The sequence below is a fragment of the Streptomyces clavifer genome, from assembly GCF_036345975.1.
Lineage (GTDB): Bacteria > Actinomycetota > Actinomycetes > Streptomycetales > Streptomycetaceae > Streptomyces > Streptomyces clavifer.
This window is the reverse complement of sequence record NZ_CP107794.1, coordinates 1-115,343: the sequence shown is the minus strand read 5'-3', so window position 1 is coordinate 115,343 and position 115,343 is coordinate 1. Positions and strand designations below refer to the sequence as shown.

Genomic DNA, 115,343 nt, shown 5'->3' with positions numbered 1-115,343 from the left:
GTCCAGGGAGAGCGTGCGGTAGCCGGCCGTCTCGAACAGCACGGTCAGCCGACGGCCGTCCTGGCTCATCACCGAGCCGTCCCCCCACTGACCGTGCCGGACCCGGGCGCCGAGCCGGAAGGGGTGCGGGGCGTCGTCGGCGCGGCTCACCTCCTGCGGGGCCACCGATCCGCCGGTGCCGGCCAGCACCCCCGCGGCCGCCTTCGGGCCGTCCGGGGAGAGTGCGGTGGCCTCGCAGCGGTCACAGGAGCCGCAGGGCCCCCCGGCTTCCGGTTCCTGCCCGAAGTAGCCGAGCAGGAACCGCCGCAGGCAGCCCGTGTTCTCCGCGTAGCCCCGCATCATGTCGACCCGCGATCGCTCCAGCTGCTGGTGTGCGTCACCGAGTTCGACGGCCTTGCGGGCGGCCTCCGCCGGATCGGCGGCGCCGGTGGTCTCCAGGTCTCCCGATTCGGTGGTGCGTACCGCTTCGACCTGTTCCAGTAGATTGACGACGGCCGTCAGCCGACTGGCCGTCAGGCCCGTCTCGCTGCGCAGGTCGATCGGCCGGACCGGGCCAGCGTGTTCCTCCAGTGTGCCGGCTACCTGGGAGATGGTGTCCGGGTCGGGGCGTCCGGCGGCGAAGAACCGCTGCATGCCGAGGTCCTGCGACCGGTAGGCGAGGATCGCCCGGGCCGGCTTCCCGTCCCGTCCGGCGCGGCCTATCTCCTGGTAGTAGGCGTCCAGGGAGCCGGGCACCGAGGCGTGCAGCACGAACCGGACGTCCGGCTTGTCGATGCCCATCCCGAAGGCGGAGGTGGCCACCACCACGTCCAGCTCCCCCGCGAGAAAACGGTCGTGCACCGCGCCGCGTTCCTTGGCGGGCAGGCCGGCGTGGTACGCCGCCACGCCCAGCCCCAGGTCGCCCAGCTCGCGGGCGTACTCCTCGGACTCCTTGCGGGTGGCCGCGTAGACGAGCCCGGGCTTGGGTTCGGCGGCGGCGCGTTCGACCACCGCCCTGCGCTTGTCGGCGGCGCTCCGGAAGGCGATGACCTCCAGGTGGATGTTGGGCCGGTCGAAGCCGGTGACCACCTCCCGCACGTCGCGCATGCCGAGCCGCTGGACGATGTCCGCCCGCACCGGGGCGGCGGCGCTCGCCGTGAGGGCGAGCACCGGCGGGCGGCCGATCCGGTCGATCACCTGGCCCAGCCGCAGGTACTCGGGCCGGAAGTCGTGCCCCCAGGTCGACACGCACTGTGCCTCGTCCACGACGAACAGCGCGGGCCGTGCCGCCGCGAGCTGCTCGACCACCTCGTCCTTGGCCAACTGCTCCGGGGCGAGGAAGACGAAGTCGACGTCTCCTTCGCTGATCCGGTCCCACACCGCGTCGTTCTCGCCACGGCTCTGGGTGGAGTTCACGGCCGCGGCGTCCGCACCGGCCCGTCTCAACAGGCCGCTCACCTGGTCCCGTTGCAGGGCGATCAGAGGGGAGACGACGACGGTGGGGCCGGACAGGAGTACCCCGGGCACCTGGTAGACGGCGGACTTCCCTGCGCCGGTCGGCATCACCACGAGAGTGTCGCGCTGTTCCATGACCGACTTCATCGCCCGCAACTGCTCCGGGCGCAGCCGCTCCCATCCGAACACCTTGCGCGCACTGCGCTGCAGTCGCCGGGACAACGCGCTGAAGGTGAACATGGTGCTCCTCGAGGGCTGTGGGATCGGGCCGGGCGGCAAAAGCGCCGTCCGGGTGACCTCCGACTACCCCGCGTCCGCCACCTCACGGCACCGAATGCGGCCGATCCCGTCGGCCGCCCGCAAAAGCATTCCAAGCCGGGCGCGACTACGCGGCCTGTACCTACAACGCCGTCAGGAAGATCAAGCGCAAGGCGATCGCGGCGAGCAAGCAGTGGAACGGCTACCTCGAGAGGATCCGCCGGCGTCCATCCGCGCTCGGGGTGAACCTGCCTGACGGATGCGCGCTCGAAGGCCTGGTCGTAATGCCCTTCGTCCCGTACGTGCCGATCGACTCCGCGGCCGCACAGCCGGTGGGCGACCTCTGCCACGTCTCAAGCATTCATGAGCTCATCGCAGTGGCCTTGCGGACGTAGAGCCGTCCGGATCCCGGTACCCACCGCCCCCACGTCAAGCTGCGCGGCCGCGACGATGAAGGGTCGGACGGTTCAGGGCCAGGTAGAGGGTGTGCCACAGCAAGCCGCAGCGGACTTCAAGGTGCCGCGGGCAAGGTGGATACCGGCGACCACTCCTCGCCGGAACGACCTCACGACTGGGTGATGCCCTGCACAAGCTGAGTGATGACGTTCAGGATGCCTTGACCGAGCTCGGTCGGCGCTATCAGAACGCCAAGGGCCAAGACGATGACTACAGTGAACTTCTCGTCCATGCGACTGCGCGCTTCGGTACGCCGACGCAGCCGCATGATCACGATGAAGGCGAGCAGCACCGCCACATTGATCGCCAGCACTGGGGCTGCTCCTCCGGTCGCAGGTCACTACCGCTTCTGGTGTAGCCACAACCCAACGCCGAAGCGCGGGAATTGCCGGGACTGCTGCACGAATAGGTGACACCTGACCTGGCTTGCTGAGAGGCGGCCTGGAAGGACGTTGCAGTGCCCAAGCCGTATCCCACGGAGTTCCGCGATGACGTCGTGCGGGTCGCGCGCAATCGCGAGCCCGGCGTCACGCTGGAACAGATCGCCGCCGACTTCGGCGTCCACCCGATCACGCTGTCGAAGTGGCTGCGCCGAGCCGACACCGACGAGGGCGCCAGGCCCGCGACGGCGTCGGAGGAGTCGGCCGAGTTGCGCGAGGCCAGCAAGCGCATCCGGCTGCTGGAGCAGGAGAACGAGGTGCTGCGCAGGGCTGCGGCGTATCTGTCGCAGGCGAACCTGCCGTCAAAGTGATGTACCCGCTCGTCCGCGAGCTGGCCGCCTCCGCTGCCCCACACCGGGTGCCGGTCGCGGTGACGTGCCGGGTGCTCAAGCTGGCCCGCCAGCCCTACTACCGGTGGCTGGCCTCGCCGGTCACCGACACCGAACTGGCCGAGGCATACCGGGCGAACGCCCTGTTCGACGCTCACCACGACGATCCTGAGTTCGGCCACCGCTTCCTCCTCGACGAGGCTCGCGCCGCCGGCGAGGCGATGGCCGAGCGGACCGCCTGGAAGATCTGTCGCGACAACCGCTGGTGGAGCGTCTTCGGGAAGCGGCGGGGCCGGGGCAAGAACGCCAAGGTCGGCCCGCCGGTCCACGACGACCGGGTGCGGCGCGATTTCACCGCGGCCAGGCCGAACCGGCTGTGGCTCACGGACATCACCGAGCACGCGACCGGCGAGGGCAAGCTGTATCTGTGTGCCGTCAAGGACGTCTACTCGGGCCGCATCGTGGGCTACTCCATCGACGCCCGGATGAAGTCCAGCCTCGCCGTCAGAGCCCTGGAATCCGCCGTCGCCCGCCGCGGCCAGGTCTCAAGATGCATCGTGCATTCCGACCGCGGGTCGCAATTTCGCTCACGGAAATTTCGTCGTCGTTCTCGCACGTCACAACATGATCGGATCGATGGGGAGAGTCGGTGCCGCCGGCGACAACGCGGCCATGGAGAGCTTCTTCGCGCTGCTGCAGAAGAACGTCCTCGACCGCTGTGCCTGGGCCACCCGTCAGGAGCTGCGGATCGCGATCGTCACCTGGATCGAGCACACCTACCACCGCCGCCGGCGTCAGAGACGCCTGGCCCGATTGCCCCCCGTCGCGTACGAAGCCATCATGACTCCACCCGCAGCCCTGGCTGCATAAACCCCACTGTCACCCGATCATGCAGCAGTCCCGGCTTTCTTAATACTCCTCAGAGGCAAAGGGCAGCTTCAACGTCAGCATCTGACCCACCGGCCACAGCGGCGAACGGCAGGAGAACAGTCCTTCACTCCCCCGCGAGCTCAGAGGAAAGGCCCAGCCGAAGCCGCCGCCGACCGTAACCGGTAATACAGCAGCCCCGTTCCGCGACATCGCCGAACGGGGGCACTTCCACCGCCCTGACAGACGGCCGATCGGCGAACAGGGGCCCGCGGCCACTTCCCGAATGAGCAGGCCGCCTTGAAGTGCGTCTACATGGCGATCATGTCGCTGGACCCGACCGGCAAGGGCCAGGCCCGCTGGACCATGCGCTGGAAGACAGCCTTGAACGCCTTCGACATCACCTTCGACGGCCGACTCTCCGCAGCACGTCAGTAGCCCTCAACAACCCGAGTTACACCGCTCGTTTGACAGACCCGTCCCTCGACCACTACCGGGCCCTCGTCTCGGACTCCTTCTCTGTCAAGTTGAGCGTGTTGAACTTCGGACACGCGCTACGCGTACAGCGGCCTGCTCCCGCCGCGGCCGTATCAGTCCTGCAGGGCTCGGAGCGTGGTGTTGAGGTCGGTGGTGCGGGGCTGGTTGTGGGGGAGTTTGGCGAGGGCGGCGGCCATGCCGCAGGTGTTGGTGGCGGCAGAGAAGATCAGGCCGCTGCCGATGACGGCGGACAACCAGCGGGCGGGCCGGTAGCGGGTGCCCAGGGCGAGGCCGGCGACGACGAGGGTGCCGGCGACGAGGCGGACCTGGCGTTCCATGGGCCAGACGGCTGTGGCGTTGTCGGGGCGGTGGAGGGTGTGGCCTTCGCCGGCCCAGGCGGTGGTGCCCCCGGTGAGGGTGGTGGCGGGGATGTCGGCTGCGGCAAGTTCGGTGCAGGCGGTGGTGGAGCGGTTTCCGGAGGCGCAGACCATGAGGAGGGTGCCGCGGGCGGCTGCCGCCTTGAGGGCGGGCAGGGCGGTGTGGAGGTGGTCGAGGGGGATGTTGTGGGCGCCGGGGAGGTGGCCGGAGGCGTATTCGCCGGGGGTGCGCACGTCGATGACGGTGTAGTCGTCGAGGCGGGCGGCGGCCTGGGCGGGGATGAGGGCGGTGGGGGTGCTCATGTGCGGGGTGGTTCCTTCCGTGCTGATCCGGGGAACGGGTGTCCGGACCCGGTATGATACCCCTAGGGGTATTTGATTTCGTGGAGGTGGACGGTGGAGCTGGAGATGGCGGCCGACGAGTTGAAGTCGGTTCTGAACCGGCTGCGGCGGGCTCAGGGCCAGATCGCGGGGATCATCAAGATGATCGAGGAGGGCCGGGACTGCGAGGACGTCATCACGCAGCTCGCGGCGGTCTCCCGTGCGCTGGACCGGGCCGGGTTCGCGATCATCGCGACCGGGCTGCAGCACTGCATGGCCGAGGGCGGCCAGGAGGCCGGGGACCGCGATCAGATGCGGGCGAGGCTGGAGAAGCTGTTCCTCTCCCTGGCCTGACGGGGCCGGTAGCCGGGCGATTCATGCGATCACGTCGATCAGCATGAACACGGCCACCGCCAGGAGTACCCCGGCGAAGACCTTCTGCAGGCGGTTGCCGGAGACCTTGGTGCTGAGGCGTTTGCCGTCCCAGGCGCCGAGGATCGCCGCCCCGGTGAACGGCCCGATCAGCGCCCAGTCCAGACCGCCGCCGCCGGTTCCGGTGCGGGCGGTCAGGGCGGCGAGCGAGTTGACGGTGATGACGAGCAGGCTGGTGCCGACCGCCCGCCGCATGTTCAGGCCCAGGACGCTCACCAGGGCGGGGACGGCGAGGAACCCTCCGCCGACGCCAAGGAAGCCGGTCACCGCGCCGAGTCCGGCGCCTGCCCCGGCCGCCTTGCCGGAACGTATCCGCTCCGGCGGCCGGGAGGCGGACGGACGGAACATCCGCACCGCCGCCAGTGCCGCGATCACCGAGAACGCGACGGTCAGCACGGCTTCCGGTACACGCCCGGCGGCTGCCCCGGCGAGGTAGGCGGGGATGATGCCGGCGGCGGCGAACAACGATCCGACTTTCCAGGCGACGTGGCCGTCGCGGGCGTGGGCGTAGAGGGCGGTGGCGGAGGTGGCGGCCACGATGATCAGGCTGGAGGTGGTGGCCGCGGACGGGGAGAAGCCGAGCAGGTAGATCAGGGCGGGCACGGCCAGGACGCTGCCGCCGCCGCCGAGTGCTCCGAGGGCGAGGCCGACGACGGCCCCGGCGATGAGGGCGAGAACGAGTGCGGTCACGCTATCTGGCCGTGGTTCCCGCGTTCGTCGAGGACGGGGTGTCCGGCGGCGGCCCACGCGTTCATGCCGCCCTTGACGTCAACGGCCTGCGCTCCGCGCTCGGTGAGGAGTTTCGCGGCCTGCTGGGAGCGGTGCCCGCTGCGGCAGATCACCACCAGCGGCCGACCGGACGCTTCGGACGGCAGGCCGGCGCCGGTCACGAGTTTCGACAGGGGGACGTGGACGGCGCCGGGGGCGTGGCCCGCGTTCCACTCGGGCTTCTCGCGGACGTCGAGCAGGATCGCGGCCGGCATGTCGCCGCTGGTGCGGCTGCGGGCCTGGTCCACGCTGACGCGGGGCTGGCTGCGGCGGAAGAGGAACATCAGGGTTCTCCCCTCTCCTTACTGGTGCGGTGGGCTGGGTGTCAGCCGGTGGTCAGGGGCAGGCCGGCGTCGGTGGCGGCGTCGAAGCCGTCGTCGACGGCGACGACGTCGCGGCCGGAGGCGTCCAGCAGGGACGCGGCGATCGCGGCCCGCATGCCGCCGGCGCAGTGCACCCACACCGTCCCCGGCGGGACCTCACCGAGGCGGCCGTGGAGCTCGTGGATGGGGATGTGCACCGATCCGGTGATCCACCCCTTGGACCGCTCGGAGTTCCGGCGCACGTCCAGCACCACCAGGTCAGCGGTGCTCTGGGCGGCGAGTCCGGCGAAGGTGGAGCGGGGGAAGGAGACCGGGGCCTGTCCTGCGGGCAGCCAGTCGGCGGGGGTGCCGGTGGCGGCGGCGGCCGGGCGGTCGATGCCCACCCGCACCAGTTCACGCTGGGCGTCGGCGAGCTGCTCGGCCGTCTCCGCGAGCAGGGTGACCGGCTTGCCCCACGGGATCATCCAGGCGAGGTAAGTGGCGAGCTTCCCGTCGGCCTCGAAGTTGAACGACCCGGCCACGTGCCCCTCGGCGAACGCGACACGGTTGCGCAGGTCGACGACCCACTCGCCGGCCGCGAGGCGGGCTGTGATCTCCTCGGCGTCCGCGAGGGCGGGCGGGGTCAGGTCGAGCGGTGCGGGGCCCTCGGCGTTGGCCGGGCCCATGTGCGTGTAGTAGGCGGGCACGACCTCCAGGCCGGCCAGCAGGTCCGCGACGAAGGTGTCCACGTCCACGGTGAGCGCGGTGTTCGAGCTCTTCTCCTTGCCGATGGTGGTCTCCTCGCCCTCGGACTGGGCCGAGGAGCAGAAGCTGCCGAAGCCGTGCGTGGGCAGGACCGCCGTCTCGTCGGGAAGGTCGGAGGCCAGGCGGTGGGCGGAGGCGTGCTGGGCGCGGGCCAGCTGCTCGGTCAGCCGCGGCTCGACCAGGTCCGGGCGTCCCACGGTGCCGATCAGCAGGGACCCGCCGGTGAAGACGACCACCGCCCGCCCCGCCTCGTGCAACGCGTAGGAGGTGTGGTGCGGGGTGTGGCCCGGCGTCGCGATCGCGGTCAGCATCACCCCGCTGCCGGGGTCGATGTTGGCCGTGTCGCCGTCGGCGACGGGGACACGGTCGTAGGTGACGTGCGCGTCGGCCGGTATGAGGTAGCGGGCGCCGGTGATCCGGGCAAGTTCGAGTCCGCCGGTGACGTAGTCGTTGTGGATGTGGGTCTCCACCACGTGAGAGATCCGCACCCCGCGCCGGGCGGCTGCCGCCAGGACCTGGTCGATGTCGCGCGGCGGGTCCACCGCCACCGCGGCGCTCTTACCGCCGGCCAGGTAGCTGCGGTTGCCGAGACCTTCCAGCTCGATGGTGTCAACGAAGAACACGCCGGTACTCCTAACGAATGGAAATTACCCGGGGGGGTATCTGTTTCCACCGTAACACCAGTACCCCCGGGGGTATATTTCAGGTCGGAGGCTGTCCCGATCGGGTACCCGCCGCACATCGGACGCATCAGCGCACCGGACGACAAGAAGGAGAACGGCCATGACCTACAGCCGCACCGTGCACGTGAACGGCAACTTCGCACAGACCGTGACCGCCGTACGCGAAGCACTGGCCGAACAGGGCTTCGGGATCCTCACCGAGATCGACGTGCAGGCCACGCTGAAGGAGAAGCTGGGCCACGAGATGGAGGACTACCTGATCCTCGGCGCCTGCAACCCGCCCCTGGCCCACCAGGCGATCGAGGCGGACCGCTCCATCGGCCTGCTGCTGCCCTGCAACGTCGTCGTCCGCACCGACGGCGACCACATCGCCGTCCAGGCCCTCGACCCCGCCACCATGGTCACCCTGACGGGACAGGACGCCCTCAAGCCCGTCGCGGAGGAAGCAACCCGCCGCCTGGACAACGCCCTGTCCGCGCTCACCGGCGGCAAGGAATAGCACACAGCGCATAAAGCCGCCGCTCAGGGTGAGCGGCCTACGGCACCGCGGGCCGCGCCTCCGGTCGCCGCGTCGTACGCGGGGCGCGGCGAGAGGCGGGCAGCGGGCGCCACGTCGCGACCAGGGCGACGGCCAGGAGCAGTTCGGCGATGTCGCCGCCGTAGTACATGATCTGGGCGCCGCCCTGGACCTGGTCGACGGGGGCGTGGATGCTGATGCCGAAGCCGCCGTACATGAGCTGGGAGATCACCGCGTGCGCGGCGATCGCCACGCCCAGCACCACCAGCCGCACCGGAACGCTGGGCCGGGCGGGGGCCGGGTCGGGGCCGGCGATGACGTAGGCGAACAGGCACCCGGCGAGCAGGAAGTGGGCGTGCAGCAGCCAGTGCAGCCCCGTGTTCGCCGACATCGCGTTGTACAGCGGCGTGAAGTACAGCAGCCCCAGCGTGCCCACGCTAAGCAGCAGTGCGGTGACCGGGTTGGCCAGAACGTGCAGCGGCCTGCTCTGCACCAGGCCGGTCAGACGCCGTGCCTCTTCAGCGGGAAGGTTCCGCAGCAGCAGCGTGACGGGCGCACCCAGCACCAGCCCCAGCGGTGCGTACATGCCGATCAGCAGGTGCTGGAGCATGTGGCCGCGGAAGTCGCCGTGCACCCACGGTGCGACCGGGGGCAGCAGGCCGGCCGCCAGCAGCACGCACCCGGCCAGGAACCATCCGGTGCGCCACCGGCTCCACCCGGCCTGCGCATTGCGCCGCCGCGCGCGGCCCGCCAGCAGCACATAGCCCGCGGCCAGCAGCACGACGAACACCGCCGGCAGCAGAACCTCCAGCGGCAGGCCGCCGGCCTCCTGGTGGTGATGTGCCGGATGCCCGGTCATGCGCGCCGCGCCTCCCGTACCGGCCCGTCGCCTTCCGGGTCGAAGGGGGTGGCGCGGCGCTGGATCAGCCAGCCCACCGCGACCAGGATGGCACCGAGCAGCAGGAAGCCGAGGTCCCACCAGATCTGCTGGTCGCCGGCGTAGACGTGGTGGATCCCCAGGATGTGGTGGTCGAGGACGCCCTCGACGATGTTGAACAGGCCCCAGCCGACCAGGATCCAGCCCCAAAGAGCCGCCGACGTCCACACGCGGCGCCGGTGGTGCGTCACCCGCGCGTACAGGATTGCCAGGCCGGCGAGGACCGCTACCCAGCAGATCGCGTGGAAGATGCCGTCCCACACCGTGTTCATCTCCAAACCGGAGACGGTGTTCGCCGGGTAGTACTTCACCCCGATCCGGTCGTGATTGGTGCTGGTCAGCATGTGATGCCACTGCAGTAGCTGATGCAGCAGGATCCCGTCCACGAAGCCACCCAGCCCCACACCGAGGATGATCCCCGGCAACTGCAGACTCCGAGGCCGCTCACCCGCCATCGCGCCCTGGCGCTCCGCACTCACACTGCTCGACATCCCGCTACCTTCCGATGGGCCGGCGACTGGGTATCCGGGCGGGTACCCGGTTGACAGCTCTTCACCACATCACTTGTCCTCCACCCGCGCACGCTGGGTAGGTCGAACGACGGCACGGGACACCACCTGCTGGGGACGCGTTGGCCATGGACAGCGACAGGTTCCGATCGCCCGCATCATCGCGCCGCGGCGATGCCCTGGACACTGTCCGCCCCCTGCGATGGTCGCGATCATGGATGTGCCGTGCACAGACTCAGGGCCCTACGCGCTTCACCCCGGCGCTACCGCACGGCCCTGGAGCTGCGCCTCCGCCTGGCCCCGTGAGTGCCTGGCGCGAGGCTGGTGTCCCGCGCGCCCCCGCGGGTGTGCGCGATTCCCGCGAATGGGCACCGAGGCCACTTTCTCTGTCATTCGCGTCGCTGAGTCGGTGGTGCTGGTGTCGGGAGCACGCGGAGCGTTGTGCCGGGTCGGTCCGGTTCACGGAGCTGCTGGTTCTCCAGTTGTGCGAGGTGCAGGGCCCCCACGAGTGCTTCGATGTCGGCCTTCAGTTGCTCGATCTCGGCGGCGTCCACGGCCCGCAGTCCTTTCAGTTTCGCGATCTGCTTGCGCAGTCGCTTCTCGCTGTCGGGGACGTCGCCGCGCGCGCGGATCTGTTCGTAGAACTGGTTCTTGAGGTCGGTGTGGCGTTGGGTGAGGGCGTTTCGGGGGACGTCGGCCTCGATGGCGAGGGCGACGATGGTCAGGGCTCCGCCTGAGCGCTCCGGGCAGCCGTTGAGGATGCGGTGGCTGGCCGCGCGGATGCGGTCGCGTTCATCAGGGGCGGGTGTCACGAGCCGGTCTCCTGGTGTCCTGGTGGGCGGTGATGCGGATGCGCTCGTGTTCGGCTACCCCAGATCCTCAGGGCTGCTGCGTGATGGCGCAGTCGGTCAGTGAGAGGGCCGGGGACCGCTTCCGTGTCCGCTTGGGCTTCGAGGGCGGCTGCTCGGCGTGTGAGCTGGGCGGCATGGTCGTCGGTGCGGGCGATGTTCGTGCACGACGGGCGGCACCGGTCGAGGCTCGGGCTGTCGGTGGTGTCCAGTCGGTGGCACAGGGCTCGGTCTCGGTCGTAGACGCACATCACGAAGGCGTGCGGGTTGTCGTAGACGGCCAGTTGGGGGTTGTCGAGGATGTCCCGGGCCTGCCGACTGGTGCGGATGGCCCCGGTGAATGCCGGGGCCTGGCCGGCTGCCCGGATGGCGCGGCGGGCTGCCGGCCCGGAGATGCTTGCGCCTGCTTGGAGGTCGGTGTGGAGGGCGGTGAGGGTGTCCGCGGTGGCGCGGGCGGTCTCGATGTCCAGGAGGTCGTGGATGCCGTCGCGGCTGCGGGATGCGTAGCCAGCGCTGACGGCGGTGCGCAGGTGGCCGTACTGGATCGCGAGGGCGACCAGTCCTGCGGGGCGCCGTGCGATGTGCCAGGCCAGCGTGCGTCGGAACGGGCGAGGCCGAGGTCGCCGTGCGGATCGTCGGGGACGCTCTCGTGCGGGCGGCTGAGCTGACGAGCGAGGCCGGAGGCCCAGCGGGCGAAGTCCTCGATGCGGGTACGCAGTCCTTCGTAGCCGAGCGACGTGGCCGTGGCCGCGCGGGTCTGCTGGAAGGCGTGGACGGTGGAGTCGAAGAGCAGGCCGCGGTCGGGGACGAGCGTCTCCGCTGGCGTGCTTGAAGACACGCCTGTGGATCAGGTGGCGCCCGGAAGCCAGGGCGGGGCAGCATCCAGCTGTCAGGCCCAGGACTTCACCGGGACGCATGCTGGTGAGGTAGGCGATGACGATGAAGCAGGCAGTGCCCAAGTGCCGCATCAGTTCGCGGGTCTGGGTGTAATCGATTGCCGTGGTCCACGGCCGGCCCTCGACGCGCCCCGCGATGGGTCGTCCCCAGGGGACAGTGCCCCGGATGGTCCGAACATAGGCCGCCAGGCCCTGCCACCGCTGGGTGTCGGGCTCGCGGGGCGGGACAGCGCGTCGCAGGACGCGGTCCGAGCGCATGCGTCCCAGCACCTGCACTGGGAGACCTTTCAGGCCAGGCCGGGAACGGAGCCAGCATCCACCACGACCAGGATGTCCCGATCGCTGTCCGTCCACTGCCCGGCCGCGACCAGCCGCTCGACGAGCTCGCGCATCTGCCGAGCTGTGACAGTGGCGCCCGGCGCCAGACGTAGTGCGTCCAGCGGCGTGGTCCAGGAACTGCGACCTGTCTCAAGTGCGCAGATCACAGAGTACGGCCAGCCGGGAACGGGAATGTGCCGATCTTTGCCCCGGCCGTAGGTGTGGCACAGGATCCGCTGCGGTGAGGTGTGCGCTACCGGTGAAACGCTCCCCGTTGCGGTTTGTGGCGAGAGGGAGCGGGGGTGGCTACGGTAACCGTCGTCATGCCCTGATCGGAGCCTTGCCAGACGCAAGTCCTCCCGGCGTCACCGGCGGCGCCGCTGCCGGGGAGGCCACACGCGCCCCTGAGGAAAGAGGTCCATGATGCCCACGCCCGGCTTCCCGCCGCACACGCTCGACCCGGAAGGAACGCCGATATGGATCACTGATCTCGCCTCCGACGACCCGAACCACATCCTGCACGTCGTGCACGGCATCGAACCGGCGGAGGCGCTGGAAAGGCTCGGCGCCAGGACGAGGTTGATGCGGCCCTGCGAACTTCTCGACAGCAGGCCGGACGAGTGGACGTCACTGCCGTGCGCGGCTCTCGGTGTGGACCCGGGATCCTCCGCGGCACTGTTGGCTGGACGCGTCGGCGAGTGGACCTTCGTCTACGACGACTCAGGGTTCACCTTCGAAGACGCGGCGGAGGCACTGTCCGCCGATGGACGGACGGCGGCCACGAGCGTGTTCAGCATCAACGGAGACGCCAGCCTCACCTATGCCGTCGACGGCAAGCAGGTCGCATGGGTCGACGTCGACGGTCTCGCCCTGGAGGAAGATCTTCCCCGTATGCCCGCCGAACTGCGCGCGGCATTCGAAGCCGCCGGCACCGTGGAGGAGGAAGGCATCGAGCCGGGCGAGGCCGACAGCTCCATCGCCATGCGTGCCGTCTGCGCTCTGGCCGACCTCCCACTCACCCTGAGCGCCTTGCGTCAGGTTCCGCTGGTAGTCCTGCCATTCGGCTGACGGTGCTGCCCGTGACGTCGGACGGGCGAACGGCACCGTCCGACCGCCGGGGGTGTCTTCGGGGGTCTGCTCGTGGCGCCCTGTCATCGACCGCCAACCGGTGTTCCCTTCCGAGGAACCGGAACACGCAGCCGCGAGGTGAGAGCGCGACGCTGATGCCCGATGCCATGCGGGCCGATACCGCCGCCCCGAGACCGCAGGTCTCGTAGTGGACCACCGGCGCCCGGCTCGGCACCAACTGGGTGACGGGCCTCGCCTCCCACGAGCAGGCCCGGCGGAAGCGCGCGGCGGCGCTGCGGACCGGCCCCCTCACCGTGCAGCAGAGCCGCATCGTCCACCTGGATCGGGAGTTCAACGGACCCATGCCGAAGCGCATCCCCGCACTCGCACCCGAGCAGCAAGCAGCGAATCATCAGCGGCTCCTGGCCGCTCTCACCGACAAGGCGGCCTGACCATGAGCGACACCGACAACGCGATCGTCACCCTCGACGGCTTCCTCGACGACGAGACGGTCCCCGGCGACAACAGGACTACCACCGCCCGGTTCCGTCTCACCATCAGCCCGACCGACGACACCATCGAGGAGACGATGCTGCCCTGCGCGGTCACCGACGCGAACCTGGCCATCTCCGTACTCACCGAACTGGTCCCCGGCGACGAGCTCCGCGTCACGGGTTACCTCCGGCTCCCCCGCGCCCCCGACGAACGGCTGTGCCTGTACGTCCTCACCCTCGAAATCCTCACCCCGGTCCCCGAAGCCGCGGCAAGCGAGATGAGCATCGAGCGCAACGGCCCCTATCTCTACGTATTCGACGCCGACCACACCACCGTCCCCGTCTGGACCGAGACCGGCACCTGGGTCGGCACCGCGGAAGACCCCGCGGCCATTGCGCAGCTCCTATCTGACTACGAGCGACGGCACTCCACCGGGAGCTCCTGACAGCACAGCTCCCGCGGGCGCACCCAGGCACACAGAAGGCCCCTACCGGAAACCTTGGAGTTCTAGCGATTGTTGCAACATCCCCGCGTCGGCGGGGAGGACGGCGCGGCCCACCGCGGCCGTATTCTCGTCCCAGTTCTCCCCGCCGACGCGGGGGTGTTCCGTCGGGACGGCGGCATGGGGCGGGCGCCGGGTTCGTGCGGGCGGTCCGGTGGGGTGGCCGGGTGGTTCACCGGGGTGCGCGGTGTCGGCGGGGCCGGCCGCCTCGACCTCGCGCGGGTTCGCGTCGATGCTCACGGTTGCCACGCGGCGGGCAGTTGCGTGTCGCAGTCCGGGCAGAGGTAGGCGACGAGCTCGCTGGTCGGCTCGGCATGGACGGGTTCGGGGGCGAGGTGGTTGCACTCCCCCTTGATCCACTGGTCGGGGTCGCCCATCTCGGGGGCGGGGGTCCAGTTCGGTGCTCATGCCTCCACGGTGGCACGAGCAGGGCGGAGCATTGCCCCTGTCCGCCAACCCCGCTGCAATGAACCGGAGTTAACGGCTGACAAACGAACCGGAGTTCCGTAACGTCTCTGACGTAAGAACAATATCTATCCAGGTCTGTCGCCCCGGAGGCTACGTGAAGATCACCGTCACAGTGGAAGGACCCACCCCCGACTTCCAGACCAAGCTCCTCGCCCTCCTCGCCGAACACGCCGGCCAAGTCAGCGCCGACACCACCTGGACCAAGGACCGAGCCTCCCGTTACTACCTCGCCCTCCCCCAGCGCGCCCAACGCATCGTCAAGGAAGCAGCCGACCGCAGCGGCTACGTCAGCGCCGACGACCTCCGCGACAAAGAAGACACCAGCCTCCGCGGACACAGCGCCGCCCTCAAGCGCATCCTCGACAGAGGAGTACGGGAAGGCTGGTGGCCAGACGGCATGGAGGCCCCCATCCAGGCCCAGGGCCCCGGCTTCGGCAAGGTCGTCGGGTACCGGATGCCGGATGCCCTGACTGGGGTGTTCCGCATGGCGATCTACAACTGGTCCCGCGACTGGGCGGCCGCAGAGAAAGTCAAGACGTGCACACCCGCAGAACAGGCGACCGCCTGCCTGCACGGCCACGTCCCGCAGTGCCAGTTCGCAGAGCCCACCCAGCAGTGAGGAGCACGACCATGATGGTTCGACCGGCAGTTGCAGAGGGCCAGCTCTACCGTGACCTGGCTCCGGACATGAAGAAGCGGCAGCGGCAACTTCGCGTCGTCGCGACAACTGCCACCCACGCCAAGCTGATTGCCGAGCACGACCTCGGCAGGAAAGCCGGATACACCACCACGGCCAGCCTGGCCCGCCTAGGCAGCAGCGCCTTTGAGCTGATGGAGGACCCGGCCGACACGGACCCGCTGTACCTGGCTCTCCTGTCGGCCATGAGTCGAGCGCACCGACCCGGTGCCACACCGGCCGACTATGCCCGCGCCGCTCTCACCGTCATCCGCACCACCGAGCAGTGAGGACCACGACCATGCCGAATCCGCAGCTGACCACCGCAAGGTTCCTGTAGCGCTCCATCGAGGACGAGCAGCGACGGTTCACCCAGGAGGCTGACCGCCTGGCCGAGCAGGCCGCAGGCATCGCCGCAAACCCGCCCGCCGCCGGACGTACCACGGTCTCCGGTGACCTGACCCGCCTCATCCAGAGCGCTACGTTCCTTCTGCAGCGCGCCGCCAAGATCGAAGCCACGATTGAAGCGGCAGGGCTGATGACGTCCGACAACCCCACCGAGCAGTGAGGCCCAGAACCATGAACACTCCCGCCGAACTCCGGTGCCGCGCCCAGGACCTGGAGAACAGGGTCCCGCCGGTCACAGCTGGCCCCCGCACGGACGACGAGCGGATGTGGCTGGAGAAGGCCGCAGCCCTCCGCGCCGAAGCCGACAAGCTCGACAAGACAGGACAGTGAGGACCACGATCATGGTTGAGATCAGCGGCCAAGCTTTCGAGGAGGGCGACATCGTGCACTTTGAGAACGCCACCCTGCCGAAGAACCGGACTAGGGATTACACGATCACCGCAGTCACGCCCCACGGAATTGAAGTCCGGTCGAGCGACTTCCGCTACAGGTTCACGTTCGCGACCGCCACGCGCATCGGCATCACCCGCGCCACCGAGCAGTGAGGCCTATGACCATGAACGACCTGGACGTCTACGAGCACGAGACTGACGCATTCACGCCGAGACGCGCGCCATCTTCGACTACGAAGCCGCCGTCCACGGCAGCGGCCTGAACGACTGCTTCGATGTCTTCGACATCGAGCACGTCCGCTGGCACGAGACCGAGTTCGGCCAGGACCAGACCCGCGACATGCTCCGCGAGCACGCCGGGATGCTGAACACCTGGTACCTGTCGATCGACGCCCTCCTCGGCAACATCCTCACCTGCACCGTCGAGTACACCCGATACAGCACTGCGGCCAGCCGATACATCAAGACCGCAGCCGAGAAGTACCATCGCACCCGACAGAACTTTGAGCACGTGACGACTATCTGGTCACTCGCCCTCCTCGCAGGAGGCGCCGACGCAGACTACCCGCCCCCCATCAGGGACGTGAACTACCCGATGCAGACCCTGACCGTCGAGTAGTAGCCCGCACAGCACGCCGCCCCGACCAGTCGAAGTGGTCGGGGCGGCGTCGTGTCAGCCTACGCGGGCCCATCCTCGACGAGCGCAGCAGCCCGGGTATCCGCGTACGTCCGTACCCGGACCCCCGGCTCGCCCGGCACCCGCCACGGCAACGACGGCCCCGACGTCGCCCACCACGTGCCCAGCTGGTTCACCGCGGCCACCGCCGTCGCCTCGTCGCCGGCCACCACCTCCACCACGACCAAGCCCGGCTCCGACAGATGCGTTTCGTTGATCGGTTTCACACGCATTACCCTGCCACCAAAAGGGCGGCGGCGAGGGCGCCAAGCACTGAATGCACATCCTCACCGAGATCAAGAACCGCGGCGTGAACGACGTCCTCATGCTCGTCTGCAACGGGCTGAAGGGCCTGCCCGACGCGGTGGAGACCGTCTGGCCCCAGACGATCGTGCAGACCTGCGTGGTCCACCTGCTGCGAAATTCCTTCCGCTATGCAGCCCGCCAGGACTGGGACAAGATCGCCAAGCTCCTCAAGCCCGTATACACCGCGGCAACCGAGGACGCCGCACTCGAGCGGTTCGCCGAGTTCGCCGACACGTGGGGCAAGAAGTATCCGGCAATCGTCCGGCTCTGGGAGAACGCCTGGGAAGAGTTCACTCCCTTCCTCCGCTTCGACACCGAGATCCGCCGCATCGTCTGCACCACCAACGCGATCGAGTCCGTCAACGCGCGGATCCGACGGGCGGTCAAGGCCCGCGGCCACTTCCCGAACGAGCAAGCCGCCCCTGAAGTGCGTCTACATGGCGATCAAGTCGCTCGACCCGACCGGCAAGAGCCAAGCCCGCTGGACCATGCGCTGGAAGACAGCCTTGAACGCCTTCGACATCACCTTCAACGGCCGACTCTCCGCAGCACGTCAGTAACCCTCAACAACCCGAGTTGCACCGTTCGTTTGGCTCTGTTCCGTAGCCGGTGGTGATGTTCCGTTGTCACAACAGGAGGATGCGGTGGCGGAGGAGGTCTAATCCTGCTCGGCCATGCAACTGCCTCATGATCCGTTTGGTGCGGGCGTTGACGCCTTCGGTGCGGCCGTTGTGGTGGGGCAGGGTGAGGCCGGCGTTGACTGCGGCGCGGTCGAGTTCCAGGCCGTTGCAGAAGCTGTGTAGATGGGGCAGGTCGGCTGCACGGACGCCGGCGATCCATTCGGTGAGGCGGGCGTCGTTGCCCTTCTCCAGGGTCAGTAGCTGGGCGAATGTGCCGACGACTCTGGCAAGTTCGGCTGTCTCGGGGCATGCCGAGGTGAGGGTCGCCAGGAGGGCAGTGTCCCTGGTCCACAAGTGTTCGGGGAGTGTGAGCAAGAGCCGGGTCGCGTGGCGCGGGGTGATCACCGGCCGGTCTCCCTCGGCTCGTCCCTGGGTGAGGTAGCGAACCAGGAGGTAGTAGCTGCCGGTGTAGCCCTGGGCTTTGATCTCGTGGAACAGCTGGGTGACGGTGACTGCGGGCTCGGTCGCACGTCGAATCCGTAGGTGCTCGCGGTAGGGGTCGACCAAGGTGGTCCGGTAGCGGGGCGCGATGCGGTCGGCCAGGGGTTCGGGGATGCGGGAGTAGCGCTTGACGGTGTTCAGGGTCAGGTAGAGGCGGCGGGAGCATTCCAGCAGTCCGACCCGCCCCATCCGAGGAGATCGTGGATCTGGTGCCAGCGCTCGCGGACCGTCTGCTCGTGGACCCCGCCGGGGCGGGCCGGTTTGACCGTGGCCCAGCACGAGGCATGGGCCCGTACTACGGCCAGGACCTTGTCGCACAGATTCCGCCACAGGTGCCATCGGTCGATGACCTGCACCGCGTCGGGCAGGGCCCGGCGGATCGCCTCGGCATAGTCTCGATGCCGGGGTGCTCGAACAGCCAGGCTTCCAGACCAGCAACCTCGCGGCCGGGCAGCACGTCGATGCGCTCGCCTGTTTCGGCGTCGATGATGATCGTGGCGTACCGGTGCCGGCGGCGTAGGGCGAAGTCGCCGACCCCGACCACTCGCGGGGTTCGCACCACGGGTACGGGGATGCGCCGCAGCAGGCGCAGGGCGGTGGCAAACGACATGGGCACGGCCAGGAAGCGGCTGAGCCGGGCAGCCGCTCGGCCGCATAACTCTTTCACTACCGCACTAACCTGACTGGTCAGGCGGGTGGTGCGGCGTTGGACACGCTCCATCAGCCCGGGGACCTGCTCGCGGAAGGTCTGGCGCCGGCATTCCAGAACCGGGCAGACCAGGCGTCGCACCTGGACGTGGACCACGACCTTGCGGCCGTCGACCGGCACATCCGCCATGGTCCGGCCGTGGTATCCGTGGACTTTCCCGGTCAGCACCCCGCACACCGGGCAGGGCGAGGGAACATCCCGGGTCCGGGCCGCGACCGGATCACCTCACCGTCATCGGTCACCTCCTCGATGACCAACGCCGAGAGCCCCGCAAACACTGTTTCTATAAGGGCGTTGAAATCTCGCATGTGGTGTCAACGAAACCCGTCACGCGCCGTCACCACCGACTACGGAACAGAGCCTTTCCCTGGATACTCCCCTGACCCGCTGGTTGGACAGTCCGTCCGCGCGGTTCGGGAGATCGGCCACAACAACGGCCGTGTCGGCTTCCCAGCTGGTCTCACCCTCCACTCCCCCAGCGCTAGCCTGCTCGTTCTCGATGATGACCTGGTCATCGACCAGGGGGCTGTTCATCACAGTCGGTTGCTTTGAGCTCGTAACACGATCATGATCAGGCCTTCTTGAGTCGTCTCCAGCAGATGAGGCTGCAGGCGAGGGAGACGAAGGCGTCGTGGAGTTCGGTGCGGCGTTCCCAGCGGACGGCGAGACGTTTGAAGTGGTGGAGCAGGGCAAAGGTCTGCTCGACGACGTAGCGGAGCTTGCCGATGCCCTTGATGTTGGGTGAGCCCTTGCGGGAGATGACAGGCAGGATCCGTCGGTGACGCAGCTCGTCGCGGTGGGCGTTGGAGTCGTATCCCTTGTCGCCGAGCAAGGCTTCTGGTCGTCGGCGGGGCCTGCCGAAGCGGCCCGCGACGGGTGGGATGCCGTCGACCAGGGGGAGGGTCTGGGTGACGTCGTTGACGTTGGCCGCGGTCGTGATGACCTTGAGCGGGGTGCCGCGTCCGTCGCAGATCAGGTGGTGTTTGCTGCCCGTCTTCCGCCGGTCGACCGGCGACGGACCGGTGTCGGGTCCCCCTTTTTCGCGCGGATGTGGGAACCATCCACGCACGCCCGCGACCAGTCGAGCTCGCCGGCCGCGTTCAGTTCGGCGAGCAGGACCCGGTGCAGCCGGTCGAAGACTCCTGCCTTCTGCCATCGGTCCAGACGCCGCCAGCATGTCTGTCCCGAGCCGAACCCCAGCTCCAGCGGCAGCAGTTGCCAGGCTATGTCGTTGTAGAGGACGAACAGGATGCCCTGCAGGCAGAGCCGGTCCGGCACCGGTCGAGGCCCGGGCGACCGCTCCGGCCACGGCGGCAGCAACGGCTCGATCAACGCCCACAACTCATCGTCCACGATCCACGGTCGAGTACCCACACCTTCACGAACGGCGGAATCGTCACACCGGTTACGCCCCGCCAGCACGCTTCAGCAAGATCGTGTTACGAGCTCTTTGGCAGTTCGGAGGGGCATGGTGTGCTATCACGGCGTGATGGAAGGGCACCTTTGACCACCTATCACGCCGTGATAGGTCTGCCACGGTCCCTCTGGGCTATCACGGCGTGATAGCCCAGAGGGACCGTGGCAGCCTCAGTGGTCCGCCCTCGGGCAGCGCAATGCTGCTCTTCCTTGCAGAGCGACGATGCCGATGAGAGATCGGCCTGGGCGACTCCATGCTCTGATCATGCTGCATGGCGGTGCTCCCTTGCTGAAGGTTCCGACGCTGCAGCACCGTTGATGGGGCTGCAGCTCGCCGTCAAGGACGACGGTGACTCGACAAACGGCAGAGACCTGACACTGGTGGGGACGATGGCTGCCATGTGGCTTATCGCTCCCCCGGTTGCCGAGGCCGACAACCAACCAGGCCCCCTGTAAGCGAGGGTTCAGGAACACAGCTTCTGACAGCTTCACCCGCTCCCCCGCGACGCCCTCTACAGATACCCCGAGGCGGCGAACACGCGCGCACTTGACCTATCACGCCGTGATAGGTCCCCGTATGTTCCTGACCTATCACGGCGTGATAGGTCACATTCCCGTGGCCTCCAAGCATGCCGTTGTTGCGTTGTGATCACACCCCACGGCCCAGTAGGCGGCCAGCGGGCCAGTTCACCTCGGTCCACAACGCCTGGTGGAGGAGCACGGGAACGGACGGGACTCGGGTGGTCATCGAGGATCTGCGGGTGAACCGGCGCCAAGCCATTGGGTAGGTCGACACGGACCTGGCCATCGCACTGCGGACCGGCGCTCTGGCCTCCGACGCCCGTTGCCCTCGCGGTGCGCTAGAGCCGTCCAGGCAGAGGGTGTACCAGGCCTCGGCTCCTACCGCCTTGCTCGCACCCACACCCCGAGCCGAAGCGCCCGGCAAGGCCGCCAGACCGCGGCAGCTCCCACTTGACTGTCCTCAGGACAGAGGGCAGTCGAACGACGTTCCTCGGAATTTCAGCGTCAGCATTTCGTGGATGCAGCTGCGCAGCTCGAGCTGGAGTCAACCGGTGGGAGCCACGCCACCCGTTGCGGGGCTCGGCAGGGACGGGTTCGTCTACCAGGCACGACTGGGGAGGCTGGCGCCGATCCGATCGCGGGCGATCGCCCGGGATCTGACCATAGGTGGCGAGCCCAGGCGCAAGCGTGGTCATCCTGATGTTCGAGGGCGAGCTATGCGATCACCGGAATGAATCTCACCGGGGCCACCGAATCGTTCTCCACGGCCAAGCTGTGGTGCAGGTCTGAGGAGGCGTGTCGAATCTCGCTGTTCGAGGGTGGAACGACAAGGGCCGAGCAGACCGAACCTCGGGGTGGGCGTCGGAGAGAATTGCAGCAGGAGGTGCGGGTGCCCCGCGATGGCGTCACGAGCGGCCTGGATCGTCCAATCAACCAGATATCCGTGCCACCCATCGCCACTGAGTCCTCAGCGATCTGGAGATAGCCTCCACGCGATCCGACCCCGGTGTGCTGACCCGTGCGGTCTCGGCGACCAGGTGAAGGGTTCCACATGGAGCACAGGGGACCGGTCGTGAAGCTGCGCGAAACGCTGGGGGAGTAGAGGACCACCAGACCTGCTTGATTATCACGCCGTGATAGGCCTACACGCGTTCCCTGCCGATCACGGCGTGATGGTCACAGTTCCGGAGTTGCTCCGCGGCCGCATTGCGGTGATACCTCGGAACCCTCGAGTGATTGCAGAAGTAGTTGGGGACGAGCGGCCGCCTCAGGCTGGGGCGGTATACGGTTCTGGCGCTTCCTCGGCACAGGATCAAAGCTCGTCCGGCAGGCCGCCCGAACATCCTGCTTCGAGCGTGGCCAGCAGCATCTTGTAAGTAGTTGTCGAGCGGGCGGCCTATGGCCAGGCACCGAGCGGTGCCTCGTCCGCCTCGTTCATCCCCTTGTGCCACCACCTCGGCCAGCCGCGTACAGCCCTGCGAGCGTGGGGGTACTGATGTCGTGCTGCCATGTTGCGGCGTAGCACCAGGACGGACCTGGCGATTGAGGGTGTACCGAGGTCTCTGTACTCCGGAACCGACTCGGTGCCGAGCAGGCTGGCAGTCTCCTTGCTCATGATGTGGCACCCTCTCTGCGGCTCGTTGCTGGACCAACACGATGGGTAGTTCTGTCTTGAGCCGGAGCGCGAACCTGGGGTCGGTGTGGTGAAGAGGCCTAGCTCGATCGATAGCCGGCAGTCGGGCGTAGGTCTTCTGGAGCAGTCGCGGGGCTCCCGACGTTGCACCCACCCGCCCCAACCGCACTGTCAAGACCCGGGCTCTGTCCGTATACCTGCGATGGCGCAACCAGGACCCCCAACGTCCTCACGGCCCAACAGCGCAAGAGCCTTTATCCGAGGGAAGAGGGTCATCCCCTGTGGAGATTGCGTCACCACGAAGGTGGCCTGAGTTGCGGCACCTGCCCTTGGTGCACCTTGATCTCGGCCGGCTTGAGTCCGTGAATCGCTGACCAGGGCGGGCGTGAGACCTGTACGTAGTGGTCGTGAAGACCGTCGCCGCCGGAGGCTTCGCATTGTCGGGTGAGGTCCAGCGTGAATACCAGAGGACCGTCGAACGCATAGGTCTCGCACTGGCACAAGGCCGTCGGCATCGGGGGCGTCCAAGATGTGGAGCCGCCGTCGGCCGAAACATGGAGGGCAAGTCAGACATCTTCTGTGATCACGTCAGGACTCGTCAGGGGTCCCAGTTCACCCTCAAGAAGTCCCAAATATTCGTCCACTGACAGTCTCCGTATCTGCCCGTGCTACTCCTCCAAGGCGACCGGGCCGAGCTACCCAAACATCGAAGCCTCAGAGTGGTAGCAGCCTGGAAGGCTGCATTCCGTGGAGTGAGCCCTTCAGGCTCGGTCCACCCGGCTGCAATCCGCCGTCCTGCCACTACGGGCGACTTCATGATCCTCTTCGGGTGGCTACCGCCGAGCACTACATGTGGCAGGCGTTCCTGGGACTTGAGCCGGGTCGACGCCGCTGGTGATGGCAGTTGTGGCCAAGCGCTCCTCGGCACCGCTGGTACAGGGCCCGCTGACCTATCACGCCGTGATAGGTCAGCTTCCTGTCTCAACGGGTACTGACTGGCTCGCCGAAGTGTGCCGACTGCCCTGTCGGCCTCATCGAGATGAGGTAGTAGTTCGGAGGGAGTACCTGCGCGTTTTGGTGAGAACGAGCCCTTATGATCCGTTTGCTGCACCGCACCTCCAATGCTCTACGGCCTTGGTGGCCGCGTTCGACTTCGGTGATGCTGCCGACTTCGCTGGGATGGAACACCCTCCCGCTCCGATGTGACCTATCACGGCGTGATAGGTCACGAGGCAGTCGTTGCTGATCTCAGTCAGTCGTTGCCTGCTGTCTTTGCGTGCACTGCGTGACCGGGCGTCAATGACGCGGCGTCGAAGAGTGGAGTGGGGGGCACGCAGCTCACGGGCTCGCTGTTTTGCCGCGTCCACGACGTGCTGTGGTGGGGTATCACGGCGTGATAGCCCACCACAGCGAAAAAAGACTTCATAGCTAACGCGTGGCGTACCCAATTGATCTTTCGCGTTAGTAGAGTGACGAACTATGACGTCACCTGACTCCAGGGGCGACCGCGAGAAGGTCGTCTCGAAGCTGCCCTCCTGGCTCCGCCAGGAACTGAAGATCCGCGCCGTCCAGCACGGCATCGACATGCAAGACGCCGTCGAAGCAGGCATCACGGCGTGGCGCGGACTCGGATCCAACCTCACGTCCATCGACACGAGCGGTGCGGAGTCCTTCGCGACCTTCCTGCCCGCCGATCTATGGTCGGACTTCCGCGCCGACTGCAAGTCCCGCGGTGTCTCCCTCATCCAAGGCCTGGCACAGTCCGTGCGGGTGTGGCTCGATACCCATCCCGCCCCTGCCGTGAAGCGGCCCGAGATCGTCCGACGCGTCATCGTCTGCAACCAGAAGGGCGGCGTGGGAAAGACCGCGATCACTGCGGGCGCAGGGGAGGCCCTTGCGGAGGCCCCCACGATGCTCGTGCCTGTGCGCGTTTCCAAGCACTTCGCGGCACTCCTCGTGGAGGACGAGGACAGCACCCGCGACCCGCTCGCACTCGAGGACCTGCCCGGCCTCGGCCAGCGAGTCCTTCTCGTCGACTTCGACCCACAAGGTCACCTCACGCGACAGTTGGGCCAAGAGCCTCTTCCCATGGACGGGGACTCACTCACCAACCACATGGCAGGGGAAGGCAAGGGCGATCTGCGTGACCTCATCGTTCCGATCGACGGCGCCCGCTTCGACGACAGGCTCCACCTCCTGCCCGCGTGCACTGACGCCTTCCTCCTCGACGTACGCCTGGCGTCCGTGCGGGCCCGCGAAGCATCCCTGGAACGCGCTCTATCTTCGATCGAGCCCGACTACGACGTCATCCTCATCGACTGCCCGCCCAGCCTCGGCCTGAGCATGGACGCCGCCACCTACTACGGACGCCGCCGCCCCCAGGAATCCCCCGGCAACTCGGGCGCCCTCATCGTCGTCCAAGCCGAAGACAGCAGCGCCGACGCCTACGGCCTTCTCACATCACAGATCGAAGACATGCGCACCGACCTCGCACTCGACGTCGACTACCTCGGCCTCGTCGTCAACCACTACGATGCCCGCCGCGGATACATCGCCACGTCATCTCTCCAGTCCTGGATGGACATAAAGGATCCCCGTGTCGTCGGTGTCATCGGAGATTTGAAAGAACAGAAGGAAGCCGTCCGAGCCAAGCGGCCCCTCCTTGACTACGCGCCCCGGTGCGACCAGTCCGTCGCACTCCGCGCCCTCGCCCGGGAGATCAGCAAGTGAGCAAGGCCAAGAACCTCGGCGCCGGGGCATCCTTCGCACAGGCCCGCCCCATCAGCGCCCGCCGCGCCGCCATCGGCGCGGCCACCGAAGCACACACCGACGGAGTCCCGGATCCCACTGAACTCCCCCTCGGTGTCATCAGCCAGAACCCCGACAACCCGCGTGAGGAGCTGCGCGACCTCGACGGGCTGGCTGAGAGCATTCGCGAGATCGGGCTCGTCAACGCCATCACGATCGCCAGCGTGGAGGCATACCTCTCCGAACGACCGGACCGGGCAGAGGACCTCGACGAAGGCGCCCGCTACATCGTCATCGACGGCCACCGCCGTCTCGAGGCCGCCAGGCTCGCCGGCGCTCCCAGGATTCGGGTCAGCGTCGACAACACCCTCGTCTCCACCGACGAGTCACTGCTTGAAGCCGCGTTCGTCGCCAACGTCCATCGTGATGACATGAACCCGCTCGAGCAGGCTCAAGCGCTGCGCAAGCTTGTCAAGTTCTACGGCTCGCAGAGCAGAGCGGCCAAGAGGCTGGGTATCGGGCAGTCAACCATTTCTTCGAAGCTGTCGATCCTCGACATCGACCCCGAACTTCAGGCAGATCTCGTCGCGGGGCGCCGCACGATCGAACATGTTCGCAACCTGTCCAAGCTGCCCCCAGAGGAACAGCGACAAAAGGCAGACAGGCGAGCCGCTGCTGGCAGCGAGCAAAAGTCTTCGACGGTGCACAGCGGGGGAGAAGAGCAGGGTTTCGTCCTCGCGCGACCTGAACCGCCGACTCCACTACAGATCACACCGCCAGCGCAGGCGGAGCTATCACGCCGTGATAGCCCTGCTTCGCAAACGAGGGAAGATGCCGTCCCCGAGGAGTTGCCCACCCAGCGAACAGAACCCGCCAGCCAGCAGGCCGAGACCACGCAGCCTGCACACCGGGAGTCGGTCTCCGTTCCGGTCGGGACCGCGGCCAATATCAAGATGCCCTGGCACGACGCCAACGCTGTGGCTGAACTGGTACTGCGGAAGATGGACTCCGAGCAGCAGCAGGTACTTCTGGCGCGGCTTCTCGCCGTTCACGGCCAGGCCGCCGGCCACTGACTGTATCGCTGGTGAGGCCGGGGGAGGGGGAGTGGCATGACTGCAAGGAGCCTTAGCCGCACCGGCTTCGTAGGGGGTAACCCACGTCACAGGCCAGCTATTCGGAACGAGCCCCTCGATGGCATTCCGGCCGTTCAGCTCTTGGCGCCGCTCCGCTGCCCTCGATCCAGGCGGCGGAGCGGCGCCCCTATGCGCTTCTCAACAGAGCCGCTCCGCTTGGCTCGCCTGCCACAGAGCATCCGGTGATTCAGCGTCGTCCTTTCGTGTTCCCTGTTGGGGAAGGCAAAACGTAGAAAAACGACAAAAGGTGAGAAACGCGACTCGCTCAAGGGTGGCCCTGGCGGCCTAACTCTCAGGGTTTGGTATGAGCCGACCTGGACGCCCCTGATAGCCCGCCAGGGAGCCGCACACGGGATTTTGGTCTCCGAGAACCTCCCAGGCAGCCTCAAGGCTCAATGACAGAGCTCGTGATGAGACTGACGCGTGCGAAAACGTGATGCGGTGAGCCCACGCAGACAAGAGTTCGCTTCTCCGCGCTCGATGATCTCGTAGCCCTCCTCGTCCACGACGAGGACGCCCGGCCGCAGGTGCGTGCCGAGCTTGTTGGTCAGACGGCCGGCGGCTTCGGCGGCTTTGAGGTTGCCGTCCATGTCGTCGAGGCTGGTGAAGTAGACCGAGTAGCCGGCCTGGCAGGCCGCGACCGCCAGAGCGAGAGCGATGTGCGTCTTGCCCACTCCGGGCGGGCCCAAAGGGGCGGCTTTCCCCTTGGCCTCGACGAAGGAGAGGGTGGCCAGGCCTTTTACCTTGCGCGGGTCGAGGGCGGGCTGGAACGGGAAGTCGTACTCATCGAGCCTCTTGTGGTGCGGCAGCCGGGAGAGCCGCAGACCCTGCCGGAACCAACGGTCGTCGCGGACGGCCATTCCCTCGGAGAGGACCATGTCGAGGAAGTCGAGATAGCCCATCTTCGCCTCGTCTGCCCGGCGGGTGAACTCATTGATGGCTTCCGCGAGGTGGGGCAGGCCGAGCTTTCCGGCCGTGGTGCGGATGCGGTTGCCGGTCAGCTCGTCATAGACCGACGACGGCTGGCGCCCGACCCCGATCCGTGTTGCCGCGGCCCGGTTCAGCAGGGCCTGCAACGGGCCGGTCTCCTCGCCCTGCGGCCGTTCCTGGCGGGGGATGTCGCCGGTTCGGACCGTCGCCACGGGCGGTACCTCATGCCTCTTACCAGCAAGTCCAGGCAGTCGAGCGAGGAGAAGCTCGGGCGTGCGTCAGGGTTACCGCCTTTCGCGGCGTGCCCTCTTCGCCTTCGTCTTCGAGGATGAAGTCGGTTTCTCTATGGCGCCGACGCAGGCGAAGACGGCACGCCGCGGCGCGGCCCGGACCCCGGTGGTGAGGGAGGGTTTGTGGATGCTCCCTCAGATGGAGATCCATCACTGCGCTGACCTGCTACAAGCCTGGCCACCGCTCTCGGCTGATCTATTGGCCCCGTCGCGACGAGTGCTGGCGTGAGGGACCCAAGTGCTTCTCCTGTCGCGACTACCGCGACCTGCTGATTGCCGCCCACCAGCAACTCGGCGGCCCGATCGTGCTGGTTGCGGCTCTCCACGCCCACTGGTCGGTACATCCTCGGCCGTTGGGGGCCTCCGGTGGCCCGACGGGGCCTTCACGCCGTCGGGCGGCCGCGGCTCGTAGGGGGGTGTAAGAGCAGCGTGGCTAGGGCCGACGTTGGCTAAGGGGGCATACATGGCGACTAATTGGTTGGCTGCGGCTGCGTCCTGGCGTGCTTTCGTCGGCTTAGGAGGGTCGAGCGAGCGAAGTTTGCTGCCGACCAGTAGCAGGGGGTACGGATGTGTACGCACTGGGCGGGCAATGCGGGATACCTCGCGCGACTGCCATCCGACGAACGCTGAGTGATGCGCTTCGCTTGGAGTGGCCGGTCCTACTACATAAGAGAGCGCAGACCCAAAAGGCCCTCTGACCTGCACAGATGACCTTGTTGACCAAGACCTGACGATCTGGCACACAGATCCTGGCATCGCGCACCCGGATCCGCTGAGCAGGGCAGGCAGTTCTTACAGCCGTGGCACCCATGCCGATAGAACCGTGACCACGACCGTAGGAACCGACCAGATCGACGTGAGGTTCATGAGCGGCGCCGTACGTGCAGGCGGATTGGAGCTACGGATCCACGCGAGGTCAGACGACACGCCCTGAAGGCGTGGTTCATGAACCACGCGCTCATGTACGTTAAGTTCATCTAGTCGGCCTGAGGGTCGCCAAGATGCACGTACAAACAATGTCCCGTTATGGAGGGCCTGTTGGGAGCAGTACGCAGGCTGGTTGATGCGGACACCGGCGAGGCCATCCCCTATGCGCCCTACGCCTTCTCCGGCGAGCACATCCAGGTGGACAAGGCGAGAGTCGCAGCGATCACCGAAAGTAAAGAGTTCACCCCGAGCCAGAAGTACCTGGTTCTGTGGTGGATCGGGGTCTCGCCTCAAGGCATGGCGCCGTTGAGGGCAACCGGCGCGGACATCGGCAGAAAGGTCGGGATGACCGCTGATGCTGTTGGCAAGATCAACCGAAAACTACTCAAGCGACGCATCTTGATCGAGCGCGGGCGGATCGGCAACTACAGGCTCTACCGAATCAGCCCGTACATTGCCTTTCATGGGACTGGGATTGAGCAGCGGGAAGCTATCAAGTCGTGCAACCCGCCGGACATCCCGGGCTTCGACAACATGACCCCTTTGCGGTGGGAGGCCCAGTGAACAACGAAGACAAGCGGAAGCTCTTGGACATTCTTCACCGCACTGCTGGCATGACCGCCAACCAGCGCCTGGTCGTCATGCTCTATGCGATGCACCCCACCGACCGCGCCGGCGCGGTCATCGATACCGGCGCCAACCTCGCCAAGCTCGTCGGCATGTCCCCGACCGTGTTCTCCCGCACCCGGCGCCAGGTCGTAGAAGCGGGATGGCTTGAAGAATCAGAGCGGCTTGCCCACATCAGCTACTACAGGCTTAGCGCCAAGAGCACCGGTGAGACCGTTGTCGTCCCCCTGCGCCGAGCAACCTGAGCGACACAGCACGCCATAGCTCATGTACGTGAGGTCAATGAGCACCGACTCTTAGACCCATACTCATTGACCTCACGTACATGAGGCAGTGCCTGCTGGCGGCAATGAGCTCGTTCGGTTGGCGAGGCGCCCCCGGGGAACGGAGCTTTGCCATCCGTTCTCATCTCGCCAAGCCAGTGCATGAGGGCTTGCAATTCGGCGCGGGTTCCGGTGTTATACACGAGGTCTCCGGAGCCTTCGTCGCGACGGTGTATCTGCGAGACGTACTCTCCTGCGATCTCGCCCCGATCGATCGCTGTCACCACCGGGTGAACAAGCACTGGTCTGTGGGGGACTGTAGAGCCCGAGGTCCCTGCCTCAGTTGCTCGCCACAACCCCCTGTTCCCTCGTCGGCCCGATCGGGCTGAGACGACGCTCCTTCGTCAGCATCGAACTGCACGAGGGCATCGAACTGCACGAGGGCATCGACCTGAGATCTCGGGCCGCGCAAAGCTGTCACCGGGGTGACGGCTGGCCCCGCGTACGTGCGAAGTGACCGCGGGGCCAGTGCGAGCGCTGTCCTGTCAGAACGCTCTCCTCGACCGTAGGGTAGACAAGCTGATGGCGCATCTGCTGGCACCTGTCCTTGCAAGCCCTCACCAGATCGCCCTTCGTGTGTGACTAGTCCGGGCCCTTACACGGTCGCAAGCCCCTTTCGACCGCCCTGCGATGACGGTGCCACCCAGGAAGAACTATGCACCTGTCGCGGCGTGCACCACGGGGCCGATGGGTTCGGCTGTCCGGAGTCCCCTCAAGCATTGCACCCTGTGCTCAACCCAGGCGAAAGCAGGCCGTTCGGGGGTGAACACCTGTAAGCGGATGCATAGCAAGCCTGCATTGAGCAGTCCTGGGCCGTAAAGACTCCCTTCTTTTCGACTGCGACCCTCTGCGCCGCTCCGTTGTCACCAGTCCGCGTCGACCTCTTTAAACCCTGTCCCTTCGTGGCAGGTTTGGGCATCGTGAGACCCGCGGCGCCCAGTGCGTGTCGCTCTTCGCCCCGGAGACCTCGTGGGCAATCATCAGCCGCACGCATCGTCTTGAGGTGTGGTGCTGAACACTGATGTCGCCGTCTGCGGAGACCGGCCTAATGGGGGGAGCAGAGCAATAGTCAATACCTGTGGATCACGACTGTCCGTTGAGGCCGAGCTTCCTCTTGCCGTAGGGGGAGAAGATCGATCCCCAGCCGGTCCAGCCAGTGTGGACCTGGGCGATCTGGGAGGGCAGCGGCATGACCGGGAGCAGGTCTCTGCCCTTGGCCCAGTTGGTGAGCAAGCCCTCGGTGGTGTCCACGGCGGAGACGACCATGGTGACCTTCGCGTTGCCGTCGACCCAGGTCTCCCACAACGCCCACCCTTCGGGACGTGCTTCCACTCCCAGCCGGACACAGGCATCCGGGTAGGTCTCGCCGGCGCCGACGGGCATGGCCTCGGGACGGATGACGGCCACGGCGGCGAGAGGAACCTGTAGGCGCTCTGCCTCCTCCTCCAGGCACCCGTCCAGGGGGAAGTGGTAGTGCAGCAGCGCCCGCCCCAGAGCGTTGACACTACGTTGGAGCGGCCCCTCACCTTCGGTGTCGCCGCCGTACCAGTGCTCACCGGCGGCTGCGGAGGCAACTGCCTTGGCGAGCCGTTCGATCTCCCGCAGATAGTCGAGTTCGGAGAGCTCTGTCCTGGTCATGGGGGCAGTGTCGCACCGCTGAGCCGGATCTGTGCACCTGTTTTTCGCGTGGTCACGCGGCCTGCTCCTGGCGCTCGACCGACGCCGTTCTCGAACCGGGCCCCCGCGCGGACGAGTGCCACCAGGTGGGCACCGGTGATCGCCCGCCATCGGTCCTGGGCGGACTCGACCAGCTTAAACACCATCGCCAGGGCGGCGGCTGGGCTGCCGGCGCCGCGGATGACCTTGGTGCGGAGCTTGACGGTGGAAAAGGTGGACTCGATTGGGTTGATGGTCCGCAGGTGGATCCAGTGCTCGGCGGGGAAGTCGTAGAACGCCAGCAGTTCGTCCCGGTCGTCGGTGATCTTCGCGGCGGCCTTGGGCCACTTGGTGCCGTAGGTCTTCACGAATGCTTCGATGGCCTTCTCGGCGTGGGCACGGTCCTCGGCGTTGCAGATCTCCTGCATTGCCCTGGTCGCGCCGGGCTTGGCCGACTTCGGCAGGGCATTGCTGACATTCCGGGATTTGTGAACCCAGCACCTCTGATGCCGGGCTGCGGGGAACACCTCAGCCAGGGCCCACCACAGTCCCATCGCACCATCGCCGACCACCAGCTCAGGGTCTCCCATGCCGCGTCGGCGGCAGTCCCGCAGGTCCGCCCACGACTCCGTCGACTCCCGCAACCCCTCCGCGAGCGCGATCAACTCCTCGGTGCCGTCCGCGCGGACGCCGAGCAGGACCAGCACGCACGAATGCGCCTGCCCGAGCCGGACCCTCGGGTGCACCCCGTCGGCCCACACGTAGACAAAATCCCGGTCCGATAGGTCCCGGCTCTGAAACGCGGCATGATCCTTGCCCCACTGCTTCGTCAGCCGGGTCACAGTTGCGGCCGACAGGCCGGCGGCAGAGCCGAGGAACTGCTCCAGCGCCGGTACGAAGTCACCCGATGACAGCCCGTGCAGGTAGAGCAGCGGCAGCACCTCGCTCACCTTGGGCGACTTGCGGCACCACGGCGCCAAGGATCTTCGAGGAGAACCGCCTCCGCTCGCCGGTGGCCTCGTCGACGCGGCGGTCGTTCACCCGAGCCGCCGTGACCTCCACCGGGCCGGCCGCGGTGGCCACAGTCCGCGGCTGATGGCGGCCGTTGCGCACCACCAGGCGCCGACCTCGCTCGTCGGTCTCGGCCACCAACTCGGCCATGTACTGGTTGACTTCCGCCTCCAGCGCGGCAGCCAGCATCCGCCGGGCGCCATCGCGGACAACCTCGTCGATCAGGGAGCCAGACTCCTTCAAACCGTCGGCATTCCCTGCGCTGAGCACGGGCGTGCCTTCCCGACCCGCGCTGCGAACGCGGGCCTACTCGGTGACCATCACAGGATCATTCGGGAAAGTACGCCCTCTGTGCACCTCCCGGCACCGATCCACAAGTCCTGAGCATTGCTCGAGCGAAAATGAGAGCCATAGCTCATGTGCGTGAGGTCAATGAGGACCGATCCGCGGATCGGTCCTCATTGACCTCACGCACATGAGGCAGCCCGGTCTGTGAACCGTCTACTCGTGCGGCAGGCGAGCAACTCCCATCTGCACTCGCGAGGACGGGACTGCTGCACGGTTGGGTGACTGTGGGGTGTCAACTCGTTGACGGTCCTGGCCGTCCAAAGCCGCGTCAAGCGCGAAGTCAGCAGTCAGCCAAGGCGGTAACAGGCTTTAGCGTCCGATCCCTTGAACTGTGTGCACAGCACGGTTCCCTGAGGAAGCTTGGGCCCACCGAACCGGCCCTTCCTTCCCCACAGCGTTTCCACAGCGACGCCGGGGGCCCTTCCGTTGTCACCAGTCCAGGTCGACCTCTTCCAGCCGCTGGTCCAGGTGCTGTGACCAGGCTTCTTGTGGGACCACTGAGCCCAGTAGGTGTGGTTCTTCACCCCGGAAACCTTGTGGGCGATGATCAACGGAACCCGCCTTGTCGAGGTGTTGTGCTGCACGACAATGCAGTAGTCGCCGCGGTCTGTGCAGCGGTGCGTGTCTACGATGAGCGCGGGGGCGCGGCTGGTGCCGGCGTGTGCCGGAAGGGGTGTGCCTCCGAGGAGTACAGCCGTTCCGACAGCCCAGTAGATGACCCTTTGCATGTATGGCCAACCACAGCTGGGGCTCCGGGATACGGGCCGGCCTGGCCGATCACCCGGACGTGAAGCCGGGGAGCCAAGGTGTCAGCGTCCGGTAAGTGCCTGGAGCACGGGGGAGTGGTCGTCGAGGTCTGTGGTGACAAGGTCGGCTCCGGCGTGGCTCGGTGATGCTCTGACCGATTGAGCTCGTCACCGTTTACCGACAGGCCCGGTAGGAGGATTGGGCCTGTTGATGCTGGCACTCTCGCGCTTGGCAGTCAGGGTGGCTGGACTTGGTCGAAGAGGGCGAGGGCTTCGGCAGGGTCCGGGCTCACGAGGCGTTCCAGACCGGCCGTCGTGATCTTCGCCCACCTGCCGGCCCGTGCCCACATCTGTTCCTCGAAGGCGCGGACGGCCTCGTCCGGATCTCCAGGGCCGGTGGCGATGGACTCGGCGAGTTCGGCGCCTTCCAGCATCGCGAGGTTCGCGCCCGCCCCCATCCGCCCTTGACGGCCTCGCCGACATCGACACCGTCATGCGCGCCGTGTAGACGGTCAGCGCCTACTTCACGGGCGCGATCAGGCGCGAGATCACGAATCTGCGGGCCGAGCGCGCCATGGGCCTGTCCAAGCACGACTGGCAGCGCGCCCGCGGCCCGCACCTGACGAGAATGCTGGCCACGGGCCGCTTTCCGGCGCTGACCAAGACCGTGTACGCGGGCACGGACGTGGACGCCGAGGCATCCTTCGCGACCGGCCTGGACTGGGTACTCGACGCCGTGGCCGCCAAACTCGCCCGGCCGCCGGCGTGACGCTCAGCTCCTGCCGAATGCGAGCGAGGCCGAGGGCCGTACTACTCAAGGGGCATGACAGGGTCCTTCACAGAGGTGACGGTCAGGCGGCTGTGCTGAAGCCGGAGGCGGCCGGGTCCTGGTCGCGAAGCTGGGTGAAGTCGACGTCGAGTTTCGGGTCGTACGTCTCGGGCTGGATGCCGAGTTCGTGGGTGGAGTACTCGCCGAATCGTTTGATGTGCTCGGTCAGGTACGGCGAGATGTGGGCCAGGTCCTCCGGGGCGAGCTCCCAGCCCTCCTCTAGGAGCTGGCGGATGATCTCCGCGATATCCAGGGCGTTGTGGAAGATGACCTGTTGACTGAACTACTGACGGAGTTTCTGCAGGTCAGTGACCTTGTGTTGGAGGCATCGTTGAGTCGGCCATGGAGGCATCGCCGAGACCTGGCAGCCCTGTCCGTCCCCCTGGTCGGGGAACTGGTGGCCACGGACGATCCGTGGGAGCCCTACCGACTCATCGACCCGGCCAGAGAACCGGTCGAGGGAGCCCGCGCCTTCCTACGGGACCTCCAGGGAGCCGGTCATTCGGCGGCGACGGCCCGTTCCTACGGGATGGACATGCTGCGCTGGTTCCGCTTCCTATGGGCTGTCGAGGTGTCGTGGGACCGAGCGAGCCGGATCGAGGCGAGGGACTTCTCCCGCTGGCTACAGGTCGCCGGACAGCCGACGCGTCCGCACTGGCGACGCCCGAGCGAGGCGGGCCGGTGGGCCACAGGCGGCAAGCCGTACGCACCGTCGGTACGAGCGCACAGCGAGACAGTGCTGCGGAGTTTCTACGACTTCCACCGCGACATCGGCACCGGGCCGATCCTCAACCCGTTCCCGCTGGACCGGTCACGTCGCGGCCGGCGGGCTCACGCCCACCGCAACCCGATGGACCCGGCTCGTAACGAGCGCACCGGGCTCTACCGGCCGACGGTGCCCAAGCGGGTGCCCCTTAGTGTCCCGGACGAGGAGTTCAACGAGATCTTCGCCCGGCTCCCGTCGCACCGGGACCGGGCCCTTGTCGCCTTCTATATCTCCACCGGCGCCCGCGCCAGCGAACTGCTCAGCACATGGCAGGCCGGCGTCGATCCGGGGCGCCAGCTGATCTCGGTGATCCGCAAGGGTACCGGCGAGATCCAGGAACTCCCCGCTTCGACCGACGCGTTCGTCTGGCTGCGGCTCTACCAACTGGAGATGGGCGATGAGCTCCCACGCGGGCGGCGTCTCCCGCTGTGGTGGACATTGCGCTCACCGTCGAGGCCACTGACCTACCACGCGGTTCACCGCATGTTCGAGCGGGCGAACGTCAAGGCAGGGACGTCCGCGACGCTGCACGCGCTTCGGCACACCGCCGCCTACCGGATGTCCGAGGACCCCACCCTCCCTCTCACCGATGTCCAATTCGTCCTCGGTCACGCTCAGTTGACCACAACACAGCTCTACCTCACGCCTCGCAAGGAGATGGTGATCCGGCGGCTGCTGGCCCACCATGCCGAACAGACGCGGCAGGCGGCCACCCGCGTCGCCCCGCCTCCGGCAGTCGGCTACCGGCCGGAAAGTCTCGATGTGCTGTTCGGAGCCGGTGCCCGGTGACCATCACCTTGTCGGCGAGTGCCGGCTCCCGCACACCGGCTGCTGGAACATCGCGTCAGCTCACCCGTGGAGTGGCCGCCCAGCAGCGCTTCCCCGCCCGGACCATTCCCAACAGCTGGCCGGGCACCGAGCGCTCCCGCACCGAGGCGGCCAAGTTGCTGTCCCGTCGGCCCTGCACGCTGGAGAACGCGGGCAGCGAGCTCAACCACAGCCACGGCATCGTCATGGTGCTGGACTGGCTGGAAGACCAGCCGGGACAGATTTGGCAGGAGCGGTGGCAGGCCAGCGGCATCGAGCAGACCGGCGCCGCCTGGCGGCCGGTGATCAAGCAGTGGCTGCACGAGCACGGCCTGAAGGCAGCCTGGCGCATGCCGGCGGTTGGCCTGGCCTTGACGACGGTGATCAGTGCTGATCTGCTGCAGCCGTCGGTGGATTGGCTGGCCGCCGGGGCCAGCCGCCGAGGGGTTCTGGTCCGCTCCATGGCCCGCATCCGCGACCCGCAGGGATTCGAGCACCTGCAGGAGCTGGGTGCGTCAGCCCAAGGTGTGCGGCCGACCCACGTCAGCGCGGCTTGCTGCCGCGGTGCCCTCATCCTCGCGGCGAAGGGCGGCACCCTGGCCGACATCACCGTCGGCGACGTCCTGGAACTTTTCGAAACCCAAGCCGCGGTTCTCAAGCGGATGACGTCGGGGACTGAGGTGTTCTACCGGCTGCTGCATCAGCTCGGAGCCCTCGGAGAGGCTGCCCCGCGGAACCTGCGGGAGGTTCGCAACCTGGGACAACGGACTCCTGAGGAACTGATCGACCGCTACGGACTGCACTGCCGTCCCGTCCGTGACCTGCTGGTGGACTATCTCCGTGAACGCCAGCCCGCGCTGGACTACAACAGCCTGAAGTCACTCTCCTACCATCTCGGCAAACGCTTCTGGCAGGACATCGAGCACCACCACCCCGACGCCGACAGCCTCCGCCTCGCCCCGGACGTCATCGGGCAGTGGAAGCAGAGGATTCGCACCAAGGACAAAATCGTCACCGGCCCCGACGGCCGACGCACCAGCACACAGGTCGAGAGGCTCAACTACCGGGACACGCTCAACCAGGTGCGGGCCTTCTACCTCGACATCGCCCAGTGGGCACTGGAAGATCCCGGCCGCTGGGGCCCGTGGGTGGCACCCAGCCCGGTGAGGGCTGACGAGCTGGAGAACCGCAAAGTACAACGACGGCGCAAGGCGAGGATGGACGCACGCACCCGCGAGCGCCTGCCGGTCCTGCCGATCCTCGTCCGCACGGTCGACCAGCGTCGCAAGGACGCTGCCGCAGTACTGGAAGCCGCCCGGCATGCCAGCCCCGGCGAGGCGTTCGCCGGGGCCGGTCAGCAACTCGTACGCGCCGTGGTTCCGCACGGAACGGCCGGCAGGATCTGGGCCGAGGACCCGCACACCGGCAAACGCCGCGATCTGGGACTCGAGGACGAGCGCGCCTTCTGGACCTGGGCCGTGATCGAGGTCTTGCGGGCCACCGGCATCCGCATCGAGGAACTGCTGGAACTCAGCCACCACAGCCTGGTCCAATACCGGCTGCCCACCACCGGTGAACTCGTCCCCCTCCTACAGATCGTCCCATCCAAGACGGACACGGAGCGGCTGCTGCTGGTCAGCCCCGAGCTCGCCGACGTCCTGAGCGCGATCATCTGCCGAGCCCGGGACACCACCGGCGCCGTTCCCCTGGTCCGCTCCTACGACCGCCGCGAATGCGCATGGCAGGAGCCGGCCCCCTTGCTGTTTCAACGGCGCATCTACGGCGAGGACCGCGCGTTCACCGATGAGACCGTCCGCACCATGCTCGACCAGGCCCTCATCGACACCGGCCTGATCGACGCCACCGGCGCCCCACTCCGCTACACACCGCACGACTTCCGCCGGCTGTTCATCACCGACGCGATCCTCAACGGGCTGCCGCCGCACATCGCCCAGGTAATCGCCGGCCACCAGGACATCAACGTGACTCTCGGTTACAAAGCCGTCTACCCCGAAGAGGCGATCCAGGCGCACATGGCCTTCCTGGCCCGTCGCCGGTCCCTCCGCCCGAGCGAGGAATATCGCGTCCCCACCGACGAGGAATGGCAGGAATTCCTCGGTCACTTCGAGCGGCGCAAGGTCTCCGTCGGCGCCTGCGGTCGCGCGTTCGGCACCCCCTGCATCCACGAACACGCTTGCGTTCGCTGCCCGATGCTCTGGCCCGAGCCCGCCCAGCGTGACCGGCTCGTCGAGATCCGTGACAACCTTCTCGCCCGCATTGCCGAGGCTGAACGCGAAGGATGGCTCGGCGAAGTGGAAGGGCTCCAGATGAGCCTGGCCGGAGCGCAGGAGAAGCCTGCCCAACTCGACCGGCGCCCCGCCGGCCGCAGCGTCGTCGATCTCGGCATTCCCACGATCACCGCTCCCGCCGTTCCACATCAGCATCGGCCAGAGGAGCGAACGTGATCCCGATCTTCCACCAACATGCTGGCTCTGACGGCAATTCAGAGAAGTGAAGAGCCCTCATCCGGCCCCAGGCTCGGACACGTCCGCTTGGAAATCGTTGAGCCATCGAGGTGTCTCAGCCCGCTGCCGGGGCAGCTCACGTGTGAAGGGAAATCTCTCGCCCTCCTGATCAAGGAACTTGATCAGTTTGATGAGTGTGTGCTGAATCTCGATCAACCGTGGCTCGACGTAGAACTCGTTACCAAGCTCTTGGATGGCCTCGTCCAGAGAGGCGAACCAAGCGCCGAACTCCTGGTCCGTGTCAAGGAGCCGGCAGAACTCCGCATAGCCTATGCAACCCTGATCATCGCCAGTCTGGCTGGCCATCAACCCGCCGATGGCACGCTGTTCGCCCCGAAAGAGGCGAAAGCCCGCTCCCTGGTTCCGGTCCGCGCTGAATCGGTTGGAGACCTCGTGAAGGAGATCTACCACCTTCCGGTTGTCCTCTCGGTTGCCCAAGTCCAAGAACTGGACCCGTTGTCGGAGGATCTCCACCCAGTAGAAATACTCCGCGATCACGTACAGCGTGTTGCGACGGGCGTACTCCCGTTCTTGCGGGGTGCCGTCCCTGTAATAGAGCGTGAGAAACCCGAACTGGCTTCGAGCGATGTTGTAGATCCGGGACTGGAGATCGTAGGCGGCCCACAGGAGCGGGTCGCGGACACGGCTCATGATGTCTTGGCGGGCCACATCCCGGGCATGAGCCGCAGTCTGGCGTTCCAGCTCCGCAGCCAGAAGCGCTTGCCGCCGACTGGCACGCGCGCTGATGGCCACGCTTACCAAGGCCACGGCCGCCGAGATCGAGGCAACGATGAGCTCTGTACTCATGGCTGTGACGGTACGCGATCACAAGGGGAAGGGTTCTTAGTTCAGAGAACACCGCGTTCGTGAGCAGGGCGTTGAACTTCATCGCCTTCTCCTGCTCGATGGGGTCGTTGTCGGCGAGGACGCCCTGGTTGCCGAAGCCGACCCATTGGGAGAACCGGTTGAACGACTCGACCTTGTTGGTCGCCGCGGTCACCCGCCGGCGCAGCGGCGCGTCCGGCGTCGAAGGTGGAGAACGCCGGCAGTCCCAGCCCGGCCGCCACCACCTTCTCCAGCGCGATATTGATCAAGTCGGCGGACCGGTTCTTCGCCGCGGCCTCCTTGCGAATCGCCACCTCAGCGATCTGCCGTGCCTGGGACTTCTTCTACTTCGTCTCCACCCGCTGGCGCACCTCCGTACGCTGCCGCTCAGCGGTCCGGCCTGTCTCGTGCAACGGGAGCGTGCCCTCCGGCAGCTCGACCGTACGGCGGACGAAGTCGACCACCATCTCCGGATACTCATCCGGCTTCGGGAACCGGCCCACCCGCTGATACGACTTCAGCGCCATCAGCAGCGCGAGCTGATGCCCGTCGGAGTCCATCCGCTCAGCCGCCCACGCAGCTTCCTACCGCGTCGGCACGAAGACAGATGCAGCTCATGCGCGGTGATCAGCCACTCGAACCGCGATTACGCGGTCCGCTCGATCGAGGTCACAAGTCCCGCCCCAGACCAAGAGATCATTCAGTATCAGCACCAACGATCTTCGGCCGAATGGGTGACGGCCACTACTGCACAGGGCGCCAAGATCAAGTACTGGCGGCTTTTGGGCTTACCTCGGCGCTACCCCTTCTTCAGCCGGGGCATCATGGTGAAGCGGCTGGTGTGGTGGCCCGAGGCGACCGCGCCGCCGCGCGAGCGGCACGGTGAGCCGGGCTGAGCGCCACACTTCGGACATGCGTGCTGTTCCACATCGTCCGCGTCCGGTCGGCTATGAGAGTTCGGGCCACGTCGCTTCGGCCGGCGGGCTACGGGCATCTGAGGTGCTTGGTGTTCAGCGAGGTGGCGCTACCAGGCCGATCTCGTAGGCGGTGATGACAAGGTGGACTCGGTCGCGGGCTTCGAGTTTGGTGAGTAGCCGCGCTATATGTGCCTTTGCTGTGGCCACGCTGATGTAGAGGTGGGCGGCGATCTCGCTGTTGGACATGCCGCGCCCGACGAGGGTCAGTACCTCGCGTTCCCGCTCGGTGATGCTCCCGACCGGTCGTGGGTGTGGGGCTGGTTCGGGGCGGGCGGCGAACTCTGCGATCAGGCGCCGCGTGACGCTCGGGGCGATCAGGGCGTCTCCGGCGGCGACCACGCGGATCGCCCCGAGGATGTCGTCCAGTGCCATGTCCTTGACGAGAAATCCGCTCGCACCCGCTCGGAGCGCGCCGTAGATGTACTCGTCATCGTCGAACGTGGCGAGGATAAGGACGCGCGCCGCTCCAGCGGCTGCCGTGATCAGCCTTGTGGCCTCGATGCCGTCCATGCCTGGCATGCGGATGTCCATCACCGCCACGTCGGGCTTGGTGTCCCGGACCAACTGGACCACTTCGGCGCCGGTTCCGGCCTCTCCGACGACGTCGATGCCAGGGGCGTCGGCCATCAGGACGCGCAGACCACTGCGGACCAAAGGCTGGTCGTCGGCGAGCACGACGCGGACCGTCATGAGATGTGCACTCCTTCGGAGAGGGGGAGCCGGGCTGCCACGCTAAAGCCGCCCTCGGGTCGCGGCCCGGCGGTGAACTGGCCGCGTAGCAGACTGACGCGTTCCCGCATTCCGGTGATGCCGTATCCGACGCCGGAGGTGAGGCCGCCGCGGCCGTCGTCGGCGACCTCGATGATCAGTTCGCCAGCTTGGTAGCCGATGGTGACGCAGCAGTCGGGGGTGTCCGCGTGGCGTACGACGTTGGTGAGGGCTTCCTGGACGATCCGGAAGACGGCGGCCGGCTAGCGAGATTTTTCAGTGTGGGTTACAACCAGCACAAATGACTGGCTGTCATGTGTGGTTGAGTACTGCAACCATGAGGGGGCATCACTGCCTGAGTAAGGGGAGCCCGTCCGTGAATCGTCGCCGAACCCTGTCGATCGCCACCGCCTTGCTCGCTGTATCGCTGGCTGGGTGCAATCCCCAGCTCGCCGACGAGGGTGACGCGAAGCCCTCCGCCACCGCGTCGCCCGCATCCGCGGCACCGTCCGGTGCGGCCGGTGGTGGTCCCGCCGAAGGTGGCCTGCCGCTCTCGGACGCCATCGCCAAGCTTCCAGAAGGCGTGGAGAAGAGAGACGGCTACGAGCGTGACAGCTTCAGGCATTGGGTTGATGAGGACGGCGACGGATGCCAGACCCGCGCCGAGGTTCTCATCGAGGAGGCGACGACGAAGCCTGTGCAGGGGGAGCGGTGCGCGCTAACCGGTGGTGTGTGGATGTCGTACTACGACGAGGTCGAGGTCACCGAGGCGAGGAAGTTGGATATCGATCACATGGTCCCGCTCGCTGAAGCCTGGGACAGCGGGGCATACGGCTGGACGGCCGAGCGCCGCGAGGCCTACGCCAACGACGTCGGCGCCGAGCGATCACTGGTAGCGGTCACCGCGAAAACTAACCGCAGCAAAGCCGACCGGGACCCTGCCAACTGGCTGCCGCCTACCGAAGCCGCCCACTGCCTGTACGCCGCGGACTGGACCGCAACCAAACTGCGATGGGAACTCAGCGCCGACGCCAAGGAACGTGCCGCACTCGTGAAGCTCGCAGACGCGTGCCCGGACACGACGGTGCAGTACAAGCTAGCTCGATGACCCCCCTGGTGAGGCGATCACGAGAGGTCTGACGACGGAAGTCTGCCGCAGCCCGGACTGGATACCTCGGTCTGGGCTGCCGCGCTTCCGGCCGCTACCACCTGGCGTATCACGCACAAAGCTGGATTGCCCTGAGCCGCGGATCCGGACGGCGACATTGCAGGTGACAGCGATGCCGGTGGGCAAGTAGCCGCCAACGGCCTCAGAGCGTCGTGACCACCACGCGCTGAGCGTACGGCGCGCCTTCGAAGTTGCTCACGCTCGCCGTGACCTTTACAGGGTCGCCCTCTCCGAACGGGAGATGGTTGCCCGACAACGTGCGGGCGGCGATCGCCACACTGTGCTTCTGCCCGTCACAGGTCAGCTGGGAGGGCTGCACGGTCGCGACTCCGCGAGGGCTGCTGATCTGCGAGTCCCGCTCATCGGCCAGCCGCCAGGCGATACCCAGGTAGAGGGTCGGGGTCGGGTCGCAGGAGTACGTCACGTAGGCCGTGATGCCGTCCCTGTTCTGCGCCGTCGCAGGAAAGTACGTAGCCCCGCCCACAGTGACGGTGTTGTCCTTGCCAAAGATCGTCGAGTCATCCCCGGCCAAGGCCGGGGGAGCGGCGGCCAGGGTGCCCGCCCCAGCCAGGAGCGCAGTGACGGCGACGACGGAGACGCGGTGTCGCAGAGCTAACGGGCGCATGCTGAACTCTCCTTGTTCACAGGCGGTTTGCCGGTCCAGTCGTGGATCTCCGCAGCTGCCCGTACACGTGTCCAGAGTGCGCCGCGCACCCAGCGGGCCGTTCCTCGCTGGGCGGCACTGCCACGACGGTCAGGGCGGTCCCGAAGGAGACCGGTGTCGACAGCGGAGCTGGCTTACGTCCACCGCATCCCGACGGCGGACAGCTGCTCAACCCGTTCCGGTGTGAGGGCTGCCGCTCGCGTCCGCTGGTTCGCGACCCATGCGCCGAGCTTCAGCGGACGCTTCTCACCAGGCCCGGGGACGCTGATCGTCTCGATGTGCTTGCGGGGTACCTTCAGGTGGCCTTCTCGGTCGAAGAACTGGCGGGCTGCGGTCAGGTGCATGGCCCACTTGTCGGCCTGGCTGGTGCGTGGCTTCGGCGTCTCGGTTTCGTCGGCCGGTTCGATGCCGAGGACGTGTTCGCACAGCCATTGCTGGGCGCCGGTGAGTTTGTCCCAGCCTGTGCGCACGGTCTGCACCCAGCGGCCGAGGTCCTCGCCCTGGGCCATCACTTGTCCGGGCCGGGTGGGCAGGGTTGCGCCGGCTTCGAGGTGGAGTCGGACGAGGTGGAAGGCGCGCTGCCAGGTGACGGGCCAGGTCGGACACCAGGAGGCGTCGATCTCTTCCAGCTGCTCGCGGCGCTCCTCGGACAGGGCCCAGGTGCTGGTGGTGACGGGGAGGCCTTCGGCGCGGCGTCGTTCGATGTCGTCTGCCCGGCGGGCGGCGGCCCGGGCGTTCTTCAGGAAGATCCCGACGTTGGCCCCCTCATAGGTCGCGTCCGTCGGGGCGAGGAGGTGCCCGTTCTGTTCGGCCCAGGCCCGGGCCGCGGCGAGGCCCTCGTCCCAGGCAACATCGACGTGGGACCAGATCATGCCGAACTTCTCCAGCTGAACGACCCGGTCCTCGGTCATCGAGTCGCGGGCGTACTGCCTGCGAGCATCCGCGATCCACTGCCCCAACGGGAACCCTGCCAAGCTCGCGGGCCACCTACGCGCAGAACCTGTGGCGCCCTCGCGCCCGGCGGCGGCGCCGACGCCAGCGGCGTCCTGTTGGGCGGTGGGGGAGGGGGCGCGGTAGGTGAAGGGGACGCGTAGGTCGCCGTGTTCGCGGAGGTAGAGGGTGCAGGCTTCGATGCCGCGCCGCCAGTGTTCGTGCTCGGGGTCCAGGATCCGCAGGTTGATGAAGGCGGCCAGGGCGGCCGGGTCTCTGGGGGTGCTGAACTTCAGGAGCTCCCGTGCCGGAGCGCTCGGCCCGTCGCTTCGTCCTTCCTCCGTGTCGGCGGTGGCCTCGTCGCTGTCGGTGGTGGGGGGATGGTAGCGGCTGGGGGCTTGGGGTTCGGCGAGGTTTTCCACGATCCGGGCGTCGTGCGCGCGTAGGGCTTCGAGGAGTTTGGCCAGTGCACTGTAGGCCTTGCTGGTGAGCATGTTCTGCGCGGTCTCGCCGGGTCCGAGCAGGACCGGGACGACGAGGGAGGCGAGCTTGCCCTGGCCGGGCTGCATGCGCAGGGCGCGGCCCACGGCCTGGACGAGGTCGGGCATGGAACCGCGCACGTCGGCGAAGTACACCGAGTCGCAGTGGCGGGTGTCCACGCCCTCGCCGAGGACCTTCACCGAGCTGAGGTAGCTCTTCTCCACGACCGTGCCGTCGCTCGCGATACCGGTGGCGAACTCGTCCAGGACGCGGCGGCGGTGCAGCGGCTTGTGCTCACCGCACAGCCAGTCCGCCCAAATGTCCCTGGGGTAGAGCTCGGGTTCGCTCCGGTGCAGGCGGGTCGCGACGTCGGGCAGGCCGGCCGCGAACGCCTCAGCCTCCTTCACCTGATGGTGAAAGATCAGGGTGCGCTTGAAGCTCTCCTCCGCGGAGGCCTTCACCAAGGCGGTCTGCAGGGCGGCGAGCCGGGCCCCACGCACCTGGGCAGTGGTCCCTTTGACGCCCAGCAGGAGGGCAGCCTGATACTCGGTATCGGTGACGTCCACACACACCACCTGATACGGGGCACAGATACCCCGGTCCACCGCCTGCGACAAGGTCAGCGTGTACGCCCGCCCCCCGAACAGGCCCTCCGGATCGTCATCCATGCTGGCCACCAGCTCACCCGGCCGCCCCGGAGCATCCTCATCAAGCTGCCACAAACGGGGGGTCGCCGTCATGTACAGACGCCGAGCAGCAGGAATGCGCTGGTTGTCATGAACAACAGCCCAGGGCTTCCCGATCCGGCCCGACACCCGGTGCGCCTCATCCACCACAATCAGGTCCCACCCACCCAACCCGCCCTGATGGGCCCGCTCCAGCGTGCCCAAACCCAGGGAGGCGTAGGTCGCGAACACGGTCACCTTCTCCAGGCCCCGGCACCACTCCACCAGTTCCCCGACGTCAGTGGTGTTCGGGAAGGACGCCTCCTCACCACGCAGCGAAGACACACCGATCGCGGGGCCGGTACGGCCGCCGGTGCGCCACGCCTGCTCGGTCTGAGTCAGCAGGTCCAGAGACGGGACCAGGACCAGGACCCGGCCGGCCCGCAGCTCCTGCGCGCTGCGGGCCGCGACCAGCGACTTGCCCGAACCGGTCGCCATGATGACCTGGGTCCGCAACCCGCGTGCAGGGAGACGGACACCGGACGGCAGCTCCAGGGCGCGCAGGACAGCATCGACCGCCTCACGCTGATGAGGCCACAAGTCAAAATTCGCCATGAGGATCTTCCCCTCCTTCACGAGGGTCGTCACGGGCGGGCGGTCCGGCGCTTGATCTCCGAGTTCACGAACAGGGCCCACCGCGACACCCACTTCGTGTGGGCTTCGCCGGCGTCCGGAACCTCGACAAGGTCGGCGGGAAGGTCGGTCGTGACGGCGTCGTATTGAACGAAGTCAAAGAGGCAGCCCCACACCACCCGACGCTCGGAATTACAGACCACCGCGGCCACAACCCCACCGGAAGCCGCATCGCCCTTACGGACCGCTTCCCAGCCGGTACTGACCGCCTTGTCCCGGCTGCGCAGCAGCGCCACGCCCACACCGTGGGGGTCCTTGCGTCCGGTCAGAGTGTGCAGATACCAGCGAGTACCCACGGCCATCGGCCAGCGGTTCCTCGCGGCCTGCCTCGTGATCCTCGCGGCGGACCCCATCTCCGGATAACTAGCCCCCGCCCGGCCTGCCCGAACTGCGAGGTCCGCCATCACCTGCTCGGCAATCAGATCGCACTCCGCAGCGACCTCCAGATGCCGCAGGTGCAGGCGTCGAGCAGCGGGAGAGTCTGGCTGAAGGGCATTCAGGCCGTGCGGGTGATCATGCGGTGCGAGGCCCTCGCGCCGTTTTGCCTCAGCCCACAACAGGTTTTGCAAGGCTGTCGAGAAACTGGCGTGCCCGTTGTCCTCAGCGTCACCGAGCCCTACGTCATGGATCATGGTGACAATTTACACACCCAATCTCAAACCTGACAACAAAACTTTCGCAAGCTCTGAGAGGTCGGCAGAGAAGGAGGTCATCTGTTCCCAGAGGGCTGGTGCACCGTGGCTGGCCTACGCCGTCAACGCATCGTCGAATCGCGCGCACGCCCCTCATCGGAGAGTGCAAACCCGGCCTCGGTAATCGGAGGGTGCGCGGCCTCTCACACCGTGCGCGGCGTGCTCCGCGCCCCGTCGTCGAGCAGCCAGTCCTAGACGCCCGTCGAGGTCGCCGGGAAGGCAACGGTCCGGTCTCCCAAGAACTGCCCCCACCCGCAGGGCCTCCCGATAGCAGGAGGCCAGCAACACTGAGCGGTCCTCCGCGGGCGACCAGACAGGACCCACCGTATAAAGGACATGCTCCGCGTGCAGTCGCCGCCACAGCCTGCCCGGTTCACGGGCCCTTCTCATAGTGCGAGGCTCCCGGATCCCGGCAAGCAGCAAGGATCTCGGGTCAACCACGCCGGTGGATCACTCCGCCCACCCCACCGCCGCCCAGAAATGGGGAGCTGGCTGCATCGACCAGAACGTCTGCGTGCTGCTCAGCGGTGTCTCCGCGTATGAGCGTGATCGTCGGGGCGTTCACGGAGGAGCTGGAGCACATCGAAGAGAGCAGCAAGGCGGTGGACGCGGCCGCGATGTGGAAGGCCCTGGAGAAGATCGCGCCGAGGGTCCAGCTGTGGAGCGCAGCCGCCACGGTCGCGAGCCTGGTCCCGGAGGACGACGACTTGGCGGAGATCGCGATCCGCGAGGCGCTGGCCAACCGCTACAACACGGTGCGCCCGTTCCTGTCGCTGCTCGGCGACACCAAGATGCTCGGCGCGCCCCGGCTGGGGAGCGGGTCCTGGCCGCGGTCAAGGGCCTGCCCGCGCTCAGTCGGCGCCAGGTGACGAAGAAGCCGCTGCTGAAGCGGGAGGTCGACAACAAGGTCTTGCCGCCGTACTGGCGCAAGGCGGTGTACGTGAACAAGGACCTGCCGCAGGGCGCGGTAGACCGCGACGCCTACGTGGTGTGCGTGCTGGAGCAGCTTTACCGCGCGCTGGTCAGCTGCGCCATCTTTGCTTCCCGCATGGGCGCTGGCCAGGCGGCCTGTGGGCGACGTCGTTGTGACCGACGTCGTCCACAGGCCGGGGCCGTGCCCCTCCATCCTCGGATCCTCGGGGTTGCGAGTCACGCTGGGGTCAGCAGGTCTGCATGGCCCGTTCGCCGGAGGTAGTCGATCACCGCGTCTCGGCTCTTCTCCAGGCACACGATCCTGTTCTCGACGACGCGCAGCTCGTGAGCGAGTTCCCCTGCCAGGGTCTGGGTGCATGCGCCTGCTGCGTCCTGGGTCGAGGGAGCCTCGATGTCCAGCACGATCTTGATCATCCTCGTCGACAGACCAGCCTCGACGAGCGCCCGGACGTGACGTGCATGCTCGACCTGGTCCTCGGAGTAGTCGCGGTAACCGTTGGCCGACCGCGACGACTCGATGAGCCCCTGCTGCTCGTAGTAGCGGAGCATCCGAGCCGGGGCTCCTACCTCTTGGGCGGCCTCGCTGATCTTCATCACTCGCTCCTCCTCGTCAGCCGACGACTTGACCTTGACACTGATGTCAAAGTCTACGGTGATTCTCGAGACCCCAGCGACCAGAACACACTGGGGAAAGACGAACACGAGAGGGCCCTGCAGATGACAAACGACAGCTCGATCCCCGCCTCCCGGGACATCCTCATCATCGGAGCCGGGGAGCTCGGCATGCCCGTCATCCGCAACGTCGTCCGCCGAGCGAAGGACGTGGAGGGCTCTTCCGTCAGCGTGCTCCTGCGGGCCAGCGCCATCGCGTCCACGGCACCCGACAAGGAACGCGACGTCGCTGAGATCAAGAACCTGGGTGTGAAGATCGTCGAAGGGGACCTCGTGAAGAACACCGTCGACGAGCTCGCCTCCATCTTCGCCGACTACGACACGGTCATCGGGTGCACGGGCATCACCGCCGGCCTCGAGACCCCCATGAAGGTCGCCCAAGCCGCCCTCCAGGCGAGGGTCCCGCGGTACTTCCCGTGGCAGTTCGGCGTCGACTTCGACGTCACCGGCCGAGGAAGCCCGCAGGACATCTTCGACTCCCAGCTGGACGTCCGTGACCTGCTCCGGTCCCAGGACCAGACCGAGTGGGTCATCATCTCCACCGGCATGTTCATGAACTACCTCTTCGAGCCCGGCTCGGGCATGGTGGACTTGCCCGACGACACCGTCAACGCGCTGGGAAGTCTCGAGACGGCGGTCACCGTGACGACGCCCGAAGACATCGGCGTCCTCACCGCGGACATCCTCTTCGCCGAACCTCGCATCCGCGACGAAATCGTCTACCTCGCCGGTGACACCATCACCTACGACGAGCTGGCCGAGACGCTCGAGACCGTGCTGAAGCGTCCGTTCCGCCGTGAGGTGTGGACGGTTCCGTCGCTGCTCGACGAGCTGGCCGCCGACCCGGACAACATGACGCGGAAGTACCGGGCAGTCTTCGCACAGGGCCGCGGCATCGCGTGGGCCAAGGACGACACCTACAACGCACGCCACACGATCCCCGTGACCGACCTCCGCCAATGGATCGAGGAAAACCTCGCCGCCGGACGCATCCCCCAGCCCCCTGCGCGCGGGCGGCATCGGCCTGCCGTTCCTCACCGGCGACCTCCAAGGCAGCCATGACCTGGACGGCGTCGTCTTCGCCGTGCTCGCCGTGATGTCGGGCATGGAGTGCGAGTACATCCGCGACCGCTGGAGGGGCACAAGCCGGCTCGTCTGCGGGGGAGAGGGATCGGCGGCGCGAGCGTCACCGACGACGACATGCTCGGCATGGCACTGCACCTGCGGGACCAGAAACTGAGCCTGCGCGGCCGCGCTGAACCCCGGCTCGCCGTGCCGCTCGCGCTCCTGCGCTTGCCCACCCCCGCCGACCGCGGGCCCGGCCAGCCATGGCACCCTGCCCGCTCGCCCTCGCGCCGACACCTCGGCCGCCGACATCCGCATCGGGGACGCCCGCTGCTCGACGCTCACCCAGGTACTCCAGTCACAGCTCAACGCGCTGGCCAAGCACGGCAACCCGCGCGACAAGGTGTTCTCTGAGAAGATCAGCACCCGCGTCCGGGTGCGCCCCCAGTTCGAGGCCGCGCTCGCCCTCGGCCGCTACGCCGCCGAACTCACCGCGCTCGCCGATCACCTCAGCGCTCACGGCCTCATCCTGGAGATGCTCGCCGGACCCCTTCCCGGGATCTACGACCCCACCTAGCCCGGCAAGCTGCTGTTCGCGTTCTTCGCCGCGATGGCAGAGACCGAGCGGGAGAACATCCGGGTGTCGACCCCAGAAGGGCTCGACACCGCGGCCCGCAAGGGCAAGCACGGCGGCCGACCCCGTCACAATCATGGTGGTCTGCTGTTGTTCAGTCCCTGTCTTGGGTCCCTCTGCATAAAGCCAGGTCACAGGCATGTCGGTGAGCAGGGCAAGGGACTGGAGGGACTGAAGGGACTCAACTTTCCAGTTCCACAGATCACGTGCGTGCGTGTATGCGTACGCGTGAGACAAGCAGCCCTAGTCATGTGTAGCTCATAACTAGAACTTTCAGTCCCTTCAGTCCCTCGGAAGGAACCTATCGGGTGCTTGACCTGCAGGTTTAAATGAGGGACTGAAGAAGGGCCGAACAAGCCGACAAGCTTCAGTCCCCACTCCGAACCCACATGCCGGCACCGACACGCCCGGCGGGGAACGCTCGGCCCACATGACGCCGAGGAGGGGCCTACCTCCAACTCCCCAAGGGCTTAAGGGACCGAAGGGACTCAGAGTTGGAAACGGCTACACGTAACCTCGATGCCCTGCTGTAGGCTCTGGGCTCATTGGAAAACTGAGTCCCTTCGGTCCCTCATTTGGCAGCACTAACCGTTTGACCAGGTCTTTTAGTGTCAGGGACTGAAGGACTGTTGGCCCCCTGCAAGGACGATCAGCGTGCCGCGTCAGAGCCAGACCAGCGTTCCCCGCACCGCGGGACACGCCAGTCCCTACGATGTCGCGCGCTGGTGCGCGACAAACGGCTGGCCCGTCCACCCTCTCGCCGCAGGACGAAAAACCCCAGCAGCCAACTGCGCTTCCTGCCGGGAATCCACACACCGGCCCTACGAGTGCCCCTGCCACTCTGCAGGCAAGTGGTGCCACGGCTTCCACGCAGCCACGACCGACCCCCGACTCCTGGAGGCCTGGTGGGGAAAAAACCCAAGCCTCGGAGTCGGAGTCTCCTGCGGGCCGGCGCACCTCGTCGTCCTCGACATCGACGCTCACAGCGCTGAAGTCCCTGACCGCAACCGGCTCCTGCCTGGCATCCCCATTCACGACAGTGTCAACCTCGCTGGCCTGGCTTCAGGTTTTGACACCCTCGCTCTTCTTGCCGCGTTCCGGGGCAAGAAGAGCCCAGCAGACGACGACTCCACCCTTCGAGTCCGAACCCCCTCAGGGGGGCTCCACGTCTGGTACCAGGTCCCCAGCCATAGCCCCCAGTACAAGTCCTCCACGGGCTCCAGCCCCAAAGTCGCTCTCGCGTGGCAAGTAGACATCCGAGCCAGCGGCGGATACATCGTCACTCCAGCAACACGGACGGCCGCAGGCCTCTACCGCGCGCTCGGTACGACACGCATCCCAGCCCCGCTCCCCAGCTGGCTGGCTACCGAACTCCACCGCACAGGGCACCTCGTCAACAACGTCCCTAAACCCAACCCTCGCCCGTTCACCAGCAGAGCGACTCAGGCCAGACAACAAGGCCACGATCTCCTCGAGCCCCTCTTGGCCCAGGTCGAGGCCTGCTCCACCGCTTCCGAAGGAACAGCGTTCACGGAAAAGCTCAACCGTGCTGCCTACACAGCCGGCGGCCTGGTAGCCGCCGGCCACCTGGACCCCGGCCAAGCACACGATCTGCTCACTGCCGTCGCCGATGCTGCCCGCCCGCACCGCCATCGCCACAGCAGCGCCGTCATCTCCTCTGCCCTGTCCGCCGGCGCCAGCCGGCCGCTCCATCTCAAAGGACGCCCATGAGCAGCGCCGACAGCCCACGCTTCGACGCCACGGCAGCGGCTCAGCAAATGCTCGAGCTCGAAGTCCAGCCGCCCCCGCCCAGCCTGCCTGCCCAGCAGAACACCACGAGCATCACCGTCCACGAACCGGCCCTGCCCCAAGGCCTGCTTCCGGCGATGCTCACCGACCGCGGTAACGCCAAACTGTTCGCCATCATGTTCGGTGACCAGTTCCGGCACGTGGAGGGCCTGGGCTGGTACCACTGGGACCAGTACCGGTGGAAGCGCAGCGGCGGAGAGAAGGCCGCCGTCTGGGCGGCCGGAGACCTCGCTGAGCAGATGCCGGCCACCGACCCGACCGGTACTTTCAACGACCGGGAAATCAACGCCCACCGTCGCAGGTCCATGTCCACCCCCGGAATCAAGGCGCTGCTCACCCAGGCCAAAGCTTCCCCTGCACTGGCGCTGGACCCCGACGTCCTGGACGGTGACCCATACGCCCTGTGCACCCCGGCCGGTGTGGTCAACCTCTACAGCGGTGATCTTCACAAGCCAGATCCCGAAGCCGACATGCACTCCCGGGCGACCAGAGTGGCACCCGAGACAATGCCGACTCCCCGCTGGCACCGCTTTCTCCACGACACCTTCGGCGAGGACACCAAGGGCAAGGAAACCATCCACTTCTTGCACTTGCTGCTCGGCTACTCGATCACCGGCGACGTCGGTGCCCAGGTCCTGCCCTTCCTCTATGGCACCGGTGCCAACGGCAAATCCGTCCTTCTGGACGTGATGACACAGATCCTCGGCGACTATGCCCAGGCCGCCCCGCCCGGGTTCCTCATGGAGAAGGGCAAGTTCTCCGAGCACTCCACTGAACTCACCGAACTCCACGGACGCCGCATTGTCGTCTGCTCCGAACTCAAACCCAACGATAAGTTCGACGAAAGCAGGGTCAAGCTCCTGACCGGTGGTGACCGCATCATGGCCCGCCGCATGCGCCAGGACTACTTCAGCTTCAACCCCACCCACAAGCTCTGGCTGCTCGGCAACCACCGTCCCGAGGTCGGCACCGGCGGCCACGCCTTCTGGCGCCGCATCCGCCTCATCCCCTTCGAACGTGTCGTCCCCGCCGCCCGAAAGATCGACAACCTGGCCAAGGAACTCGTTCAGAGCGAAGGCCCCGGCATCCTCCAATGGCTCATCGAAGGAGCCAAGCTCTACCTCGCCACCCGCGACCCTCTCGCAGGCCCTGCCACCGTCCGCACCGCCACAGAGGCCTACGCCACCACAGAAGACCACATCGGCCGTTTTCTCGCTGAATGCTGCACCACCGACAGCCCAGACAAGAGCCCCGACCGCGCCACAGCAGACCTCCGCGTCGAGCAAGGCCTTCTCTACACCACCTACAGCAGTTGGTGCCAAGCCGGTGAAGGCATCCGCCCCGCGACCGCACGCGCTTTCGCTACCCGAGTCCGCCAGGAACTCTCCCTTGCCTCACCCGCTGACATGATGAAATCCAGCGGAAAGAAGTACTACCCAGGCCTCGGTCTCCTCGCAGACGAAGACCCACAGGCTGACCATGCATGACTCTCGCGCCCTACGCGTCCGCACCCCCGCCGCCTATCCTGAACACGGTGCCCCCACTTGGGAACGTGCGCTCCGCACAACGACCACCCCGCAAACGGGCAAAAACAATGAAAAGGGGATGCAGCCATGAGCTCGCTGCTGAACGAGAGCGACCTCCGCCACGAGAACGCAGTGGTCTGGCTGGAGAACCCTGACGAACTCGACTATGTCCGCCAAGCCCTCGACAAGACCCCCCGCCGCCGCGGCAAGCCCCGCTACGAACGCGACGGGCGCATGGTCGGCTACACCGAACTCGACGCCCACGCCGAAGCCGACCCCGACAGCGGCCTCCAGCTCCGACGCGTCTTCTTCCTCCTCCCGCACGACCGCGACTCCAACCCCGACGGCCCCTACCACGAAGGCGCACCTGGCGAAGCCGTCGACCCCCGCACCATCGAACCCCGCCGCGTCGGCGACAAAACACCACGTTCCCAAAGAGGCCCCGCCGCGATAGCAACCACCAGCAAGTAATAGCTATGCGGGCATAGCCACGCCAACCGACAAGGCCACAGAACCGCCATCATCCAGCAGGTGGTCCGGACGTGCGGAATCTTCTCAGGCCCTCCGCCGGGCAGGCCCCTGCTTCTATCCGGTTCGCCCCGGACAGGATCTGCGAGTTGAGAGTGAGCTTGTCGCTCAGCGGGTGCCCGTCACGTCCTGCGGACGAGGCTGCGACTACTGCGGGGATGACCCAAGCCGCCGGTCTCGGCGGGGAAGAACGTGGCCGGCACCCCGCGCGACACCCTGCACGTGCTGGACGTCCTCTACGACCGCGACGGCGGCCGCCGTCCGGAGATGATCGTCACCAACACCCCCTCGTACAGCGACATCGTCTTCGGCCTGCTCACGCTCGCCGGGTTCGCGTACGCACCGCAGCTGGCGGACCTGCCCAATCAGACGATGTGGCGCATCGACCGCACGGCCGACTACGGCGCCTTCCAGGACGGCCCGCAGCCGGGTCCAGTCGACCTCGCGCGGATCGAGCGGCACTGGGAGGACATCACGCGTGTCATCGGCTCCATCCACACCGGAGCCGTCCGCGCCTACGACGTGATCCGGATGCTCTCCCGCGACGGACGGGTCACCCCACTCGGGGACGCGATCGCGCACTACGGGCGGATCGCGAAGACCCTGTACATCCTGCGCCTGGCCGACGAGCCCGGCTACCGCCGCCGCTCGACGATCCAGGGCAGCACCATGCACTGAGAGCAGGAACCAGTCGCTGTAGCGGCACAGGTTCCCAGTCGCGGACCGGGAAGTGGAACTCGGAGGCCGTGCACTCCTCCAAGGAGTCTCCAATGGGCCGGGTCTGCGTCAACGCCGCCCTCGAACCGGCCCAGCGTGCGCGTCAGATGCACCTCGGTGTCGAACCTCGCCCAGCTGAAGTCCGAGAACAGCCACTCCTCGGCGTCCCCGGCCCGGATATGGTCGTCGGCTACCGCGAGGGCATGGAGGACCAGCTCGGCGTCCTCGGCCTGGGCACCGGGCCAAGGCGTGCGCGTGCTGGTCGAGCCTCAGCCCCCCGCGGCCTCGTCGGCCGGCCGTGTCGCGCCGAACTCGGCGGCGGCGAGGACAGAGTCCAGTCGGGCTCGCGTGGCGGCAAGGTCCCGCATGTGATCGTCGAGGCGGTCCCGCTCCGCGCGAAGCCGGGCGATCATCTCCGGGCCGGCGATACCGGTGTGCACGCACGGCAGGAACTCCACGATCGTCCGGCTGCTCAGCCCGGCAGCGTAGAGGAGCTGGATCCACCGCACTCGCTCGACCGTGTCCGGGGTGTAGAGGCGCTGCCCGCCCGTGCTGCGGCTCGACGCGATGAGCTGCTGCTGCTCGTAGTAGCGCAGCGCCCGCGTGCTCACTCCCGCGGCCGATGCCACCTCGCCGATTCGCATCCCGTCGCTCCCTCTGCTCCGCATGCCGCTGGGTCCCGGTTGCTGTGGGACCGTCCCGGGGTTCGTCATCCGACTTGCCTTTCACGTTAACGTCAACTTTTACACTCCGGTAGCCGGCCATCAGTACCGGCGGAACCGACCATGACGGAGTAGGACCCCATGAGCACTGACGACACGACACCCGACGGCCTCATCCCCGCCGCCATTCTCGCCTCGGACACGCCAGTCGCGGTATATGGATACGCCCGGGCCAAGGCGGGCGAGGAGGGCCGCATGCTGGGCGAGATCCAGGCGATCATCCGGCTCACCCTCAAGGAGGACGGATGCGAGCAGTACGTCGTGCACACCACGCCGGACCAGCCGGGCGCCTTCGCCTTCTACGAGCGCTGGTCCTCCGGCGCCCACCTGCTGGCGCACGTTTCGCAGCCGTTCATGCAGACGTACTTCGCCGCCATCGCGGGCCTGGTCGAGGGGGAACTGGAGGCCAACTGGCTGCACCCCCTCTCCTGACCCACGGCACACGGCTGGCCCCGCGTCTCGCGAGGCCAGCCGCAACCGGATCGCCGTCCGCGATGGCGCGGCATGCGGGCAGAGGTACGACTGCTGGTCGGTCCACGCTGCGGGCCGCCTGTCGGCAAAGAATGGCACCCTCAAATGATCAACGCACCACCCACCGATGATCATGTGAACGTGGAGGCACAGGTGCGTGACTACGGGTTCTCGCCGGCGCAGCAGGACGAGATACGGAGACGCTGGCGCGACGGGCAGTCGTTCAGCCTGATCGGGCAGACGCTCGGGGCACCGATGCAGCACGCTCGTCGCTTCCTGTACCAGAGCGGCGGCGTCTGCCTCGTCCCGCAAGCGCGGTCAGAGCGGCATTTGAGTGGCCGCAAGAGGGAGAAGATCTCTCGCGGCACGCGGCGGGAGAATCGGCCCGGCAGCTAGCCAAGCGGCTGGGCCAGTCCCCTTCGACCGTCTCCCCCGAGATCGCCCGCAACCGCGGCCGAGCGAGACCGTTACCGAGTCGCTACCGCTGATGCAGCTGCCTACGGACGCGGGCTTCGGCCCAGCAGGCCAAGCTCGCCCAGCGGCCCGCTCTGCGCGTAGTTGTGCCTTTGCGAAGGCCGTAGACGGCGGCCCCGAGGGTGAGGACCGCAGTGCCGGAGATGACGATGGTCAACGGTAGGGCGAAGGCGAGGGCCGCGCAGCCGGTCATACCGCGAACGGGGACGAGCCGGTGCGGAAGGCGCTCTGCCGGGTGAGCTCAGCGCGTCGATTGGGATCCGGCCCGGCCACTGGAAGACGAGCCGTGCGCTGGGCTTGTCGAGCACATCGCCGGGCGGCAGTTGGTTGTCGGGCGTTGCGGCCGGGTGGACGGTCATCGGCGGATAGCCGCTCTCGCGCACCTCGCGGTCCCAGACGCGTACGCACTGGGCGAAGCGCTCCGCCACCTCTTCGGCTTCTGGGCCGTAGGCGTGGATGAAGAACTCCGTGATGCGGTCGGCCGGCTCCGGGGCGTCCTTGACCTTCCGGTAGGTCAGGTAGGCGAGTGAGCCGTTCGTCAGGATCGCGGCCGCGTCCTGCTGCTCCACGAGCGTGGATTCCTCCGGTGCGGTCAGGCGGCAGAACCCGGGGAGGGTGGTCGCGGCATAGACCTGCAAGGTCTCGAAGTTGAAGATTCCCCGGACGACGAGGCCGGTGGGGCCGGACCATGCGGCGGACAGGTCTTCGAGGACCTGCGCGGTCTTCGCGTCCCGCTCGTAGCGCCGGCGGGTCGCCTCGGCAGCGGCGAGCGCCTCCTGCGCCGACCGCACGGTGTCCTGGCTGACGGTGGGCAGCGCCATGCGCAGTTCGGCGGTGGCGTCGGCGGGCGAAAGCCCGGGGTTGCGGACCTTCTTGATCCGCCGGGCGATCCGCTTGAGCGTGCCCGGTCCGCAGCCGAAGACCCGCTGGGCGAGGTCGGCGACATAAGTGTCGGCGGACGCGAAGACCGCACCGCCCTGCGCCGCTACCCACGCACAGAAGTCGTCCCGCTTCATGGTGGACAGGTCCTGGCCGTCGTGGCCGGGGACGACCGGCAGCCGGAAGGGCACCGTCTCGACGCTGTTGCTGCTCGCCGCGTACTCCATGCGCAGCCCGTAGTGCTGCTCTCCGGCGTCCGCGTCCCCGCTGGCCGGATCCTCGGGCGTGCCGAAGCTGAGCCACAAGCACCCGAAACGCCGTTTTCCGGTACTGCCGCCCTTCATCAGCGACACCAAACTCGTCGCCCGCCCCGAGGCGGAACTCAGGTGCATGTGCACCGGGTTGAGGAGGAAGGGGCACAGCCCTTCCAGCAGAGTCGTCTTCCCGGTGCCGTTGGGGCCGCGTGCCAGCCACCGCCCCGACGGGCAGGGCAGCACCTCACGCGTGTAGTACCAGACGTTGTCCACGCCGGCGCCGATCAGATGCCAGCGCCGCAACCACCGCTCGATCTCGGCCACCGCGCTCACCGCTTCACACCCTTCGCAACATCACCGCACTGGGCGGGGACCGGGGCTTGTTCGGACAGGACCGTCCACCGTGCCGCAGCGGGCGACAGCCACCACCACTCCTCGAACCCGCCCGTCACGCGTAGCAGATCCGCCTCGGGCTCCAGCACCCCGCGCACATCCTCGGCCAGGCGTGGCCGATCTCCGCGCAGATCCTTGTTCCACCAGGCATGTCGCTTCGCCAACTCGCCCAGCCGGCCCACAACCCGGCTCTTCGGCATACCGCACCAGCCGGGCCCGGGCGCCCGCCGGCGGGGCCTCGGTTCCAGGGCGGGGTCCTTGTGGCTGCCGCCGCGTTCGGTCCACTGCCGCCCGGGGTGGGGCTGGAGGTTGAGCGGCCCGAACTCGTCGATGCAGAGGACGACTTCGGCTCGCCTTCCTCGTGTATGACCTTGATCGCGTAGAGGTGTTCGACCTGGGCCTTCTTGGCCGCGTAGTCGTGTGAGGTCTTCCAGGTCTTTATGCATTGAAATCAGCCGCCTTCCTCGCGGAGCGGGGCCCGAAGGCCCTCGTGGCTGATGTCGTCGAACGCCCCCCGCTGCTACCAGGAAGTCGGCCAGCTTGGCTGGACTCCAGGTCGAGAACGGCAAGCCGTGCTCGGCTGGCTTGGACTTGGCGATCTTCTTGATCTCCCGGCCGGTCCCGGCGAACAGGGTCTGGTCCATGGAAGATTCAACAGAGGTGAGACGAGTCCGGCGGACACGGTGGGAAGCACATTCCGCTCGGCCCGGACCAGGTCGCGGTGAGCATCCGCCAACGCCGCGCGGGTGCGTCGAGGAGATCGCCGTCGCGCCCGCCGGCCGGGAGAGGGTGACGCTCGCCGCGGGCGTGGAGGTGCTGCCGTTGATCACCCATGGCTGGCAGATATATTTCGTAGCTCGATATATCCTCGATGCATGCGCAGACAGAATCCTCCCTTGACGGAACCGCAGTACTTCATCCTTGCTGCACTCATGGATGGTCCGTTGCACGGTTACGGCATCATCAAGGCTGCCGAGCAGGCCACCGACGGGCGGCTCCGGATCGCTGTCGGCACTCTCTACGGCGCGCTGGAGCGGATGGAGCGGGCCGGGCTGGTGGCCGCCGGGCATGAGGAGATCGTGGACGGGCGGGCGCGGCGCTACTACCGGCTCACCGAGGACGGCACCGAGGCGCTCGGCCGGGAGGCGCTGCGGATGCAGCAGGCGGCGGCCGTCGTCATCGGACACTCGCGGGATGCCGGAGCGGCCCCGGCATGAACCGTCTGCTGCTTGCGGCCTATCCCGAGCCCTACCGTTCCCGGCAGGGAGAGGAGGTGCTGGCCTGCCTGTCCGAGGCGTACCCCGGCCGCTTCTGGCCCCCGCCGCGGGAAGTTGCCGCCCTGGTGCGCGCCGGGGTGCAGGCCCGCGCCCGTGCCGTCGTCGACGACACGGCCCGGCCCTGGTGGCTGGACGGCATCCATCTGGCCGCCCTGGCCCTCGCCGCGCTAGCGCTGGTTCCGTACTTGCAGGATGTGTGGCACTGGGCACTGCACATCGACCCCGGACAGCACGCCATCGCCTTCCACTTCTCCGGCTGGTACCCGTGGGCCGAAGGTCCCACACGGATACGGCTGCTGCCCTACGGGCTGCTCCCGCTGGGCTGCCTGATCGCCCTGCTGCGCGGCAGAGCGTGGATCGCGCTGCCGGCCGCGGCAGCCATGATCTGGGCCGGCGCCACGTCCCACGGCCGCATCCTCTTCGGCGACGAGGGCAAGGCGGGCCTGAGCTACTACGGTCTTGGCGCCCCGATAACGGCCCGTGACCTGGTGCTCTCGGGGACGCTGTGCGCCGCGTGCGCCGTGCTGGCGCTCTGTCGTCCCAGCCGTCTGCGACGCCGCTCGTACCGCTGGCTGGTCCCTGTCGTGCTCGCCACGTTCGTGGCAGGGGGCCTGCACATCATCTCTGTCAGTCCGACCTTCCAGCGCGGTCTGTTCGCCCTCGAAATCGCCGCGCTGATCGCCGCGTGGGCGGCGACGGCCGCCACCGGCGACCGCCGGTGGCTGATCCCCGTCGCGGCGGTCGCGATCGTCCGCACGCAGGCGATCGTCGTCCGTCCGGACGCGTTCATGCAGTCCTTTCCGGACCTGGTCGTCCTCATCCTGCTGATCGCACCCCTCCCCGCCCTGGCGATCGCCGCCCAGCTCCGACAGGGGCAGGCACTCGCCGAATAGGAGCGGACCCCACGGTGGGCCGACCGAGCCCGGAGGCCCACGTCGTGCCGCAACACGTGCGTGACCGAACTCCCCCCAACGGAAGAAACAGAGCGATGACTCAGCACGATTCTCCGTCCCTGCCCGCGCACCGTCCGGGGGCCTCAAGGCAGGCCCCCGACGACACCAGCCCGTCGTGTACGACGCGGCCGTGGATGCCGGCCCTGCTGTACACCCTGGGGTTCCTGACGGTCTACCTGCTCGCCATCTGCACCCCGTGGGGACAACGAGCTGAGAACCCTTGGTTCTACCTCGGCATACAGGGTGGCGAAGCAGCATGGATCTACCCCCTGTCAGGATCGGTCTACGGCTCGACGCCCCTGCCGCCGCTGGAACTGAGCGCCAAGCCCACCGTGATGGCGGGCCTGGCCGTCATCGTCCTCCTCACCCTGGTACGACGGTGCTGGCGGCAGGGGTTCGCGGCGCTGGGGGTCGCCATTCTCGCGATCGGAGCCAAGGAGGTGTTCAAATCGACCGTGCCCCGCCCCGATCTGGTGGGCGCGCCCGAGAATCTCCTTGATCAGGGTTTTCCCAGCGGGCACACGGTCATCCCCGCCGCGCTGACCCTCGCCGCCGTCCTCGTGGTTTCCCCCCGCATCCGCCCCTACGTCGCCACGGCCGGTGTGCTGTGGCTCGCCTGCATCGCCGCCGCCACCGCGACCATGGGCGGCCACCGGCCCAGCGAAGTGCTGGGAGCCACCTTGCTCGCCTGTGCCTGTTACGGCCTCGCAACCTGGCTGCTGCCGCCGGCCGCCGCCCCAGGCGCCACGCGGAGCCCTCGTGCGCTGCATGTCATCGCCCTGGCGCTGGCACTGATCGTCGCCCTCGTTTCCGGCGCACGGCCCGACACCCTCACAAGGTCACTGGTCTCCGCGGCGACGGCCTTCATATGTGCGGCCCTGGTCTGGTACGCCGCAGTCGGGCGGCCCGCACACACCGCACGCCGCACACGTCCCGCACTGGACTGACCACCCGCCGGCTCCGGGCGGGAACCGGTTGCATCCTGGCAGAGCGGCGGTCCGACGCCACCGCCCAGTCGTAGAAGCCGTCGACGCCTGAGCGGGGACGCGCTCCCGCCCGGCGTGTCCTCCCGTAGTCCGGTCAACAGGCCGGTGTCGCCCGGCGCGGCAACCGGACGGCCAGAATGATCACGTGGCTGAACGAGTGCAGGTCAGGGAGATCGACGATGACGAGGGCCGGCGGCTGCTGCGGATTATCCGCAGGGGCACCGGGTCGGTGGTGACCTGGCGGCGGGCCCAGATGGTTCTGCTGTCCGCGCAGGGGATCCCCCTGGCGAAGATCGCCGAAGTGTCGTTCACCAGCGACGACCGGGTCCGCGATGTGATCCACAACTTCAACACCGACGACTTCGACTCGCTCTACCCGAAATACAAGGGCGGCCGGCAGCCAGGCACCAGGTCGCCGCCACCTGACCAACGGCGTGCCCTTCCAATCCTTGGTGACGGCTCGGGCGGCTGCAGGTGGCGGGGCTTCGAAACGTTCCTGCGGTGAATGCCCTGGTCCGTGCGAGTGACCAGGAGCTGTTGAGCACGTGCTGGGTGCTGGGCGACCGGTAGAACGCCGGAGTGATGATCAAGAACCTCGTGCGCGGTTTCGGCGCGCTCTCTCTCGCCCTCGTTCCCCTCCTTGCTCCCGTACCGGCCCAGGCCGCGCATGCTGCCCCTGGGCTGCGGGCTGCGGAAGTGACCACGCTCGCTGATGCCATCGGTCTGGTCCAAGTCGATGCCGAGGACCGCACCGGCTACGTCCGCACGGCGTTCCGCCACTGGAATTCCGGCGACCTGGCAGATGGCTGCAACACCCGCAACGAGGTGCTGCTCGCGGAAGCGATCGTCGCGCCGACTGTGGGGGCCGGGTGCAAGTTGACCGGTGGCACGTGGCTCTCGTACTACGACGGTCAGGAGGTCGCCGACCCCGGCGCCTTGGACATCGACCACATGGTTCCCCTCGCGGAAGCCTGGGACTCCGGTGCCTCCGCGTGGACGGCAGCCCGCCGTGAGGCGTACGCCAACGACCAGGGCGCGGCGGCATCGCTCGTCGCGGTGACCGCCCGTTCGAACAGGCAGAAGTCGGATCAGGATCCGGGTCAGTGGCTGCCGCCGTCACCGGACGCACAGTGCCGGTACGCGGGGGAGTGGGTGGCGACGAAGCTGCGCTGGCAGCTGACCGCGGACGCCACCGAGCACGAGGCACTGAAGGTGTTCGCCGAAGGCCCCTGCGAGGACACCGTCGTCGCCTACACGCCTGCGCCCTAGCGTTACGTGTTGTGGTGCCTGTGTAGCCGGGGAGCTTGCGGCGGCGGCCGGGCCAGGATGTCCTGGAAGGCGCCGTGGTGGGGCGCCAGTGGGTCCTGGGGGCGCGGGGGCAGGGGGTAGTCGTCGCGTAGCACGCCCTCTGGGAGCACCACGGTCGCGCGTATTGGTGAGGTCTCGCCTGGGTGGGCAAGGTACGCCCAGACCCCGCTGTCCAGCGGCACTACGGCCCCTCGTCGCAGGGCGGACGCCAGGGCATGCCCGCGAGGGGGTGGCGGGGTACAAGGAGAACGTCGGGACAGGGTTGGGACAGTTACATCCGAGGGCCGGCTAGATCCATGGACCTGGCCCCGGGCCCGGCGGAAAGGTAGCAGCCGGCGGCGTGGCCGAGCAGCTCGGCCACGGGGCCGACGGGGAGGGTCACCGGGCGGTCCTGGGTGACCGCGATGAGGTGGGCGAGCGCGACGCCGACTGCCGCTTCCCAGCGGCGGCTCCACCTTCCGTCAGGTTCGAGGGTGGGATGCGGTGCTCGGGGCGCTCCAGATCGTCCCAGTCGGGAGTCGGGAGTCGGGAGGGCTGGGAACTCTGTGGGGCGGCGCTACGAGCGCGTCGGGTTCCAGCCACAACGTCTGCCAACCGTGATACCCCAGGGGGGTATAAGGTTGTCCTGTGAGTCCGCTGGGAGCGGGTCACACTGGACGGGATTGGGGTTGACGGTCATGGACCACGGCGCACACCACACCGGTACCGCACGCGATCACGCCGCGCACCAGTCCCACGGCGGCGGCCACGGGCTCGCGAGCGCGTCCTGGGGGACGGCCGTAAAGGCGACGCTGCACTGCCTGACCGGCTGCGCCATCGGCGAGATCCTCGGCATGATCATTGGCACTGCCCTCCTGTGGGGCAACATTGAGACCATGATCCTGGCGATCGCCCTGGCGTTCGTCTTCGGCTACTCCTTCACTCTCTTCGCGGTCCGGAGGGCCGGCCTGGACTGGAAGAGCGCGGTCAAGGTCGCGCTGGCCGCGGACACCGTCTCGATCGCGGTGATGGAACTCGTGGACAACGGCATCATCGCCCTGGTCCCCGGGGCGATGGACGCCCACCTGTCGGACGCGCTGTTCTGGACGGCGCTGCTGGGCGGCTTCGCCGTGGCTTTCGTGATCACGACACCGGTCAACAAGTGGATGATCGGCCGCGGCAAGGGCCACGCCGTCGTCCACGCCTACCACTGACCCATCGCTCGCCACCGCGCCCGGCCGCACCCTTAACGGTGCGGCCGGGCGCGTTCGCGTAGAGGGGCGTTAGCTGGAGGTGTGCCTGAGATTTTGCAGGCGACCGACCCGGATCCGCCGACCCCAGGCTTTGAGGAGGCACGCTGATGTCCAGCACCGTCAAGGACATGCTCGCCACCTACCCGGCCGACCTCGGCGACATCGACCAGACCAAACTCACCCGCTGCATCGAGGAGTGCATCGCCTGCGCACAGGCATGCACAGCGTGCGCGGACGCCTGCCTGTCCGAAGGCATGGTCGGCGACCTGGCCAAGTGCATCCGCACCGACATGGACTGCGCCGACATCTGCACCGCGACGGCCGCGGTGCTTTCGCGGCACACCGGCTACGACGCCAACATCACCGCCGCGATCCTGAAAGCGTGCGCCATGGTCTGCCAGGCGTGCGCCGACGAATGCGGGCAGCACGCGGACATGCACGAGCACTGCCGCGTCTGCGCCGAAGCCTGCCGCTCCTGCGAGCAGGCATGCAACGAACTCCTCGGCGCCCTCGCCTGACAAAGACGGGTAACGCGGGGCCAGCGGTCCGGCCCGCCCCGTCATGGCCTGCTCAGGGGTTCCAGAAGACGGTGGTGAACACGCGCTCGAAGCGTCGGGCCGCGAGGTCCTCGCACTGGATCACCCAGTGGACGGTCGCGCCTTCCCTCCCCTCCACGTCCCCGGCATACCAGTCGGCGAGGAGCACCCAGTCGACCACGTCGTCCGAGACGGGGCCGTCCCAGTGGCCGGCGTCCACCGCCTGCGCCGCGACGGATGCCGCGACGTCGACCGGGTCGAACTCAACAGCCTCCTCATCCGCGTATCCTCCGATCTGCATCTGCGCCGAGGGAGCGATGAGGGCCCTGGTGTCCTCCCAGATCTCGACGAGTTCGGAGCAGTAGGGATGCCCGGGAAGGTATACGGCTTCCTCCTCGCCGGGGGGAATGACGAACTGGTGGTGGGGGAGCGACACGTCGGGCCGCGCCCGGAGCGGCCCTTCCGGATAGCTCGCGAACACCCTGTCGTACTCGGCGATGTTCTTCGGGTTCCAGGCGTGCGGATCCCGTCGCGTGACGGCCGCGTCGGCTGGCACGTGGATCACGGTGCCCATGGAAGTGCGGTCCCCGATCTCGGGCCGGGCGAAGAGCAGCAACCGGCCGTCGGGAGGGAAGGGGAGGTCCGTCGCGCCGGCCGGCAGTGCGGCGAGGTCGATCGAGGCCACGAAGGGGTGTCCGGGGTCCGGGGTGTCGGCAGGAAGCAGCAGGGGGCCGCCGAACCGTCCCACCACCGGTCCCGTGTCGTCGTCGGACAGTGTCAGGGTGGCACAGGGACGGGCTGTGGCAAGCCACCGCTCCACATCGTCGGCCGGTACGCCGTGGGCCTCGGCTTCTTCACGGAAGGGACGGAACCGGTCCCGTATCGCAGACGTCATGGACGCACCGTATCGAACGAAGCGGAGGGCGGCTTTGGCGTATCTCCCGTGCGGCGAACACCCGTTGGCGGTCGACGACAGGGCGCCACGAGCAGACCCCCGAAGACACCCCCGGCGGTCGGACGGTGCCGTTCGCCCGTCCGACGTCACGGGCAGCACCGTCAGCCGAATGGCAGGACTACCAGCGGAACCTGACGCAAGGCGCTCAGGGTGAGTGGGAGGTCGGCCAGAGCGCAGACGGCACGCATGGCGATGGAGCTGTCGGCCTCGCCCGGCTCGATGCCTTCCTCCTCCACGGTGCCGGCGGCCGCCGACCCGGTCAACGCCGGCGACCCGCTCAGCTACACCGCCACTGTCGGCAACAACGGCCCTGACACCGCCACGGGCACCACTGCCACGATCACCCTCTCCGGCACCGCCCGCACCATCACCTCCGCCAGCGCCTCCCAGGGCTCCTGCGCCGTCACCGCGCCGACCATCACGTGCACCCTGGGCACGGTCGCCGACGGCGCGTCGGCCACCATCACCGTGAACGTCACCCCGACCGCGGCCGGCACCCTGACCGCCACCACCACCGCCAACGCCACCGAGACCGACCCGGTCCCCGGCAACAACACCGCGGCCCAGTCCACCACCATCGCCACCCCGCCGACCGCGGACATCGACATCGACGTCACCGCACAACCGCACCTCGGCATCCTCGTCCCCTACCTCACCTACACCCTCACCGCCCGCAACACCGGCCCCGACGCGGTCACCTCCGCGACCGTGAAGGCGACACTCCCGCCGGGCGCCTCAGCCACCAACCTCTCCACCGGATGCACCACAGCCGCATCCACCGTGACCTGCACCTACGGAGCCGTCGCCAACGGAGCGAGCGTGAACAAAACCTTCCGCGTCCCGCTCGGCCTCCTGAGCCTGGGTCCGGTCACCGTCACCGGCCAGCGCACCGCTTCCGCCCCGACCGACACCAACCCCGCCAACAACACAGCCGCAACCACCTGCAACGTGCTGTCCATCGTCCTGGTCACCTGCCCCTGACCCCCACCAAAGGGCCCGCCCCTCGGGCGAACGGCGTCCCGCTGCGCCCGGCCGGCTTCCGAGCCGCCGGGCGTGGCGGTGTACGGGTGCCGACCGGTCCGAACGACCAGGAAGGGCCCCTGGGCAACGACAGCATCGACGCCCAGGACGGCGGTGACACCGCCAACGGCGGCTTCGGCACCGACACCTGCACCGGCGACACCCTGGCCAGCTGCTGATCCCTGCATGCGCGCGTGCGGGCGTCGCCGTCGGAGGGCATGGTCTCCGCGTCCGGATCAAGACGTGGTCTCGGCGTTCGGATCAAGCCGTGACTGGAAGTGATCTTTCGGTGACGTGTTGTCAGTGGTGGCTGGTTTGATGGATCGGTTGCGCAAGGGGGCGCGGCGTATGGGGAGCGGACTGGACCCGGCCCGCACGAAGGCGCAGAACTGCGACAAAAGTACCTCCCATGCTTCTCTGGCTTCAACACCCAGGAGCTGCACCGAAGGCCCTGCCTTTATGCGGCTGTCGCATCGCGACCACCCGAACGGGACTGCCGTATCGATCAGCAACCGCCCACGATCGATACGGCAACGACCCCTGAAGCGGAATCGGTCCGGAGTCGCGATGAGCCGTGAAGGTCCCGAGGCGGCATCACGATGTCGAAGAGGCCACCCAACGGGCGGTGACACAACCGTCGTCTCCCGGCACGACCGCCTCAAGGCGCACCGCGTCCTCTGCCGGCCACGGGAATACCCCGAACTCCTGTCCTGGGGGCAGGTCACCGTCGTCCGGCAAGGGGTCATCCCATTCCACGGTGACGGTGCGGAGTTCTCTGTCGCCGGCCAGCGGGAAGATCACCACGTCTGCTCCGTCATCGTCCGATTGCGCCCGCCGTGCGGCCTCCACGGCACGCGCGACCTCGCCCCGAGAGGTCGCGTGGATCTCCAGATCGATGAAGGCGGAGATCAGCGCCTGACGTCGCACCGATGCGGCCACCGAAGAGAGGTCGTCGGCTGCCACGAACCACAACCGGTGACCGAGTCTTCCGCCGGCCCAGCGCTCCACGACAAGCGTCCGGGCTTCCTGCTGCTGTGCGGACGACCTGACGGCCACCCTCCCGGCCACGTCAGTCCAGAAGGTGTCATCGGCGTGCCGCGAGACGTGCACTTCCTCGTCTTCGTCCTGCTCCTGGTCTCCCAAGACGAAAAGGCCCATCTCCTCGATCTCATCGAGAGACGCGAGGGCTCGCTCAGGGATCTGTACGTGCATGTAGAAGTCGAAGCCCATCATGATGCACATCTTCTCGCTGTCGAACCAGGCAGCGGGAGTGTCTCCGGACATGTGCCCTCTGAGCATCCGCAGGGCTGAGGTCTTGTCGACGATTCGGCCCTCGTAAACCTCTCCGAGCCAGGCCGGCGGAGGGCTGTGCAGGAAGACGTTCCTCAGGGTGAAGTGCGAGGCGCCGGCCGCTCTCGCGAGGATGTCGGCAGCCGCGATGTAACGGTCCTCGGTCCGTTGATACTCCTCAGCCGTCAGGATGCGTCCATCGAAGCAGGCGCCGATGTCGGAATGGTCGGTCCAGTCATCGATGTCACCCCGGCGTCTGGCCTCGTCGTACTTGCACAGGACGAAGGAGCGGAGCTTCACGGGGCCCGTATCAGGTCGCACCCCGTCTTCGTGGCCGTCGGGACTGTTCTGACGGCCAGCGTCTTCGCTGCGTGACATGCGTCGGAGCTCCTCAGGGCGCACTGCGGCTGTCGTCAGCGCCGCACGCCGCTGCCACCCTTGGGACCGCGCCCCGGGGCTGGACTCGCATTGTGTGCCTGCGACCGGACATCGCGCACCTTGATATGGGGACGGTTGGTTTGCTGGAGGAACGGGAGCGGAGTGCCGGAGGCGCGTTGAGGTGCTGCGTCAGAAAACGGACCCGGTTCTTGCCCAGCTGCGCGACGCGGAGTTGCTCCGGGAGCGGTTCGTCGTGCTCGGTGTCGCAGCAACTCCGAACTGTACGAGATGCCCTGTCCTCATGCGCGGACACGAGCAGATTCATCCGATCCGGCAGTCGCTTTCGATCACACCGCACTCAAGACCGATAGAACAACGGCTTCTTAGCCAGCGATCTCTTCCTCAGCTGCCGGCGCCGCGATGACGAACCGCGTCCATGATCCGCCCTTCGATCCTTGGACCTACCGGTGACGGCCGATGCGCTGGTGCAGCTCCGCCTCCCCCGTGGTAGCGACATACCCGCCAGAGATGGCAAAGTGCCGCTGCGCACGCTCCAGGACCGGCGTACCGGGAAGCTCGGTTCCGCGCACTGCCTGCTGCACCAGATGCCGAACGGCCACCACCGCGTGAAGAGCAGCCTCGATCCGGGCACCACCCGGCGTCGCTCCCGCCAGCCCTGACGGCAGCCCCAGAACGTGGTGATCGTGATCCTCCACGACGCCAGAGTCGATAGAGGCGGCCAGGGTGCCCTGGATCTTCATCAGCATGCTCACCACGTCCTCCCACTGCTCCGGAGTCGGCCGCTGCGAACGCTGCTCCTGCATGTACTTCCTCCGAATATCCCGCGTGTAAATGGTGCGTCGGCTGCTTTGACGGGTGGGTCAGGGGACGTCGCCAGCCCAGTCCCATCGGCCGTGGTCGCCGGCCCGCGGTTCGTAGTCGGCGCGGCCGCCGGGCCCGAACTGGCCTTGGCTTGTGATCAGCTTGGCGCCGGTGGCACGTTCCTGGTGGGTGAGGCTGGTGACGTCCAGGAGGAGCCCGTCCAGCGGCCCGCCGACCAGTTCCACGTAGTCGCGTCCGGGCACGGCGTAGGCGTGAGGATCATCGTGGCCGGCTCCGTAGACCCGTCGGCGCAGCTCGTCCATGCGCGCCAGCGTGCCACCCACCTATCAGCCGTGCCCTTCGATCGGGTGAAGTCTCCCTGATCGAGGATGCACCACAAATCGAACAGGTGCTCTAATCAGGGGATGGAGCCCTTCCCCTTCCCCGACGACCTGGTCCAGGCCCAGCGGGCCTGGCACGCCGCCTACCGCGAGCTCGCCGCGCCCCGCCCCCGCCACACCACCGCGCTGCGCCGTCGCCTGTTGGTCTTGTCGGTCCGGATCCAGTGGCATCCGTTCTGGTCCACTCCTGGCGGCCGTGTCCCCGCGGCCCGGGTGGAGCTGAGGCGCCTTGCCCGCCGCCAGGGGCAGCTCGAGGCGAGGACGGCGTGAGCCGGCCGGGCGTCCTGTCCGACCGGCAGGCGGTAATCCTGCGGGTGATCCAGGACTTGATCACCGAGCACGGGGAGTCGCCGACTGACCGGGAGATCGGGGCGCGGGTGGGTCTGGCGAGCACCGGACCGGTCGCCTACCAGCTCGGCCGGCTGGGAGCCCGGGGCCTTACCAGCCCGGCCGGACACCGGTGGCGCTCCTGCCGCCCGTGCGTTTGAGGCGTCCTTCCTGCGACGTGGATCCGGTACGCGGCAAGGTGCGCAATCCGCGCGATGCTCCCGCGCCGCTCCCTCGAAGCGCACCGAGCGGGTGCGCAATCTGCGCAGTGCACGTGGGGAGGTCAGTTATGGGTGCAGCGAATGGTGCCAGGGGTCGCCGGTGTCAGTCGTCGGGTGTCATCGCCATGGGCTGCAGGAGGAGCGGCAGGTAGGGGTTTGCTTGCTGCCCTTCCGCCTCCTCTGCATCGGACCGCCGCTGAGGCTGGGTTTCAGGAGCGGGAGGTCTTCGATGTGAGGGGCGGAAGGTGTGGGCCGGGTCGAGTTCAGGGCGTGCTGCCGGTGGGGACTGCCTTGCCGTTCATGACCCACAGGCCGAGGTTGTGCCATATCTGGGTCTGCGGTTGAAAGAGCTTGTTCTCGAGGGCCCTCTTGACGAGAAGGCCGCCCGGGCGGCCGTCCGGGTACATGCCGATGGCGGAGATCTCCAGCTTCACGGGGACGGTACGGGGGCCTGAATAGACGGGCGTCACTTGGTAGCGCACGACCTGCCCGCCGTCCACGGCTGTTTTGACGCGCCCTTCCAGAGCCGCCATGTCGTTGGCGAATCCGTCGTCGCCCGTGACTTGTGCATTGGCGGCTCGGCTGCAGGTGACCAGATTGTCCAGATCTTCGCCACTGCCGGTGAGCTGCTTGCCGAGCAGGTGGCAGTTGTTGATGCGTAGGGGAATGTCTTTGATGCGAAGGTAGCCGGCAGTGGACGTCGCCCATTGGTAGCCCGGCGGCCTGACCACTGACGTCGTTGGGCTGCCCCGCTTGGCGTGGGTCGTCAGGTAGGCCGTGTCGAGGCAGGCGTTCATGGCCGTGGCGCGATATCCGTGTGCGGCGTCGCGTGTACCGAGGTCGAGCCAGCCTGCGCCGTTGCGCCGGCAGTCGGCCCGGTCGGGCTTGGTCGCCTTGAAATCGTCAGCCAGGTCCTTCGCGTTCCTGTCCAGGAGCTCGCGCTTCTGGACCACGATGTTGCGAGCGGTGTCGATGGTGGTGCGGAGGGTGTCGTACGCGTCCTTGGCTTGCTTCGTCTTCTCGATGAATTTGGGGTAGTCCTTGGAGAAGCGGTAGAGGGCCTTGGAGAGTTTGCCGCCCTTCTTGAGGAGCCCTACACCGAGGATGGAGCCGCCGACGTCTACGGCTGCCCAGAGGCATTTCCCCGGGTCGCCCTTGGAGCATTTGACGATGTTGTCGATGCCGAAGGTGTCGAGCAGGATGTCGAGGCTGTTGTCCTTGAGCCAGTCGGTGAGGCTGGTCTCGAGGGTCTTCTTGGCGTCGCGGTATTCCTTGACGCAGTCGCGGCCCGGTGCGCAGTTGGCGGCGAGGAGTTGTTCGTCCTTTTGTTGTTGTGCGATGTCGGCGGCTCCGCCGAGGCGGGTCCAGTCACCACCGGTGCCGGCGTCCGCAGTGGTGTTGGTGGTGTTGTTCCAGCGGTAGGTGGTGGTGAGGTCGGGGGAGAGGCCGTAGAGCTGGGTGTCGCTGACGGCGAACGTGGCGCCGGGTCCGCCGATCTGGGTCCAGGAGCCGGGTGTCCCGTTGTATTTGTGGATGTTGCCGGTGTCGGGGTTGGTGGCGAAGAGGCCGGCTCCTCCGGCGTAGAGTTCCTTCGCGGCCCCGCCGATCCGGGTCCAGTCGGTGCCCTTCCCTGACCATTCGTAGACGGCCTTGTGGTCGGGCGTGATGCCGTAGACGTGGTCGTGGCCGACGGCGAACTGGGCGCCCGGCCCCCCGATCCGGGTCCACTTGTGGGGCTTGCCGTCGTACTTGTAGAGGTCGCCGGTGTCGGGGTTCGTGGCGAAGAGGCCCGCCCGCCCGGCGTAGATGGTTTTGGCGGGTCCGCCGATTTTGGTCCAGGTGTCGCCGTGCCATTCCCCGATGCCGTCCGGGGTCAGCCGGTAGAGGTGCTTGCCGGTGACGGCGAACTGCCCGGCGGAGCCACTGATCGGCTCCCAGGCGCGGGTGTCCGCGTCGTACTTGCGGATCTGCTCGCTGTCCGGCCCGTTCATGAAGACGCCGGCGCGTCCGGCGTGGACGGCGTTCGCGGGGCCGCTGTGTGATGTCCAGCCGTCGCTGCCGCGCTTCCAGAGGCCGCTGTTGTCCGCGGCGAGGGTGTAGAGGTCGTCCTGTGCGGTCACGGCGATACGGACGGTGTGCTCGTTCAGAGTGTCCGACGCTCCCGCGGGCAGGGCCGGAGCGGGGACCGTCTCCCGCTGCCCGGACTCGCCCTCGGGCGGCGGTTCGCCTTCGCTACCGGGGACGGCCGGAGCCTCCGCGGCTTCCGGTGCTTCTGCCGGGGGCGGGGCCGGGACGGATTCCTGGGCCTCGGGTGCGACCGGTGTGCTCTCTTGCGGCTGAGCGGGCGCGGGCGGCGTGGGCGGGGGAGTCTCCTGTGCCGGGGGTGCCGGTGGTGCTGGGGTGGGTGTGGTTGTGGGTGCGCCGAGGGGTGTCCAGTCGGTGCCGGTACCGGCCCACTGCAGGACCGCGGTCCCGCCGGGGGCGAGGCCGTAGAGGTGGGTGTCGCTGACGGTGAATGCGGCACCGGGTTCGCCGGTCTGGGTCCAGGAGTCGGGCTGCCCGGTGTACTTGTTGAGCTGCCCGGTTGTTCGGTCGGTCGCGAAGAGTCCGGCGCCGCCGGCGTGCAGGTCCTGGGCGGGCCCGCCGACCTTCGCCCACTTCGTCCCCTGCCCGGACCACTCATAGACGGCGGACCGGTCGGCGGCGATGCCGTAGAGGCGGTCGCCGGTGACGGCGAAGTCCGCACCGGGGTCGCCGATCTGGGTCCAGGCTTCGGGTGCACCGTCGTACTTGAAGATTTTGTCGTCGGGGGCGGTGGCGAAGAGTCCGGCGCCGCCCGCGTCGAGGTCCTTGGCCGGCCCGCCGACCTTCGCCCACTGTGTGCCCTGGCCGGACCATTCGTAGACGGCGGTGCGGTCGGGGTTCAGCGCGTAGAGGCGGTCACCGGTGACGGCGAAGTCCGCACCCGCCTCGCCGATCTGCGACCACGCTTCCGGCGTCCCGTCGTACTTGAAGACCTTCCCGGTGTCCGGGCTGGTCGCGAAGAGTCCGGCACCTCCCGCGTGGAGGGTCTCGGCAGGTCCGCCGACCTTGGTCCAGTCGGTGCCCTGCCCGCTGTACCGGTAGACGGCGGTGTGGTCGGCGGCGAGTGCGAAGAGCTGGTCGTCGGCGGTCGCGGTCACCGAGCCCAGCGGGACCGGGGTGCCGGCTGCCGTGGTGGGTTCGTCGGCGAGGGCGGGGAAGGCGGAGAGGATGCCGGCGGTCAGCGCACCGGCCAGGACGACGCCGACGCGGCGCAGGACGGTCGGTGTTCTGCCGGTGCGGGACCGGGCGCGGCCCCTCACGGATGTACGGGTCACGGGATGCTCCAGGGTTTGGCCGGGAAGTGCTGGAGCTCTCACGCTGTGTCCTGGTCTGATTGTCCTCAACTGCCGTTATGCGTAAGCGCAGATGGGACGCTGTGGAAGCGGTGGACAACGCGGACAACTAACGGGGGATCTTACGGTGGTGAAGGCTGGGCGTCCGCAGGGCGGGCCCAAGGGGCAGTCGGAGCAGGCCAACGCGCTGGCGGTGTTCCTGCGGAATCTGACGAAGGACCTCACGGTCCGCGAGCTCGCCGACCGGTACGCGGGCGGCAAGACTCTCTGGGGCGAGTACCGGGCGGGTACGAAGACGGTCCACCTGCATCTGCTCGAGAGCCTGGTGCACGACACGGTCAGAGACGCGCGCTCCCGCACCGAGCTCCTGGCAAGGGCGCGGCGCCTGCACGCGGAGGCGGTCGCCGCGCAGCGGCCCGCCGCCCCTGCGGAGCCGGACCATGTTCATCAGGGGGTGAGTCCGGAGCAGGCCTTGGGTCAGGCCACGACGACTCTGCAGGACGCCGAGCGGCTCATCCATATCCTTCTCGGTGTCATCGCCGGCCTTCAGATGCAGGCCACATCCACCGGCTCTACCGGGGTGGCGGCTCCGGTACCGCTGACCGCTGCCCAGAGCACGCAGGCGGCGGGTGATCTGCGCGAGGCGCAGGACCGGCTGGTCCAGGTCCGCCTGGTCCACGACGCGGTGACCCGCGTACGGGACGAGGCAGCGGCTTTCCTGCCGGCACCCCACCCCACCGACACCGAACAGAGCCCCGGCGGTCGGGGCCGCGGTGACGATACGGCTCTGCCGGCCCGGTACGCCGCGGCGTCACGCGGTGCGGCCGCGATTTTGCTGGTCTCGCGGGCAGCGCTGGCCGAGCAGCACAATGCTGCCCGGATCCTCAGCGCCCGGACCGCGGGCGTCGGTACGGTCCTGTACGGGGTCGAGGCAAGCTCCAGCCCTGCGATGGCTCTGCCCCCGACCGTTTCACCCGGGGCGTCCGAGGTGTCCGGGGGGCCGCAAGCCGGGGGCCGGTCGTCGCGGTGGCGGACCGCCCTCGTCGCGACAGCGGCCGCCGTCGCGCTCACCGCCGTGGTGTCCGGGGCCGTCGTCGTCACCACGCTCGGCATGCGCGACCACGAGTCCCCCCAAGCCGCCGGGGAGAAGGGCCCCGGGCCTGCGGCTGCGGCACCCGGCTCGTCCCCGGCCCCGTCCGTGAGCCCTTCACCCACCGATTCTGTGACGCCGTCACCGACCCCCTCGACGGGCCTGTCCTCGTTGCCTGCACCTGTCCGGACCCGCAGCACCTCCACCGTTCCTGACCGTTACGTCGGTGTCTGGGAAGGCGAATTCACCGAGCCCGGTGAACAGGCCCCCTCCCTGCGCAGGATCGTGGTCCGCAAGGGAGCCGTGGGCGCGAAGATCGCCGACGTCATCACCCTGTCGCGGACCTCCCTGTGCCAGGCCGAGGGAACCCTCCGCTCCACCGGTGCCCTCCTCGTCATCACACCCAGACCGACGTCCGGTACCCCCGCCCATCTCTGCACACCGGCCGGGGACATCGCTCTGCGGCGCGATGGTGACGCAGGCCTGACCTGGAAGTCGGACGGCATCACCGTCCCCCTGCACCGAGCCTCCTCCCACAGTGCCGTGCCGACTGCCTACGTGGGCACCTGGCGTGCCCAGGACGGGAACGACCCCACCTCCACGGTCCGCATGACCATCCGCCAGGGTGTTCCCGGCACGGCGCGTGCCGAGTTCACGTGGGACGGAGACGCCCACCACTGCGAGGGCTTCTCCGTCCTCGCCTCAGCCGGCGACACCCTGGCCTTCGGCCCGGAGACCGTCACCGCCTCGGAACCCGAGGGCTTCTGCACACAGACCCCCAGCCGCACCATGACCCGCCCCGACAACGGGAGCATGCACATGGAAATGGCCGCACCCGACGGAACCGCGCCCCGCGCCTTCACCTTCACCCGCGAGAACTGAACAGCCCGCCGGCCTGACGGTCCGGCATCTGCGAGGGCACGCCATTCCCCGACCTGTGAGCGCGCCCCGGTGCTCAGGCCCTCACATCCGCCGACGTACGTACGTGAATGTTCCGGAAGACCTACAGCCACTCGTCGAAGGCGAACCCGACGGCTTCGTCGATGACCGCGCCTTCGAGCGCTTCCTGTCTGCGGCCGGTGGGTGCGACCGTAGGTGGCGTCGGTATGGGATGGGCCCACCAGAGGGGACTTCCACCAGGGACGGACATCAGCCCCCCGAAGCGCAAGTCGCCTGCGAACCAGAACACCCCGCGACCGTCCGGTGTACCGACCCAGATGCTTTCCGGTACGGGAGAGCTGAAGGTGCACGCGACCGTCTTGTCCGGGGCGAGCAGCATCATCCCCTTGCCCTGTCCCCCGGGTAATTCTTCCAAGCGGCAGGGCCACACCTGCCAGGGACTCGAGAGCGCCACAGCCGCCTTCCGTTCTGCAGCCTGCTTGTTCGCTTCGAGCTTCTTTTCATCACGTACCGACCAGATCCACATGGTGATGGCGGCAGCCGCAAAGAGGAGGCGCCCGATCGGTGGGAAGTCGTTGTTGAAGAGGGCGACAAGGAGGGCCATCAGCGCAACCGGTATCGCGCAACCAGGAGGCGTCTGGTTCTCTTCGTTCTTCGCCCTGTCCAGCTCTGCGTTCACCACTGCCCCGACGGTCGGAGTCATTTCGGATGCCGGTCTCGGCGACACCTGATACCCGAACTCTTCCGCCATCATGGCGCCCCCCGATGCTCGATGTGCTCATTCAAACGGGTGTACATGGCTACAGGAAGAAGATCCCCGGCCTTAATACGTGGGACGAGAAGAAGAGAAAGGCATGCGGTGCGTAGCGGTGCTGTATACGGTGCGTGCAGGGTATGGGGAGGGGTGAGGGCTGTGGGTGGAGCGGCGTTGACGCTGGCTGCGGCTGTGATCGGTAGCGCTGTGTCGCTGCTGTCGGTTCTGGTGACACAGCGCTTTACGCAGCGGGTGCACCGGCGGGAGCAGGACCGTATCGAGCGTCACCGGCAGGAGGACCTGGCGCAGGCCCGGGCGAGCCGTCTGACTGAGGAACGGCAGGCTGCCTATGTCCGCTTCAGTGCGGCAGCCCGAACGGTCCGCGACACCCTGGCGGCTTGTATGCATGACTTGCGGCGCGAAGAGGCCCTGGAGGACTCACGCCGTGAGGAACTGAAGGAACGCTGGGACGCCTACGTCGCCCAGCACGCGGAAGCCCACATCATCGCCTCCAACGATGTCCTGGGAGTGGTCGGCCGTGTCAATGGTGGGCTGCGTCAGATCTATGGCCTCGTCAAGCGCTTGGACACCGGCTCCCGGAGCCCGGGAGAGACCGTGGACACCCTGGAGGAGCGGATCGAGGGGCTTTGGCCCGGCCTGGTTGCCCTGCGTGAGGCGATGCGTCGCGACCTCGGTCTGCAGCAGCCGGCGGATCAGCCCCCGTCCTGATTGTCCCTTGCCCCACCGTGGCGGCCGACGGTGTCGCGGGCGGGTTCAGGAGCTCGCAGACATCTGGCTCCTCTCCGTGTACCGGGCGTTCCACTCGCTCGAAGAGTTCGGAAGGGTCGTCCGGGATCCCTCGAAGCGGGCTTGCGGGGCTAACCCCTCGGTGCTTCATCGTGCTGCCCACCAGGCCGCACCGCCGGTTCGTCAAGCGCTCGCGAATCCGCTCCACGTCCCGTCAGAGACCGCTCTGCGGTGGACCGGAAACGGATTTTCGCGAGAACTCGATTCGCCGTCCGGGATTGCGGACTGTGGCCGCGCTCAGCCGGAGCGCACCCACTGAAATGGAGAACCGCCATGTCCACGCTCACCCTTGTCCTGTTCGTCGGGCTGCTCCTGGTCCTGGTGTCCGGGCTTGTCCTGGCTGGCCTGGCCTACGTCACCCACCGCCACCCCCGTATGGAGAAGCCGCTGGGTGTCGCGATCGGGGGCGGCAGCCTCCTCGTCGCGCTGGTCGTGGGCCTGGTCGCCGGCGTAGCTCTCACCACGTAATGGCCGACCGTGCCAGCCGCACGTCACCATCTCCACCGCTCCCCGGGCCAAGGGCCGGGAATGGGCGCACGTGCGGATCATCGACGACTTCCTTCCACCGAAAGACACCGAGGAGCAAGACGCGAAAGCAACCCCGTTCCCGGCCCGATCGACAACGCAGAAGCCCGCCTCGCCTACGTCGCTGTCACCCCAAGCCGAAGCCGCCTTGATCTCGGAGGCCTGGTCCTGGATCCACAAGCACCCCAACGGCAACCCGCCGACGACATAGCTGCATCAGCCACTGCGCGACTCCGCTCACCCGGCGCAACGGGCACACCGCACGAAAGTCTTCAAGACCACGATCGGCAGCAGCCCGTGGTCTGAACTCAAAGCGAACCGCGACAGGGCAGGATGCATCCCGGGGTAGGAAGGGCTCATACGGACGTGTGGGATGCCGTGCCGTGCACGTCAACTGGTCGGCAGCCGCCTGTCGGCAGCCTCCCACCGCCGGCAGCTTGTCAGGGAAGGGCCCCCTGGGACGTTGACCACCCCTCTCCCGCCGCACGGGGATTCTCTGACTGGTTATGCAGGTCGTCTGTGAGCAGGTGGACCAAGAGGAGCCCGGTAGCTCTGCGGCTGAGCGCCTCGGCTGTATTGATGAGGCGTTCGTGCTCGGCCAAGGGCAGGGAGATGGCGATGCTGGAGGCACGCTCCGGCAGACCAAGCGAGAACGCAACGCACAGTTCGGAGTCCGAGTACTCGAGAAGGTCGAACTGCGCAGCGTGAGGTCCGTGGTCGTCAAGCCGTTCGAGCAGTTTGTGCGTGTTGGTGATAGTGCGGTCGGTGAGCTGGACAAAGGGATAGCGGCTGAGGTGCTCCATGCGGGCCGGGAACGGCAGCTGGGCCAGAAGGCTCTTACCGATCGCGCTGGCGTGTCCAGTCACACCGAACGGCGCTCCCTCCAACACCGCCGGCGCGGTAGCGCTGGAGGAGGACTGCTGGATGATGATCTCCCCGTCGCTGTAATCGCTGATGTAGACGGCCGCGCCGAGGTCGTCACGAAGTTCGGCGAGCGCGTCCGCGAGCAGACTCTGATGCGTATCGGGCCGGGTGGCCAGAGCCATCAAAGGACCAGGGAAGTGAGCACCGTCGATAGTTTCGACGAACTGCTGCTCGCGCAGCCAGTCCAGCAGCCGCACAACGAGATGCATCGACACCCGCGTGCGGCGCACGAGGGCGCGGGTGTCGATGCCGCCGGATTGGTGGATCAGCGCGAGCAGATCGCGAGCCCGCTGGGTGGCCTGCCACTGAACCGGCACGACCACGGGCATCGAGCTGGCGCGTGCCATCCGCGTGAGAAGGGCCGGCCGCAGGGCGTTGGCCGACCACCACGGCTCCCCGCCCGGTAGGACCAGCCTGTGTGCGCTCGATGGCGCCTCCCGGAGATCGGGGACAGGCAGCACCAGACCACCCGTCAGCGCGGTCAGCCGCGGCCGCCCCGTTCCCGCTTCCCCGTCCTGTGCGGTGCCGGAGAGCAGAGGCAGAGCGGGAGCAGGCACGAGGACCAGCTGCTCTGCCCCATCGAAGGCAGCGCCCTTCTCCGCGCTGCATTCGGGCAGGCCAGGACCGTAAGTCGGGCCAGCCGGATCGCTCCGGTCCGGGAACTCACTCAGGTGCCCGAGGATCTCCTCCAGGAAAGTCTCGTCCTCGACGTCGCCAACCGTGCCGCCCGCGGGTGCCGTGCTGAGGCTGCTACGAGCTAGGAGGAGCCTTCGGGCGTCGCCGTGCCCGTGCCGGGCAGCTTCAGCGATCAGGAACCAGGCGTCCTCCGTCCACCCGTCCCCAGTACGCAGTGCGGCCAAGGCGAGCCTGAACAGTGCACCCGGGTGCCCGGCAGCCGCAGCCTCTCCCAACAAGTCGGCGGCCGACGACAGCTCGTTGCGGAGTAAGGCTTTCGACCCCAGCCGGTACAGCGAATTCGCCCGCTGCCGGGCGACAGCAGTCAGGCTATTCAGGTCGTCGAGAGGACCGAAGCCGCCGTCCGGTCGGTCCCAGAAGTCCGCCAAGCCGGAGAACCGGCCCCTGGGCGTGAGCATCCTGGCCGGGGCCTTCGGCGTTCCCCCGCCGCTGTCCTTGTTGAAGCGGCGCACTGCCGTCACCCGTCCCTCTTCACGCGTCGTGTCTGCTTACGGTGCCCATCGCGGATGTGCCGACCCAGCTTGCTGCGCAACTCGCTGACGGCCGCGTACCTGTCCTTGTGGAGCCGATCCGCGGCTATGCCCAAGGCTTTGGCGATCTCCGGGTCTTCAAGTCCCTGACTCTGCAGCTGTACAACCTTGCGGCGCTGGGTACGCGGCATGGCATCGATCGCTGGAACTACCAGTTCCTCCAGCGGATCGACGTCCTCTGCCGCCCGCCGCTGGAGAGGAACCGAAGTCACCAGGTCCGTGTCGTACAGAATGGGGAAGCGCTTCTGCGCACGCAGCACATCAACGGCCAGGTTCCGCGAGGTGGTGCGCAGGTACGCGGGAAGTTTCACCTCGGCATCCAGCTTGCCTGAAATGATCTTCTCCCGCACCCGCTCGAACGCCTCCTGGGCGACGTCCTGGCATGCCGCCGCCGACAGTTCGCGGTTGGTCTTCTTCCGCAGAATCAGCGGCTCCGCCGCCATGAACGTCTCGTAGCAGTCCAGCAGCCGCTGCTCCAGTTCCGAGAAAGAAGATGGCCTCACTGGCGCCTCGCCGTCTACCACGGGCCGTCCTCCTTCGACGGCTCCAGCTCCATACCGGCCGCGCTGCCTCCGAGGCAGACGGAGACGGCGACCTCGTCCGCGACGTGAGGACACACACGGACCTGGACAAGAACCGCCTGGCTGCTGTTCCGTCGGCTTCGCACTGCCTCGAGGTCGGCGGGCTTCTGAATCGTCTCGGCAGTGCGCTGCCGGCGCCCCCAGTACATCTGCACCACGACGGCCGCTGCCTGCACGGCAGCGGCCACAGCCGGGACGAGCCCGGCCACGTCCAAGGACGACGTCATCGACTTGATCTCCATGAGTTCCAGGGCGCATTGACAAGCGCCTACACCCGACCTGACGGCACGCCCCCGGCCGTTCTCCCCTGAGAGACCGAAGAGCACCGAAACTGATCGAAGGGGCATGGGAGGCAGCTCAAGCCTGACCGAATCGTTGACCTAACCTGACCGCCCGGGGCGGACCGCAGGGAGAGCACGTGGAACTGACAGAGCGCGAGCTGACCGACCCGTGGGAAGGCGTTCTGATTGCTCCCGCTGCCGGCGCTGATGTCGGCGTTCTGGTCCTGGCGGGCTCCAGCGGACGCATCGACTATGAGAGAGCCCGCATCCTTGCCGAGCAGGGAATCGCGGCCTTGGCGATCCGCTGGTTCGGCGGTCCAGGACAGTCTCCGGGAATCTGCGAGGTCCCCTTGGAAACGTTTGTCGCCGCCGTCGACCTTCTCCACGACGGCGGGGCTCGCCGGATTGGCATCCTTGGCGTCTCCAAAGGGGCTGAAGCAGCACTGCTCACCGCAGTGCACGACCCGCGCGTGGACGTGGTGATGGCACTGTCGCCGACCTCGCGGGTCTGGTGCAACGTCGGACCAGGCCGCGACGGCGAACGGCTGCCTCATCGATCGTCATGGACGTGGCGGGAGCAGCCGCTTCCTTTCGTGCCGATGGATGATTCCTGGACGGCCACACAACCGGCAAGCGGTCCGGTCGCCATCCGCGGATGGTACGAACTCAGCGAGAGGACCTTCAGCCATCTGGTTCCCCCAGCGGAGATACCCGTGGAGAGGGCCCGGGCTGAACTGCTGCTCGTCGCGGGTGGCGACGACGCGATGTGGCCGTCCCTGCCCTTCGCCGAACAGCTGGCGCAGCGCCGGCGCTCAGCCGGGGCCCAGGTGCGGCTGATTGCCCGCCCCGATGCCGGCCACCGGCCACGTCTTCCGGGAGAGACCCAGGCATCGGCCTCCCCGCGCTTCCAGTACGGAGGCACGCCCGATGCTGACGCCCTCCTGGGCGCGGCTGCCTGGCCACACATTCTGGACGCGCTCGGCAGCGGAGGCTGACAGACCGGTCTCGCTGCCGTTCCGACACCGAGCGGTCCTGGCTGGACGGCCCGGCCACCCCGACGACGGCGGGCCGTCACATGTACTGACGTCATTTCTCCCGAACGTCCCCTCGAGACTGCAGCGTGAGCACGCTTTTTTGCCCAGTACGCAGCTCCTCGTGAAAGGCTGGGAGCATGATGGGTGGAGCGTCTGAGAACCCGGAACTCTGGGCTTTCCTGGAGTCACTGGACTGCGGCGATTTCCTTTCCGGCACGGTCGCAGCGATCGAACGGTTCGGCGTGTTCGTTGCGCTGGATGACGGACCCGCCCATCCGGTCTTTACCGGCGTCGGGTTCATCTCCTTCGCTGAACTGTCCTGGCGACGCTTCGAGGAAGCCTCCGAGGTGGTGCAGGTTGGACAGCGCGTCTCATGCGAGTTCCTCCAGTTCGACACGTGGAACCTCGAGGCCAGACTGTCCTTCAAGGCCACGCAGCTGGACCCCTTTGAGGTATTCGCCGACACCATCGCGGTGGGGCAGAATCTCCTTGGCCAGGTCACCAAGCTGATCCCGATCGGTGTCTTCGTCCGGGTCGCCGACGGAATCGAAGGGCTGGTTCACCTGCGGGAGCTCGCCTGGACGCCGGTGGAGACTCCTTCAGATGTCGTCCAGGTCGGCGACAAGATCACGGTGGTCGTCACCGAGATCGACCGGGAACGACGCAGGCTAGCCCTCTCCCGACGACAAGGCTCATTCGCTGGCCTGTGATGCGCTGCGATTCAGCGACAGTCCCATTGCGCGAGTGTTCCTGCACGTCTGCCCAGTCAAATGAAGTCACACGCCCCAGGGCCGGTAAACCTTTGCGATCACGGCACTTGGCGGGACAGCTGCGGCGTAGAACGACCTTGCTGCGACCGCTACGGGTTCTCGATTTGCTTCATTCCCGCGTCTGCGGGGGTGTCTGACCCGCCTGCTCCCCGCGCATGCGGGGATGGTCCCGAAGTCGAAGCGGCCAGGCTGGTCGATCTCCTCTGCATCGACGAGCTCGGCTACATGGAACTCGACCGCCACGGCGCCGAACCGCTCTTCCAGGTCCTGACCGAACGCGAGGAGAGAACAGCGTCGCAATCGCCTCGAACGAGTCGTTCGGCGGCTGGACCAAGACCTTCACCGACCCCAGGCTCTGCGCGGCTATCGTCGACCGGCTCAACGGCACCATCGTCGAGACCGGCACCGACTCCTACCGGCTCGCGTCGGCCCGAGCCCAAGCGGAGCGAGCAGCCGACTGGGAGACCGCGGAGCTGCGGCATGAGGCGCTGACGGGGTTTCAGCTTCGATCTCCCGCAGCAGTTCCCCGTCATCGTCATAGAGCTCAAGACTGAACCGCAGACCGAACCGGGTCAGCAGCGCAGCCAGATCCTCGAACCGTTGAGGATCGACAACTCCGTTCAGGAGCGTGTCCCCGTCGGTCGGGTCGACCTCGATGCGGCACCAGCTGGTCTCGACCTCATACGACTCCCACGACGAGCCGGATTGGGATCTCCAGCCGGCCCCGATGAACCGCTCGGCCACCCACGATGCACTCGGGGCTCCTGCCAGGCCGCCAAACATGTTGTTGTTGATCTCATGCCAGATGGGATCGAGCGGCTGTCCCTCATCGGATATGTCCACAGTTGGATTATGAAGCAGACTCCGCAACCCGTGATCGCACACGCTATCGACATCAAGAGTTTCGACAGGACCATCTTCATCGTGGCCCGGTTGTGTTCGATCGGGAGGGCCTGTCCGGTGGGCCCCGACCGATATCGCCTGGCGGATCAGCACCCGGGTCGGGCAGGGTGCCGGGTGATGAGCGATGAGTGCGAGATGTCATATGCCCTCCCCGACTCCGTGGAGGGTCTGCTGCAACGGGGGCGTGGCCTGGGTGCGGTGCGAGCGCTCCATGATCCGCAGCGATCTGCTGGGTTCGTGTACGACGGGATCCGCAGTGACTGGCGGTGGGACCAGACCGACGAACGGTCTCTGTATTTGGCGCGGCTGGTCCATGATATGGACCTGTCCCCCATGCCTATCGTTGACCAGTTGGCGGGGGATGAGGAGGCTTGCTTGCGCGCATGCGAGGTGCTGGTGCTGCTGGCTCTCGCCGGATCGGGCGACGCCAGGGAAGGGCTTCGGGTGTATGTCCGCCAAGGCGAGCACTGGGTCCGTGTACTGGAGTCGCTGGCAGCCGGCTGGCCGCCAGCGTGGTGGGAAGACCTCGGTGGCACCGCACGAGCCCGGATCGGCGCAGAAGCGGAGCTTCCCTGGTTCTCCGAGCCGTGGACGCGGTTCGGTATCGAGGTCCAGAACCGTCCGTTCGTTGCGCGCTCGTCACTGGCAGGGTGCAGCACCGCAGAACTCCTCGCTCTACTCGCCGACATACGCACGGAAGGCGCCACCAAGGTCGACGCGCTGCGCGTGTTGAACAGCCGCAAGCCTGCTGAAGGACTGATCCCGCTGGTGCCCTCGCTGGGCACCTCGGGCGGCAACCGACCCTTGCCGCTGCTCCGGCGGGCCGTTGAGCGCCTAGGCCCCCTCGCCGTACTAGCTGCGCACGGCTGGGCACAGGAGGACAGTCCCTGGCTGGCTCAGCTGGGTGCGGACGTCCTGGCCGACCATGGCGGCACCGAGGTTTTGCCGGGGCTGGTGGACGAACTCGTCGAACAGTGGACAGCGGGGGCCTGGTGCGGTCCCGACCGGACGGCCCGGCGCCTGGCCCGGTTCGGACCGGAAGCTGCCGGGGCGGTTCCCTATCTGCGGCGCTTCTTGCTGCACACCCCGCACTCGTACGAGCGGACCGCCTACCTGGAGGCACTGGCCGCTATCGACCGGGACGGCCTGGAGTACGTGTACACCGAGTCCCTCTGGGACTGCGAGGAAACGACGCGGCTGCTGGGGATCAACTCGGCACCCACGAACCCGGAGACTCTGGGACGGATCGCCGTGCTACGTGATGATCCGATGGAGACGACTGAGGTGAGAGCTGCGGCCCGAGCACGGCTGGTGGCCCCTTCCGGCCGGCTGTCCTGACCCTGCAGACAGACGGTCAACCGGGCACTGGCCACGTACCGAGCTCCCGTCGAACGCGGTATGGCACGACTCAAGTCCTGGCGAATCTCCCGAAGCGATGCAGCCCGAACCGCATGACGTCAATCGCCAAAGCCGTCCTGACAAAGGACCTGCTGTCCGTCCGCGTGCCAGTCACCGGGCACGGCGCTTCACTCGGTACGAAATGGGTGAAGGGCGGCAGCCCGGCAGGCCAGGCCGTCGGGAAGACAGTGGTGATCCAGCTGAAGTTTCGCCAAGGGGCATATGGAGCCCAAGACCTGGGTCGTCTACACCGCCTACTCGGAGTGAACATGACATACCGGACCGGCCTTGCCTGGCTCTCCGAACAGTGCGACGATCTGGCGGGCCTGCCTCCTGCGGAGATGGACTGCCTCATCGAGCGGGGGCCGGTCTCGGCCATACTCCTGATCACCGAACGGTCGGTCCGGGAACTCGGGCACCCGGCGTCCCTGCAGCTGGGCCGTGACGTACGTCGGCTACTGGATTCCGGCCTAGCGGGCGACACAATCCGCACGGCCTGGGTCGGATCGACCGACCACGCGGTCGACCCCGCCAAGCAGAAAGTCGGAGCGCGGGAGTGGCTGGACCGGATCGAATCGATCTGGCTCGCGGCGGAATCCGACCGTGATCCCGGGTTCACTCCGCCTGCGGCCGAACCCGTGACGGACGAAGCGCTGTGCGCCGCGGCGATCAGCGCGATAGCACCGGTGGCCGCCGCGCTGACGCGGGCGCATGAGGAAGGAGAGGTGTTCAACCCGCTGCCGCTGCCCGCCTCCCTGGTACCGGCGCTGGAGCAGGTGATCACCAGGGCGTGCGCCGACCTCGGTTTCCGGCTTTTCCTGCGCGCGGTCAAGCGCTACGCGCTGCCGTTGGACGGACCGTGCCGGGCGGCGCTGGTGGACCTCGGTGAACGGCTCAGCCACCCTCAAGGTGCAGTCGACCCAGGTCTCCAAAGAGACTGATGATGTGACGAGGGGTGGCGGGACGTCCGTCCCGCCACCCCGCGAAGCAAGCGTCAGCACATCGCTTCATCCAGCCTTGTTAGCGGCACCGTCTCCACCCAGGTTGTCCGGGGTGAGCTGGCGGAGTGGTACGACCTTCCCGTTACTCGCTTCCTTCGCTGTCGTGCGGTGCGTGGTTCTGTGATGCGCTTCAGGAACGTCTGTTGTTCAGCGCGGGGATCGCCCGGTTCCCAGGCGCAACCCGGCGCCCGACGTGTTGACCGCCCGCGTGAGGGCTTTCAACCTGTTACCCCTCTGCGAGGGGACATGCCACGACACGGTCGACCCCTTGCAGAGCTATCGATGTCACTCCTGCGCCCATTCGAGTCCGGGGCTGGCGAGCTCGGCGAGTGGCCTGATGGCCCGGCACCTGCGGGGAGACGCCGGCTCGCCGACCTGTGAGCGCCGAGGTGCGCGGGCCGTTCAGATCCGCCGGAGGCGCGACCGCGGCCACCGGGCCCGGTTTGCTGTCCAGGTTTGGGTTGGCGGTCGCACCGGCGAGGAGTGGTCGCCGGTGCGACCTGTAGATGATCTCAGGCGGTTTGTCCGTGGGTCGTGTGGTGGGTTGGTGCCCTGCCGTGGTGGGTTCTCGGGGACTCGCCACGGCGGGCAGCCCGGGGCGGGGTCGGGGCGCCGTTCGGCGGGGGTGTGGTGCTGTGGCTTCCGCGGGCTGGGTTGGGGCCCGGAGGCCACAGGCGGACTGGCGCCCATCAGTTGACCGGCTGGGCTGAGCGCGTGGCCGCCGTCACTGTCTCGCCCCGGGCAGGCGCTTGGGATGGTGACACGCAGGGACGATCCACGGTTTCCTGAATTCAGGATGAGATGTACCCTCCGGGGGTGCTGACTGTTGCCTCCGACATCGAGGTGCTGGCCCGTTTCGGCCGCGCGCTCGCCGACCCGATTCGCTGCCGCATCCTGCTTGCGCTGCGGGATGCTCCCGCCTACCCGGCCGACCTCGCCGACGCTCTCGGTGTGTCGCGTACCCGGCTGTCGAACCACCTGGCGTGCCTGCGTGATTGCGGGCTGGTCGTCACCGTTCCCGACGGCCGTCGCACCCGCTACGAGCTCGCTGACGAACGCCTGTCCCACGCTCTCGATGACCTGCGCACCGCCATGGTGGCCGTGGAGACGGACCGCACCTGCCCGGACGCCGGCGAGAAGGGCTGCTGCTGACCGTGGCCACTGAGATTTCGATATCCCTCGGTCCCCCACCGGCCCGCCGTGACGTGCTCACCCGCCGGATACGCCTGTTCGTCGCGGCGACGATCGCCTACAACGTCGTCGAGGCGGTCATCGCCATCACCGCTGGCACGCTGGCCTCCTCCACCGCCCTGATCGGTTTCGGCCTGGACTCGGTCGTCGAGGTCTCCTCCGCCTCCGCGGTCGCCTGGCAATTCTCCGCATCCGACCACGCCGTCCGCGAAGCGCGCGAGCAGCGAACCCTGCGGATCATCGCGGTCTCCTTCTTCGCCCTGGCCACCTACGTCACCGTCGACGCCGTCCGCGCACTGACCGGCACCGGTGAGGCCGAACCCTCCGTTGTCGGCATCGTGCTGGCCGCACTGTCACTGGCGATAATGCCGTTCCTGTCCGCCGCCCAGCGCAAGGCCGGCCGCGAACTCGGCTCCGCCTCCGCGGTCGCGGACTCCAAGCAGACCCTGCTCTGCACCTACCTGTCCGCCGTGCTCCTGGTGGGCCTGGTCCTCAACGCCACCCTCGGCTGGTCCTGGGCCGACCCCATCGCCGCCCTCGCCATAGCCGCCATCGCCGCCAGGGAAGGCCGCGACACCTGGCAGGGCAAGGGCTGCTGCGCACCTGCCGTGACCGCCGCTGCTCCTTCCGCGGACGCCTGCGGCAACTGCCCGCCCGGATGCGACTGCTGCAACTAGACCGCCCGCAGACACAAAGGGCCCTGGCTGGTACCGGGGCCCTTTGGGCGTTCAAGGCCGGGCTGAGGAAGGCCCGGGCCAATGGCTGACCGAGGCGCCTCCCGTTCTCGGGCTCTGGTGAACAAAGCCAGCCAGCGGTTGCGCGCGTTGATGTGTGCACACGTGCACGTGCCCTCGTGTGCACACGAGGGGCCGCCCTGCCCGGCCCCTTCGATGCGGGCGGCTGCGGCGGCCCTTGCCCGGCAGGTCGCCCGCGAGGAAGAACAACGCCGCGCCTTGGCCGCCTTCATGGACGGCTGGGGCGCGACGGGCGGGGGAGCACCCGGTATTCCTTCACACCTCCCGGCGGATATGCCCCAGTGCAGTTTCCAGGTGCTGCGTACCGCAGGACATCACTGTGCGTCCTCACAGAAAACTTGTCATGACGGAGGTAGACATCCGGGTCGTGCTGGGGTTAGTGTCTTGTCCGTAGCCAAGAGATCGAGCAGGCCCGGCAGAGATGAACTGCCGGGAAGTAGTACACGTAAGTGCAGGTCGGTGCGGTGGTGGAGTTCCGAAGCCAGAGAAGTTGCAGGACGGCGACGGGACTGACCCCGGACCAGGTGGCCCGCAGTGATCAGGGGCCACCGCGAGTAGTGCCGCAGTACGCAAGTGCAGTCCGCAGTACCAGTGGTCCCTCGGTAAATGGCGTCAGGCTGCGGCGCGCGTACCGGGAAGTTCGGTAGTGGGGTTCCAAGCCAGAGCAGACGCAGGACGGGCGACGGGGCTGGCTGCCGAAGAGTGGCGCTTTCTCAGGCCACCAGTAGAGCGGTGCGGTGGTGGAGTTCCGAAGCCAGAGAAGTTGCAGGACGGCGACGGGGCTGGCGACCGGACCGGGTGGCCCGCAGTGATCAGGGGCCGCCGCAAGTAGTACCGCAGTTCACGCAGTGGCAGGACCAGCAGCAAGTTGAGGAGAGCAGCACCTCGGTAAAAGGCGTCAGGCTGCGGCGCGCGTACCGGGAAGTTCGGCAGTGGGGTTCCAAGCCAGAGCGGTTGCAGGACAGGCGACGGGGCTGGCTGCCGGAACGTGGCGCTTGATCAAGCCACGAGCAGTTCGCTTTGATGCCCAGAGGGAAGAACGGAGGAGTTGAGCGCCATCAGGATCGCCCGGACGGAGTGCTGAGTCCGGGTACCGCAGGACATCGTTAGTGAGGTGGTCTCCGGTCAAGCAACCGCGATCCCCGCACCCCCGACAGAGCTCAGGTCGGGTCGGCGGAAACAGAAGGCCGGCGCAGTACCAGGGCCGGCAGATGGTGTAGCAGTTCCTTCGGGGCCCTGGTGCCACAGGCACCAGGGCCCCTCCACGTGCTCCAGAAAGAGGTGCGATGACCGCAGACGACTCCTTCGGCCGTCTCGACGACGACGACTACCCCGCCTACACCATGGGCCGGGCCGCCGACATGCTCCACACCACCCAGGGCTTCCTCCGAGCCATCGGCGAAGCCCGCCTCATCACCCCGCTCCGCAGCCCTGGCGGACACCGCCGTTACTCCCGCTACCAGCTGCGCATCGCGGCCCGAGCGCGTGAGCTCGTCGACAACGGGACCCCCATCGAGGCCGCCTGCCGCATCGTCATCCTCGAAGACCAGCTCGAAGAGGCCCAGCGGATCAACGCCGAGTACCGCCGCTCCGCCGAATCGGCGAACCCGCCGACCGCGGCCTGAAAGGGCCAGGGCCTCTCCCAGAACTTCGCAGCCGCCCAGCAAGCCGCCCGGAACGCAGAGCGTTCCGGGCAACTCCGTCTTGAGCAGGCTGACAGCGGAGAGCTACGAAGGCGGCGCCACGCTGTGCAAGCTCGCCTCCGTGGGCGCAGTGCCGCGTCTCCTGGCCTCCGGCAGCGCGGACAACACCGTCCGCTTGTAGGGCGTGGCCGGCCGGACTCCGGTCGCGGTGCGCTCCGAGACGCGCCGCAAGACCCGCGACGCCGAACTCGACCACGCCCGGCGCGAGCAGGACGAGCGGCTGCGGCGCCTGGAGGCCGGCAAGTGGCCGTGCCCCACCTGCCAAAGGCCCCTCTACCCCGAAGACGGCACTACGCCCGGCGACGAGTGCGGCCCCTGTCAGTCCTACCGGCGCCGCGCCGCCGAAGAAGCCACCACCCGGGACGACGACCAGGCCAAGGGCGGCGGCATCCTCGGCTGGCGACGCCGCACCTGACCCCTTGACCACCCCAGCGCCCCGCTCATCGTCTTCGAGTCCGCCGACGCCAACCGCCCCGGGCAGGACGCTGACCTGCCGCAGTGAGTTCCGCGGTGAGTCCGCACGGGCGCAGTGAGTTTTCCGTGGTGAGTGCGCACGGCAGCAGTGAGTTTTCGTCCGGGGTGTGGTGAGTTTCCTGGTCAAAAACTCACTACCGCAGGTCAGAGACAGGGACGGCACTCACCACAGCAATCCGCACGCCTTAACCCATTGGAAATTTTGTTTGCCGAACCTGAAATGCGGTGCGGTGTGTGTCAGGTCGGGCACCCGGTCGCACGGCCCGAATCCGCGGCGGCCTCACCGCGCACATCCACGGTCCGAAACGCTATGGCAGGTCACGCCAGCGCACGCCGGTCCGCACCCGGTGCAAGATCCCGTTGATCACCTGCCGGTGATCCCGCCACCTGCCGCACCGACCATTGCCAACCGGCAGAAACGGCCCCAGCCGTTCCCACTCCGCGTCTGTCAGATCACCCCGCCCCATGGCCGAGACAACGATCCGAAGGGGCGACAGTCACAAGAGCCGGCTAATCCCAGGGGTCACGCTCCCGAGCATGACCAAGTTCTACGCCACGGTGTGTCTGCCACTGTCAGACCCAGGTGGCAGCATCACCGAAGTGAACGCCCTGAGGCGTCCTCAACTCACCTCCGTAGCGAACGAAGAGGAGCATTCCCCTTGCGACTGCATCGCGTAGCGCCCGGCATCGCCGCGGGCATCCTTGCCCCGGCCCTCCTGCTCACCACCCCGTCCTTCGCCGCCACTGCGGCACCGGCCGCGGTGACGGTGCCCGAGGTGTCCTCGTCCGCAGACGAGCCGGACGCCGACGACCTGAGGGTGGCCATAGTCCGGATCCTCGCCGACCCGGACAGCGGCCGGCGTGTGACACGAGAAGCCAACGCCCTCCTGGACGCCAACAACCCCGAGGCGATGCGCGCCTGGCTGGAGACCGGCTACCGCATCGCCCAGGCCGAGGACGACCGCGTTGCCATCACGCGTCTGCTCGCCGACCCGGACAGCGGCCGGCGCGTCATCGCTGAGGTCAACGCCCTTCTGGACGCCAACGACTCCGAGGCGATGCGCGCCTGGCTGGAGACCGGCTACCGCATCGCCCAGGCCGAGGACGACCGCGTTGCCATCACGCGTCTGCTCGCCGACCCGGACAGCGGCCGGCGCGTCATCGCTGAGGTCAACGCCCTTCTGGACGCCAACGACTCCGAGGCGATGCGCGCCTGGCTGGAGACCGGCTACCGCATCGCCCAGGCCGAGGACGACCGCGTCGCCATCGCCCGCATCCTCGCTGATTCGTCCATCAGCCCGGCCTTGCGCGCGGCAGCCAACGCCGCCCTGGACGACAACACACCCGAAGCACTGCGCCACTTCCTGGAAGTCGGCAGGTACCAGGTCGCCTGACTGGCACGGCGCCGCACCACAGCGCGTCGCCCGGGTGGCACCCCCTGCCGCACACCCGGTCGCTGGAACGCCGAGAATCCGGGCGGGGCCCCCTACTCCTCTGTGTGTCGGCGGCCCCGCCCGGCAGGCCCTGTGTCGGCTCGGCGCCCTCGCAGAGCTCTGGGGTCTCGCCGGGCAGCACCTTCCGCTGGCAATTCTGCGAGCTCCTCGCCCCCGGGCGGGCGCCAACAAAGCGCCCGCCCATCCGCATTCCCGTCAGGGGAAGCAGCCGGGCGGGCTCCGCGAATCACACGCTACCGACCGCCGCCGACCGCCATCCGCACCTGGCCGCCTCCATCCCAGGACACCCACGCAACGTCACCCGATCGAGGGTGGGGCCAGGACAACCCGTTCCTCTTGGAACCCTTCCCGGATCCATCACCCACATGGATCAAAAGCGGGGCCACCTCAACTTGTTCTAGCGGGGCCAAAACTGCCCGGCGAAAACAGGTAGGCGACAGGCGACCTCGAACACCCAGGGGTCGAGGTCGCCTGTCGCGATGAACCCCTCACGCTGCTCCCCGCGCACGCGGAGATGGTCCGCGGTTGCTCTCTGGCTCGGTCGGCGCACGGCCTGCTCCCGGTCCCCCGCTCGCACGAGTGGGCCTTGACCCCTGATGTTGAACACACGAGACACTGGATCCTGCGGATCTGAGAACGGACATCTCGTGGTCATGAAGAATTACCCGCCGCAGTTCAAGGCGGACGCGGTCGCGCTGTACGAGTCGCGGCCCGATGCGACGATCAGGTCGGTCGCCGCCGATCTGGGGATCAATCCGGAGACCCTGCGGAACTGGGTGAGGGCGGCCGGAGCGAGTCGTCCCCGGGGGCGCCGGACGCAGGAACCGGCTCAGCCGCCGGCACCGCTGGAGGCGGAGAACGCAGCTCTGCGGAAGAAGGTCCGCGAGCTCGAGGAGGAACGCGAGATCCTGCGGAACGCCGCCAAGTATTTCGCCGGGGAGACGCGCTGGTGAACCGCTTCCAGTGCGTCGCCGACCTCCAGCGCCGCTACGGCGTGAAGCGGCTGTGCACCATCCTCGGCGTCAGCCGCTCAAGCTTCTACTACTGGAGCCGGACAGCTGCGGACCGGGCCGCCCGGCAGGCAGCCGACGCGAGGCTGGCCGCCCGGATACGGGCGGTGCACCAGGAATCGGACGGCACTTACGGAGCCCCCCGGATCGCCGCCGAGCTCCGCGAGACGAGTGGTGAGGCGGTCAATCACAAACGCGTCGCAAGGCTCATGCGGGCGTCCGGGATCGAAGGGGTCCGGTTGCGGCGCCGGCACCGCACCACCGTCCCCGACCCAGCAGCGGCCAAGGCTCCGGACCTGATCGGCCGCGACTTCAGCGCCGAGAGGCCCAACACGAAGTACGTCGGCGACATCACCTACCTGCCCATCGACGGCGGGAACTTCTGCTATCTGGCGACCGTCATCGACCTTGCTTCGCGGCGACTGGCCGGCTGGGCGATCGCCGGCCACATGCGCGCGGATCTCGTGACCGACGCCCTGGCCGCGGCGATCCGCACCCGCGGCAGCCTCGCCGGATCGATCATGCACACCGACCACGGAGCCCAGTACACAAGCAGGGCATTCGCCGAAGCCTGCAGGTCAGCAGGGGTCCGGCAAAGCATGAGCGCGGTCGGGTCAAGCGCAGACAACGCACTCGCCGAGTCCTTCAACGCGACCTTCAAACGCGAGACGCTGCAAGGACGAAAGAGCTGGAGCAACGAACGCGAGGCCCGACTCGACGCCTTCAGATGGCTGAATCGCTACAACACCCGACGCCGACACTCCCGCCTCGGACAACGATCACCGATCGCCTTCGAGAACGCCTTTCACCTCACACCAACTACATTGGCACAAGCCGCATAACCCGTGTTCAGGATTCGGGGTCAAGGCCCAGTGTCGCGTAGTGAGTTTTCGGTCCGGGGAGCTCACTACGGCAGGTCAGCGGGGGGTTCGGCTGCTCACCACGTTGATTCCGCGGTGGCGTTACCGCCCGCATCCCTCGTGGTGTCGGGCTGGTCTCGTCAGGTGTTCGGGGCGGGTGTTCCGTCGCTGGTACCGGGCACCAGCCACCCGCCCCCGACCCTGGCACCCTGTCACATCGACGGCATGGGCTGCCCGGCCGTTCGCACAAGCCAGCGAAGCCGCGGCCGGTTCGATGGCCGACCCGCGGTGGCCTGGCCGCCATGCTCGTGGCTGCGCGGGGCGGTCCGGTCGCAGGCGCACTATCCGTTCCGCTATCCGGTCCACTATTCGTTCTGCTATCCGTATTACTATCCGGCGCGCATGTTTCGGCCCGGTCCTTGCACAACCGCAGGTCAGACCCCGGTTTGCGTCTGGTGAGTGCTCAGACTTCCCCTTGTTCCCTGGTCTGCCCTGCTGTGGTGGTGGGGGTGGTGGCCGGTCGCGGCAACAGTTCGATCTGCGCCCACTGCGCGTCAGTCAATGCCACGCATAGAACAACGATCGGTGACGACCCGTTGCCGCCTCAGAAGGACCGGAAGACGCCCTCTGGATCCGCGATCGCCGTCTCAGCGTATTCCTCGAAGTCCATGTTCGCGAGCGAAAGGTTCGCATGAACACAGTGGACGCCGACAGGAACGGTCCGGAACTCACGGCGAGACGGGGAGCTGATGAGCTCCTGGTAGTACTCGGGGTCGAGATCCTCAACTTCGACCCCGACGTCGAGCGCGAGGAGAGCTCGATGGGCAGATTGCATCGTGACGCGGTCGGCGATGAACACCACACTGAGGTTCTCGTCCCGGCTCACCGCGGCGAGGACCTCGTCGGACGTGGCATCCGCCCAGACAGGGTCTTCGACGAGATGAACGTCGGCTTCGAACTCACCGTCATCTCCCCATGGCTGACGCAGATCTGCGGTCACCGTCTGCCAGGCCGTCTCATCGTTGTAGTCGGTCCTGATGATCAAAGCGGCAAACTCATCACGTCCGACAACCTCAGGCAACACGTGGGCCCCTCCCTTGATCCTTGGTCAGGGCCCGACTGTCTCATGGAGTACCGACAGCACATTGGCCACGCCCCTGACACCCAGGTACTGGACCTCCTCAGCACCCTTGATCCGAAAGAGACGGCCTAGGAGCCGTGCGCCGCCCGAGGTTCAGACAGGGAGCCAGGGCGACGGTGAGAGTGGTCGAGCCAGCCAGGCCGCGGACGGTGTCGGGTGTCCATCATCGACGCGGCCGGTGATCATCACTCCGGAGTGGCTCTGGGAGTGGTCCTGGGCATCGAGGAGGAGGGCGAACCGGCCACCGAAGTGTCCGATCTGGCAGGGTTGGTGATCGTGATCATCGCCTTGTCCCGCCGCGAGACCTGGCAGGAGCCGACCGCCGAGTTCGGCGTCACCGCCACCGTCGCGTCTATGTCCGGCCCGGTGCGTCATAGCCGACCCCTGCCAGCGCGCGGTGGTGCTCGTCCGGCGTCACTTCCCGCTGTAGACGGGGAAGGCGCTGTGGTCGCCGTAGTCCACATCGCGCAGGTCACGCAGAGCGTCCATGTCCGCTACGGAGATCTCGAAGTCGACCTCGGCGTTGGAGCGCATGTGGTCGGGGTTCGCCGTCTTGGGCAGCGACACCGTGCCCAACTGCAGGGTGTAGCGGATGCACAGCTGCGGGACGGTCACGCCGTACTTCTCAGCCAGCGACTGGACCTCGGCGTTCTTCAGGATCGCGCCGTGGGCGATCGGCGAGTACGCCTCGACGAGGATCTGCTGGCTCTCGCAGTACGCCAGCAGTTCGGCGGGGGTGTTGCCGGCGTGCACGAGCAGCTGGTTCACGTGCGGGGCGACGGTCGAGCCCTCAAGGATGTTCTCCAGGTCGTGCTGCTGGAAGTTGGACACGCCGATGGACCGGATCTTCCCGGCCTGGTGAGCGTCCTCCAGGGCACGCCACGCCTCGCGATTGCCCTGGGCGTAGTCGCCGCCGCGGAAGTCGTCCCATGGCTGCGGGCTGTGGATCAACATCAGGTCGACGTAATCCAGGCCCAGCTTCTCCAGGGAGCCGTCAATCGCGGCGACCGCCTGGTCGTAGTCCTTGATCTCTGCGGCAAGCTTGGTCGAGACGAACAGGTCCTCGCGGGGCGCCCCCGAGGTGCGCACGCCCTCACCGACGCCGCGCTCGTTGCCGTACGCCTGAGCGGTGTCGATGTTGCGGTAGCCGATCTGCACGGCCGCGCGGACCGCGTCGGCCGCACGGTCGTCGTCGATGAACCAGGTGCCGAGCCCCAGCCTGGGGATCTCGATGCCGTTCGACAGCGTGTAGGCCTCCTCCAGGACGGTCATGCGTGCGCTCCGTTCTTCGGCAGCTCGCCGTACACCTCGTCGGTGACCGGCTCGAGCCATTCGTTGCTGGCACCCTCGCCCGGGGTGATGAAGGCGACGTGGGAGAACCACGCGTCGGCCTTCGCGCCGTGCCAGTGCTTCGTGCCCGCCGGAACGCGGATCACCGTGCCCGGCTCCATGCTGACGGGGTCCTCCCCCTCGGCCTGGTACCAGCCGCTGCCCGCCGTGCACAGCAGGATCTGGTCACCGCCGCCGTTCGTGCCGTGGTGGATGTGCCAGTTGTTGCGGCAGCCCGGCTCGAAGAAGACGTTCATGACGGGAACGCTGCCCGAGGTGAGCGGAGCCAGATAGCTCTGGCCGATGAAGTACTGCGCGAGGGCGTCGTTCTTCTCGCCGAGTGGAAAGATCTGGTCGAATCCGTTGCCGGCCATCTTGTTCCTCTTCTTTGGTTCACTGGGCCCCGCTGATAGTGCGGGGCCGGTTTGCTGCTCGCGCCGGAGATCAGGGTTCGCGGTCGGTCAGCTGCCGGACGCGGCGTCGGGCTCGGCGACGATTTCCTTCAGGACGGTGGCGGCGCTCATGGCGTTCGGCCAGCCGGCGTAGAAGGCCAGGTGCGTGATCATTTCCGACAGCTCGTCCTTGGTGAGGCCGTTGTCCAGCGCGGTCCGCAGGTGGAAGCGGAGCTGGTCGGTGCGGTACAGCGCCGTCAGAGCGGTCACGGTGACCAGGCTGCGGTCGCGCTTGGACAGCCCAGGGCGCTCCCAGACGTCACCGAACAGGACGTCGTCGGTCAGGTCGGCCAGCTTCGGCGTGATGTCGCCGACGAGCTGCTGCGAGGGGGACTGCTTAGCGGCCATGAGGGACTCCTGTAGTACGGGGGGATCGATGTGGTGAGGCGCCTTGTGGGCTGCCCTGTCGCGGGTGCCCGGTCGGCCTCGGTTTCCACAGTCACACGGCAGCCATGATCCGAAAAGCGGAGGAAAACATCCTGGGAACGATCCTTCCTAGGAAGAAACTCTCCCCCTCAGCCAGGCCGCGTTCACGGGGCAAACTGGCTGTATGACCACCAACGCCCCCCTCAAGGAGCTGGGCGAGTTCCTCAAAGCCCGCCGCGGCGAACTCAGCCCCCGCACCGTCGGCCTGCCCGACACCGGCCCACGCCGCGTCCCGGGGCTGCGCCGGGAGGAAGTCGCCCAGCTCGCCGCCATCAGCACCGACTACTACACCCGCATCGAACAGGGCCGCATCCCGCCCTCCGGGCCCGTCCTGCAAGCCCTCGTAGGCGTCCTGCACCTCGGCGACGACCAGCGCGACTACCGCTTCGAACTCGCCGCCAAAGACACTGTCACAGTCCCCGTCAGGCGCGGCACCCAGAAAATCCATCCCGCGCTGCGGCGGATGCTCGACGACCTCACCACCACACCCGCCATCGTCCTCGGCCGGCGCATGGACATCCTCGCCTGGAACACCCTCGCCGCCGCCCTGGTCACCGACTTCTCGGCGCTCCCCGACAAGCACCGCAACTACGTGCGGATCCTGTTCACCGACCCCGCCCTGCGCACCCTGTACGACGACTGGAACACCGTCGCACGCACCACCGTCGGCATGCTCCGCAAGGAAGCCGCCGCCTACTCCCAGGACGCGCGCCTGGCAGCCCTGGTCGGCGAGCTGTCCGTCCGCGACGACGACTTCCGCACCTGGTGGGGAAGCCACCAGGTCACCGCCGGAACAGTGGGCACCAAAACCCTCCACCACCCCGTCGCCGGCGACCTCACCCTCGACTGGGACACCCTCACCGCCGGCACCGACCCCGACCAGCACCTCATCGTGTGGACCGCCGAAACCGGCTCGCCAAGCCACGACGGCCTGCGCCTGCTCTCCTCCTGGGCCGCCAGCACCCACCACGACGCCCCGACGACCTGACCTGCCACGTTCGCGGCCCATGCCTGGAGAAGCCCCTCAACATCGCGGGCGTATTCGCCGGCGTCCTCGTTGCGGCCGTCGTGGGCCTGGTCGCCGTCGCCGCCCTCACCACCTGACCCCCGCACCACGCCCCAGGGGCCACGACGTCCACCAGGTCCCGGGGCGACAGCGCCCTCCGCCCGACCGGCAGGCCTCTGGCCTGCCCAGTGAGTTTTCGCGGTGAGCGCGCGCGGCCGCAGTGAGTGCGCGCGCAGTGGTGAGTTTTCGTCCGGGGCGTGGTGAGTCTCCTGGTCGGAAACTCACTGCCGCACGTCAGAGGCGGGGACGGAGCACCCGTTGGAAACTTTCCTTGTCGAACTTGGAATGCGGTGCGCCGAGTGTTAGATCGGGTACCTGGTCGCACGGCCCGAATCCGCGGTGGCGTCACCGCCTGCGTCCTCGTGTCGGGCCGGTCTCGCCAGGTGTCCGGGGCGGGTGTTCCGTCACGGGTACCGGGCACCAGCCACCCGTCCCGGACCCCGGCACCCTGCCACACCTCGGCGCGGGGCAGTCCGGGGCCCTGTACGGGCCGGGGAGGCTGCGCCGGCCCGATGGCAGGGCGGCGGCCTGGTCGACGCGTTGCCGAACGGCCGCCCTGTCGACCGCCCGCCGGAATCGCGGTGTTCGCGGCCCCCGCCTGGTGGAGTCGGTCAGCGGGGAGTGAGCCAGGCCAGTGCGGCCACGGTCATGGCCTGGACGCCGTTGGCCAGGGTGGGGTTGATGAGCGGGGCGAAGCGCGGGGAGTGGTTGGAGGGGATGTCCCGCCCCACGGTCCCTTTCTTCTCCGCAGCGGCGAAAACCTCGGGGTCGGTGCCGCCGAAGTACCAGTAGCACAGCGGTGCTCCAGATGCCGTGGCGAAGATGCCGCAGTCCTCGCTGCCCGTGCCCGGCCCGGTGTCGAGGATGGTGTGCTCACCGAAATGTGCACGCAGCGCCTCGGTAGTCCTTTCGACGGCTGCCAGGTCGTTGACCAGGACGGGGAAGGTGTCCAGGGGGGCGATCTCCGGGGCCTGTTCGGCTCCCGCGGCTGTGGCTTCGGCGTTGACTATGCGGGTGATCGCGTTCAGGACGGTGGCGCGAACCTCGGGGGTGTAGGTGCGGATGTTGAGTTTGAGCTCGGCCTCGTCGGGAATCACATTGTCCTTCGTCCCGGCGTTGAGGGCCCCCACGGTGACAACTGCCGTGTCACCGCCAGCGATCTCGCGTGAGACGACGGTCTGCAGGCGCATCACGGTGGCGGCTGCCATGACCACCGGGTCGATCGCTGTCTCGGGGCGTGAGCCGTGGGCGCCGCGGCCGAACATCCGCACCCGCAGCGCGTCGGTGGCGGCCAAAGCCGGCCCGGGGTGGCAGCCGATCATCCCGGCCGGAATAGGAGCCACATGCTGGCCCAGAACGACGTCCGGGGCGCCGGCCTTCTCGAACAGTCCGTCGTCGACCATGGCCTGCGCGCCGGAGCCGAGTTCCTCCGCCGGTTGGAACACCGCCACGAGCGTGCCCGACCAGGATTCATGCGCTCCTGCGAGCAGGTCCAGGGCACCGAGAAGGCAGGCGACGTGCATGTCGTGCCCACAGGCGTGCATTACCGGAACCTGCTTGCCGTCCGGGCCGGTGCCGGTAACGGCGCTGGCATAGTCCAGGCCGGTCTGCTCCCGCATGGGCAGCGCGTCGAAGTCTGCCCGCAGGAGTACTCTCGGGCCCTCGCCGTTGTCAAGGACACCCACCACTCCGGTGCCACCGACACCGGTGGTCACCCGGAAGCCGAGCCTCGCCAGGCCATCGGCCACCACCCCTGCGGTTCGTGTCTCGGTGAACGCCAGCTCCGGATGCGCGTGCAGATCCTTGTACAGAGACTCCAGACGCGGGTGGATCTCGTTCAGCCTGCCCAGAGCCGCTATATCGGCGTCACGCCGCACGACGTTGCTCATCCCCCCAGTCTCAGCTGAGAGCAGGCCGCCCGCCACATCAACGCGCAGCGGTCGGGAATGTAGAACGTTCGGCCGCGGCGGACGAGGCGCTCCCGGGGCGTCTGACGGCCTCCTGGGCGGCGTCCCGGACCCGGTTCACCCCTCGGGCGCTCCCGGCCGTGCTGGGCACCCTCGGCCCCCACGGGGCCACGGGAGGGACCGGCCGTATAACGGCGACACTATTGGCGACGATATCGGCGACACCGGAAAACCGGCGGCCCTTGCATAGCCGCAGGTCAGAACTCGGTTCGCGTCCGGTGAGTGCTCAGACTTCCCCTTGTTCTCATGGCCTGCCCTGCTGCGTGGTTGGTGGGTGTGGTGGCTGGTGGTGGGGTGGTCGCGGGGAAGACGGGGCGGCGCTGCGCTGGCCTGTTTCTGCGGCCCGTCGCGGAGCGCCGGGCACGCTTGGAGGACAGCTCGCCAGCGGGGCGTAGCGCGATCTTGGAAACCGTGCCTGCCTCACCGGGCGAGCATCAGCGACGGGGTCCGACGGCGCGTAGCATCGGCCCGTGACGAGGACACCGAGGCTAGTGACCTGAGTCAGAGGTTTGGCGTTAGTTGGTTATGAGTCGTCCAGGGCCGAAGATTCCGCCGTTGTCACTGACCGATGCTCAGCGGGCTGTGCTGGAGGGCTGGGTGCGTCGGCGGACGACCGCGCAGGCGCTGGCTCAGCGGTCACGGATCGTGCTGGAGTGCGCGGACGGTCACTCGATCATGGAGGTGTCCCGTCGGCTGCGGGTTGCACCGGACACCGTCCGCACCTGGCGGCGGCGCTTCCTGGAGAACGGCCTGGACGGCTTGTGTGACGAGCCCAGGCCGGGTGTCCCGCGGAAGATTACCGACGCGGATGTGGAACGAGTGATCGTCAGAACGCTCGAGGAGACACCGAAGAACGCGACGCACTGGTCGACGCGCTCGATGGCCGCCGCGACGGGCATGTCGCAGTCGACGGTATCCAGGATCTGGCGTGCGTTCGCTCTGGCCCCGCACCGCTCGCAGACCTTCAAGCTCTCCACCGATCCGTTCTTCATCGACAAGGTCCGCGACGTCGTCGGCCTCTATCTCGACCCGCCGGAGAAGGCTCTGGTTCTCTGCGTGGACGAGAAGTCGCAGATCCAGGCCCTGGACCGGTCCCAGCCGGTCCTGCCGATGATGCCCGGGGTTCCCGAGCGCCGCAGCCACGACTACATCCGCGCCGGCACCACCACTCTCTTCGCCGCCCTGGAAGTCGCGACGGGCAAGGTGATCGGATCGCTCCACCGCCGCCACCGGGCCGTCGAGTTCAAGAAGTTCCTGGCCAAGCTCGACAGGGAAGTCCCGGCCGGCCTTCAGGTCCACCTGATCCTCGACAACTACGCGACGCACAAGACACCGGCGGTCAAGAAGTGGCTGCTGGCACACCCGCGCTTCCACCTGCACTTCACACCTACCAGCGCGTCGTGGCTGAACCTGGTCGAGCGGTGGTTCGCCGAACTCACACAGAAGAAACTCAAGCGCGGAGTACACCGCTCCGTCCAAGCCCTCGAACGCGACGTCCGGGCCTGGCTGGCCGACTGGAACGACCAACCCAGGCCCTTCATCTGGACCAAGTCGGCCGACGAAATCCTCGACAAAGTCGCCGCCTACTGCCACCGAATCTCTGACTCAGGTCACTAGGAGCCTATTGCCCTGTGTGCGGGCTCGATCAGGGATTCGATCCCTGGGGTTCCGACGGACTGACGCCGTCGTTCGCAATCTGCAGCTGCTGCTGCATCGAGTTCGGCTACGAGGACGCCTCGAATGCGGGGGTCATGACCGCGCGAGCTGCATGGAACGAGGCCGGCTGCCCTTGGCGCGGATCGGTAAGCGAACGTCCGGCGGGGTGGGATCCCCAGGTGCAACTGGTCGACAGCTTGAGGCTGTCGTAAGGCTGGGCCTCGGGCTGGACATCCGTTTCCGTGAATGCCTCTCACCCTCTTGAGGCCACATGTTCACGAATCGTTCGGCATCGGTGTTTTCGGGGTTCCTGGAAGTGCTTGAGTTGACCGGGTGATTCGAGCAGGAGTCTGTCGGCGATCGCACCTGCTGTCTCCCTCTCCTTCCTGACGCTATCGTCGGATTGTTGACGTTCCTCACGACCCGACAAGGAGTTGGACTATGGATAATCAGGTTACCCTCATCGTCACCGCAGTTGCCACGGGTGCAGGTCTCGTCGCGGCAGGTTGGCTACTTCTGCACCTCGCACGCCGCGCCGCCGCCGGCACGCTCAAGCGCAATCAGTTTGCCGGTATCCGCACGAGCGTGACGCTCTCCTCAGATGCCGCATGGCGCGCAGCGCACCTCGCCGCGGAGAAGGACAGCATCCGCGGCGCAAGGGGATTGATAGTCGGTGGAGTGCTTAGCGCGGTGAGCGGTCTCCTCGGCTTCATAGGGGTTCCGTTCTCGGCCGCGATGACGACGTTCACCGTCATCGCACTCGGATCAGCGGCATGGCTGCTCGTCTGGACTCTGAGAGGAGCGGCAGTAGGAAAGCGTGCTGCGATGCCGGTCGCTACGGAGACCTCGAACTCATCAGGCTAGCGGTAACACTATCTGGCGTGAATGGCCACCACGGGAAATACTGTTTGCGATTCTGGCGAGAGATTTCGCGAATTCTCGACAACGGCCACCTGTGGATTCGTGATCACCGAGGCGAACATTAACGCTGGGTGGGGGGTTTGTTGGTGTGTGGTGGGGCGGCTGGTCTGGGGTGTTGCTGGTTCGCTGAGAGGTGGAGTCGGCGGCTCGGGCGGGTAGGTGGGGGCTTCTGAGCTGGGGCTATGTGTTGTGCGTTGAGCGGGGCTGGGTGTGTTGTAGGTAGTTCTGGCGTGTATAGGCCCGGTTGGTGTTTGTGCTGGTCAGGGTTGTTTTGCCTGGCTGGCAGGTGGGCCTATCGGCCTCGGCGGGAGCGGTGTTGGGTTTCGGCGAGGTGGTCGAGGCGGATGGTGTCGAGGGTGGTTTTGGTGATGCGTTCGGTGCCGTCACTGATAGCGGTGATGGCGGCTTGGCGGATGAGTCTGGTGAGGGATCCGATGCGTCCTGCGGTGCGTTGGTGGAGGTAGGGGGCGTGGTGGGGGAGGGTGCCGGGTTTGTGCTGCTGGAGGTCGAGATGGTTTTCGATGTCGGTGATGACGTCGCGGAACGGGTGGCGGGTGCCGTGGCGGGCGGGTAGGGGGCCGCAGTCGACGAGGGTGGCGCGTCCGGCGAGTTGGGCGCCTCTCACGCCGGTAAACAGCGGGGTGTCAGTGACGTTGATGCCGGCGTAGACGAATGTCGCGGGGAGGCGTTCGCTGAGGTCTTTCAGAAGGTCGGCGGTTTGGGCGCCGGTGGTGGTGCGGGGGTTGAGGCGGTGGATCTCGTCGATCATCACGAGCTGCACGCCGGCTTGGGTGTAGGTGTGGCAGACGGCTTCGGTGATCTGGGTCTGGGTCATGCGCGCGGCCACGGGGATGCCGAGGTAGCGGGCGAATTCGGTGATGAGGGTTTTCGCGGTCGCGCCGGGCGGGACCAGAACATACGCGACGGGTACCGCAGCATGCGCTGATCCCGGTGGTGGCGGGTTTTTGCGGGTGTGGGCGAGGTGGCAGGTACGCCCGACGTTCAGGAGGGCCGTGGTTTTCCCTGCTGCGGCGGGTCCGGTGACGATCAGTGAGGGCCGTGCGGTGGTCTGCTGATGACGGCCGAGGATCATCAGGGTGCGGACTTGGATGGCCAGGGTGTGGATGGCGGGGGTGCGGATGGTGACGAAGCTGGAGTGGTAGGCCAGGCGTTCCTCTGTACTGCGGGGTGGGTCGCCGGGCCGGGGAGGGACGACGGGGTCGGTGGTCGCGAAGCGGTGCCAGCCCTGCCAGGTGGTCAGCGGCCACGACAGCTCGGCTCCGCCGCTGTCGCCGGGACCGCCTTGTGTGCTGCTCGCGCCTGGCGGGCTCGGGTTCACCACTTGTCGGCTTCCTCGTGTGCGTCGTAGAGCCCGAATCCGGCGGCCGGGGCGGGTCTGACGTCGTCGTCGGGCAGGTCGTCGAGGTCGTCGATGCTGTCGTCCTCGTCCAGCTGCGCCGGGCTGTCAGCGGGTGTTTCGGTGTGGTGGTCCCCGTCGCGGGCTGTGGGGAGAGGGAGGTGAGCGGTGCGGGCGAGGAGTGCCTGCTCCGTTGTGGTGGCGTGGCCGCTGTGGACGCGGCGCATGAGCTGGTCGAGGGAGTCGGCGAGGCTGGCTTCGTGCTGCTCGGTGTCACTGTGGTTGCCGTCAACGGCCTGGGTGCGGATGTGCTGCCAGGTGCGTTCGTCGAAGGGCCGGTGGACATGGTCGCGGTGGATCCACGGGATCTCGGTGAGTTCGCCGTCGGGGAGGCGGACCCAGATCTGGCGCACGTCGTGGGGGTTGTAGTGGATTTCCCATTTCCCGCCGCGGCCGGCGACGGGGGATGCCTGGCTGCGGTGCGGGGCGAGGAGGTCCGCGTCGTAGGTGCGGTGGTGGATGGTGATGCCGGCGGGGGTGATGGCCTGCCAGCGCACGGGGAGCAGTTCGAGGTAGTCGCGCCCGGTCAGCGGGACGGGTACATAGCCGGCGACGGCGAGGAGCGCGGCCCACATCTGGTTCGGGGTGAGGGCCTTCCTGGGCATCATCGGGTGGCGCAGCCCTTCGTGGGGCCGGTGGTGGTAGTGCACCAGCCATTCGTCGAGGAGGTCCTGGAGCTGGGTGACGCTGTAGCAGGCGTCTTTCTCGGTGTCGGGGCCGCGGCGGGTGACGTTGGATCCGGTGTAGCCGGGCAGGTGCTGGCAGAACAGGGCGTTGATGGAGCCGAAGGTGCGCTCGACGATGCCCTTGGCGGTGGGGGCGCGGGGCGGGGCGGGCTGGACGCTGATGCCGAGGCTCTCGCAGGCGGCGGTGAACGCCCGGGAGATGAAGACTTTGCCGCGGTCGACGACGATCGTCTCGGGCAGGACGACCGGCCGGGCCGCCGCACCGGCCAGACGCTCGTCCAGCGTGGCCAGCCGCTGGTGGGGGAGTGCGCGGGCGTGGTCCATGCGCAGGATGTCCGGCCAGGTTGGCCTGGCCGGGGGCGGGACCGCCATCTCCGCGAGCAGCAGGGCCGCGTCCACGGCTTTGGTCGCGCTGGGGCACAGCACGGCGGCGAGGATGGAGCGGGTGGCGACGTCGACGGCGATAGTCAGCTCGGGCCGGGCCAGGCGCCCGTCGTCGAAGAGGGCCAAGACGTCCAGGCGGGTGGTGTCGATCTGGACCTGCTCGCCCGGCCGCAGCGCCATGGCGGGAGTGAAAGCCCGCCCCTCGACACTCGCGGGCACCTGCCGCACCGGACCGCTGGGCAGTTCACCGGGGCGGGCGAGTGTGGTGACGAGCCGGTACAGCGTCGCCTGGGACGGCACGGGCACCGTACCGGGGCCGTGCTGATCTTCGAGGATCTGGTTGATGAGCGGGAACAGGCCGTTGATGGTGCCTTTGGAGCGCCCGCGCCGGCGGCGCAGTGCTTCACGGACGGCGGCGACGACCCGTTCGTCGGACCGCCCGGTGGGGCTGGAGGCACGAGTGGTGCGGTGGTCCAAGAGCCCCCACAGGCCCTGCTTGCGGTAAGCGAGCCGCATGCGCTGCACCGTGGTGCGCGACACCCGGCCGAAGCCCAGGGCGGTCAGCTCCTCGGCCTTGGCCTGTTCCCGCTCGGCCAGCGTGTGCCGCTCTGGGTCGTACTGCACCCGCACCGCTCCAGCGCTGCCGGGCCCGTCGGCAAGGCCGCATTCGACTTCCCGCACGTGCCGCTGCCAGGCCATGGCCTTCTCACGTGCCGCGGCGGGGGCGGTCTCGAACAGCCCCCACTGCGGGGCCGCCTGCGGCACTTCGGCCCCGATGACGCTGAAGCCGGGATCGGCGAACAGGTAACCGGCGAGCACCGCCTCGCCACCGCCGTCCGGGCCGACGAGGTGAATGGTCTGCCCGGACAGGGCGACCACCTGCCACTTCACACCGCGGAACCGGACCTGCGCCCCGACCGTCACCGATGGCCGGGCGTTGCGCCGCGCGGTCACCGGGCCCCTCCCGCCGTGCCCGGACGCGGGCCACTCCAGCCCGCGGGACCGACCAGGAGGCGTTCGTGGAGCGGCGCCTTTAGATCTGCCGTCACCCGGCCGTGCCACAGGGCGTGGAAGACCACCGGCAGGACCTCGATCGGGTCGCCGGCCGCTTCGACGCCCTCGATCAGCGGCCGCGGCCGCGCGAACGCCTCCACCACCGTGGGCGTCAGGCCGGGGCGGCCGGCGTTGCGGGGGTGGCGGTAGCCGGCCAGCCATTTCAGATTGGCGGCCAGGACGTCGTCGAGCGGCGCAAGACGCCGGTAGGCCCAGCCGATCTCCTCACACGCCGCGTTCACCGCTTCGGCGGCCTTCACCGCGCGGTCGCCGCCGGCCTCCAGGTGGCTGGGGCAGTCGGCCAGCAGACCCGTGCCGTCGCGGTACCGGGCGAACAGCTGCGGCACCCAGGAACGCACCCGGCCCCGCTCCTCGCGCCACAGCAGCCGCACCGGACGCCCCGCGAGCCCGGTCACATCGGGGTCGCGGTCCAGGACCATCAGCTGGGTGCGCATCGCGTTCGACCCGGCCGCCACGTGCCGCCCGGTGGTCGCCGACCACCACAGCCCCGGCCCCCAGCGGCGCCCAGGGATCACCGGGAACGCCGACACCGGTCGCAACTCCTCGAATCCCACGGTCATGGCGGCATCCGCCCACCGCTGCTGAACCGGCTGCCCCACCGGATCGAGGAACACCGCCTCGAAGCCGCTCCGACGATCCACGGCCGCTCGCCTTGCCCGGCCCCCGGGCCGGGCGGCCTCTCCTGTGCTGATCACCCGCGTCAGCCAAGCCGCTCCCGCCGACAAGCATCGTCGTTTTCAGGGTTTCTGCCACAAACGAGTGCTGTATCAGTTAACAGCCGATGCGCCCGGGCCCACCTTGATCTCAGCCGTCCTCTTCCTGCCCGCCTGCCGTCAGCATCCTTCTCAGTGTCCCGGGGGACATATCCGCCCACCGGGCCACCTCCTCCAACGGAACCCCGCCGTTCACCGCCGCCACCGCGGTCCGCTTCCAGGCCGCCTCGACCAGACCAGCACTGTGACCGAGGCCTTGCAGCAGCTGCCGGGCGACCTCGGCGGTCGGCCCGCTCTGCACGCCGCGCAGCTGCAGCAACTGCTCCTCGGCACTGCCGATGAGACTGCCGATCCGCATCCGCTGCTCAGCCGGCACCACCGTCCGCCACATCGTCCCCGAACCGGGTGCCTTCTTCTCCTTGCCCAGCACCCGCAACTGCCCCGCCATCGTCACCGGCTGATACTCCCGACGCAGCCACCAGGGGTCGTTGTCATATCCGGGAGGCCCACCGGCCCCACGGCGCAGCCGGATCACGCTGCCCATCCACGCGATCAGCGGACCGCCATGGTCCGCCGCAACCAGAGGCCCCAGCCACTCCCGCCCCACCCGCTCACCGAGCCGACGGCAGAACAACCCGTCGACGGGCAGCGCCCGCGGCTGCCCGGCCCCGCTGTCCACCCACACCAGTTCGCCCATGGCCGGATCCAGCAGCGCGTCGGCGACCGCCACCACCTCGGGGAAGACCACCGCGCCCCGCCCCACGATCCGCCACCACTCCAGATCACCCCCGGCATCACCGCCCGCGACCTGATGCAACCGCCGCGGCCAGACCTTCTCCCGCTCCCAGTGCAGGGCCTGCTCCCACCAGCGGGTCACCACCGCGTGCGCCAGCGCGAACACCCGCTCCGGCTGGGCCCCCGCCCGCACCGCGCGCCGCGCCACCCCCACCCACCGCCGCTGCGCCGCGGCCACTTCCGGCAGACACCGCACGTCCAGGTACTCGTAGGGCTGGTCGGCGTCCGCGTCCAGCAACCACCTCCCGTGCCGGACACACACCCGGGACCAGAGAGGTGAGTACCGCACCACCCGCACGACCGTCCCCGTACGCCGGGCGGTGCACAGGCGGCAGCCGAATGCCACCGGTCCGGCGACCGTCCCCCCGGTCCGCCACACCGCCGCCGGCACTCCGCCCTCTTCGGCGGGCACCTTGGCGTCCTGGTGTCCCCAGGACGGCAACGCCCGCGCCAGCACGTCTTCCTCGACGCCGCACAAGCCTCCCAGGAGTTGCCGGCCGGCTGTGTTCAACAGCACCTCGGCGTCTGCCCGTGCACCCCCGCCGTCGTGCCGGGGCTGGTGGCTGTGCCACTTCCAGCAGGACCGCAACGCCTTCGCTTCCAGCCCGTAGCGGCTCGCGATGCGGCAGATCAGCGACGAGGTCGTCTCCCTCTGCAGAGGAACTGTCGACAGGAGGCCGGGACGAGGGGTCACTCCACCACGCTCTCGCGTTCACCGGCCTTGGCGGGCGTTCTTCACAGTACTTCCGTGTGGCTCTCAACCCATCAGCGCCACGCACCGCCGAGCTGGCAAGCCCTCGCACCACGTCCCACCATCACCAGGGTGGATAGTCACTCGGCGTGCGGTGGGACGGGCCCGGGTCCGGCCGTGGTCCGGGTGGTGAGGCCAATGCCGGCCAGGAGGCGTTGCTGACCGGGGTGCAGATCGTGGTACCGGGTGTGCTGCCGGCGCAGCCAGGCGCGCTGGACGGGAGTGAGGCTGCGGGAGTGATGACCGGTCCCAGGCCGGGCGCCGGTTTCGCTCTGGTCGTGGATGCGCTGCCAAGAGCGCTGCCACGCCAGGCTCCAGGCCGGGCACCACCACGGATCGAGCGCGCTCAGAGCTTTCGCGGCGGCCGGCGAAGGCGCGCCCCGGCGGGCGTTGTCACGGGCGTGCTGGCGTTGTCGGCGTAGCCATTGTCCCAGGTGGAAGCCATCATGGATGGTGCCGGTCGCCGCGGCGAGTGTGTTGTGGACCGCGTGATACCAGCGGGCGTGTCCCAACGCGGTGGCGTAGTCAGTCCCGCTCTCGGTGGGCCGGGTAGTGGCTTCGAGAGCGGCGGCTGCGGTGATACCGATGCGGGCGAGGAGGTCCTGCTGTTCGGGCAGGAGCGTGTCGTACCGGGCACATTGGGTGGTCAGCCACGTGGCGACCTTGCTGCCGGTGCCAGGAAACCCCGCCGCCGCGTTGAGGACCTTGCCGTCTTGGACACAGGCGCGAGCCTGATACCAGGAGCGTTGCCATTGCAGTGACCACGGCGGATTCCACCACGGGTCGATCGCCAAGAGTGCCAGCGCCCCGGGGGAGTGGGTGCCGTGACGCTGCTGGTGGGCTCGGTCCTTGCTGCGCTCGCCGGCCAGCCACTGCCCCAGCCTGTGGCCGTCCTGGACCGTGCCGGTAGTCGCGTGCACCAACGTCCCGTGAGCCTCCGCGAACGCGCGCGCACAGCCAAGAGCGCGCTGGAAAGAAGCAGCCCGGTGCTTACCGGGGCGGGCCACCCGTACGGCCTCACAAGTAAGGCCGATACCGGCCAGCAGACCCCGCTGCGCGGAGTGCAGACTCTCATAGCCGACGCACTGCTGGTAGAGCCATTGACCCAACCCGAAGCCGGTGGTGGGGAAGCCGTGTTCGGGCCGCAAAGCCCCGCGGGCGCGGGTGTGGTGCTGCGCCTGGTAGTAGAAGCGCTGCCACGTCACAGGCCACGGCGGCCGCCACCAGAGATCCAGCGCCTCGAGTGCCGCGACGTTTTCGGGCGGCAGCGCAGCAGATTCACGGTGATCGGACAGCCACCGGCCCAGGGCGAAGCCGTTGAACCAGGTGCCGATCGGGACGGCGAGGTGGCCGTGGACAGCGGCATAAGCACGGGCATGGGCCAAACCGGCCGTGAACGCCTGATCCGAAGTGTGCCGCAACCCCAGACGCTGCCCCCCGCCGCCCGCAGCCTCCTCCCGCCGGGCGGCAGCACCGCGGTAGACGGTCAGCTCACGGGCGACGCTGCGAGGCCGGTGCGCCGTGCGCAGCTCCCACAGACTCCCGGCGGCGGCCGAGCCCGCACCAGCCCGTACACAGTGCTGCACCCAGACCAGCAAAGGGCCCACCGAAGCCGAGGCGATCCGATCAAGCAGCCACGGCCGTCTCAACACCCGCGCCAACCCAGCAATGAAGGCAGGGGTATGAGCCAGCATGTGGGGCAGATGCCCGCCGGTCTCAACGAGCAGCCGCTGCCTCACGTGTGCGCCGGTGAGGACCCGGGCCAGGGCAACCGTCTCCGGGTAGACAACCGCGTCCCGCACCAAAAGCCGCCACCAGCCCGCATCTGCCCCCGACGGCGCCATCTGACGTACCCGATCGGGCCACTCCTCCTCCTCCGGCCACTGCTGCGCCCACCAGGAGACGATCACGGCGTGAGCGACCTCGAACGCCCGGGCCGTGTCCGGACGGCGCCGCAGCAGGTGCAGGTGGGACCGGTGCGCTGAAAGCACCTCGGGCAGACCCGCCAGGCCGATCTGCTCGGTGCCCGCCGGCGCGCCGTCGACCCACTGGGTGCCGAGCATCCAGCGCCGGTGGCGCGGGCAGACCCGGGTGTGCGGCTGCAGATACAGCCGCGCGGGCTTGGCCCCTCCGGTGCGCGCTGACGTACACAGCCGGCAGCCTTCCCCCGCGGCCGGCACCACAGCTCCGAAGCGGAACCGCCCCGCCGGACCCGCCCCGTCCGGTGACAGGGGCTCATGGGCGGCCCAGGCGGGCAGAGCCCTTCCCAGGACGCTCTCGGACACGCGGCAGAACGCGGAGACACGGGCGCGCGCTTCGGCGTTGAGGTACACCTCCCCGTCCGTGCGGAAGCCCCTGAACAGTTCTGTGCCGTCCTGGAGCAGCGGCGGGATGAGGTCTTTGACGCCAAGGCGGTAGCGGTCGGCCAGCCGGTCCAGATACGAAAGGTTCGTCTCACCCTGCAGCGGCGCGAGCCGCACCAGCCCTGGCTGTGTCGTAGCAGAACGCGACGCCGGTGCCGACAGCAGAAGGGAGGCAGGCATCAGCGAAGAGACCGATCTCTCAAGGGGCCCGGCCGCCTGAGCGGTTGAGCTCGCGACGAGACGGACGGATCCGGACGAACATAAGTGACGGCTCCAGCTGGCGGACGAGCCCTGAGTACGGGATCGACCGGCATATCGTGATGATGCCGGACAACAAACGCGTTGCGCAGGTCAACTGAAGGAGCAGACCAGCCTCTGCTGCTCGCGGCCCGCACGGCGAACCAGCACCCTGTGACCGGCCGGGCGGCCTGAACAGGCTCCAGCAGCTCCGCGACCGCGGCATCCTCCCCCCGGCGTCCCCCCCCCCGCCTGACCACCGGCCGATCCGCTACGCCGCTTCGTGCCGGTGTGCTCTGCCGCCTCACCACTGCACCCATGACGTGTCGTCCAGAAGCTGCTCGGTCGGGAAGGCCTGCGCCGAGCAGGAATTCCACGACGCCAGCGTCGTCGTGGACCCTGGGCGGCAGCAGCGTAGCGGCGGCCCGTGGTCGGCGGAAGGGTGATGGCCATTCAGGCGTCCGCTTTCACGTTGGTTCGCCGTGTAGGTCATCGGAGGGCACACGCGCTCTCCGGAACACGGCAGTCCCGACACCTCGGAGGAAACCCAGTGTCCAGCAACGAGCGCACGCCCATCGCGATCGCGATGATGGGCGCGGCCTTTGCCGCCTACCTCGCAGTCTCCATGCCGTCCCTGATTCCGGCCCTCACCCTGGCCGTAGCCGCTTTCGTGGCGCTTTTGCTGTTTCTGAAGCTGTAGTTCCCGTGCTCAGCGCTGAGGCCTTCGGCGCCGCGGCGTGTGACGTCAGCTCCCTCGGGTCCTGACGCCACACGCCGCCGCGCCGGACATTCGAATCCCTTGTGGAGACCTGCTCCACGACGGGCGCACCCTTCCCGGCTGCGCAGACCCGCCAACCGCAGCCGGTCGGCACCCTGTTGAAAAATTTCGTCGTGAGGCGTCCGGATCCGGAGCCTTCTGGCGTGTAGGTGTGTGAAGGCACTGCCTTCACCGCTGAAGATCCTCGCCGAGAAGGGAGCTGAGCCCATGGCTTGGCCTGAGATCCCATGGAGGGACGGTGTGCGCATCGCCTGCCACAGCACGCCGTGGCAGGCGATGCGCTGTCGGAGGTCCCCGTGACCGATGAAGCGTGTCCGCCCACTTACGACAGTGACCCCAACAATCGGTTCGCTACCCTGCGGCGCCCTCTTTTGACGGCGGCCAGGGCCACATCATCTGACCGAGACTTCGCCGAAGACGCGGTCCAGATCACTATGGAGAAAGTTTATAAACGATTTCCCGAACTGGGGCACATCAGCGACACTCGACTAATCCACTACAGTCGCAAGGTTCTGCACCATGTGATCGTGGACGAGTTTCGAAAGAGTGGGAGACCCTCGATCACCCCGATGCCCCCAGAAGATATTCCTGATGCAGCATCTTCTCTCGGAATTCCGGAATCTTTTTTGGTTCTTGAACTTCGCGCCAAGATTTATGCACTTATTTCTGATCTGCCTGAGCGTATGCGCGAGGTCGTCAATCTCGCCATCGTGCGGGAACTTCCGCTGGATCAGGTAGCAGGAATGATGGACGTCGACGTGGGGACCGTCCAGAAGTACATCAGGACGGCGCGTCGACGGTTGGAGAAAGCAATGGTTGAGTCATCTGAGGAGGTGTCAGCATGAGCAGCTGGAAGTTCGGAAAAGAGCAGGAAAAGTTCGCCCGTCTGGTCCTGCTGGACCTCATTGACCAGGCATTGTGCAAGGAAGCCGTCTCGGGTGAGGTCTCTGACCTGCCCGGGAACCAGGGGGGTTGGCCTTCGGGCCGGCCCCCGGCCGGGGCGTGTCCGCTGGATGATTCTGAGACTCTTCAGATTACCCAGCTCCTTGATCGTCGCCAGCTGAAACGTCTCGTTGAGCTAGACGCACTGCTCGAGAGAGATGCGAAAGATGAAATCAGTTCTGCTGAGCTTCGGCGAGTAGCTGAGATTGTCGAGTCTCTCGGCGATGACAAAGGTGCTTACCTGTGGTGGAAGAGAGCTGCTGTGTCCGGTGACGAGGACGCAAAATGCTATCTAGAGATTCTAGACGAGGAGTTGGAGGTGCGTGATTATCCAGGCGAGGACATTCCTCTCGACGTGCAGAAATCGATTGCGCATCTGATGTCCAACTCCTTGATGCATTTCTGCATTCGTGAGCGAGAAACAGGAAACGATCTCAAGGACGCATTTGAAGAGATCGAAAAGTTTCTGGCGAATCCTGATCAGGTTGCGGATGGGGGAAGGCGTATTTAGGCGACTATCTCTTTGGTGATCCGTTCTCTTTGACGGGAGAACCGGCGAGAACTTCAGCGATGCGGCGGCTACCGAAGGCGAAACGGTAGCCGCCGCAGCACGTTCCGCCCGAGCCCCTGAGCCGGCCGCTGGCTTCTGCACCAACCACCACCACGGCTGGCCGTACAGCCCTCGGGGCATGCGGGCGCCCCTCAGATCCTGCCAACGTGGCGGTGTTCAGTGCCGGCCACGTCGGACCGGCACAGCTGGCACCGGTCTACCGGGCGCTGCGCAAGTCGTTCGAGGACAGCAAGAACGAGCCGGGGGCGGCGGACTTCTACTACGGCGAGATGGAGATGCGCCGCCATGACCGTGAGGGCACCACTCGCACCGAACGCGGGCTGCTGCACGGCTACTGGGCCCTGTCCGGGTACGGCCTGCGTGCCTCGCGGGCCTTGTACTGGCTCGCTGCCACCATGCTGGCCACCGTGGTGCTGCTGATGGGCTTCGGGATCGCCCAGGACTCCCCGAAGCAGGAAGCGACCGGGACCGTCCCGGCCGGCGGCGGCAAGGTCACCTTCGAGATCGACAAGGCCGATCCACAGAACCCGAAGGGCGACAGGTTCAACGGGGAGCGCTTCGAGAAGGCATTGAACGTCACGCTCAACTCGGTGGTCTTCCGCTCCTCCGGGCAGGACCTCACCACCACCGGCACCTACATCGAAATGACCTCCCGACTGACCGAACCCATCCTGCTGGGCCTCGCGGTCCTCGCGGTCCGCAACCGCGTCAAGCGCTGACCACCCTGCAGCGGTGGTGGGCGCCCTCGTGAAGGAAACCGGGCGGCGCTGCGCTGGCCTCTGAGGGTGTTGCGGCGGCCGCTGGGCCACCCGTGATGCGGTCAGGCACCCCAGGGCCCCCGGGGCGTCCCAGCGCCCTCCACGGGCCTCACGGACGCCATCTACATCCGCAGGTCGCGCACTGTCATCACGGCGGCGCATCGCACCAGGACACCGTCGGAACGGAGCACGAAGCGAGTCTGCTGACCGCCGCCCGCGGCTAGGCCGCTTCTTCCGGATCATCTCCCGGAGGACCGGCGAACCAGGAACGGCCCTGGGTCCAGTGGATCACCCATCCGGTGAAACCAGGGGTGCCCGGCATCGGGGAGGTGCTCGGCGAAGTACCGAAGGGCACCGCGCCGTACTCGTCGATCAGCCAGACGTGACCGCGCTGCGGGCCGGTGACGACCAGGTGCCAGTACATGCCGCAGCCGTCGGTGCCCAGCAACAGGGAGCCGTGGTCGAACACGGCGTCCATCCGGGCCTCGAGCTCCTGCTCCGACAATGCCTCCTCGTCCTCCTCGTTGGTCTCCCACATCCACGTCGACCTGAGAGGAAACGGCTCGGCGAGCAGGCGCTCGGGGCGGTCGGAGCCCCAATCCGAGGGCGTCTGCGCGAAGGGCAGCAGACCGTAGTAGGGCGGCCCGGCCCGCAGGCCGTCGCAGACCTCCGCCACGAACGTGCGGTATGGCTCCGGCAGGAGGATGCCGTGCTCCGCCTCGAAAAACCGCACCGCCTCCCAGCCTGCCGGCAGCGACGCCTCGGGACGGGGCGCGAAGATCTCACGGAGGGCGGCCAACTCGGCAGGGTCGCAGGTTTCCGTGTTCATGCCGATCATCATGCAAGATCCGAAAGGAACGGCCTAGCCGCTGCCCGCGACTGGCCGCTGCTCACGGCACGCACGGCGAACCAGCACCCTGCGACCGGCCGGCCAGGCCTGGACAGGCTCCAGCAGCTCCGCGACCGCGGCGTCCCCCCGGTATTTCACCCGCCTGACCACCGGCCGGACCCGCTACGCGGCTTCGTAGCGGTGTGCTCTGCCGCCGCGCCATTGCACCCACGCCGCGTCGTCGAGCAGCTGCTCGACGTCGGGGAGGCCGGCGCGGCGCAGGAACTCCACGACGTCGTGGTCGTCGTGGGCGAGACCGGCGATCTGCCCGCGGATGGTGACCCGCCGTCCACCGGTCGCGGAGGGGCGGTGGACGGCTATCGGCGCGTTCATACCCCAGCGTGCGCCAGAGCCCCACCCCCGGCATGGCAGTCCTGGCCTCTGGCTCGGGTGCAGACACACGGCGGGTCGCGGTAGGGAGCCCGATACGACCCTGGCCCCGACCGGTCGGCCAGGGCCAGGACCACGGCCCCGGCCACGGAGTGATCCTGCGAGCAGGCCCCCTCCGCCCCTCCGCGGACGGTGGCGTCAGACGCGTGTCTGGATCCAGAAGGCGCTGTAGGTCACGAGGATGCCGCCCACGGTGGTGGCCGCTCCTCGGACGAGGTAGACGCCCGCTTCGTTCCTGAGCCGGCGGAGTCGATGTCGCCAGCGTCTACGAGGGCCTTCCGCAGGCTGGCCTGTGCCTTTAGGCTCGTGGTCGGACATGCGCTGTTCCTTATGTAGTGGTGATGTCCTCTGCAGACGGCTCCCTGCCCACCAGGGGGCCGTCGCCGTTTCGGGCGACGTCCACGCCGTTGTCCACCCACCGAGACATTTGCGGCTCAGTAAGGCGTCCGACACCAACGAAACCACCCCTACACCCCCTCTGACCAGCGAAAACGGCATGTTGTTCAAACATGGATTCCCATGTGGAAGCTGGCAATTAACGTGCTGGTCTGAGTCGATTCGAGGGAAAGGGCAGTAAGAACGAGCTGACATGGGGTTCAGTAGGTCTTTGTGTGGTGTCATCTCACGCAGAAGCGAGCTTTCCTGTGTCTAACTGCGCCTATCCGTGGCAGAGTTGCTAGATGCCGAGAATGTTACGAATGCCCGGTAAAGACGTGCTGCCACCCGGCCCCAAGCGGGAGCTTGTGAACGAGCTCTTCGTTCACTACCGGGAAGCCGCACGTCCCTCGCTCCCACGGATCGCCACTCTCACCAGGGACATGCCCGGCTGTCACCCGGTCAGCAGGGAAACGATCCGGCGCCTTCTTACCGGCACAACCACCAGCCAATGGGTAGTCGTCGACGCCCTCCTACGTGCCCTGTGCCAACTACAAGACCGTGACCCCGACGGCCGGCGCTGGGCCAAGCCAGACGACCACTGGGAAGAAGACGACCCGGCGACCTGCCGCGAATACCTGCGCCAGTTATGGAACAACGACATCGATGACCTCGAAGCGAACGAGACGCCGGTAGTTCCTCCTGCCGCTCCGGCACCGCCGTCCTCCGGTTGGGGTGGCCCGTCACCCACTTCAGGCTGGGGCACCCCGCAGTCAGCCGTACCTGCTGCCCGGCAGGTCCCCGAAGGCGACCCCTGGGCCGATTCTGCTACTCCTGCCAAGCCACCCCCTCAGACTGGCTACAGTGACGAACCCCCCTTCTAACTTCCACGCAGGTCACAGAGTCTGCTCCCGCGCACGCGGGGATGGTCCCATCACCCAGCTCGTCCAAGACGTCCCCGTCACCTGCTCCCCGCGTATGCGGGGGTGGTCCTGGCCGTGATGCCGGCCGACTGCGTTGCCCGGCATCTGCGTTTTCTCTGTCTTTTCGGGGCTCCTGGAAGTGCTTGAGCGTCTCCAGGGGCCCCATGGCGAGGGGGGTTGGGTAGTCGGGGTGCCGCGGGGTCGCAGGAGGGGTCTGTGACCCCGCGGGAGGGGGCAGTGTCCGCGTGAGCCCGGCCGGTTCCGGCACGGTCGGGGGTGGGGTGTGCGGTAGCCGTTCCGGGCGTGCCGGAGTGCGGTAGGGGTGGTGTGGGCTGGCTCCAGTCTCTAGCTACACCCAAAAATGATGCACCCCCTTCAAATCTGCCAAAGGTACATGGTGCATCAGGTGGTGAACGGTGGGGGTGGGTGGTTCCAGAGTTGAGCTACGGTCAGATTTTGATGCACCCTCAAACCGGCCCCCGCCCGGAAAGGCCGGGCCTATGTCCGGGGCACTCTCACGACGGCCCCGGACACCCTCTCACCTAGCCAGCCCGGCGTAGCCGGCGTGGGGAGGGAGCGCAGCGGACGACCCCCGCATGGAGCGCAGCGGAGTGCGGTGAAGGGTTTCTGCGAAGCGGGAATCCTGGTTCACGCGGAGCGTGAATTCGAGGGTAAGCGAAGCGCACCCTCGGAAAGGGCGCAGCCCCTTTCCGGCTTCGCGGAGCGAAGCCGTTCGCTTGCATA

General features: G+C 67.7%; 97 protein-coding genes and 23 pseudogenes (1 of these 120 running past the window's edge). 63 read left to right on the top strand and 57 right to left on the bottom strand.

What is annotated here, in order from left to right:
- Positions 1-1,674, bottom strand: partial view of a RecQ family ATP-dependent DNA helicase gene (locus tag OG927_RS34145; RefSeq protein WP_330321438.1) — the 5' portion only. Its footprint begins 36 nt before the window's first position; 1,674 of the gene's 1,710 nt are visible here — the first part of the coding sequence; it begins with the start codon at positions 1,672-1,674; the stop codon falls past the left edge of the window.
- A gap of 583 nt (positions 1,675-2,257) precedes the next feature.
- The gene (locus tag OG927_RS34140; RefSeq protein ID WP_056792772.1) at positions 2,258-2,461 is read right to left on the bottom strand and encodes a hypothetical protein; all 204 of its coding nucleotides are present in this window, start codon (positions 2,459-2,461) and stop codon (positions 2,258-2,260) included.
- A 144-nt stretch (positions 2,462-2,605) separates the two neighbouring features.
- On the opposite strand from OG927_RS34140, the pseudogene OG927_RS34135 reads away from it, so the two are divergent.
- A pseudogene (locus OG927_RS34135) lies at positions 2,606-3,787 on the top strand (IS3 family transposase).
- 252 nt (positions 3,788-4,039) lie between these two features.
- Positions 4,040-4,222: pseudogene (locus OG927_RS34130) on the top strand (IS256 family transposase); the annotation flags it as partial.
- 152 nt (positions 4,223-4,374) lie between these two features.
- On the opposite strand, the gene OG927_RS34125 reads toward OG927_RS34130, so the two are convergent.
- Positions 4,375-4,941 (bottom strand): rhodanese-like domain-containing protein, encoded by a 567-nt coding sequence (locus tag OG927_RS34125; RefSeq protein ID WP_056792770.1) that lies wholly within the window; start codon positions 4,939-4,941, stop codon positions 4,375-4,377.
- Between the two features lie 93 nt (positions 4,942-5,034).
- Between OG927_RS34125 and OG927_RS34120 the strand changes: the two genes are divergently transcribed.
- Positions 5,035-5,313, top strand: coding sequence for a metal-sensitive transcriptional regulator (locus tag OG927_RS34120; protein ID WP_056792769.1), 279 nt, complete (start codon positions 5,035-5,037; stop codon positions 5,311-5,313).
- A 21-nt stretch (positions 5,314-5,334) separates the two neighbouring features.
- Here the strand turns inward: OG927_RS34120 and OG927_RS34115 are convergent, their stop codons facing one another.
- The 3 genes from OG927_RS34115 to OG927_RS34105 are packed head-to-tail and all read right to left on the bottom strand — an operon-like array spanning position 5,335 to position 7,849.
- On the bottom strand, positions 5,335-6,081 hold the full coding sequence (locus tag OG927_RS34115) for a sulfite exporter TauE/SafE family protein (protein ID WP_056792768.1): 747 nt from the start codon (positions 6,079-6,081) through the stop codon (positions 5,335-5,337).
- The gene (locus OG927_RS34110) at positions 6,078-6,443 is read right to left on the bottom strand and encodes a rhodanese-like domain-containing protein (protein ID WP_164494276.1); all 366 of its coding nucleotides are present in this window, start codon (positions 6,441-6,443) and stop codon (positions 6,078-6,080) included. The genes OG927_RS34115 and OG927_RS34110 overlap by 4 nt, the downstream gene beginning before the upstream one ends.
- 41 nt (positions 6,444-6,484) lie before the next feature.
- Positions 6,485-7,849, bottom strand: coding sequence for an MBL fold metallo-hydrolase (locus OG927_RS34105; protein ID WP_124283625.1), 1,365 nt, complete (start codon positions 7,847-7,849; stop codon positions 6,485-6,487).
- A 160-nt stretch (positions 7,850-8,009) separates the two neighbouring features.
- On the opposite strand from OG927_RS34105, the gene OG927_RS34100 reads away from it, so the two are divergent.
- The gene (locus OG927_RS34100) at positions 8,010-8,408 is read left to right on the top strand and encodes a DUF302 domain-containing protein (RefSeq protein WP_056792765.1); all 399 of its coding nucleotides are present in this window, start codon (positions 8,010-8,012) and stop codon (positions 8,406-8,408) included.
- A gap of 37 nt (positions 8,409-8,445) precedes the next feature.
- Here OG927_RS34100 and OG927_RS34095 read toward each other — a convergent pair whose 3' ends face one another.
- The 4 genes and pseudogenes from OG927_RS34095 to OG927_RS34080 form a co-directional block, all read right to left on the bottom strand.
- Positions 8,446-9,285: a cytochrome c oxidase assembly protein gene (locus tag OG927_RS34095; RefSeq protein WP_330321437.1), complete on the bottom strand. Its 840-nt coding sequence runs from the start codon at positions 9,283-9,285 to the stop codon at positions 8,446-8,448.
- A complete protein-coding gene (locus tag OG927_RS34090) occupies positions 9,282-9,854 on the bottom strand; it encodes a DUF2243 domain-containing protein (protein WP_079100770.1) in 573 nt (190 codons plus the stop codon). The genes OG927_RS34095 and OG927_RS34090 overlap by 4 nt, the downstream gene beginning before the upstream one ends.
- 407 nt (positions 9,855-10,261) lie before the next feature.
- Complete coding sequence (locus OG927_RS34085) at positions 10,262-10,684, bottom strand: hypothetical protein (protein WP_056792763.1); 423 nt, start codon at positions 10,682-10,684, stop codon at positions 10,262-10,264.
- A gap of 1,136 nt (positions 10,685-11,820) precedes the next feature.
- Positions 11,821-12,194, bottom strand: a pseudogene (locus OG927_RS34080) (transposase); the annotation flags it as partial.
- Between the two features lie 163 nt (positions 12,195-12,357).
- Here OG927_RS34080 and OG927_RS34075 point away from each other — a divergent pair.
- From OG927_RS34075 to OG927_RS34065, 3 genes are all read left to right on the top strand, one after another.
- Positions 12,358-13,002, top strand: coding sequence for a DUF6461 domain-containing protein (locus tag OG927_RS34075; protein ID WP_330321436.1), 645 nt, complete (start codon positions 12,358-12,360; stop codon positions 13,000-13,002).
- Between the two features lie 242 nt (positions 13,003-13,244).
- Entirely contained in the window at positions 13,245-13,454 is a 210-nt protein-coding gene (locus tag OG927_RS34070; protein WP_330321435.1) for a hypothetical protein, read from the top strand.
- Between the two features lie 2 nt (positions 13,455-13,456).
- Complete coding sequence (locus OG927_RS34065) at positions 13,457-13,942, top strand: hypothetical protein (RefSeq protein WP_330321434.1); 486 nt, start codon at positions 13,457-13,459, stop codon at positions 13,940-13,942.
- A 293-nt stretch (positions 13,943-14,235) separates the two neighbouring features.
- Here OG927_RS34065 and OG927_RS34060 read toward each other — a convergent pair whose 3' ends face one another.
- Positions 14,236-14,376 (bottom strand): hypothetical protein, encoded by a 141-nt coding sequence (locus OG927_RS34060; RefSeq protein ID WP_157866867.1) that lies wholly within the window; start codon positions 14,374-14,376, stop codon positions 14,236-14,238.
- A gap of 185 nt (positions 14,377-14,561) precedes the next feature.
- Here OG927_RS34060 and OG927_RS34055 point away from each other — a divergent pair, with 185 nt between their 5' ends.
- The 4 genes from OG927_RS34055 (at position 14,562) to OG927_RS34040 (ending at position 16,096) form a co-directional block, all read left to right on the top strand.
- Positions 14,562-15,086 (top strand): hypothetical protein, encoded by a 525-nt coding sequence (locus tag OG927_RS34055; protein WP_330321433.1) that lies wholly within the window; start codon positions 14,562-14,564, stop codon positions 15,084-15,086.
- 11 nt (positions 15,087-15,097) lie between these two features.
- Positions 15,098-15,433 (top strand): DUF6354 family protein, encoded by a 336-nt coding sequence (locus OG927_RS34050; protein WP_056792974.1) that lies wholly within the window; start codon positions 15,098-15,100, stop codon positions 15,431-15,433.
- A 289-nt stretch (positions 15,434-15,722) separates the two neighbouring features.
- A complete protein-coding gene (locus tag OG927_RS34045) occupies positions 15,723-15,881 on the top strand; it encodes a hypothetical protein (protein WP_157866866.1) in 159 nt (52 codons plus the stop codon).
- 11 nt (positions 15,882-15,892) lie between these two features.
- Positions 15,893-16,096, top strand: coding sequence for a hypothetical protein (locus OG927_RS34040; RefSeq protein WP_124283633.1), 204 nt, complete (start codon positions 15,893-15,895; stop codon positions 16,094-16,096).
- Positions 16,097-16,124: 28 nt separating this feature from the next.
- Here OG927_RS34040 and OG927_RS34035 read toward each other — a convergent pair whose 3' ends face one another.
- Both OG927_RS34035 and OG927_RS34030 read right to left on the bottom strand, forming a co-directional pair.
- The gene (locus tag OG927_RS34035; RefSeq protein WP_124283634.1) at positions 16,125-16,454 is read right to left on the bottom strand and encodes a hypothetical protein; all 330 of its coding nucleotides are present in this window, start codon (positions 16,452-16,454) and stop codon (positions 16,125-16,127) included.
- 167 nt (positions 16,455-16,621) lie between these two features.
- The gene (locus OG927_RS34030) at positions 16,622-16,846 is read right to left on the bottom strand and encodes a DUF6207 family protein (RefSeq protein ID WP_241192076.1); all 225 of its coding nucleotides are present in this window, start codon (positions 16,844-16,846) and stop codon (positions 16,622-16,624) included.
- Positions 16,847-16,872: 26 nt separating this feature from the next.
- Here OG927_RS34030 and OG927_RS34025 point away from each other — a divergent pair.
- Positions 16,873-17,485 (top strand): annotated as a pseudogene (locus OG927_RS34025) (IS256 family transposase); the annotation flags it as partial.
- Between the two features lie 66 nt (positions 17,486-17,551).
- On the opposite strand, the pseudogene OG927_RS34020 reads toward OG927_RS34025, so the two are convergent.
- From OG927_RS34020 to OG927_RS34010, 3 genes and pseudogenes are all read right to left on the bottom strand, one after another.
- Positions 17,552-19,063: pseudogene (locus tag OG927_RS34020) on the bottom strand (ISL3 family transposase).
- 19 nt (positions 19,064-19,082) lie between these two features.
- Entirely contained in the window at positions 19,083-19,289 is a 207-nt protein-coding gene (locus OG927_RS34015; protein WP_124283635.1) for a hypothetical protein, read from the bottom strand.
- 37 nt (positions 19,290-19,326) lie between these two features.
- Positions 19,327-20,129, bottom strand: a protein-coding gene (locus OG927_RS34010) for an IS5 family transposase (protein WP_330321432.1) whose coding sequence is annotated in 2 segments (ribosomal slippage) — positions 19,327-19,809 and positions 19,812-20,129 — 801 coding nt in all. Because the reading frame shifts where the segments join, the coding sequence is not laid out codon by codon here.
- Positions 20,130-23,805: 3,676 nt separating this feature from the next.
- On the opposite strand from OG927_RS34010, the gene OG927_RS34005 reads away from it, so the two are divergent.
- A complete protein-coding gene (locus OG927_RS34005) occupies positions 23,806-25,056 on the top strand; it encodes a ParA family protein (RefSeq protein WP_056792970.1) in 1,251 nt (416 codons plus the stop codon).
- Positions 25,053-26,147 carry a ParB/RepB/Spo0J family partition protein gene (locus tag OG927_RS34000; RefSeq protein ID WP_330321431.1) on the top strand — a complete coding sequence of 365 codons (1,095 nt, stop codon included), beginning with the start codon at positions 25,053-25,055 and terminating at the stop codon, positions 26,145-26,147. Before OG927_RS34005 ends, OG927_RS34000 begins: the two co-directional genes overlap by 4 nt.
- A gap of 521 nt (positions 26,148-26,668) precedes the next feature.
- Here the strand turns inward: OG927_RS34000 and OG927_RS33995 are convergent.
- Positions 26,669-27,247, bottom strand: a pseudogene (locus tag OG927_RS33995) (ATP-binding protein); the annotation flags it as partial.
- Positions 27,248-28,465: 1,218 nt separating this feature from the next.
- On the opposite strand from OG927_RS33995, the gene OG927_RS33985 reads away from it, so the two are divergent.
- Both OG927_RS33985 and OG927_RS33980 read left to right on the top strand, forming a co-directional pair.
- Positions 28,466-28,918, top strand: coding sequence for a MarR family transcriptional regulator (locus tag OG927_RS33985; protein WP_056792976.1), 453 nt, complete (start codon positions 28,466-28,468; stop codon positions 28,916-28,918).
- A 50-nt stretch (positions 28,919-28,968) separates the two neighbouring features.
- Positions 28,969-29,226 carry a replication initiation protein, RepL2 gene (locus tag OG927_RS33980; RefSeq protein WP_079100799.1) on the top strand — a complete coding sequence of 86 codons (258 nt, stop codon included), beginning with the start codon at positions 28,969-28,971 and terminating at the stop codon, positions 29,224-29,226.
- A 1,161-nt stretch (positions 29,227-30,387) separates the two neighbouring features.
- Here the strand turns inward: OG927_RS33980 and OG927_RS33975 are convergent.
- From OG927_RS33975 to OG927_RS33965, 3 genes and pseudogenes are all read right to left on the bottom strand, one after another.
- A complete protein-coding gene (locus OG927_RS33975; protein WP_330321430.1) occupies positions 30,388-30,942 on the bottom strand; it encodes a hypothetical protein in 555 nt (184 codons plus the stop codon).
- A pseudogene (locus OG927_RS33970) lies at positions 30,939-32,241 on the bottom strand (IS256 family transposase). Before OG927_RS33970 ends, OG927_RS33975 begins: the two are co-directional and overlap by 4 nt.
- 1,060 nt (positions 32,242-33,301) lie before the next feature.
- A pseudogene (locus tag OG927_RS33965) lies at positions 33,302-33,523 on the bottom strand (FAD-dependent monooxygenase); the annotation flags it as partial.
- Between OG927_RS33965 and OG927_RS33960 the strand changes: the two are divergent.
- Positions 33,523-33,834 (top strand): annotated as a pseudogene (locus OG927_RS33960) (TetR/AcrR family transcriptional regulator C-terminal domain-containing protein); the annotation flags it as partial. The pseudogenes OG927_RS33965 and OG927_RS33960 overlap by 1 nt on opposite strands.
- A gap of 82 nt (positions 33,835-33,916) precedes the next feature.
- Here OG927_RS33960 and OG927_RS36115 read toward each other — a convergent pair.
- Positions 33,917-34,162: a Tn3 family transposase gene (locus OG927_RS36115; protein ID WP_364798502.1), complete on the bottom strand. Its 246-nt coding sequence runs from the start codon at positions 34,160-34,162 to the stop codon at positions 33,917-33,919.
- 129 nt (positions 34,163-34,291) lie between these two features.
- Here OG927_RS36115 and OG927_RS33955 point away from each other — a divergent pair, with 129 nt between their 5' ends.
- On the top strand, positions 34,292-35,449 hold the full coding sequence (locus OG927_RS33955; protein ID WP_330321429.1) for a tyrosine-type recombinase/integrase: 1,158 nt from the start codon (positions 34,292-34,294) through the stop codon (positions 35,447-35,449).
- A 71-nt stretch (positions 35,450-35,520) separates the two neighbouring features.
- Positions 35,521-37,932 (top strand): tyrosine-type recombinase/integrase, encoded by a 2,412-nt coding sequence (locus OG927_RS33950; RefSeq protein ID WP_330321428.1) that lies wholly within the window; start codon positions 35,521-35,523, stop codon positions 37,930-37,932.
- A 57-nt stretch (positions 37,933-37,989) separates the two neighbouring features.
- Here the strand turns inward: OG927_RS33950 and OG927_RS33945 are convergent, their stop codons facing one another.
- The 3 genes and pseudogenes from OG927_RS33945 to OG927_RS33940 form a co-directional block, all read right to left on the bottom strand.
- Positions 37,990-38,799: a hypothetical protein gene (locus OG927_RS33945; RefSeq protein WP_330321427.1), complete on the bottom strand. Its 810-nt coding sequence runs from the start codon at positions 38,797-38,799 to the stop codon at positions 37,990-37,992.
- A 49-nt stretch (positions 38,800-38,848) separates the two neighbouring features.
- A pseudogene (locus OG927_RS36110) lies at positions 38,849-39,013 on the bottom strand (Tn3 family transposase); the annotation flags it as partial.
- Positions 39,014-39,161: 148 nt separating this feature from the next.
- Positions 39,162-39,383: pseudogene (locus OG927_RS33940) on the bottom strand (DUF4158 domain-containing protein); the annotation flags it as partial.
- 57 nt (positions 39,384-39,440) lie between these two features.
- On the opposite strand from OG927_RS33940, the gene OG927_RS33935 reads away from it, so the two are divergent.
- Positions 39,441-39,713 carry a hypothetical protein gene (locus OG927_RS33935; protein ID WP_330321630.1) on the top strand — a complete coding sequence of 91 codons (273 nt, stop codon included), beginning with the start codon at positions 39,441-39,443 and terminating at the stop codon, positions 39,711-39,713.
- Here OG927_RS33935 and OG927_RS36210 read toward each other — a convergent pair.
- From OG927_RS36210 to OG927_RS33920, 3 genes are read right to left on the bottom strand one after another with little or no spacing between them, the layout of a single operon-like run.
- Positions 39,617-39,811, bottom strand: a complete 195-nt coding sequence (locus OG927_RS36210; protein ID WP_435844275.1) for a zinc finger domain-containing protein — start codon at positions 39,809-39,811, stop codon at positions 39,617-39,619. The two genes, OG927_RS33935 and OG927_RS36210, sit on opposite strands and share 97 nt — an antisense overlap.
- A gap of 16 nt (positions 39,812-39,827) precedes the next feature.
- Positions 39,828-40,484 (bottom strand): response regulator transcription factor, encoded by a 657-nt coding sequence (locus OG927_RS33925; protein WP_330321426.1) that lies wholly within the window; start codon positions 40,482-40,484, stop codon positions 39,828-39,830.
- Positions 40,481-40,747, bottom strand: a complete 267-nt coding sequence (locus OG927_RS33920) for an ATP-binding protein (protein ID WP_364798504.1) — start codon at positions 40,745-40,747, stop codon at positions 40,481-40,483. Before OG927_RS33920 ends, OG927_RS33925 begins: the two co-directional genes overlap by 4 nt.
- A gap of 131 nt (positions 40,748-40,878) precedes the next feature.
- Here OG927_RS33920 and OG927_RS33915 point away from each other — a divergent pair, with 131 nt between their 5' ends.
- Entirely contained in the window at positions 40,879-41,610 is a 732-nt protein-coding gene (locus OG927_RS33915) for an HNH endonuclease family protein (RefSeq protein ID WP_330321425.1), read from the top strand.
- Between the two features lie 202 nt (positions 41,611-41,812).
- Here the strand turns inward: OG927_RS33915 and OG927_RS33910 are convergent, their stop codons facing one another.
- From OG927_RS33910 to OG927_RS33895, 4 genes and pseudogenes are all read right to left on the bottom strand, one after another.
- Positions 41,813-42,295 carry a hypothetical protein gene (locus OG927_RS33910; protein WP_330321424.1) on the bottom strand — a complete coding sequence of 161 codons (483 nt, stop codon included), beginning with the start codon at positions 42,293-42,295 and terminating at the stop codon, positions 41,813-41,815.
- A 173-nt stretch (positions 42,296-42,468) separates the two neighbouring features.
- Positions 42,469-45,024 carry a DEAD/DEAH box helicase gene (locus OG927_RS33905; RefSeq protein ID WP_330321423.1) on the bottom strand — a complete coding sequence of 852 codons (2,556 nt, stop codon included), beginning with the start codon at positions 45,022-45,024 and terminating at the stop codon, positions 42,469-42,471.
- A 29-nt stretch (positions 45,025-45,053) separates the two neighbouring features.
- Positions 45,054-45,734, bottom strand: coding sequence for a hypothetical protein (locus tag OG927_RS33900; RefSeq protein ID WP_330321422.1), 681 nt, complete (start codon positions 45,732-45,734; stop codon positions 45,054-45,056).
- A 254-nt stretch (positions 45,735-45,988) separates the two neighbouring features.
- Positions 45,989-46,377, bottom strand: a pseudogene (locus tag OG927_RS33895) (macro domain-containing protein); the annotation flags it as partial.
- Here OG927_RS33895 and OG927_RS36105 point away from each other — a divergent pair.
- A pseudogene (locus tag OG927_RS36105) lies at positions 46,361-46,839 on the top strand (Tn3 family transposase); the annotation flags it as partial. The pseudogenes OG927_RS33895 and OG927_RS36105 overlap by 17 nt on opposite strands.
- Positions 46,840-46,943: 104 nt before the next feature.
- On the opposite strand, the gene OG927_RS33885 reads toward OG927_RS36105, so the two are convergent.
- A complete protein-coding gene (locus OG927_RS33885; protein ID WP_330321421.1) occupies positions 46,944-47,321 on the bottom strand; it encodes a MerR family transcriptional regulator in 378 nt (125 codons plus the stop codon).
- Positions 47,322-47,444: 123 nt separating this feature from the next.
- Between OG927_RS33885 and OG927_RS33880 the strand changes: the two genes are divergently transcribed.
- The 6 genes and pseudogenes from OG927_RS33880 to OG927_RS33855 all read left to right on the top strand — a co-directional run.
- Positions 47,445-48,461: an aromatic alcohol reductase gene (locus OG927_RS33880; protein WP_330321420.1), complete on the top strand. Its 1,017-nt coding sequence runs from the start codon at positions 47,445-47,447 to the stop codon at positions 48,459-48,461.
- Between the two features lie 225 nt (positions 48,462-48,686).
- Positions 48,687-49,164, top strand: a pseudogene (locus OG927_RS33875) (recombinase family protein); the annotation flags it as partial.
- Between the two features lie 588 nt (positions 49,165-49,752).
- Positions 49,753-50,829 carry a bifunctional DNA primase/polymerase gene (locus tag OG927_RS33870; protein WP_330321419.1) on the top strand — a complete coding sequence of 359 codons (1,077 nt, stop codon included), beginning with the start codon at positions 49,753-49,755 and terminating at the stop codon, positions 50,827-50,829.
- Positions 50,826-52,394, top strand: coding sequence for a DNA primase family protein (locus OG927_RS33865; protein WP_056792961.1), 1,569 nt, complete (start codon positions 50,826-50,828; stop codon positions 52,392-52,394). Before OG927_RS33870 ends, OG927_RS33865 begins: the two co-directional genes overlap by 4 nt.
- Positions 52,395-52,520: 126 nt before the next feature.
- Positions 52,521-52,904: a DUF6009 family protein gene (locus OG927_RS33860; protein ID WP_056792960.1), complete on the top strand. Its 384-nt coding sequence runs from the start codon at positions 52,521-52,523 to the stop codon at positions 52,902-52,904.
- A 221-nt stretch (positions 52,905-53,125) separates the two neighbouring features.
- Positions 53,126-53,627: pseudogene (locus tag OG927_RS33855) on the top strand (Tn3 family transposase); the annotation flags it as partial.
- A gap of 320 nt (positions 53,628-53,947) precedes the next feature.
- On the opposite strand, the gene OG927_RS33850 reads toward OG927_RS33855, so the two are convergent.
- Complete coding sequence (locus OG927_RS33850) at positions 53,948-54,322, bottom strand: MerR family transcriptional regulator (protein ID WP_056792956.1); 375 nt, start codon at positions 54,320-54,322, stop codon at positions 53,948-53,950.
- Positions 54,323-54,481: 159 nt separating this feature from the next.
- On the opposite strand from OG927_RS33850, the gene OG927_RS33845 reads away from it, so the two are divergent.
- Positions 54,482-54,832 (top strand): putative quinol monooxygenase, encoded by a 351-nt coding sequence (locus OG927_RS33845; protein WP_056792955.1) that lies wholly within the window; start codon positions 54,482-54,484, stop codon positions 54,830-54,832.
- 192 nt (positions 54,833-55,024) lie between these two features.
- Positions 55,025-55,434, top strand: a pseudogene (locus tag OG927_RS36205) (helix-turn-helix domain-containing protein); the annotation flags it as partial.
- Between the two features lie 1,658 nt (positions 55,435-57,092).
- On the opposite strand, the pseudogene OG927_RS33830 reads toward OG927_RS36205, so the two are convergent.
- Positions 57,093-57,515 (bottom strand): annotated as a pseudogene (locus tag OG927_RS33830) (IS630 family transposase); the annotation flags it as partial.
- 231 nt (positions 57,516-57,746) lie between these two features.
- On the opposite strand from OG927_RS33830, the gene OG927_RS33825 reads away from it, so the two are divergent.
- From OG927_RS33825 to OG927_RS33795, 7 genes and pseudogenes are all read left to right on the top strand, one after another.
- Positions 57,747-58,088, top strand: coding sequence for a PadR family transcriptional regulator (locus OG927_RS33825; RefSeq protein ID WP_031089935.1), 342 nt, complete (start codon positions 57,747-57,749; stop codon positions 58,086-58,088).
- Positions 58,085-59,041, top strand: a complete 957-nt coding sequence (locus OG927_RS33820; RefSeq protein ID WP_330321415.1) for a hypothetical protein — start codon at positions 58,085-58,087, stop codon at positions 59,039-59,041. The genes OG927_RS33825 and OG927_RS33820 overlap by 4 nt, the downstream gene beginning before the upstream one ends.
- Positions 59,042-59,136: 95 nt before the next feature.
- Positions 59,137-60,048 carry a phosphatase PAP2 family protein gene (locus tag OG927_RS33815; RefSeq protein ID WP_330321414.1) on the top strand — a complete coding sequence of 304 codons (912 nt, stop codon included), beginning with the start codon at positions 59,137-59,139 and terminating at the stop codon, positions 60,046-60,048.
- A gap of 184 nt (positions 60,049-60,232) precedes the next feature.
- Positions 60,233-60,484 (top strand): annotated as a pseudogene (locus OG927_RS33810) (helix-turn-helix domain-containing protein); the annotation flags it as partial.
- Positions 60,485-60,669: 185 nt separating this feature from the next.
- Complete coding sequence (locus OG927_RS33805; protein WP_330321413.1) at positions 60,670-61,356, top strand: HNH endonuclease family protein; 687 nt, start codon at positions 60,670-60,672, stop codon at positions 61,354-61,356.
- A gap of 716 nt (positions 61,357-62,072) precedes the next feature.
- Positions 62,073-62,588, top strand: a complete 516-nt coding sequence (locus OG927_RS33800; RefSeq protein WP_330321412.1) for a DUF4396 domain-containing protein — start codon at positions 62,073-62,075, stop codon at positions 62,586-62,588.
- 146 nt (positions 62,589-62,734) lie between these two features.
- On the top strand, positions 62,735-63,145 hold the full coding sequence (locus tag OG927_RS33795; protein ID WP_056792951.1) for a four-helix bundle copper-binding protein: 411 nt from the start codon (positions 62,735-62,737) through the stop codon (positions 63,143-63,145).
- A 52-nt stretch (positions 63,146-63,197) separates the two neighbouring features.
- On the opposite strand, the gene OG927_RS33790 is transcribed toward OG927_RS33795, so the two are convergent.
- On the bottom strand, positions 63,198-64,058 hold the full coding sequence (locus tag OG927_RS33790) for a YwqG family protein (RefSeq protein ID WP_330321411.1): 861 nt from the start codon (positions 64,056-64,058) through the stop codon (positions 63,198-63,200).
- A 210-nt stretch (positions 64,059-64,268) separates the two neighbouring features.
- Between OG927_RS33790 and OG927_RS33785 the strand changes: the two genes are divergently transcribed.
- A complete protein-coding gene (locus tag OG927_RS33785; RefSeq protein WP_330321410.1) occupies positions 64,269-65,099 on the top strand; it encodes a hypothetical protein in 831 nt (276 codons plus the stop codon).
- An 86-nt stretch (positions 65,100-65,185) separates the two neighbouring features.
- Positions 65,186-65,317, top strand: coding sequence for a hypothetical protein (locus tag OG927_RS33780; RefSeq protein WP_330321409.1), 132 nt, complete (start codon positions 65,186-65,188; stop codon positions 65,315-65,317).
- Between the two features lie 415 nt (positions 65,318-65,732).
- Here OG927_RS33780 and OG927_RS33775 read toward each other — a convergent pair whose 3' ends face one another.
- From OG927_RS33775 to OG927_RS33765, 3 genes are all read right to left on the bottom strand, one after another.
- Positions 65,733-66,806: a hypothetical protein gene (locus OG927_RS33775; protein ID WP_330321408.1), complete on the bottom strand. Its 1,074-nt coding sequence runs from the start codon at positions 66,804-66,806 to the stop codon at positions 65,733-65,735.
- 461 nt (positions 66,807-67,267) lie between these two features.
- The gene (locus OG927_RS33770; RefSeq protein WP_330321407.1) at positions 67,268-67,630 is read right to left on the bottom strand and encodes a hypothetical protein; all 363 of its coding nucleotides are present in this window, start codon (positions 67,628-67,630) and stop codon (positions 67,268-67,270) included.
- A gap of 57 nt (positions 67,631-67,687) precedes the next feature.
- Positions 67,688-67,951 (bottom strand): hypothetical protein, encoded by a 264-nt coding sequence (locus OG927_RS33765; RefSeq protein ID WP_330321406.1) that lies wholly within the window; start codon positions 67,949-67,951, stop codon positions 67,688-67,690.
- Positions 67,952-68,053: 102 nt separating this feature from the next.
- Between OG927_RS33765 and OG927_RS33760 the strand changes: the two genes are divergently transcribed.
- Entirely contained in the window at positions 68,054-68,299 is a 246-nt protein-coding gene (locus OG927_RS33760) for a hypothetical protein (RefSeq protein ID WP_330321405.1), read from the top strand.
- The gene (locus OG927_RS33755) at positions 68,194-68,517 is read left to right on the top strand and encodes a LexA family protein (RefSeq protein ID WP_330321404.1); all 324 of its coding nucleotides are present in this window, start codon (positions 68,194-68,196) and stop codon (positions 68,515-68,517) included. Before OG927_RS33760 ends, OG927_RS33755 begins: the two co-directional genes overlap by 106 nt.
- A 323-nt stretch (positions 68,518-68,840) precedes the next feature.
- Here OG927_RS33755 and OG927_RS33750 read toward each other — a convergent pair whose 3' ends face one another.
- Entirely contained in the window at positions 68,841-71,936 is a 3,096-nt protein-coding gene (locus OG927_RS33750) for a DNA/RNA non-specific endonuclease (protein WP_330321403.1), read from the bottom strand.
- A 148-nt stretch (positions 71,937-72,084) separates the two neighbouring features.
- On the opposite strand from OG927_RS33750, the gene OG927_RS33745 reads away from it, so the two are divergent.
- Positions 72,085-73,926 (top strand): hypothetical protein, encoded by a 1,842-nt coding sequence (locus OG927_RS33745; RefSeq protein WP_330321402.1) that lies wholly within the window; start codon positions 72,085-72,087, stop codon positions 73,924-73,926.
- Positions 73,927-74,047: 121 nt separating this feature from the next.
- Here OG927_RS33745 and OG927_RS33740 read toward each other — a convergent pair whose 3' ends face one another.
- Positions 74,048-74,626: a hypothetical protein gene (locus OG927_RS33740; protein ID WP_330321401.1), complete on the bottom strand. Its 579-nt coding sequence runs from the start codon at positions 74,624-74,626 to the stop codon at positions 74,048-74,050.
- Between the two features lie 246 nt (positions 74,627-74,872).
- On the opposite strand from OG927_RS33740, the gene OG927_RS33735 reads away from it, so the two are divergent.
- The 3 genes and pseudogenes from OG927_RS33735 to OG927_RS33725 form a co-directional block, all read left to right on the top strand.
- On the top strand, positions 74,873-75,427 hold the full coding sequence (locus tag OG927_RS33735; RefSeq protein ID WP_330321400.1) for a hypothetical protein: 555 nt from the start codon (positions 74,873-74,875) through the stop codon (positions 75,425-75,427).
- A 351-nt stretch (positions 75,428-75,778) separates the two neighbouring features.
- Complete coding sequence (locus OG927_RS33730; RefSeq protein ID WP_330321399.1) at positions 75,779-75,973, top strand: hypothetical protein; 195 nt, start codon at positions 75,779-75,781, stop codon at positions 75,971-75,973.
- Between the two features lie 22 nt (positions 75,974-75,995).
- Positions 75,996-76,241, top strand: a pseudogene (locus tag OG927_RS33725) (DNA helicase); the annotation flags it as partial.
- Positions 76,242-76,470: 229 nt separating this feature from the next.
- Here the strand turns inward: OG927_RS33725 and OG927_RS33720 are convergent.
- Genes OG927_RS33720 through OG927_RS33710 form a run of 3 tightly spaced genes read right to left on the bottom strand, consistent with a single transcriptional unit; the run spans position 76,471 to position 78,988 of the window.
- Complete coding sequence (locus tag OG927_RS33720; protein WP_330321398.1) at positions 76,471-78,111, bottom strand: IclR family transcriptional regulator domain-containing protein; 1,641 nt, start codon at positions 78,109-78,111, stop codon at positions 76,471-76,473.
- Entirely contained in the window at positions 78,108-78,704 is a 597-nt protein-coding gene (locus OG927_RS33715) for an RNA polymerase sigma factor (protein ID WP_330321397.1), read from the bottom strand. Before OG927_RS33715 ends, OG927_RS33720 begins: the two co-directional genes overlap by 4 nt.
- Complete coding sequence (locus tag OG927_RS33710) at positions 78,698-78,988, bottom strand: hypothetical protein (protein WP_330321396.1); 291 nt, start codon at positions 78,986-78,988, stop codon at positions 78,698-78,700. Before OG927_RS33710 ends, OG927_RS33715 begins: the two co-directional genes overlap by 7 nt.
- Positions 78,989-79,179: 191 nt before the next feature.
- Between OG927_RS33710 and OG927_RS33705 the strand changes: the two genes are divergently transcribed.
- The 3 genes and pseudogenes from OG927_RS33705 to OG927_RS33695 form a co-directional block, all read left to right on the top strand.
- Positions 79,180-80,037, top strand: coding sequence for an acyl-CoA thioester hydrolase/BAAT C-terminal domain-containing protein (locus OG927_RS33705; RefSeq protein WP_330321395.1), 858 nt, complete (start codon positions 79,180-79,182; stop codon positions 80,035-80,037).
- A 176-nt stretch (positions 80,038-80,213) separates the two neighbouring features.
- Positions 80,214-80,786, top strand: coding sequence for a S1 RNA-binding domain-containing protein (locus tag OG927_RS33700; RefSeq protein ID WP_330321394.1), 573 nt, complete (start codon positions 80,214-80,216; stop codon positions 80,784-80,786).
- 252 nt (positions 80,787-81,038) lie between these two features.
- A pseudogene (locus OG927_RS33695) lies at positions 81,039-81,301 on the top strand (ATP-binding protein); the annotation flags it as partial.
- Here the strand turns inward: OG927_RS33695 and OG927_RS33690 are convergent.
- Positions 81,225-81,689, bottom strand: a complete 465-nt coding sequence (locus OG927_RS33690; protein WP_330321629.1) for a hypothetical protein — start codon at positions 81,687-81,689, stop codon at positions 81,225-81,227. The pseudogene OG927_RS33695 and the gene OG927_RS33690 sit on opposite strands and share 77 nt — an antisense overlap.
- A 9-nt stretch (positions 81,690-81,698) precedes the next feature.
- On the opposite strand from OG927_RS33690, the gene OG927_RS33685 reads away from it, so the two are divergent.
- From OG927_RS33685 to OG927_RS33655, 6 genes and pseudogenes are all read left to right on the top strand, one after another.
- Positions 81,699-83,087: a hypothetical protein gene (locus OG927_RS33685; protein WP_330321393.1), complete on the top strand. Its 1,389-nt coding sequence runs from the start codon at positions 81,699-81,701 to the stop codon at positions 83,085-83,087.
- Between the two features lie 12 nt (positions 83,088-83,099).
- A pseudogene (locus OG927_RS33680) lies at positions 83,100-83,230 on the top strand (IS5/IS1182 family transposase); the annotation flags it as partial.
- Positions 83,231-84,964: 1,734 nt separating this feature from the next.
- Positions 84,965-85,300 (top strand): ArsR/SmtB family transcription factor, encoded by a 336-nt coding sequence (locus tag OG927_RS33670; RefSeq protein WP_330321391.1) that lies wholly within the window; start codon positions 84,965-84,967, stop codon positions 85,298-85,300.
- Between the two features lie 2 nt (positions 85,301-85,302).
- Entirely contained in the window at positions 85,303-86,016 is a 714-nt protein-coding gene (locus OG927_RS33665) for a cation transporter (protein WP_330321390.1), read from the top strand.
- A gap of 1,364 nt (positions 86,017-87,380) precedes the next feature.
- On the top strand, positions 87,381-87,719 hold the full coding sequence (locus OG927_RS33660) for a MerR family transcriptional regulator (protein WP_205023966.1): 339 nt from the start codon (positions 87,381-87,383) through the stop codon (positions 87,717-87,719).
- A 202-nt stretch (positions 87,720-87,921) separates the two neighbouring features.
- The gene (locus tag OG927_RS33655; RefSeq protein WP_330321389.1) at positions 87,922-88,212 is read left to right on the top strand and encodes a hypothetical protein; all 291 of its coding nucleotides are present in this window, start codon (positions 87,922-87,924) and stop codon (positions 88,210-88,212) included.
- A gap of 370 nt (positions 88,213-88,582) precedes the next feature.
- Here the strand turns inward: OG927_RS33655 and OG927_RS33650 are convergent.
- A pseudogene (locus OG927_RS33650) lies at positions 88,583-88,738 on the bottom strand (transposase); the annotation flags it as partial.
- Positions 88,739-88,930: 192 nt separating this feature from the next.
- Here OG927_RS33650 and OG927_RS33645 point away from each other — a divergent pair.
- Both OG927_RS33645 and OG927_RS33635 read left to right on the top strand, forming a co-directional pair.
- On the top strand, positions 88,931-89,665 hold the full coding sequence (locus tag OG927_RS33645) for a hypothetical protein (protein WP_408058137.1): 735 nt from the start codon (positions 88,931-88,933) through the stop codon (positions 89,663-89,665).
- A 707-nt stretch (positions 89,666-90,372) separates the two neighbouring features.
- A protein-coding gene (locus OG927_RS33635) for an IS3 family transposase (RefSeq protein ID WP_330321388.1) occupies positions 90,373-91,577 on the top strand; the annotation gives its coding sequence in 2 pieces (ribosomal slippage) (positions 90,373-90,664 and positions 90,664-91,577; 1,206 coding nt in all).
- 622 nt (positions 91,578-92,199) lie between these two features.
- Here the strand turns inward: OG927_RS33635 and OG927_RS33630 are convergent.
- The 4 genes from OG927_RS33630 to OG927_RS33615 form a co-directional block, all read right to left on the bottom strand.
- Entirely contained in the window at positions 92,200-92,679 is a 480-nt protein-coding gene (locus tag OG927_RS33630; protein ID WP_330321387.1) for a DUF6924 domain-containing protein, read from the bottom strand.
- A 471-nt stretch (positions 92,680-93,150) separates the two neighbouring features.
- Positions 93,151-94,008, bottom strand: a complete 858-nt coding sequence (locus OG927_RS33625; protein ID WP_330321386.1) for an aldo/keto reductase — start codon at positions 94,006-94,008, stop codon at positions 93,151-93,153.
- Complete coding sequence (locus tag OG927_RS33620) at positions 94,005-94,439, bottom strand: cupin domain-containing protein (RefSeq protein WP_330321385.1); 435 nt, start codon at positions 94,437-94,439, stop codon at positions 94,005-94,007. The genes OG927_RS33625 and OG927_RS33620 overlap by 4 nt, the downstream gene beginning before the upstream one ends.
- Before the next feature lie 87 nt (positions 94,440-94,526).
- On the bottom strand, positions 94,527-94,865 hold the full coding sequence (locus OG927_RS33615; protein WP_330321384.1) for a carboxymuconolactone decarboxylase family protein: 339 nt from the start codon (positions 94,863-94,865) through the stop codon (positions 94,527-94,529).
- A 202-nt stretch (positions 94,866-95,067) separates the two neighbouring features.
- Between OG927_RS33615 and OG927_RS33610 the strand changes: the two genes are divergently transcribed.
- Positions 95,068-95,931, top strand: a complete 864-nt coding sequence (locus OG927_RS33610) for a helix-turn-helix domain-containing protein (protein WP_330321383.1) — start codon at positions 95,068-95,070, stop codon at positions 95,929-95,931.
- A 689-nt stretch (positions 95,932-96,620) separates the two neighbouring features.
- Here OG927_RS33610 and OG927_RS33605 read toward each other — a convergent pair.
- Entirely contained in the window at positions 96,621-97,898 is a 1,278-nt protein-coding gene (locus OG927_RS33605; RefSeq protein ID WP_330321382.1) for an amidohydrolase, read from the bottom strand.
- Positions 97,899-98,501: 603 nt separating this feature from the next.
- Here OG927_RS33605 and OG927_RS33600 point away from each other — a divergent pair.
- Together OG927_RS33600 and OG927_RS33595 are read left to right on the top strand one after the other, a co-directional pair.
- Entirely contained in the window at positions 98,502-99,593 is a 1,092-nt protein-coding gene (locus OG927_RS33600; RefSeq protein ID WP_330321381.1) for an IS630 family transposase, read from the top strand.
- A 480-nt stretch (positions 99,594-100,073) separates the two neighbouring features.
- A complete protein-coding gene (locus OG927_RS33595) occupies positions 100,074-100,496 on the top strand; it encodes an SdpI family protein (RefSeq protein ID WP_330321380.1) in 423 nt (140 codons plus the stop codon).
- A gap of 349 nt (positions 100,497-100,845) precedes the next feature.
- On the opposite strand, the gene OG927_RS33590 is transcribed toward OG927_RS33595, so the two are convergent.
- From OG927_RS33590 to OG927_RS33570, 5 genes are all read right to left on the bottom strand, one after another.
- Positions 100,846-101,814, bottom strand: a complete 969-nt coding sequence (locus tag OG927_RS33590) for an ATP-binding protein (RefSeq protein WP_330321284.1) — start codon at positions 101,812-101,814, stop codon at positions 100,846-100,848.
- A gap of 74 nt (positions 101,815-101,888) precedes the next feature.
- On the bottom strand, positions 101,889-103,994 hold the full coding sequence (locus tag OG927_RS33585; RefSeq protein ID WP_056791389.1) for a Mu transposase C-terminal domain-containing protein: 2,106 nt from the start codon (positions 103,992-103,994) through the stop codon (positions 101,889-101,891).
- Entirely contained in the window at positions 103,991-104,755 is a 765-nt protein-coding gene (locus OG927_RS33580; RefSeq protein WP_056791393.1) for a TnsA-like heteromeric transposase endonuclease subunit, read from the bottom strand. Before OG927_RS33580 ends, OG927_RS33585 begins: the two co-directional genes overlap by 4 nt.
- Positions 104,756-104,918: 163 nt before the next feature.
- Positions 104,919-106,316 carry a DNA-binding protein gene (locus OG927_RS33575; protein ID WP_124283551.1) on the bottom strand — a complete coding sequence of 466 codons (1,398 nt, stop codon included), beginning with the start codon at positions 106,314-106,316 and terminating at the stop codon, positions 104,919-104,921.
- Positions 106,317-106,453: 137 nt separating this feature from the next.
- Positions 106,454-108,916, bottom strand: coding sequence for a helicase associated domain-containing protein (locus tag OG927_RS33570; protein ID WP_330319450.1), 2,463 nt, complete (start codon positions 108,914-108,916; stop codon positions 106,454-106,456).
- A 607-nt stretch (positions 108,917-109,523) separates the two neighbouring features.
- On the opposite strand from OG927_RS33570, the gene OG927_RS33565 reads away from it, so the two are divergent.
- From OG927_RS33565 to OG927_RS33550, 4 genes and pseudogenes are all read left to right on the top strand, one after another.
- Complete coding sequence (locus OG927_RS33565) at positions 109,524-109,673, top strand: hypothetical protein (RefSeq protein ID WP_164494258.1); 150 nt, start codon at positions 109,524-109,526, stop codon at positions 109,671-109,673.
- 374 nt (positions 109,674-110,047) lie between these two features.
- Positions 110,048-110,596 carry an RNA polymerase sigma factor gene (locus OG927_RS33560; RefSeq protein ID WP_164494257.1) on the top strand — a complete coding sequence of 183 codons (549 nt, stop codon included), beginning with the start codon at positions 110,048-110,050 and terminating at the stop codon, positions 110,594-110,596.
- Positions 110,593-111,204 carry a hypothetical protein gene (locus tag OG927_RS33555; RefSeq protein WP_330319449.1) on the top strand — a complete coding sequence of 204 codons (612 nt, stop codon included), beginning with the start codon at positions 110,593-110,595 and terminating at the stop codon, positions 111,202-111,204. The genes OG927_RS33560 and OG927_RS33555 overlap by 4 nt, the downstream gene beginning before the upstream one ends.
- Positions 111,205-111,407: 203 nt before the next feature.
- A pseudogene (locus OG927_RS33550) lies at positions 111,408-111,983 on the top strand (pentapeptide repeat-containing protein); the annotation flags it as partial.
- Between the two features lie 259 nt (positions 111,984-112,242).
- Here OG927_RS33550 and OG927_RS33545 read toward each other — a convergent pair.
- Entirely contained in the window at positions 112,243-112,863 is a 621-nt protein-coding gene (locus OG927_RS33545) for an SMI1/KNR4 family protein (RefSeq protein WP_124283547.1), read from the bottom strand.
- 171 nt (positions 112,864-113,034) lie between these two features.
- Complete coding sequence (locus tag OG927_RS33540) at positions 113,035-113,244, bottom strand: hypothetical protein (RefSeq protein ID WP_124283546.1); 210 nt, start codon at positions 113,242-113,244, stop codon at positions 113,035-113,037.
- Positions 113,245-115,343: the final 2,099 nt, after the last annotated feature.

Bases quoted from the DNA above. Each gene is read 5' to 3' on its own strand.
- OG927_RS34125 (WP_056792770.1), bottom strand. From the start codon at position 4,941: ATGAGCACCCCCACCGCCCTCATCCCCGCCCAGGCCGCCGCCCGCCTC.
- OG927_RS34110 (WP_164494276.1), bottom strand. From the start codon at position 6,443: ATGTTCCTCTTCCGCCGCAGCCAGCCCCGCGTCAGCGTGGACCAGGCC.
- OG927_RS34100 (WP_056792765.1), top strand. From the start codon at position 8,010: ATGACCTACAGCCGCACCGTGCACGTGAACGGCAACTTCGCACAGACC.
- OG927_RS34095 (WP_330321437.1), bottom strand. From the start codon at position 9,285: ATGACCGGGCATCCGGCACATCACCACCAGGAGGCCGGCGGCCTGCCG.
- OG927_RS34090 (WP_079100770.1), bottom strand. From the start codon at position 9,854: ATGTCGAGCAGTGTGAGTGCGGAGCGCCAGGGCGCGATGGCGGGTGAG.
- OG927_RS34075 (WP_330321436.1), top strand. From the start codon at position 12,358: ATGCCCACGCCCGGCTTCCCGCCGCACACGCTCGACCCGGAAGGAACG.
- OG927_RS34065 (WP_330321434.1), top strand. From the start codon at position 13,457: ATGAGCGACACCGACAACGCGATCGTCACCCTCGACGGCTTCCTCGAC.
- OG927_RS34060 (WP_157866867.1), bottom strand. From the start codon at position 14,376: ATGGGCGACCCCGACCAGTGGATCAAGGGGGAGTGCAACCACCTCGCC.
- OG927_RS34050 (WP_056792974.1), top strand. From the start codon at position 15,098: ATGATGGTTCGACCGGCAGTTGCAGAGGGCCAGCTCTACCGTGACCTG.
- OG927_RS34045 (WP_157866866.1), top strand. From the start codon at position 15,723: ATGAACACTCCCGCCGAACTCCGGTGCCGCGCCCAGGACCTGGAGAAC.
- OG927_RS34040 (WP_124283633.1), top strand. From the start codon at position 15,893: ATGGTTGAGATCAGCGGCCAAGCTTTCGAGGAGGGCGACATCGTGCAC.
- OG927_RS34015 (WP_124283635.1), bottom strand. From the start codon at position 19,289: ATGAACAGCCCCCTGGTCGATGACCAGGTCATCATCGAGAACGAGCAG.
- OG927_RS34005 (WP_056792970.1), top strand. From the start codon at position 23,806: ATGACGTCACCTGACTCCAGGGGCGACCGCGAGAAGGTCGTCTCGAAG.
- OG927_RS33980 (WP_079100799.1), top strand. From the start codon at position 28,969: ATGACCGCCAACCAGCGCCTGGTCGTCATGCTCTATGCGATGCACCCC.
- OG927_RS33975 (WP_330321430.1), bottom strand. From the start codon at position 30,942: ATGACCAGGACAGAGCTCTCCGAACTCGACTATCTGCGGGAGATCGAA.
- OG927_RS33945 (WP_330321427.1), bottom strand. From the start codon at position 38,799: ATGAGTACAGAGCTCATCGTTGCCTCGATCTCGGCGGCCGTGGCCTTG.
- OG927_RS36210 (WP_435844275.1), bottom strand. From the start codon at position 39,811: ATGCCCGTAGCCCGCCGGCCGAAGCGACGTGGCCCGAACTCTCATAGC.
- OG927_RS33925 (WP_330321426.1), bottom strand. From the start codon at position 40,484: ATGACGGTCCGCGTCGTGCTCGCCGACGACCAGCCTTTGGTCCGCAGT.
- OG927_RS33910 (WP_330321424.1), bottom strand. From the start codon at position 42,295: ATGCGCCCGTTAGCTCTGCGACACCGCGTCTCCGTCGTCGCCGTCACT.
- OG927_RS33905 (WP_330321423.1), bottom strand. From the start codon at position 45,024: ATGGCGAATTTTGACTTGTGGCCTCATCAGCGTGAGGCGGTCGATGCT.
- OG927_RS33900 (WP_330321422.1), bottom strand. From the start codon at position 45,734: ATGATCCATGACGTAGGGCTCGGTGACGCTGAGGACAACGGGCACGCC.
- OG927_RS33885 (WP_330321421.1), bottom strand. From the start codon at position 47,321: ATGAAGATCAGCGAGGCCGCCCAAGAGGTAGGAGCCCCGGCTCGGATG.
- OG927_RS33880 (WP_330321420.1), top strand. From the start codon at position 47,445: ATGACAAACGACAGCTCGATCCCCGCCTCCCGGGACATCCTCATCATC.
- OG927_RS33865 (WP_056792961.1), top strand. From the start codon at position 50,826: ATGAGCAGCGCCGACAGCCCACGCTTCGACGCCACGGCAGCGGCTCAG.
- OG927_RS33860 (WP_056792960.1), top strand. From the start codon at position 52,521: ATGAGCTCGCTGCTGAACGAGAGCGACCTCCGCCACGAGAACGCAGTG.
- OG927_RS33850 (WP_056792956.1), bottom strand. From the start codon at position 54,322: ATGCGAATCGGCGAGGTGGCATCGGCCGCGGGAGTGAGCACGCGGGCG.
- OG927_RS33845 (WP_056792955.1), top strand. From the start codon at position 54,482: ATGAGCACTGACGACACGACACCCGACGGCCTCATCCCCGCCGCCATT.
- OG927_RS33825 (WP_031089935.1), top strand. From the start codon at position 57,747: ATGCGCAGACAGAATCCTCCCTTGACGGAACCGCAGTACTTCATCCTT.
- OG927_RS33820 (WP_330321415.1), top strand. From the start codon at position 58,085: ATGAACCGTCTGCTGCTTGCGGCCTATCCCGAGCCCTACCGTTCCCGG.
- OG927_RS33815 (WP_330321414.1), top strand. From the start codon at position 59,137: ATGACTCAGCACGATTCTCCGTCCCTGCCCGCGCACCGTCCGGGGGCC.
- OG927_RS33805 (WP_330321413.1), top strand. From the start codon at position 60,670: ATGATCAAGAACCTCGTGCGCGGTTTCGGCGCGCTCTCTCTCGCCCTC.
- OG927_RS33800 (WP_330321412.1), top strand. From the start codon at position 62,073: ATGGACCACGGCGCACACCACACCGGTACCGCACGCGATCACGCCGCG.
- OG927_RS33795 (WP_056792951.1), top strand. From the start codon at position 62,735: ATGTCCAGCACCGTCAAGGACATGCTCGCCACCTACCCGGCCGACCTC.
- OG927_RS33790 (WP_330321411.1), bottom strand. From the start codon at position 64,058: ATGACGTCTGCGATACGGGACCGGTTCCGTCCCTTCCGTGAAGAAGCC.
- OG927_RS33775 (WP_330321408.1), bottom strand. From the start codon at position 66,806: ATGTCACGCAGCGAAGACGCTGGCCGTCAGAACAGTCCCGACGGCCAC.
- OG927_RS33770 (WP_330321407.1), bottom strand. From the start codon at position 67,630: ATGCAGGAGCAGCGTTCGCAGCGGCCGACTCCGGAGCAGTGGGAGGAC.
- OG927_RS33765 (WP_330321406.1), bottom strand. From the start codon at position 67,951: ATGGACGAGCTGCGCCGACGGGTCTACGGAGCCGGCCACGATGATCCT.
- OG927_RS33760 (WP_330321405.1), top strand. From the start codon at position 68,054: ATGGAGCCCTTCCCCTTCCCCGACGACCTGGTCCAGGCCCAGCGGGCC.
- OG927_RS33730 (WP_330321399.1), top strand. From the start codon at position 75,779: ATGTCCACGCTCACCCTTGTCCTGTTCGTCGGGCTGCTCCTGGTCCTG.
- OG927_RS33710 (WP_330321396.1), bottom strand. From the start codon at position 78,988: ATGACGTCGTCCTTGGACGTGGCCGGGCTCGTCCCGGCTGTGGCCGCT.
- OG927_RS33700 (WP_330321394.1), top strand. From the start codon at position 80,214: ATGATGGGTGGAGCGTCTGAGAACCCGGAACTCTGGGCTTTCCTGGAG.
- OG927_RS33685 (WP_330321393.1), top strand. From the start codon at position 81,699: ATGAAGCAGACTCCGCAACCCGTGATCGCACACGCTATCGACATCAAG.
- OG927_RS33660 (WP_205023966.1), top strand. From the start codon at position 87,381: ATGACCGCAGACGACTCCTTCGGCCGTCTCGACGACGACGACTACCCC.
- OG927_RS33625 (WP_330321386.1), bottom strand. From the start codon at position 94,008: ATGACCGTCCTGGAGGAGGCCTACACGCTGTCGAACGGCATCGAGATC.
- OG927_RS33620 (WP_330321385.1), bottom strand. From the start codon at position 94,439: ATGGCCGGCAACGGATTCGACCAGATCTTTCCACTCGGCGAGAAGAAC.
- OG927_RS33615 (WP_330321384.1), bottom strand. From the start codon at position 94,865: ATGGCCGCTAAGCAGTCCCCCTCGCAGCAGCTCGTCGGCGACATCACG.
- OG927_RS33610 (WP_330321383.1), top strand. From the start codon at position 95,068: ATGACCACCAACGCCCCCCTCAAGGAGCTGGGCGAGTTCCTCAAAGCC.
- OG927_RS33605 (WP_330321382.1), bottom strand. From the start codon at position 97,898: ATGAGCAACGTCGTGCGGCGTGACGCCGATATAGCGGCTCTGGGCAGG.
- OG927_RS33600 (WP_330321381.1), top strand. From the start codon at position 98,502: ATGAGTCGTCCAGGGCCGAAGATTCCGCCGTTGTCACTGACCGATGCT.
- OG927_RS33595 (WP_330321380.1), top strand. From the start codon at position 100,074: ATGGATAATCAGGTTACCCTCATCGTCACCGCAGTTGCCACGGGTGCA.
- OG927_RS33570 (WP_330319450.1), bottom strand. From the start codon at position 108,916: ATGCCTGCCTCCCTTCTGCTGTCGGCACCGGCGTCGCGTTCTGCTACG.
- OG927_RS33555 (WP_330319449.1), top strand. From the start codon at position 110,593: ATGAGCAGCTGGAAGTTCGGAAAAGAGCAGGAAAAGTTCGCCCGTCTG.
- OG927_RS33545 (WP_124283547.1), bottom strand. From the start codon at position 112,863: ATGATGATCGGCATGAACACGGAAACCTGCGACCCTGCCGAGTTGGCC.
- OG927_RS33540 (WP_124283546.1), bottom strand. From the start codon at position 113,244: ATGAACGCGCCGATAGCCGTCCACCGCCCCTCCGCGACCGGTGGACGG.